At 69.8% G+C, this 115343-nt stretch carries 104 protein-coding genes, 1 tRNA gene, 1 rRNA gene and 3 pseudogenes (1 of these 109 running past the window's edge); 21 read left to right on the top strand and 88 right to left on the bottom strand.

The window, feature by feature from the left end; translation table 11 throughout:
* The 25 genes from KOI35_RS42690 to KOI35_RS42570 form a co-directional block, all read right to left on the bottom strand.
* Positions 1-416: the start of an MFS transporter gene (locus KOI35_RS42690; RefSeq protein ID WP_215795455.1), read on the bottom strand. The gene continues 721 nt to the left of window position 1, outside the view; the window shows 416 of its 1137 coding nt (coding positions 1-416); it begins with the start codon at positions 414-416; the stop codon falls past the left edge of the window.
* Positions 417-475: 59 nt separating this feature from the next.
* Positions 476-1030: a hypothetical protein gene (locus tag KOI35_RS42685; RefSeq protein ID WP_215795454.1), complete on the bottom strand. Its 555-nt coding sequence runs from the start codon at positions 1028-1030 to the stop codon at positions 476-478.
* A gap of 86 nt (positions 1031-1116) precedes the next feature.
* Positions 1117-1641, bottom strand: coding sequence for a DNA-directed RNA polymerase subunit beta family protein (locus KOI35_RS42680; protein WP_215795453.1), 525 nt, complete (start codon positions 1639-1641; stop codon positions 1117-1119).
* Between the two features lie 58 nt (positions 1642-1699).
* Positions 1700-2311, bottom strand: coding sequence for a hypothetical protein (locus KOI35_RS42675; RefSeq protein ID WP_215795452.1), 612 nt, complete (start codon positions 2309-2311; stop codon positions 1700-1702).
* Positions 2308-3657 (bottom strand): IQM protein middle domain-containing protein, encoded by a 1350-nt coding sequence (locus tag KOI35_RS42670; RefSeq protein WP_215795451.1) that lies wholly within the window; start codon positions 3655-3657, stop codon positions 2308-2310. The genes KOI35_RS42675 and KOI35_RS42670 overlap by 4 nt, the downstream gene beginning before the upstream one ends.
* Positions 3654-3995: a hypothetical protein gene (locus KOI35_RS42665; protein WP_215795450.1), complete on the bottom strand. Its 342-nt coding sequence runs from the start codon at positions 3993-3995 to the stop codon at positions 3654-3656. The genes KOI35_RS42670 and KOI35_RS42665 overlap by 4 nt, the downstream gene beginning before the upstream one ends.
* A complete protein-coding gene (locus KOI35_RS42660) occupies positions 3985-4365 on the bottom strand; it encodes a YbaB/EbfC family nucleoid-associated protein (protein WP_215795449.1) in 381 nt (126 codons plus the stop codon). The genes KOI35_RS42665 and KOI35_RS42660 overlap by 11 nt, the downstream gene beginning before the upstream one ends.
* A gap of 47 nt (positions 4366-4412) precedes the next feature.
* Positions 4413-5852 (bottom strand): type VII secretion protein EccB, encoded by a 1440-nt coding sequence (gene eccB, locus KOI35_RS42655; protein WP_215795448.1) that lies wholly within the window; start codon positions 5850-5852, stop codon positions 4413-4415.
* 51 nt (positions 5853-5903) lie between these two features.
* Positions 5904-6653, bottom strand: coding sequence for an AfsR/SARP family transcriptional regulator (locus KOI35_RS42650; RefSeq protein WP_215795447.1), 750 nt, complete (start codon positions 6651-6653; stop codon positions 5904-5906).
* A gap of 119 nt (positions 6654-6772) precedes the next feature.
* Positions 6773-7807 carry a hypothetical protein gene (locus KOI35_RS42645; RefSeq protein WP_215795446.1) on the bottom strand — a complete coding sequence of 345 codons (1035 nt, stop codon included), beginning with the start codon at positions 7805-7807 and terminating at the stop codon, positions 6773-6775.
* Between the two features lie 12 nt (positions 7808-7819).
* Complete coding sequence (locus KOI35_RS42640) at positions 7820-8428, bottom strand: hypothetical protein (RefSeq protein WP_215795445.1); 609 nt, start codon at positions 8426-8428, stop codon at positions 7820-7822.
* Positions 8429-8438: 10 nt separating this feature from the next.
* Positions 8439-12221: a LamG-like jellyroll fold domain-containing protein gene (locus KOI35_RS42635; RefSeq protein WP_215795444.1), complete on the bottom strand. Its 3783-nt coding sequence runs from the start codon at positions 12219-12221 to the stop codon at positions 8439-8441.
* Positions 12218-13525: a baseplate J/gp47 family protein gene (locus tag KOI35_RS42630; RefSeq protein ID WP_246614708.1), complete on the bottom strand. Its 1308-nt coding sequence runs from the start codon at positions 13523-13525 to the stop codon at positions 12218-12220. The genes KOI35_RS42635 and KOI35_RS42630 overlap by 4 nt, the downstream gene beginning before the upstream one ends.
* A 1-nt stretch (position 13526) precedes the next feature.
* A complete protein-coding gene (locus tag KOI35_RS42625) occupies positions 13527-13901 on the bottom strand; it encodes a hypothetical protein (RefSeq protein WP_215795442.1) in 375 nt (124 codons plus the stop codon).
* Between the two features lie 13 nt (positions 13902-13914).
* Complete coding sequence (locus KOI35_RS42620; RefSeq protein ID WP_215795441.1) at positions 13915-14250, bottom strand: hypothetical protein; 336 nt, start codon at positions 14248-14250, stop codon at positions 13915-13917.
* Positions 14250-15911, bottom strand: coding sequence for a hypothetical protein (locus tag KOI35_RS42615; RefSeq protein ID WP_215795440.1), 1662 nt, complete (start codon positions 15909-15911; stop codon positions 14250-14252). Before KOI35_RS42615 ends, KOI35_RS42620 begins: the two co-directional genes overlap by 1 nt.
* Entirely contained in the window at positions 15899-16267 is a 369-nt protein-coding gene (locus tag KOI35_RS42610) for a hypothetical protein (protein ID WP_215795439.1), read from the bottom strand. The genes KOI35_RS42615 and KOI35_RS42610 overlap by 13 nt, the downstream gene beginning before the upstream one ends.
* Positions 16264-16764 carry a hypothetical protein gene (locus tag KOI35_RS42605; RefSeq protein ID WP_215795438.1) on the bottom strand — a complete coding sequence of 167 codons (501 nt, stop codon included), beginning with the start codon at positions 16762-16764 and terminating at the stop codon, positions 16264-16266. The genes KOI35_RS42610 and KOI35_RS42605 overlap by 4 nt, the downstream gene beginning before the upstream one ends.
* A gap of 13 nt (positions 16765-16777) precedes the next feature.
* Positions 16778-19903, bottom strand: a complete 3126-nt coding sequence (locus tag KOI35_RS42600; RefSeq protein ID WP_215795437.1) for a coiled-coil domain-containing protein — start codon at positions 19901-19903, stop codon at positions 16778-16780.
* The gene (locus tag KOI35_RS42595) at positions 19900-22539 is read right to left on the bottom strand and encodes a pre-toxin TG domain-containing protein (RefSeq protein ID WP_215795436.1); all 2640 of its coding nucleotides are present in this window, start codon (positions 22537-22539) and stop codon (positions 19900-19902) included. The genes KOI35_RS42600 and KOI35_RS42595 overlap by 4 nt, the downstream gene beginning before the upstream one ends.
* 5 nt (positions 22540-22544) lie before the next feature.
* Positions 22545-22844, bottom strand: a complete 300-nt coding sequence (locus KOI35_RS42590; protein ID WP_215795435.1) for a hypothetical protein — start codon at positions 22842-22844, stop codon at positions 22545-22547.
* Positions 22841-23233: a hypothetical protein gene (locus tag KOI35_RS42585; protein WP_215795434.1), complete on the bottom strand. Its 393-nt coding sequence runs from the start codon at positions 23231-23233 to the stop codon at positions 22841-22843. Before KOI35_RS42585 ends, KOI35_RS42590 begins: the two co-directional genes overlap by 4 nt.
* 13 nt (positions 23234-23246) lie before the next feature.
* Positions 23247-24422, bottom strand: a complete 1176-nt coding sequence (locus tag KOI35_RS42580; protein ID WP_215795433.1) for a hypothetical protein — start codon at positions 24420-24422, stop codon at positions 23247-23249.
* A gap of 10 nt (positions 24423-24432) precedes the next feature.
* The gene (locus KOI35_RS42575) at positions 24433-24579 is read right to left on the bottom strand and encodes a hypothetical protein (protein ID WP_215795432.1); all 147 of its coding nucleotides are present in this window, start codon (positions 24577-24579) and stop codon (positions 24433-24435) included.
* 10 nt (positions 24580-24589) lie between these two features.
* Complete coding sequence (locus tag KOI35_RS42570) at positions 24590-25390, bottom strand: hypothetical protein (RefSeq protein WP_215795431.1); 801 nt, start codon at positions 25388-25390, stop codon at positions 24590-24592.
* A gap of 167 nt (positions 25391-25557) precedes the next feature.
* Here KOI35_RS42570 and KOI35_RS42565 point away from each other — a divergent pair, with 167 nt between their 5' ends.
* On the top strand, positions 25558-27252 hold the full coding sequence (locus KOI35_RS42565) for a M20/M25/M40 family metallo-hydrolase (protein ID WP_246614689.1): 1695 nt from the start codon (positions 25558-25560) through the stop codon (positions 27250-27252).
* Positions 27253-27270: 18 nt separating this feature from the next.
* On the opposite strand, the gene KOI35_RS42560 is transcribed toward KOI35_RS42565, so the two are convergent.
* The gene (locus KOI35_RS42560; protein ID WP_215795429.1) at positions 27271-28239 is read right to left on the bottom strand and encodes a DUF8742 domain-containing protein; all 969 of its coding nucleotides are present in this window, start codon (positions 28237-28239) and stop codon (positions 27271-27273) included.
* 192 nt (positions 28240-28431) lie between these two features.
* On the opposite strand from KOI35_RS42560, the gene KOI35_RS42555 reads away from it, so the two are divergent.
* Entirely contained in the window at positions 28432-30714 is a 2283-nt protein-coding gene (locus tag KOI35_RS42555) for a putative bifunctional diguanylate cyclase/phosphodiesterase (protein WP_215795428.1), read from the top strand.
* 5 nt (positions 30715-30719) lie between these two features.
* Here KOI35_RS42555 and KOI35_RS42550 read toward each other — a convergent pair whose 3' ends face one another.
* The 10 genes from KOI35_RS42550 to KOI35_RS42505 are packed head-to-tail and all read right to left on the bottom strand — an operon-like array spanning position 30720 to position 39794.
* Positions 30720-31448 carry an SDR family NAD(P)-dependent oxidoreductase gene (locus KOI35_RS42550; protein WP_215795427.1) on the bottom strand — a complete coding sequence of 243 codons (729 nt, stop codon included), beginning with the start codon at positions 31446-31448 and terminating at the stop codon, positions 30720-30722.
* Positions 31435-32415, bottom strand: coding sequence for a Gfo/Idh/MocA family protein (locus KOI35_RS42545; protein WP_215795426.1), 981 nt, complete (start codon positions 32413-32415; stop codon positions 31435-31437). Before KOI35_RS42545 ends, KOI35_RS42550 begins: the two co-directional genes overlap by 14 nt.
* Positions 32412-33296 (bottom strand): sugar phosphate isomerase/epimerase family protein, encoded by an 885-nt coding sequence (locus KOI35_RS42540; protein ID WP_215795425.1) that lies wholly within the window; start codon positions 33294-33296, stop codon positions 32412-32414. Before KOI35_RS42540 ends, KOI35_RS42545 begins: the two co-directional genes overlap by 4 nt.
* Complete coding sequence (locus KOI35_RS42535) at positions 33293-33829, bottom strand: VOC family protein (protein ID WP_215795424.1); 537 nt, start codon at positions 33827-33829, stop codon at positions 33293-33295. The genes KOI35_RS42540 and KOI35_RS42535 overlap by 4 nt, the downstream gene beginning before the upstream one ends.
* A complete protein-coding gene (locus KOI35_RS42530; protein ID WP_215795423.1) occupies positions 33826-34809 on the bottom strand; it encodes a LacI family DNA-binding transcriptional regulator in 984 nt (327 codons plus the stop codon). The genes KOI35_RS42535 and KOI35_RS42530 overlap by 4 nt, the downstream gene beginning before the upstream one ends.
* Positions 34806-35756 (bottom strand): Gfo/Idh/MocA family protein, encoded by a 951-nt coding sequence (locus KOI35_RS42525; RefSeq protein ID WP_215795422.1) that lies wholly within the window; start codon positions 35754-35756, stop codon positions 34806-34808. Before KOI35_RS42525 ends, KOI35_RS42530 begins: the two co-directional genes overlap by 4 nt.
* A complete protein-coding gene (locus tag KOI35_RS42520; RefSeq protein ID WP_215795421.1) occupies positions 35753-36670 on the bottom strand; it encodes a Gfo/Idh/MocA family protein in 918 nt (305 codons plus the stop codon). The genes KOI35_RS42525 and KOI35_RS42520 overlap by 4 nt, the downstream gene beginning before the upstream one ends.
* 44 nt (positions 36671-36714) lie before the next feature.
* Positions 36715-37554 (bottom strand): carbohydrate ABC transporter permease, encoded by an 840-nt coding sequence (locus KOI35_RS48660; RefSeq protein ID WP_215795420.1) that lies wholly within the window; start codon positions 37552-37554, stop codon positions 36715-36717.
* A complete protein-coding gene (locus KOI35_RS42510) occupies positions 37551-38474 on the bottom strand; it encodes a carbohydrate ABC transporter permease (protein ID WP_215795419.1) in 924 nt (307 codons plus the stop codon). The genes KOI35_RS48660 and KOI35_RS42510 overlap by 4 nt, the downstream gene beginning before the upstream one ends.
* A gap of 60 nt (positions 38475-38534) precedes the next feature.
* Positions 38535-39794: an ABC transporter substrate-binding protein gene (locus KOI35_RS42505; protein WP_215795418.1), complete on the bottom strand. Its 1260-nt coding sequence runs from the start codon at positions 39792-39794 to the stop codon at positions 38535-38537.
* A 117-nt stretch (positions 39795-39911) separates the two neighbouring features.
* Between KOI35_RS42505 and KOI35_RS42500 the strand changes: the two genes are divergently transcribed.
* The 5 genes from KOI35_RS42500 (at position 39912) to KOI35_RS42480 (ending at position 44449) form a co-directional block, all read left to right on the top strand.
* A complete protein-coding gene (locus tag KOI35_RS42500; RefSeq protein WP_215795417.1) occupies positions 39912-40532 on the top strand; it encodes a bifunctional 4-hydroxy-2-oxoglutarate aldolase/2-dehydro-3-deoxy-phosphogluconate aldolase in 621 nt (206 codons plus the stop codon).
* Positions 40529-41083, top strand: coding sequence for a P-loop nucleotide/nucleoside kinase family protein (locus KOI35_RS42495; RefSeq protein ID WP_215795416.1), 555 nt, complete (start codon positions 40529-40531; stop codon positions 41081-41083). The genes KOI35_RS42500 and KOI35_RS42495 overlap by 4 nt, the downstream gene beginning before the upstream one ends.
* A gap of 86 nt (positions 41084-41169) precedes the next feature.
* Entirely contained in the window at positions 41170-42099 is a 930-nt protein-coding gene (locus tag KOI35_RS42490) for an SDR family oxidoreductase (protein ID WP_308121405.1), read from the top strand.
* A gap of 15 nt (positions 42100-42114) precedes the next feature.
* On the top strand, positions 42115-43611 hold the full coding sequence (locus tag KOI35_RS49195; RefSeq protein WP_215795415.1) for a GMC family oxidoreductase: 1497 nt from the start codon (positions 42115-42117) through the stop codon (positions 43609-43611).
* A 4-nt stretch (positions 43612-43615) separates the two neighbouring features.
* A complete protein-coding gene (locus KOI35_RS42480; RefSeq protein WP_215795414.1) occupies positions 43616-44449 on the top strand; it encodes a MerR family transcriptional regulator in 834 nt (277 codons plus the stop codon).
* Here KOI35_RS42480 and KOI35_RS42475 read toward each other — a convergent pair.
* The 3 genes from KOI35_RS42475 to KOI35_RS42465 all read right to left on the bottom strand — a co-directional run bounded on the left by KOI35_RS42475 (position 44434) and on the right by KOI35_RS42465 (position 46631).
* Complete coding sequence (locus tag KOI35_RS42475; RefSeq protein WP_215795413.1) at positions 44434-45336, bottom strand: hypothetical protein; 903 nt, start codon at positions 45334-45336, stop codon at positions 44434-44436. The genes KOI35_RS42480 and KOI35_RS42475 overlap by 16 nt on opposite strands.
* A gap of 384 nt (positions 45337-45720) precedes the next feature.
* Positions 45721-46245: a DUF6036 family nucleotidyltransferase gene (locus KOI35_RS42470; protein ID WP_215795412.1), complete on the bottom strand. Its 525-nt coding sequence runs from the start codon at positions 46243-46245 to the stop codon at positions 45721-45723.
* Positions 46242-46631, bottom strand: a complete 390-nt coding sequence (locus KOI35_RS42465; RefSeq protein ID WP_215795411.1) for a hypothetical protein — start codon at positions 46629-46631, stop codon at positions 46242-46244. The genes KOI35_RS42470 and KOI35_RS42465 overlap by 4 nt, the downstream gene beginning before the upstream one ends.
* A 405-nt stretch (positions 46632-47036) precedes the next feature.
* Here KOI35_RS42465 and KOI35_RS42460 point away from each other — a divergent pair, with 405 nt between their 5' ends.
* A complete protein-coding gene (locus tag KOI35_RS42460) occupies positions 47037-47795 on the top strand; it encodes an SEC-C metal-binding domain-containing protein (RefSeq protein WP_215795410.1) in 759 nt (252 codons plus the stop codon).
* Here KOI35_RS42460 and KOI35_RS42455 read toward each other — a convergent pair.
* From KOI35_RS42455 to cmk, 13 genes are all read right to left on the bottom strand, one after another.
* Positions 47744-49048, bottom strand: coding sequence for a TIGR02679 family protein (locus KOI35_RS42455; RefSeq protein ID WP_215795409.1), 1305 nt, complete (start codon positions 49046-49048; stop codon positions 47744-47746). The two genes, KOI35_RS42460 and KOI35_RS42455, sit on opposite strands and share 52 nt — an antisense overlap.
* Positions 49045-53202 (bottom strand): TIGR02680 family protein, encoded by a 4158-nt coding sequence (locus tag KOI35_RS42450; protein ID WP_215795408.1) that lies wholly within the window; start codon positions 53200-53202, stop codon positions 49045-49047. The genes KOI35_RS42455 and KOI35_RS42450 overlap by 4 nt, the downstream gene beginning before the upstream one ends.
* The gene (locus tag KOI35_RS42445; RefSeq protein WP_215795407.1) at positions 53199-54386 is read right to left on the bottom strand and encodes a TIGR02678 family protein; all 1188 of its coding nucleotides are present in this window, start codon (positions 54384-54386) and stop codon (positions 53199-53201) included. Before KOI35_RS42445 ends, KOI35_RS42450 begins: the two co-directional genes overlap by 4 nt.
* On the bottom strand, positions 54383-55924 hold the full coding sequence (locus KOI35_RS42440; RefSeq protein WP_215795406.1) for a DUF2397 domain-containing protein: 1542 nt from the start codon (positions 55922-55924) through the stop codon (positions 54383-54385). The genes KOI35_RS42445 and KOI35_RS42440 overlap by 4 nt, the downstream gene beginning before the upstream one ends.
* 87 nt (positions 55925-56011) lie before the next feature.
* Positions 56012-57466, bottom strand: coding sequence for a phospholipase D-like domain-containing protein (locus tag KOI35_RS42435; RefSeq protein WP_215795405.1), 1455 nt, complete (start codon positions 57464-57466; stop codon positions 56012-56014).
* 22 nt (positions 57467-57488) lie between these two features.
* Positions 57489-58655: a hypothetical protein gene (locus KOI35_RS42430; RefSeq protein ID WP_215795404.1), complete on the bottom strand. Its 1167-nt coding sequence runs from the start codon at positions 58653-58655 to the stop codon at positions 57489-57491.
* Between the two features lie 8 nt (positions 58656-58663).
* Positions 58664-61756 (bottom strand): DEAD/DEAH box helicase, encoded by a 3093-nt coding sequence (locus tag KOI35_RS42425; RefSeq protein WP_215795403.1) that lies wholly within the window; start codon positions 61754-61756, stop codon positions 58664-58666.
* A 95-nt stretch (positions 61757-61851) separates the two neighbouring features.
* Positions 61852-63288 carry a hypothetical protein gene (locus KOI35_RS42420; RefSeq protein WP_215795402.1) on the bottom strand — a complete coding sequence of 479 codons (1437 nt, stop codon included), beginning with the start codon at positions 63286-63288 and terminating at the stop codon, positions 61852-61854.
* 104 nt (positions 63289-63392) lie between these two features.
* Entirely contained in the window at positions 63393-64223 is an 831-nt protein-coding gene (locus KOI35_RS42415) for a hypothetical protein (RefSeq protein WP_215795401.1), read from the bottom strand.
* A gap of 37 nt (positions 64224-64260) precedes the next feature.
* Positions 64261-64623 carry a BREX system ATP-binding domain-containing protein gene (locus KOI35_RS42410; RefSeq protein WP_246614702.1) on the bottom strand — a complete coding sequence of 121 codons (363 nt, stop codon included), beginning with the start codon at positions 64621-64623 and terminating at the stop codon, positions 64261-64263.
* Between the two features lie 388 nt (positions 64624-65011).
* Positions 65012-65088: transfer RNA gene (locus tag KOI35_RS42405), tRNA-Pro, on the bottom strand.
* Positions 65089-65138: 50 nt separating this feature from the next.
* Positions 65139-66524, bottom strand: a complete 1386-nt coding sequence (der, locus tag KOI35_RS42400) for a ribosome biogenesis GTPase Der (protein WP_215795399.1) — start codon at positions 66522-66524, stop codon at positions 65139-65141.
* Entirely contained in the window at positions 66521-67204 is a 684-nt protein-coding gene (gene cmk, locus KOI35_RS42395; protein WP_308121404.1) for a (d)CMP kinase, read from the bottom strand. Before cmk ends, der begins: the two co-directional genes overlap by 4 nt.
* Positions 67205-67312: 108 nt before the next feature.
* On the opposite strand from cmk, the gene KOI35_RS42390 reads away from it, so the two are divergent.
* Positions 67313-67972 carry an enoyl-CoA hydratase-related protein gene (locus tag KOI35_RS42390; RefSeq protein ID WP_215795397.1) on the top strand — a complete coding sequence of 220 codons (660 nt, stop codon included), beginning with the start codon at positions 67313-67315 and terminating at the stop codon, positions 67970-67972.
* A 175-nt stretch (positions 67973-68147) separates the two neighbouring features.
* Here KOI35_RS42390 and KOI35_RS42385 read toward each other — a convergent pair whose 3' ends face one another.
* Positions 68148-68753 carry a TetR/AcrR family transcriptional regulator gene (locus tag KOI35_RS42385; RefSeq protein WP_215795396.1) on the bottom strand — a complete coding sequence of 202 codons (606 nt, stop codon included), beginning with the start codon at positions 68751-68753 and terminating at the stop codon, positions 68148-68150.
* A 91-nt stretch (positions 68754-68844) separates the two neighbouring features.
* On the opposite strand from KOI35_RS42385, the gene KOI35_RS42380 reads away from it, so the two are divergent.
* Positions 68845-69792, top strand: coding sequence for an NADP-dependent oxidoreductase (locus KOI35_RS42380; RefSeq protein ID WP_215795395.1), 948 nt, complete (start codon positions 68845-68847; stop codon positions 69790-69792).
* Between the two features lie 135 nt (positions 69793-69927).
* Here KOI35_RS42380 and KOI35_RS42375 read toward each other — a convergent pair whose 3' ends face one another.
* The 3 genes and pseudogenes from KOI35_RS42375 to KOI35_RS42365 form a co-directional block, all read right to left on the bottom strand.
* Positions 69928-70683 (bottom strand): pseudouridine synthase, encoded by a 756-nt coding sequence (locus tag KOI35_RS42375; RefSeq protein ID WP_215795394.1) that lies wholly within the window; start codon positions 70681-70683, stop codon positions 69928-69930.
* Positions 70652-71527 (bottom strand): SMC-Scp complex subunit ScpB, encoded by an 876-nt coding sequence (gene scpB, locus KOI35_RS49385; protein WP_438870657.1) that lies wholly within the window; start codon positions 71525-71527, stop codon positions 70652-70654. The genes KOI35_RS42375 and scpB overlap by 32 nt, the downstream gene beginning before the upstream one ends.
* Before the next feature lie 1787 nt (positions 71528-73314).
* Positions 73315-74235: pseudogene (locus KOI35_RS42365) on the bottom strand (segregation and condensation protein A); the annotation flags it as partial.
* Between KOI35_RS42365 and KOI35_RS49380 the strand changes: the two are divergent.
* Positions 74125-74373, top strand: coding sequence for a hypothetical protein (locus tag KOI35_RS49380; protein ID WP_246614725.1), 249 nt, complete (start codon positions 74125-74127; stop codon positions 74371-74373). The pseudogene KOI35_RS42365 and the gene KOI35_RS49380 sit on opposite strands and share 111 nt — an antisense overlap.
* Positions 74374-74405: 32 nt before the next feature.
* Here the strand turns inward: KOI35_RS49380 and KOI35_RS42360 are convergent, their stop codons facing one another.
* On the bottom strand, positions 74406-74972 hold the full coding sequence (locus KOI35_RS42360) for a GyrI-like domain-containing protein (RefSeq protein WP_308121403.1): 567 nt from the start codon (positions 74970-74972) through the stop codon (positions 74406-74408).
* A gap of 54 nt (positions 74973-75026) precedes the next feature.
* Here KOI35_RS42360 and KOI35_RS42355 point away from each other — a divergent pair, with 54 nt between their 5' ends.
* Positions 75027-75443, top strand: coding sequence for a nitroreductase/quinone reductase family protein (locus KOI35_RS42355; protein ID WP_215795392.1), 417 nt, complete (start codon positions 75027-75029; stop codon positions 75441-75443).
* Positions 75444-75469: 26 nt separating this feature from the next.
* On the opposite strand, the gene KOI35_RS42350 is transcribed toward KOI35_RS42355, so the two are convergent.
* The 5 genes from KOI35_RS42350 to ald all read right to left on the bottom strand — a co-directional run bounded on the left by KOI35_RS42350 (position 75470) and on the right by ald (position 79685).
* Positions 75470-75724, bottom strand: coding sequence for a hypothetical protein (locus KOI35_RS42350; protein ID WP_215795391.1), 255 nt, complete (start codon positions 75722-75724; stop codon positions 75470-75472).
* A 210-nt stretch (positions 75725-75934) separates the two neighbouring features.
* On the bottom strand, positions 75935-76579 hold the full coding sequence (locus tag KOI35_RS42345) for a zinc metalloprotease (RefSeq protein ID WP_308121402.1): 645 nt from the start codon (positions 76577-76579) through the stop codon (positions 75935-75937).
* A gap of 27 nt (positions 76580-76606) precedes the next feature.
* Positions 76607-77539, bottom strand: coding sequence for a ParA family protein (locus tag KOI35_RS42340; protein ID WP_184948925.1), 933 nt, complete (start codon positions 77537-77539; stop codon positions 76607-76609).
* A gap of 114 nt (positions 77540-77653) precedes the next feature.
* On the bottom strand, positions 77654-78565 hold the full coding sequence (locus KOI35_RS42335) for a site-specific tyrosine recombinase XerD (protein ID WP_308121401.1): 912 nt from the start codon (positions 78563-78565) through the stop codon (positions 77654-77656).
* 4 nt (positions 78566-78569) lie between these two features.
* On the bottom strand, positions 78570-79685 hold the full coding sequence (gene ald, locus KOI35_RS42330) for an alanine dehydrogenase (protein WP_215795389.1): 1116 nt from the start codon (positions 79683-79685) through the stop codon (positions 78570-78572).
* Positions 79686-79834: 149 nt separating this feature from the next.
* On the opposite strand from ald, the gene KOI35_RS42325 reads away from it, so the two are divergent.
* Positions 79835-80251, top strand: a complete 417-nt coding sequence (locus KOI35_RS42325; protein ID WP_215795388.1) for a PPOX class F420-dependent oxidoreductase — start codon at positions 79835-79837, stop codon at positions 80249-80251.
* Positions 80252-80274: 23 nt separating this feature from the next.
* Here KOI35_RS42325 and KOI35_RS42320 read toward each other — a convergent pair whose 3' ends face one another.
* From KOI35_RS42320 to KOI35_RS42310, 3 genes are read right to left on the bottom strand one after another with little or no spacing between them, the layout of a single operon-like run.
* Positions 80275-81219: a DUF6928 family protein gene (locus KOI35_RS42320; RefSeq protein ID WP_215795387.1), complete on the bottom strand. Its 945-nt coding sequence runs from the start codon at positions 81217-81219 to the stop codon at positions 80275-80277.
* Between the two features lie 20 nt (positions 81220-81239).
* On the bottom strand, positions 81240-81668 hold the full coding sequence (locus tag KOI35_RS42315) for an EVE domain-containing protein (RefSeq protein WP_215795386.1): 429 nt from the start codon (positions 81666-81668) through the stop codon (positions 81240-81242).
* Complete coding sequence (locus tag KOI35_RS42310; RefSeq protein ID WP_215795385.1) at positions 81655-82008, bottom strand: VOC family protein; 354 nt, start codon at positions 82006-82008, stop codon at positions 81655-81657. Before KOI35_RS42310 ends, KOI35_RS42315 begins: the two co-directional genes overlap by 14 nt.
* Before the next feature lie 73 nt (positions 82009-82081).
* Between KOI35_RS42310 and KOI35_RS42305 the strand changes: the two genes are divergently transcribed.
* Positions 82082-82531 (top strand): MarR family winged helix-turn-helix transcriptional regulator, encoded by a 450-nt coding sequence (locus tag KOI35_RS42305; RefSeq protein WP_215795384.1) that lies wholly within the window; start codon positions 82082-82084, stop codon positions 82529-82531.
* A gap of 11 nt (positions 82532-82542) precedes the next feature.
* Entirely contained in the window at positions 82543-82854 is a 312-nt protein-coding gene (locus KOI35_RS42300) for a hypothetical protein (RefSeq protein WP_215795383.1), read from the top strand.
* Between the two features lie 33 nt (positions 82855-82887).
* Here the strand turns inward: KOI35_RS42300 and KOI35_RS42295 are convergent, their stop codons facing one another.
* Both KOI35_RS42295 and KOI35_RS42290 read right to left on the bottom strand, forming a co-directional pair.
* On the bottom strand, positions 82888-83160 hold the full coding sequence (locus tag KOI35_RS42295) for an Imm63 family immunity protein (protein WP_215795382.1): 273 nt from the start codon (positions 83158-83160) through the stop codon (positions 82888-82890).
* Between the two features lie 4 nt (positions 83161-83164).
* Complete coding sequence (locus KOI35_RS42290; protein ID WP_246614687.1) at positions 83165-83965, bottom strand: DeoR/GlpR family DNA-binding transcription regulator; 801 nt, start codon at positions 83963-83965, stop codon at positions 83165-83167.
* Between the two features lie 17 nt (positions 83966-83982).
* Here KOI35_RS42290 and KOI35_RS42285 point away from each other — a divergent pair, with 17 nt between their 5' ends.
* Together KOI35_RS42285 and KOI35_RS42280 are read left to right on the top strand one after the other, a co-directional pair.
* Entirely contained in the window at positions 83983-84654 is a 672-nt protein-coding gene (locus KOI35_RS42285) for an NUDIX domain-containing protein (protein WP_215795381.1), read from the top strand.
* 70 nt (positions 84655-84724) lie between these two features.
* The gene (locus tag KOI35_RS42280; RefSeq protein ID WP_215795380.1) at positions 84725-86269 is read left to right on the top strand and encodes a M28 family peptidase; all 1545 of its coding nucleotides are present in this window, start codon (positions 84725-84727) and stop codon (positions 86267-86269) included.
* Positions 86270-86439: 170 nt separating this feature from the next.
* Here the strand turns inward: KOI35_RS42280 and KOI35_RS42275 are convergent, their stop codons facing one another.
* From KOI35_RS42275 to KOI35_RS42265, 3 genes are all read right to left on the bottom strand, one after another.
* Positions 86440-87117 (bottom strand): hypothetical protein, encoded by a 678-nt coding sequence (locus KOI35_RS42275; RefSeq protein ID WP_215795379.1) that lies wholly within the window; start codon positions 87115-87117, stop codon positions 86440-86442.
* A 105-nt stretch (positions 87118-87222) separates the two neighbouring features.
* Complete coding sequence (locus KOI35_RS42270) at positions 87223-87966, bottom strand: cutinase family protein (protein ID WP_308121398.1); 744 nt, start codon at positions 87964-87966, stop codon at positions 87223-87225.
* A gap of 317 nt (positions 87967-88283) precedes the next feature.
* Positions 88284-88934 (bottom strand): hypothetical protein, encoded by a 651-nt coding sequence (locus KOI35_RS42265; protein ID WP_215795377.1) that lies wholly within the window; start codon positions 88932-88934, stop codon positions 88284-88286.
* A 788-nt stretch (positions 88935-89722) separates the two neighbouring features.
* Here KOI35_RS42265 and KOI35_RS42260 point away from each other — a divergent pair.
* Positions 89723-91189, top strand: coding sequence for a pentapeptide repeat-containing protein (locus KOI35_RS42260; RefSeq protein ID WP_215795376.1), 1467 nt, complete (start codon positions 89723-89725; stop codon positions 91187-91189).
* A 576-nt stretch (positions 91190-91765) separates the two neighbouring features.
* Here the strand turns inward: KOI35_RS42260 and KOI35_RS42255 are convergent.
* Positions 91766-92710, bottom strand: coding sequence for a hypothetical protein (locus tag KOI35_RS42255; RefSeq protein WP_246614686.1), 945 nt, complete (start codon positions 92708-92710; stop codon positions 91766-91768).
* 365 nt (positions 92711-93075) lie between these two features.
* Here KOI35_RS42255 and KOI35_RS49265 point away from each other — a divergent pair.
* A pseudogene (locus KOI35_RS49265) lies at positions 93076-93303 on the top strand (TetR family transcriptional regulator C-terminal domain-containing protein); the annotation flags it as partial.
* A gap of 178 nt (positions 93304-93481) precedes the next feature.
* Positions 93482-93910, top strand: coding sequence for a hypothetical protein (locus KOI35_RS48095; protein ID WP_246614685.1), 429 nt, complete (start codon positions 93482-93484; stop codon positions 93908-93910).
* 365 nt (positions 93911-94275) lie between these two features.
* On the opposite strand, the gene KOI35_RS42245 is transcribed toward KOI35_RS48095, so the two are convergent.
* The 13 genes from KOI35_RS42245 to KOI35_RS48645 all read right to left on the bottom strand — a co-directional run bounded on the left by KOI35_RS42245 (position 94276) and on the right by KOI35_RS48645 (position 109754).
* The gene (locus tag KOI35_RS42245; protein ID WP_308121397.1) at positions 94276-94854 is read right to left on the bottom strand and encodes an NUDIX domain-containing protein; all 579 of its coding nucleotides are present in this window, start codon (positions 94852-94854) and stop codon (positions 94276-94278) included.
* Positions 94851-96530 carry a CTP synthase gene (pyrG, locus tag KOI35_RS42240; RefSeq protein ID WP_215795374.1) on the bottom strand — a complete coding sequence of 560 codons (1680 nt, stop codon included), beginning with the start codon at positions 96528-96530 and terminating at the stop codon, positions 94851-94853. Before pyrG ends, KOI35_RS42245 begins: the two co-directional genes overlap by 4 nt.
* 71 nt (positions 96531-96601) lie before the next feature.
* Positions 96602-98758 carry a hypothetical protein gene (locus KOI35_RS42235; protein ID WP_308121396.1) on the bottom strand — a complete coding sequence of 719 codons (2157 nt, stop codon included), beginning with the start codon at positions 98756-98758 and terminating at the stop codon, positions 96602-96604.
* Between the two features lie 68 nt (positions 98759-98826).
* Positions 98827-99933: a glycosyltransferase family 4 protein gene (locus tag KOI35_RS42230; protein ID WP_215795373.1), complete on the bottom strand. Its 1107-nt coding sequence runs from the start codon at positions 99931-99933 to the stop codon at positions 98827-98829.
* A gap of 27 nt (positions 99934-99960) precedes the next feature.
* Positions 99961-101520: a murein biosynthesis integral membrane protein MurJ gene (murJ, locus tag KOI35_RS42225; RefSeq protein WP_215795372.1), complete on the bottom strand. Its 1560-nt coding sequence runs from the start codon at positions 101518-101520 to the stop codon at positions 99961-99963.
* 241 nt (positions 101521-101761) lie between these two features.
* Entirely contained in the window at positions 101762-102595 is an 834-nt protein-coding gene (locus KOI35_RS42220; RefSeq protein ID WP_215795371.1) for a hypothetical protein, read from the bottom strand.
* 25 nt (positions 102596-102620) lie between these two features.
* Positions 102621-103574 (bottom strand): copper transporter, encoded by a 954-nt coding sequence (locus KOI35_RS42215; protein WP_215795370.1) that lies wholly within the window; start codon positions 103572-103574, stop codon positions 102621-102623.
* A gap of 14 nt (positions 103575-103588) precedes the next feature.
* Complete coding sequence (gene steA / locus KOI35_RS42210) at positions 103589-104767, bottom strand: putative cytokinetic ring protein SteA (protein WP_215795369.1); 1179 nt, start codon at positions 104765-104767, stop codon at positions 103589-103591.
* A gap of 167 nt (positions 104768-104934) precedes the next feature.
* Positions 104935-106665, bottom strand: coding sequence for a DNA repair protein RecN (recN, locus tag KOI35_RS42205; protein WP_215795368.1), 1731 nt, complete (start codon positions 106663-106665; stop codon positions 104935-104937).
* Between the two features lie 89 nt (positions 106666-106754).
* Positions 106755-107648: an NAD kinase gene (locus tag KOI35_RS42200; RefSeq protein ID WP_215795367.1), complete on the bottom strand. Its 894-nt coding sequence runs from the start codon at positions 107646-107648 to the stop codon at positions 106755-106757.
* Positions 107645-108505 (bottom strand): TlyA family RNA methyltransferase, encoded by an 861-nt coding sequence (locus tag KOI35_RS42195; protein ID WP_215795366.1) that lies wholly within the window; start codon positions 108503-108505, stop codon positions 107645-107647. The genes KOI35_RS42200 and KOI35_RS42195 overlap by 4 nt, the downstream gene beginning before the upstream one ends.
* On the bottom strand, positions 108502-108798 hold the full coding sequence (locus KOI35_RS42190) for a hypothetical protein (protein WP_215795365.1): 297 nt from the start codon (positions 108796-108798) through the stop codon (positions 108502-108504). Before KOI35_RS42190 ends, KOI35_RS42195 begins: the two co-directional genes overlap by 4 nt.
* Complete coding sequence (locus KOI35_RS48645; protein ID WP_438870656.1) at positions 108795-109754, bottom strand: phasin family protein; 960 nt, start codon at positions 109752-109754, stop codon at positions 108795-108797. Before KOI35_RS48645 ends, KOI35_RS42190 begins: the two co-directional genes overlap by 4 nt.
* A 108-nt stretch (positions 109755-109862) precedes the next feature.
* Here KOI35_RS48645 and KOI35_RS42180 point away from each other — a divergent pair, with 108 nt between their 5' ends.
* Positions 109863-110198: an alkyl sulfatase C-terminal domain-containing protein gene (locus KOI35_RS42180; protein ID WP_215795364.1), complete on the top strand. Its 336-nt coding sequence runs from the start codon at positions 109863-109865 to the stop codon at positions 110196-110198.
* Between the two features lie 67 nt (positions 110199-110265).
* Here the strand turns inward: KOI35_RS42180 and KOI35_RS42175 are convergent, their stop codons facing one another.
* The 4 genes and pseudogenes from KOI35_RS42175 to rrf form a co-directional block, all read right to left on the bottom strand.
* Positions 110266-110895, bottom strand: a complete 630-nt coding sequence (locus KOI35_RS42175) for a flavin reductase family protein (protein ID WP_215795363.1) — start codon at positions 110893-110895, stop codon at positions 110266-110268.
* 151 nt (positions 110896-111046) lie between these two features.
* Positions 111047-112078, bottom strand: coding sequence for an HAD-IIA family hydrolase (locus tag KOI35_RS42170; protein WP_308121395.1), 1032 nt, complete (start codon positions 112076-112078; stop codon positions 111047-111049).
* Between the two features lie 532 nt (positions 112079-112610).
* Positions 112611-113235: pseudogene (locus KOI35_RS49375) on the bottom strand (hypothetical protein); the annotation flags it as partial.
* A 1988-nt stretch (positions 113236-115223) separates the two neighbouring features.
* Positions 115224-115340, bottom strand: a 5S ribosomal RNA gene (gene rrf / locus KOI35_RS42160).
* Between the last annotated feature and the right edge of the window lie 3 nt (positions 115341-115343).

Here is a 115343-nt window from a genome sequence, read left to right as displayed (position 1 = left end):
GGCGGCCCGGCGACCCAGGCGAACGACACCAATGCCCGCGTACGCACCACGTCTCCCGGCCCGGCCCCGGTGTGCTTGAGGTGCGCGAACAACAGCGAACTGCCGACCCCGGCCGGTCCGCCCAGCAGCACCAGCCCGAGCACCGCCAGTGGCAGCGATGTGGTCACCGCCAGCACCCCGGCCAGCGCGAACGTGAGCAACCCACAGACCAGCATCGGCCGTACATAGTCGTGGAGCCGATCGGCGTACGCGGGAATGACAAGAGACGCCGCAAAACCGCCCGTGTTGTAGATCGCCAGCGCCCACCCGATCTCCCCGGCGCTCGCGTCGAACGTCGTGGCCAGCAGCAGCGCCAACGCCGGGTTGAGGAAGGCGAACTGAAAGCCCCAGAACAGGGCCGAAGCTCCGATCAACACGCCTCGACCCTAGGCACGTCGCGGCGCCGGAAAGGGGTTCTGCTGTTACCTGCCTCCCGTCAGGGCCGGCGCCAGCGCGCTCGGTCCTCGCCGGCCTTCTTGATGCACCGGTAGACCTTGCCCGTCTTCGACACGCCGGTCGCGCCTTCCGGCGAGCAGAACGCGCCCGGCGTGACGACCTTCCCGCTCGGCGCTTTCGTGGTCGGCCGCGGTTTCGGCTTGGTCGTGGTGGGCCGAGCCGTCGGCTTCTTCGTCGTCGGCCGGACGGTCGGCTTCACGGTCGGCTTCGGCGACGGTGAAACCGACGGCTTCGGCGACGGCGAAGCGGACGGCGAAGCGGACGGCGACGCTGCCGGCGGCGTCGTGCGGGCCGGTGGAGCAGAGGTAGCGCCCAGCGCCGGTGCCGCCTTCACCACATCGGACCCCGTCGCCGCGGTCTTCTTGCCCGAATCGTCGAAAGCCCCCGCCACCCCGGCGACCACAGTCCCGCCGACGCACAGCACCAGAACCCCGAGAACGGCGACCAGCACCACCTTGAGCGGCGACTTCTTCTTGTCGGCGGTCTGCGGATACGCGGCTGTGGGCTGCTCCCACGGTGGGGGTTCGTACGTCACCGCATCACCCTGCGTTCAGCTCCGCGCATCGTCGATCAGCCGTTCGGACGGCGGCAACGACTTATCGGCGATCGATCCGCCGGACGTCAGAACAGGCGGAACTTCTGGTTCGTGCTGTTCAAGTTGCACGGGGAGAGCCCGAGGTTGGCCATGACCGTGTAGGGCGGGGTGTATTCCAGGCACATGTGCTTGCCCAGCTTGAAGGCCCCGTAGCTCTTCAGGACCTGCCGCTGGGAGGTTCCGGAGCCGACGGTGAAGACCTCCCAGATCTCGGCGTCGTCGGCATTGAGACACCTGAAGCCCAGCGGCCCGAACGTGTCTCCGACCGAGGCCATGCACGCACTCGTCTGGACATTCTTGAACATGTAGAGGGCGTGCCCGTTCAATGTTCCCCGGCCCACGAACGACCAGTTCCGGGCGGTCACGGGCGCGGCTTCGCAGGGCTTGATATTGATGATCTCGATGGTGTCCCGTACGCAGAGGCCGTTGTTGTGCTTGAACATGCGTCCGGCCGCCTGAGCCGGCGCGGCCACGCCGAAGCTGAGTAACAGCAGGACGACCGCCGCTGCGGCGGCGGTCAGGCTACGCATCGCCTGTCTTCTATCGGTCATGGGCCGCAGCCTAGGGGTCGATCGATCGTGGCCGCTGACCCGATCGCCGCCCGAAGTGCTACATCGTGGTGATGTCGGCCGGGCGGAGCCGGCTCAGCTCGAGAAAACTGGCGATGACATCGGCCGGAGCGCTGGTGCCGCCGTACAGCAGCGCGAATGTCGAAGATCGAGGATCGACCGACCCCATCAGCGCGACCTCCTCCCCCGTCCGCAGCCGCAGAACCAGCACCGGCAGCTTGCCCTCCCCCGCCGGCACCTGGTCGAAGGAGAACCCGACGGCCCCGGTCAGCTGCAACGTCGGCCGATTCACCTGGGCGATCACCGGCGCCTGGCCGAACGAGGACCACGCCGAGACGTCGAGCTTGGTGAACTTCGGCGGCGGCCACGGTCGCCGCTCCTCGAGCAACGACCCGACCCGCCGGACGAAATCCAGCAACTCGGCCGACGAGAACCGCCGGCTCATCTCCGCCGCCTCGGGATGCAGACTTCCCGCCCGCACCGTCGAGTCGATCGCTTCGGCGAACGACGCCACCGGGGACGCGAACAGGCGTCCGTCGATCAGGTTGTCGACCATGCGTGCGGCCGTGGCGTCGCTCAGGTCGGGGGCGCCGTCGATCGGATAGAGCAGCTGGTTCATGACGCCGCGGGTCTCGTCCGGATCCATCGTCATCGTCTTTCGCCGCCCCATCCGTACTGTGCGAAGCCGGGATCGGTGCTCAGCCCCTGATCCCGCAGGCTCTGTAGTGCGATGTCGTTCTGCGAGGCCTTCGGATGGTAGTGCCCGCTCTGATCGGTCATCGCCACCAGCCGGCCGTCGCGCACCTCGATCTCGCCCGCGCCGACCACCGATTCGCCGCCCAGCAGCGACGAGTGGTGGATGTGGCCCGGAGCCTGATCGAGCGTGGCATAGAGGTTACCGCTGCCGTCCATCACGAAGATCGCGCGGCCCTCCCCGGACCAGTGCGTCGAGCCGGTCGACGTGTCGTACAGGCTGCCGTCGGCCGCACTGCGCAGATTGCCGTCGCCGTCCACGAACAGCCGATGCGCCTCCCGTTCCGCCTCGTCCATGTAGTGCACGGTGCGCGGCGCGAAGGCTCGGTTGGGGTTGTCCGGATCGTTCTCCCCGCGATACCGATCGCCCAGGTGTGCATCGGCGGGCAGATCGTTTCCCGTACGCGGCGGTGGCGGCGGATCCCCGTCGCGCCATCCACGCCCGGGCCCGGGCGTACGGGAGCCCCCACCGGTGATCTTGCTGAGCAGCCGAGCCAGCTCCTCCTTGAGCCCGGTCAGGATCTCGCCGAGCGAGTTCACCTTGGGCAGCAGCTTGCGCAGGCTGTTGAGCAGCCCCCGGATGAACGTCTGGATCTTGTCGACCCACTTGGCGACCAGCGCCGCCACCTGCCCGATCACCACCGGTGTGGCGATGCCGAGGGTCAGCCCGGCCTCGGCGAGCCATTGCGGCAGGCGGGCCGCGAGCGTGCCGACGAACTGCGCGATCAGATCCCGTACGATCCCCCGCACCAGCCCGACCAGCAGCCCCGCGCCTTCCACGGCGTACGAGATGCCACCCGCGGCCGACGAGATCCCCTGCATCACCTGGGCCGCGGCGCCCGCATGCTGCCGGTACGCGTCCCCCGAGGCGCCCAGCCAGTCGGCGATCTCCCGCTTGATCGCGTCCAGATACTGCGCCTGGGCGTCGGCCGTGAACTTCGCGACGTTCTGCCAGGTGGTCGCGTGCGCGGCGATCGCGTCGGGGTTGCCGGCCAGCCAGTCCAGCGCCTCCTTGAGCGGCCGGACGTGTTCCATCAGCCACGACACGCCCCACGACACCAGCGATCCGAGCGGGTCGATGGCCAGCCCGAGGATGTCGAGGCTGCCGCCGACCCCGCCCAGGGTCCCGTCCACCCAGCTGTTGTTCTGGATGCCGCTCGACACCTGGGCCGCACTCTCGACCAGACCCAGGCCCGTGTACCAGGTGGTGGAACTCTGCTCCGCGGCGACCAGGGGATTCGTCACAGCGGCAACTCGATCGCCGGGCGGTTGCCGTCACCCGCCCGGGTGATCCGGTGACCGCTGGAGATGTCCGTCGCCGACATGTCGGCCGCGGTGGCGCGCAGCTTCGCCGCCGACTCGCCGAGCACGTCCACCGTCGTGTTCAGTGCGTCCAGCCCCAGCTCGAAGACCGGGCTCAAGATCCCAGGCAGGAACTGACAGAGTTTCCCGTACGCCTCGGAGTCCATCGCGACCTCATGCACCGCGCCCCGGGCCGTCTCCATGGCGTCGGCCGCCCGCTCCACGCTGCCCGCATGCCGTTCGACCTGGTAGGCCGGGAACTGGACCTGGTCAGCGGCCATCGTCCGGCTCCGGATCGCCCGTACGCTCCGGGAAGCGTGACTCGAACGAATGGATCACGGCCCGCCCGGTCTCGGTGTCGGACCCGACCGTCTGCTCGACCTGCCCGGCCACGCGCCCGGCCAGTTGTGCTTGGGCGTCGCGCATCACGTCCATGACGCGGCGGGCCAGTTCGGGCTGGCCGGTCAGCTCGAGCGACTCGACCTGTCCCGACGAACCGACCGTGACCTTGATCGACCCGTCCCGGCTCTCGGCCGTCCCGGTGAGCGCCGCCACCCGCCGCGACAGCTCCGCGGCCCGTTCCGCCTGCGCGCTGACGCTCGCCGTCCAGTCGTCCAGCCAGTCCTCGGCGGCATCGATGTCGTACGGCATGGCTCCCCTCCCGTGTCGACGGCCACGCACAGGGTAACCACGCGTGTCTATCCGGCCACGGCCTTCGCCGCCTCGATGCTCAGGGCCGGTCCTTCGGGCAGGAGGCTGACGATCTCCGAGAGCATGTTCTGCGGGGTGGCCTGCCCGTACCCGAGCCGGGTCAGCGCGTCGGTGTCGCCGATCGCATGACGGACGCCGTTGTCGGTGACGATCGAGAACGTTCCCGAGCCGGCCGGAGCGCTCCCCGACGGCACCGAACGAACCAGCACGCCCTTACCGAACGGGACACTCACCCGGTCGGCCGCCGCCGCCCGGGAGTTGACCGGCGTGCCGGTCTTCGCGGCCGCGGCCGCCGGAGCGATGGCCGTCGGGTCGACCACGATCTTCGGGGTGGTCGCCGCGTCGGGGAACTGGGCACACGCCGTACCGGAGATCGCGGCCAGCGTCGGCACCGTCTTGGGCAGCTGATCGGCCCCGGCCGGCAACGGCCCCGAGTCGAGCGGAAGCCGGGCGAAATCGCTGGTGTTGATGGTCACCGGCGACCCGACGTCGGCCGCCGGATCCGCCTGCAGCAGCCGCGCCTGCACCTCGGTCAACGGCTGAACGTCATCACGCCGTACGACCGCCCACTGGTCACCGTTGGGCCCCGGCGCTCGCAGCAGACGCCCCACCGGCGCCTCGACCACCCGGGACTGCTCGCCCAGCCCCGGAATCCGCGGCGTGCTCACGTCGGGCCCCTGCGGCAGCGAGTTGAGCCAGGCCGCCGTCACTGTCTGGGCCTGCCGCCCCGCCCACCCGAACGCCGCCAGCGCCACCGCCGAGTTGGCCAGCCGCAACTTACGGTTCCCGAAGACGAGGAAGGTGTTCTGCTGATCCGGCACCCGTACGAGCAGCGCCTCACCGGCCGCATCGGCCGAGGCCACCGCCAGCGCCCGGCCGCCGCCCACCGCCCCCGTTCCGATCAGGACATCGGTGCTGGACGCGGCCGTGCCGACTCCTTGCACACAGACCGCCCACGGCTCCCGGATCAGCTCCCGGCTCTGCGGAAGCGAGTTGGGCGCATCCGGAATCCCGAGGGTGGCCCCGAGCTGCACCTTCTCGTCCCGGCGCAGATCAGCCAACCGATCCCGCCGTACGGTGGTGGCCTGCCCACCCGACCCTTCGGCCAGCAGCAGTCCGGAGGCGAAGTTGAGCACCGGATGCAGCCGGTCGTCACTCTTCACATAAACGAACTGGGCGCCGGTCTCCTTCTCGATGAGCACGCTGGTGGTGCCGCGCAGCTGCGTGGGCGTACCCCGCCCGGTGATCACGCCATAGACCAGCACACCCACCAGCAGCAGGGCCGCGATCATCGCACTGACCAGCGTCAACGTCAGATGCCGAGGCCCCCGCCGACCACCCGGGTCGGGATCGTGGTGGGTCAGGGCGCTGACGATGCGCTGCATCGAGTACTGATGCCCGTGCAACTCTTCGAGGCGGGTGGCCATGGCTGTCCTTCGCAACGCTCAAACCGGCGGCCTCCACCTTAGTAACCACTGTCAGCTTGCGTGGGGGCGCGCGACGCCGCCCAGGACGAGAGAACGCAACCCGTCCGAGGGTTCGATCTCGAGCGAGTCCAGCAGCAGCTCCCGATAGGCGTGGTACTGACGGCGGGCCTCACTGACATTGCCCTCGTCGAGGTGGGCCTGGATGAGGGCGCGCTGGGCGCTCTCCCGCAGCGGCTCGGCTCCCACCGCGGCGAGCCCGGCGTCGATCGCCTCGCCGGACCGGCCGGCCGCGGACAGCTTGCGGCACAGCGCCTCCAGGGCGTGGATGCGCAGCTGCCGCAGCCGTTCCCGCTCGAAGACCAGCCACTCCTCGTCCCACTCGGGCAGCAGGTCGCCGGCCAGGTCGCGCGGGTTGCAGTCCGCGTCGTCGAGCGTCGTCCCGGCGTCGAACAGGCGCTGGATCTGCCGGCCGACACGCCGCACGTCCACGTCGACGACTGCCGCGACGGTCAGATAGGCCCCCGCCCCGGCGAGGCACCCACCGACGATCCGGCGGCTCTGCCAGAGAGCGGTACGGAGACTGGCCGCGGCCCGGTCGACAGTGGTGTCGGACCACAGCGTGGCGGCGACCGTGTTGCGATGCTGCGGGCGCTCGCGCACGGCGAGCAGGGCGATGACGCGCTCGACGTTGGCCGGCAGCGCGAGCACGCTCCCCCGCTCGCTGAACTCGAATCCGTGCAGCACCCGGACGCGCATGGTGGCGGCGCCGTCCCGTATCGGCGGCAACCTCTCGTCGGTCACCCGCACATGACCCACCGCCCTCCGCAACGAACGAACCCTCGACGTTCCGAAGGCCATCGTCGGGGATTTGCGGAGGGTGCGTTGTCATGGACCCGTCACACCGGGCGAGGTTCCTCCTTTCAGCAGCAGTGCCACTCCGGAACGTTGACGGCGATCACCCGAGCGCCGCCGAGAACGAGACCATCGGTGGTGCGCTGGACGACATCGATGACGTGCACCTCGCCCGGTTCCCCGTTGCCCTCCAGGGCGAAGATGACCGGCACCTCGGCGCCGGGCACCGCCTTCATGCACAGTGTCTGGTCGCGGCCCTCGGCGGTGACCAGCGTGAACTTCGCCCGCCGCTCGGCCGGCCGCAGCGGGGTGGTCTCCGGCATGCCGGTGAGCACGAGCGTGCCGCCCTGAGCCAGGCGGGTGCGCTCGCGCGGCTCGCGCAGACAGGCGGCCGGGATCGGGCGAACCTCGGCGCCGTCGACGAGGTCGACGAAGCCCTGGGCCAGCAGGGTCTCGGCCTCGAGCGGCCCGAACGCGCCGATGTCCTCGGCGGTCACCTCGAACTCGCCGTTCTCGGTGCCCGGGTCGCCCATCCGGAATGTGATGAAGGTACCGACCTTGTTGGCCGACCTGACGACGGTGATGTTCTTCCAGCCGTGATGCCGGTCTTCGATGACGTTGAGGACCCCGCCGGTCACGCGGGCGCCGTCGGGCGGCGGCGTGTTCTCGACGAAGGCGTTGGCGCCGACACAGATGTGGCCCTCGTCCGGGTTGGGCGAGTTGATCAGGTCGGCGGCGGTCGGCTGCCATGTCACGTGGGCCACGCCGGGCGATGCCTTCGACACGATCCCCTGGATCGTCGTGATCCGCCCGGCCGCGCCGCCTCCGCTGGCCAGTCCCGTCTGCGGCCCGACGCCACCCTGGGTGAAGTCAGAGACCCACACCTGGACCTTGACGCCCGTACGCGAGTCGGCGTCGACGCTGTCGACCTGGACGTTGATCACCGTGTCCTTACCGGTGGTGGCCCGGGTGAGGGTGTTGCCGTCGACGTCGGACAGCCAGATGGACGGCGAGGCCCAGAAGGCGGCCCCGGCCGGGATCTCGGCGGTGCCGAGGTCGGCGGCGTCGTACTTGATGTAGAGATCTCCGGGCACCTTGGGCATGGGAGTACTCCTTCAGGACGCGATGTGGGTGATCTGGAAGGCGTCGAGCCGGACGACCGCGTTACCGGGCGCGGTGTCCAGTTCGGCGGTCAGGTAGTAGCGGAACTGGTCGTTGTCGACCCGGGAGATGGCACCGGGAGGCGCGCCCTTGGGCGGGCCGGTAAAAGAGCCGTTGGGGGCGCTGATCGAGACGATGAGCTCGGTCGTGGCGCCGGCCGCGATGCTCTGCCGGCGCAGCCCGACCTCCAGGTTGCCGCTGTCCTTGCGGCCGAAGATCGCCAGCCGCAGGATCGTGACGCCCTGCGGGAGCTGGACCGCCATGAACCCGCTGGCCTGGGTGGCTCCCGGCGGTTTGACGGCGCCACCGAGGACGTGGTCCCAGCGGTCGCCGAGGGTGGTGAGCGTCGGGGCCAGCGTGGTGTTCACCTCCTGCGCCGTGGGCGCGCGGCCCAGGCGGTCGAGCTCCTTACCGACGTCGTCGACGACCCCGGCGATCAGGTCGAACTCGTTCTCCAGGGAGTGGAAGCGGTCGTTGAAGCCGTTGTCGCCGGCCGCCCGCACCCGGTCGACGTTGTCCACCCAGTCGACGTGCCGGAACTTGGGCTCGTAGTTGACGGTCATCCGGTTCCTCCTAGGGGTCCAGGCCGAAGGTCCAGCCCGGTGGGCGCGGGCCGCGGGCGCGGAAGTCGGGGTACGTGTACGGCGGGAACGCCTCGAGCAGGGCGTCGCGGAGCTCGAGCACGTGCTCCCGGACCGCTCGGGTGTCGATCTCGACGCCGACCGGGCACAGGTGGTTGAGCACGTTCATCACGAGGTCGTACTGGTCCTTGCGGACGACGACCTCGCCGCCGGCCGCCTCCAGGTCGAGCAGAGCCTGGGCGAATCCGACCCGCACGGTGTACGGCGGGGTGCCGCCCGGCTGCTGCAGCACGACACGCACCTGCACCGGCCCGGCTTTCCCACCGGTGAGGGTGATCCGCGACCCGGTGGTGCTGGACAGCTGCGCCTGGGCGCCCCCGGTGACCCGTACCGTCCAGATGAACCGCTCGCCGAGCCCGAGCCCGAGCGGCCAGGTCGCCTCGAGCGACGCGTCGGCGGCGTCCAGCACGGACACCGTCATCCGCCCGGCGACGTAGACGTGCCCTCCGCCGGTGGCGATGGCGGCCGGGTCCGGCTGGGCGACCGAGGGCGGCGTGTGGGGTGTGCCGTCCGCGTGCCGCCGATGCAGCCGGCCACCACCACCGAGGTCGCCGACGTAGACCAGGTCACCGGCCGGGTCGAGGGTCACCGAGGTGGGCGTGCTACCGACGTCGGTGAAGGCCGCCCGCAGGGAGGGTGCGACGCCGAGGTTGACGACCCGCAGGCAGGGCACCTCAGGGAGGGTCACATAGCCGAGGGTGTCGCTCACCGCGAGGCCGGCCGGCACGCCACCGGCCAGGTTCAGGTCGGCGCCGGTGAGCTGGAACTGGGGCAGGGCGACGGAGCGCAGCCGGCCGTTCCCGGTCGTGATCCACAGCCGCGCCCCGCCGGGTTCGCAGGCCATCGCGGTGGGAGCCACGCCGAGGTCGATGAAGGCGGTCACCGTACGGGTGACGGGGTCGATCTCGGCGATCCGGCCCGGCAGCATCGCGACGTACGCCCGGGCCCCGTCCGGGCGGAAGGTCACGGCGATCGGCGCGCCCGTGACCTGGATCCGCCCGGCGACCCGCCGGTCGGCGGTGGTGATGACGGTGACCGTGGTGTCCCCGGTGTCGGCCACCAGCAGGAGGCTCTCGTCGGGAGCGGCGGCGATCGCGATCGGGCTCAGCCCGGTCTTGACGCAGGCCTTGACCTCGCCGCCGGCCGGGTCGAGCGCGCTGACCGTCTCGGTCTCGGTGTTGACCGTCCACACCAGGCCGGCCGCGACGGCGAGCGCGGCCACGGTCAGCGAGGACAACGGCGACGACCGGATGCCGAGTTCGACGCTCGAGCCCACGGCGGTCGTTTCCGGGCCGTCGATCACCACGTCCGGGGACAGACCGCAGGCCAGGGTCAGGGTGGTGCCGTCGCTGGCCACGAAGTCGAAACCGGCGGCGTAGGCGAGGGCGCCGAGCCGGGCCAGGGTGGTCGTGGAGCCGCCCAGCCGCAACGTGATCACATAGCCGGAGCCGGCCGGCCCGTCCGAGGCCGGATCCCACGCGCTGGTCAGCTCGGGATCACCGGGCGGCAGCAGGGGGACGAGAGTGGTCAGACGATCGGCCACGGCCGGGTGCACGCGGCGGCTCTCCGGACCGCCGGTCGCCCGGAACCGGACGGGCGCCGGCACGAGATAGACCGGATGCGTACGGTCCTCGGGGCGCAACGTCGCGGCCGGTGGCGTGCCCAGGCTCTGCCCCGCGTCGAGCGTCGCGACGCCGATCCGCAGGCGCCGGTCGGCGATGAACGCCTTGCCCCGGTCGCGGACCTGCACCGTGACCACGAGCGGGCCCGGCCGGTCGGCGGTGAGCAGCACGTCCCGCTGGTCGCGGCGGCTCGAGACGCCCGCCCGGCCGCCCCCGCACGGGATGACCGACCACGACACGGCAGCGCCCGGCGGCGGCGCGGGCTCCAGGCGCAGCGCGAGGGTCTGTCCCGTGAGCACGTCGAAACCGTTCTGCGGGGTGGCCGTTCCGCCCGGCCCGGCGATGATCTCGACCGAGTCGGTCGAGCGGGCCGACGCGTACAGGTCGGTCGACCGGGGGGCGACGAAGCCGAACCCGGCCCGCAGGGCGAAGCCGGCGAGCCGGCCCGGCGAGAAGACGTCGTGGGACAGGATCAGGGCGCGGCCGGTGGCCCGCAGGTCGGCCGCGGCCGGATCGAAGCCGGACCGGACGGTGAGCCCGGCGGGGAGCACGTCGAGCATGGCCCGCAACGCCGCCCGGGTGCCGGGACGCATGAGCGGGCTGCCCTGGAAGCCGGCCCGCGGGTCGGTGCCGTCGACCAGGATGCGGTCGGAGAAGGACGCGTCGTCGGCGGGGGTGCCGAGCACCTCGGCCTCGGTGAGACGGATCCGGCCGGTGTCGTCCATGGTGCCGCCGGCCGGGACCTCGAGGGGAAGCACGGAAACCACGCGGGTGGCCTGCACGAGAGAGGCGTTGACGTCGTCGACGACGAACGGGGTCGCCACGCCGGCGATCGGGCCGGCCACGTCGTTGACCGCGTCGCGCAGCCCGGCCGGGGTGGGCAGCACCCAGCGGCGGAAGATGCCCAGCCGCTTGCGGTAGCTGTCGTCGGCCTCGCCGAGCACCGGGAAGAACGTGTCCCGGGCGGCCGCGGACAGCCGCACCTCGTCGATCGTGCCGGTGAACGAGCGCCCGATCCGGACGGGCTGCGTGTTGGCCAGCGATCCGAGCCCCGCCAACGGTTTACGGTCGGCGATCGTGCCGTCGACGACGAGACGTACCGCTCCGGCCGCCCGGTCCACCACGGCGGCGAGGTGGGTGAAGCGGGCAGCGGAGAGGCTGCGGTTCGCGTACAGCTCGATGACGTCGGTGCCGTCGCTGATCAGCAGCCGTACGTTGCGGGGCAGGCCACGGCCGAAGTCGCCGACCCCGAGCTGCCAGCCGGGCCGGGTCGCGTCGGACGGGTCCTGTTTGGACAGGATGGTGCCGTCGCCGGGTTTGACGAAACACTCGGCGGTCAGGCTCGCGGTGGCGCCGGTCGCGAGCTCGGCGTGGTGCGCGACCGTGATCTCCGCGCCGGGCGAGAACCGCATGCCCGTCCCGAAACGGCCGGGTACGCGGGCCTCCACGTCCGCGGTCGCCACGCCCGGATGGCCGGGACCACCGGAGTAGAGCACCCACGCATCCCGGATCGGTGTGGCCCGCTCGTCGTCGAGGTGGTAGAGCGCGATCGTGTCGTCCTGCTGTGCGTAGGGCAGCGGCGGGAACCGGGGGACACCGAGGTCGTAACCGATCAGGTCGAGGGTGGCGCCGGTGGCCTCGCCGATGATCCGGGCCCGGGTGCGCAGGACGTCGGCCTGCCCGTCGAGGACGTCACGTTCGGCCGCGATCGTCCACAGCAGCCGCGCCATCATGCCGAGCAGCGCGGTCAGGCGCCACGGGCCGGGCGTGACCGTCCGCAGGATCGCACCGGGCGGCGCCTCGAAGCCGAACGACGTGCCTGCGGCGGTGCCCGGCGGTACCCGTACGGTCAACTCGCCGTTGCCTCCCCCCGGAAGGTCGAAACCGACCGTCACCACGGTCGCGGCGTCGATCGGGCTCACGGCCATCAGGGTGTACGCGGGGCGGGGCTCGACGCCGAACTGCGCGTGATGCTCGGCGAAGTCGTAGGACGCGACCTGCCCCGACGGCAGCAGCGTCAGCTCCAGCAGGTCGGCGCCCCGGGCGAACGGCACGGTCAGACCGGCCGACATGCGCGGGAGGGCGGCGGTCATCGTGGTGTCACCTCCACCTCGAGCAACGCGGAGTCGACGGTGAACACGGCGATCTCGGTGGCGGCCATGACGAGGTTCTCCCCCGGCCCGGCCTCGACCACGTCGGACGCGAACCCGACCTGCCCGAGCGTGATCCGCCCGAACGCGGGCGGGCAGCGTCGCAGCCGCAGATTCTGCACGTCGCTGACCCCGGGCTGCTCGACGAGGGCGCGCATGACCTGGCTGAACAACACGTCCCCGCCGAGCACGAGCCCGCCGACGTCGGCGGCGAGCCGTTCGGTGAGCGCCCCCACCAGGGCCTGCGAGTCGTAGCCGGGCCGGGTGACCAGTTGCGCCCGCAGCCCGACCTCGATGTGGTCGGCCTCGACGACCTGCGGGTGGATGCCGACCGGCCGCACCCGGTCGACGGCCTCGGTGACCTGTTCGAAGATGCCGGTGACAGTGCCCGGCGGCTCGGTGCGCCAGGGCCGGGCGAACTCGTGCGCGACGACCACACTGAAGAAGTACGGCTCGCCGACCCGGCGCTCGTCGCTGAACAGGCGCTGATCGAACGGGAACGCGCCGAAGTAGCTCTGTGACACGTCGACCCCGCCGAGCGGATCGGACAGCAGCACGTCGACGACCCCGGGCACCGTGAGCACGGCATCGCGTACGGCGGCCGGCGTCCACATCGTGCGGGACCGCCCGAGCAGGCGCGCGCGGTAGGTCTCGTCGTCCTCCGGCTCGGCGCCACCGGTGAACGCCTGGTCGTTGGTGACGTCGAAGCCGGTCGGCGCAACGATGCCCAGATGGTGCCGCAGGTAGTCGGGGTCGATCGCGGTGATCGCCCCGGCCGGCACATCGCCGCCGGCCCCGGCCGCGAAGGCCCGCGCCGGCACGGTCACGGTGTCGGCGTTCTCGCTGAGCCGGGCCACCACGGTGGTGTGCAGGACGGCCCCCGGCGCGACGAGGACGGTGCCCTCGGGCAACACGTACTCGCGGCCGGGCTGCGGGCTGGTGACCTTGACGGTGACCCGGCCGGTGGCGAACCGGAACGGGCGGCCCAGGCCGACGTCCTCGCCGAGCCGATCGAGGTCGGTGCCGACCGCGGACGACAGGAAGTTCGCGTGGTAGAGGTCCTCGAGGCGCCGCCACAGCCGGGCGTCCTCGGCCGCCGCCACCTCCAGGATCTTCCGGATCGGGCTGGTCGGTGACAGGTCGACGTCGTCGCCGAAGACCGCCCGGGCCCGGGCCGACGACTCGGCGAGCAGGGTGTCGAACTCCTTGCGGACGAAGCCGTCCGGTGTCACCCCGAAGTCGGCCATCTCAGGCACCGACCTCGAACGTCAGCTCGCGCGCGGTGCCGTCCACGACGATCAGCACGACCTCGACCCGCCAGAGCCGTTTGCCGGGGTCGGGCGACACGGTGACGTCCTGGATCTCGCGGACCCGGGGGTCGCTGCCCAGGGTCCGCACGAGGCTGAGCCGCAGCAGATCCTGCGCCGTACGGGCGCCGACGGCCTGGGTGAGCACGGGGACGAGGTCGAGGCCGTAGGTGACGGCGAACCGGTCGGTGCCGAGCGGGGTGAGCACCCGCAGGGTCAGCGCCTGCACGGCGTTGGCGAGCCCGGCGACCGTGGCCATCCGGCCGCCCGCCATGACCAGATCGCCGTCGCGCAGTTCGAGGCTGTGGCCGAGCATCACGTCCTCCGTCTCAGCTCGCTTGCAGGATGGTCTGGCCCGCCGACTGCACGACGAGGGTGCCGGGCGGAACGCCGTCGGTCAGGCCGCTCACCGTTTCGAGCAGCACCTTGCTGCCGCCCGCCGTGAGCTTCGCCGCGGTGCCGCCGATCACCGACGACACCGACTTGCACTGCGACGTGCTGCTCGACTGGGTCGTGCCGCAGCCGCTGACCGTCGCGCCGTCGAGGTCGCCGTCGATGAGGACCGCGGCGCCACCGGCGACGAGCTTGTCCTGCCCGGCACTGATCCGGACGCTGCCGCCGTGACCGCAACCGATCTTCGCGTCGGCGTTGAGGACGGCCGCCATCAGGACACCTCCACCTTGGAGCCGCTCAGGGTGATCTTGCCGTCGTCGAGCGTGATGGTCGCCGAGCCGCTCTTGAGCGTCACGGTCTTGCCGCCGCTGTCCACCACGACCGCCCCGTCCTTGTCGACAGTCACCTTGGTGCCGGAGGAGTGCTCGATGACCAGCTCGCCGTCCTCGGGCAAGTCGGGCCGGTCCCCCACCTCGGGCAGCAGCTTCGCGCCGACCGTGATGCGCAGCCCCTTGGCCTGCATCACCCGCCGGCCGGTCGCGTCGGTCAGGTCGCCGACGCCCTTGCCGGTGGGCAGGCCTTTGCCGTCCAGTTCGGTCGGCAGGCACAGCCACCAGTCGCCCGGCTTGTTCTTCGGCGGCTGATAGCGGGTCGGTTTCTCGGGCCAGAGGAAACCGGCCACCACGGCGTCGTTGACCAGGCCCCGGTTGTGGGCGAGCAGCGCGCGCATGCCGGGCAGCACGGGCACGACCAGTCCGCAGCGGTGGAAGGCGAACGGCGAGGACATCGGCCGGTTGTGCAACTGCGGGGTGTCGTCGACCGGGGTCTCGACGCTCGGCGCGACGGTGGCCGCCTTCGGGGTCTGCCCGTAGCGCAGGTCGGCGAGGTGCTTGTCGTGGTAGGCGGCGACCTCGCCCACGTCGATGGCCGGGTTGCCGGTGCGCACCGACTCGGCGACGTCCCGGATCCGGTCGGCCACACCGTCGGCACCGGTCGTGCGGGAGGCGGGCCGGCCGGCCTCGGCCACCACGAGGCCGACCCGGCAGGTGTAACCCTGCTTGTGGTCGAAGACGTGGTGGGCCTGCTCGACGCGCAACGTCCCGGCCGGCGCGTCGCGCGGATCCCCGGGCTCCAGGATGACCGGCATTCCCGGACGGATCCGCGGGTCGCCGAGCACCCCGACCTCCACCGCGGTGCGTGGCTCGGATCTCGCCGCTCGCTGGAAGAGGTCCTGCGGGTCCTCCTGTACGTGGTCCAGCTCGACGATGTTGTCGTCCGCCGTGAAGTGCAGCGCCTCCCCGGTTCCGACGACCGGACCGATCCTGATCATCTCGTTGCCGATCACCAGCGGCGCCTCGGCGGCTTGCGCCACCTCCCGCAGGGCCTGCAACCCGTCGCCGGCATGCAGGCTGAAGTCCTTGACCGTGGGGAGCCCGGCCGCCGAGAACCGCAGGTCGCCGGCCGCCGCCGCGATCGACCGCACCGCCTCGGTCAACGGGTGGTCCCCCGCCTCACCCGCGGCCACCGAGGCTTTGAGCAGCTTGTAGCCGGCCAGCTCGAGGCCCCGCAGGGTGGTGATCAGGTCGCCGTTGCGGCCCACGCTCGTACGGATCGAGGTGAGCACCCCGCGCAGCAGCGGGTCGGCCCGCCCGGCCGGGTCGTCGAAATAGCCGAGCCCGATGGTGATCCCGGCCGGCTCGCCCCCGGCGACGGCCTTGGCGTGCCGGGTCTTGAGGGTGTCCACGACGTCGGCCGGCAGGCTGGTCAGCACCACCGTGAACGTGCTGGCGGCCGCCCCGCTGATCAGGTCGACGGTGATGTCGGCATCGAGGACGTACTCGCCGCCGAACACGTCGTTGGAGATCCGCAGCGGCAGCAGCCCGCCGAGCCCCGCGCCCTCGATGCTGACCTGGAACCAGATCACAAAACCCATCGCGCCGCCACCCCCACCAGAACCTGCGACCCGAACGCCCCGGCGGCGCCCAGATTGCGCGGGTCGACGATCATCGTGACCGCCTTCAGGACCACCTCGGCCCCCTGAAGTTCCAGGCCGGGCACGAGTTTGCGGCGCAGCACGGTCCGGGCCGGGCCGGGCGACTCGCGGGTCACCTCCACCGTCATGAATGCGCCCGGCCGGGGCAGCACGAGCGGCTCCCCGCCGTCGAGAAGGGACTCCTCGACCACGGTGACGGTCAGCGTCACCACGTAGGTGGCCGATCCCAGCGCCAGCCGGAACGCCTGGGGGAACCCGTCGTCCGGGTTGACCGGCAGCCTCGCGAACGCGGTCATGGCAGCGGCTCCGTGGCTCGCCGGGGTGTCGCGCCCGGCGGTGGTGGCGACGGGGTCAGTGGTGTGCCGGAGGCGAGCGCCATGTCGGCGACCTCGCCGATCACCGCGGTGACGTTGGAGCGGGGCACGTGACGCAGGGTCAGGCTCACGTCGAGGGCCTCCCGTTTGCTGACCGACTGGGTGAACCGCAGGCTCGTGATCTGCATGTCGAGGCTGTACGTCAGGCCGCACACCACCGGGATGCCGGTGACGGCGAGGGCGGGCGCGACCGCGGCGATCATCACCCGGGACACCAGCGCGAGCGCCTCGAGCTTCTTCTTGTCCCGCATCCGGTCCGGACCGGCCAGGATCGCCTCGATCGCGATCGTCTTGGTGGTCGGCGCGATGGCCTGCGAGAAGCGGCTGCCCGCGATCCGCTCGATCTCGTAGCCCTCGGTCATGGTGATGCTCTGGACGTACAGCAGCGACACGTTGCCGACCATCACGGGCGTGGCCATCTCCCCTCCCCTCCTAGAGCCGATAGGTGCGCGGGTTGCCCGCGTCGAGCCACTTCTGGAACGCCTTCTTCGCGGCCTCCAGGCCCTTGGCATCGAAGGACCCGCTCACCGCCGGATCGTCGAAGAGCGCGAGCATGCGGCGGCCGACGGAGGGCATCTCGCCGGCCACCGACGGGTGGTAGAGATAGAGCAGATCGTCATAGCCGGTGCCCGCGTGCGACACGAGGTCCTTGAGCAACTGCGGCTCGGAGACGGTGGCCAGGTCGCCGAGGTTGGTCTTGACCTCGACGCTGACCCGGCCCCGGGGCAGGTCGGCGAGAATGTCGACCACCCGGTTCGTTCTCGGCGCCTGAAACTCCAGGGCGGTCGCGCCGAATTCGGCGATCAGCGTCCGGGCCGCGTACAGCTCACCCCAGCCGCCCTGGACCGCGAGCTGGAACCGGCCGGCCTTGCCGACCTGACGTTCGAAGATGTTGCGCAGCACGTCGCCGATGCCGGTGAGCCGGCCGGTGGGCAGCCGGCCGGCGATGTCGTCGATCAGCCGCAGCATGTCGCCGCGGTCGGCGGCGGCCAGGTCGAGCACGGTGTCCCAGGCGAAGTCGCCGGTGTCGTCGGCCAGCTTCGCGAGCCGGTCGAGCCCGGACAGCTCCTGGTCGGTCAGGTCGGCGAACCGGGCCGCGAGCCGGTCCCGCCGGGCGGCCACCTCGGCGGCCTCGGCGACCCGGTTCTGCCGGCGGAGCCGGGCGATCTCCTCGTCGAACTCGGCCAGTTCGGCGAGCAACTGCTGCCGGCTGCCGGCCCGCAGCCGCTCGGTCACCGCGGCGGCCATCTGCGAGATGCGGGCGGACAGTTCCTCCAGCGCGGCGGCCTCGCCGGCCGCGATCCGGTCGAGCAGGCGCTGATAGGCGGCCGGATCACCGATCTCGGCGCGGCGGGCCTCGAGGATCTCCAGCAGCATGTCGACCGCGCGGGTGTCGCCGCCGTTCCGCCGCAGCAGGGTGAGGTAGACGTCGCCGCCGGCGTCGGCGACGAACGCGAGAGATCGTTCCCAGTAGGCGAGCGCCTCCAGATAGCGGGCGCCGAGCCGTTCCACCTGACCGGGTCGCAACGTGCCGACGGCCCGTGACCACAGCGCGAGCCGTTCGGCCGGCACCGCTTCGACCAGGTTGGCCAGCACGCCGCGCGGCCAGCCGGTATCGAGCAGTTTCCGCAGCGCGACCACCATGTCCCCGGTGATCCCGCCGACCTGCGCGGCCCGCCGGTCGAATCGTCGCGCGAGGGCGAGCGCGTCGGCGAGCCGCTCCACGTCGGCGGTGACGTTCTGCGCCTTCGCAAGCCGCCGGACCACCGTCCGGCTCGCCCCGGCCGGCACGTCGAGCAGCTCGGCGAGACGCGAGATCTCGCTGAGATGCCCGGCCGGGAGCAGCCGCAGGGCCTGCGCGGCCGCGGTCTCGTTGCGCAGCTGAGCCAGCTTGGTCAGCGCCGACACGAACCGGTCCAGCTTGCCGATCTCCTCGGCCACCTCGGCGGCCTTCCCGAGCCGTCCGAGCGACGACAACACCTTGAGCAGCGCGGCGACCCGGTCGGTGAGCTGGACGCCCTTGAGCGCGGCCCGGATCTCGCCGATGCCGACGAACCAGCTCAGGATCTCGACGACCAGGGCGGTCTCCAGCCGCTCGGCCAGATCACCGCTGATCCGGGCGCCCGAACCCCTTTTCCCGTACGTCTGACCGAGCTGCTCGGCGTACTCGAGGCCGGCCATGGCCGTGCGGATCGCCTCGCCGGCCTGCCCCGCGATGAGGACCAGCATCATCACCGCGGCCGGGTCGGGCGGGATCCGGGTGGCGGCCTGCACGACGAGCGCGAACTCGGCCAGGTGTCCGATGCCCTCCAGCAGCTCGGCCGGCGAGTGGGTGAACAGGTCGGTGAGGCCGTCGATGGTGGAGCGCACCCACAGGCTCACCCCACCGGCCTGGTTACGCAGGTGCCGCAGCGGGTCGATGCCGCCGACCGGCAGCGTCTGGAGGTCGAGGAAGAGAGACAGGACGTAGGACAGGCTCATCGGCCGTATCGGGCGCGACCGCCCGAGCAGCAGCAACAGCTCGACGATGTCGCCGTCGAGCGTGGCGAACAGCCGCTCGTAACCGCCGGCGGCCCGCAGGATCGCGGCCATCGCTTCCAGCTCGCTGGTGGTGCGGGCCGAGGCGAGCAACTCGACGATCGCCTTCTTCTGCCGGGCGCTGGGCCACCACAGCTTGCCCAGCACCAGCAGGAACGCGGCGCGCTGCTCCCACGGCATGGCCGCGAAGACGTCCCGGTCCATGGTGACGATGCGGGCCGCCAGCACGTCGTCGTCGCTGGTGCCCGGCTCGGCGCCGGTCCCGGCCGCGGTGAGCTGCTCGGTCGCGACGCGGGCCAGGTCGGCCGGGTCGGCCCGCTCGCCGCTCGGCGTACGGGCGAACTCACGCTGGACATCGGCCGGTTCCCAGCGGGCATCCCGCTTGAGGTTGTAGACGAAGTGGCCGTCGCCGGTGGCGGCCAGCACGACCCGCATGTCCCGTAGCTTGAGGATCTCGCCCACCTCGGTGCGACGCAGGCCCGGGATCGCGGGCGCACCCTCCGGCGGCGTCTCCCGCAGCCGCCCCAGGTCCCGCACCCGGAGCTGGGCCTCGAGCGGTGTCATGACAAACCGGTCGGCCACGTGGTCGCCGGTCTGTTCCAGGACCGCGAAACCGTGCGCGCCGTAGAGCGCCCGTCCCCACTGCACGGCCCGGGCCAGCGACGACGAGGTCAGGTGCAGGTCGCCGCCGGTCCAGACGAAGGCGGCGGCGGACAGCCGGATCACCGGTTGCGGCGCGAACGGCGAACGGATCAGCACGTCACCGCGCGGCAGCCGCACCGGCACGGCCACGGGCGCCCCGCCGGCGTCAAAGCTGGGCAGAGTCCACAGCGGACTGTCCGGATCCGCGCCCCAGGCACCGTTCTCCGGCGCTGCGCCGACCGGGCTCGAGGCCGCCGGGGCGCCCAGAGCCTGCCGCACCCCCGCGATCACCGCGGCTTCCACGGCGCGGCGCACGGCCTCGTCGGCGTCGCCCGTCCAGCGGACGATCACCGGGGTCTCGATCCGGACGGCGTTCATTCGGCCGACGTCCCCGGGGTGTCCCGCAGCTTGAACTTGACCTGCACGGTCTCCCGGTTGCTGTTCGGGTTGTGGAACTGGAACGTGAGGTTGTTGGCGTCGATCGCCTTCTTGTAGTTGTCCTCGAGCGCCTTCTCCAGGTCGTGGTCGAGGCTGACCCGCCGTTCCTGGACTCCGATGTCCGCGGCCTTCGGCCAGTTCACCAGCCCGGCCGGCGGGTCGGTCACCCGGACCAGGGGCGCCTTGCCGGTGGCGGGGAACTCGAAGCCGGCCTCGTCCAGGAAGCGGAGCGCATCGGCGTCGCCCTTCGCCTGCGTCCAGAACTCGTCGCGCACCTTGTTGTAGAGGTCGAACATCTCCTGCCGGGAGGCGTGGTCGAGGTTCCGGCCGCCGACCACCTTGGCCCGCGCCCGCTCCCAGACCGGTCCGAGCGGGGTGCCGCTGATCTTCTGCCCGATGACCCGGCGAGTCCGCGCGACGGCCTGCCGCTCACTCTCCCCGGCCAGACGCACCAGGTGCTCCTGGCCCAGCTGGACCCGCTTCTTCGTGGGCACCCGGATTCCGTCGATGGCCGGCTTCTGGCCGCCGGTCACACCGGGGCGCGCCGCCTCGCTCTCGATCGCCTCGGAGATCTCGTCGGCCCCGGCGAACAGGTCGGCCGCCTCCTGCCCGGCCCGCCCGGCCTCGCCGCGCAGCGCGCTCTCGGTCGCGCCCACCTTCAGCTCCCGGGCCGTGTTCGTGTCGAACAGGCCCATGTCCTTGAGCACCTCACCGACCTCACCGATCCGCTTGGCGTCGCGAATCGGCCGCCCGGCCTTGACGTCATGGGCGGCCTGCTCCAAGATCCGGGCTCCGGCCGTGCCCGGCGCGACCCCGGTGAACGCGCGGTAGGCGGCCCTCGCCTCCGGCTCGCTGAGCCGATAGTCGCGGGCCAGGGTACGTACGGTGACCGCCGCCCGTCCCGCCTTGAACACCTTACCGGCCGCCGGGAGCAGCACGGACGCGGCGAGAATGCCCCGCTCCACCGGGCCGAGCTTGTTCCCGAACAGGTCGTAGCCGAACGTGGCCTCCCCGGCCGCCACGATGTTGCCGACGATCGGGATGAACCCGATCGCCGTCTCGATCGCGGTCTGCCAGGCCGGGATGTCGATCTCGACGTCGTACTTCTCGACCGTCGGGTAGGCCCGGGCCAGCAGGAGAGCCTCGTACTCGGCCGGATGCCTGGTCAGCCAGTCCCGGAAGTCATCCTCGGCGCTGGTGGCCGAGAAGCCCTTGGTGCCCATCCGCGACATGATGTCGCGCAGGAACTCCCGGCCGATCAGCTCACGGACGGCGGTCTCCCGCTCCGACTGCCAGACGAGGTAGCCGACACCGTGCTCCCGGTCCTCCTGTGTGTACGGTTCACGGACCCGCCACACCTGGGACTTGAGCAGGTGGAGCACGGCGTCGAGCTTGCGTTCGGAGCCGGCCCACTCGGCCTCACGCTCGACCTCCTCGGCCGCCTCCTTGTCCCGGCGGACCTTCTCGGCTACCTCCGCCTCGATGTCCACGGTGACCTGGCGTACGTACAACCGGGTCCATACGCTCACCGGGTCGTACCGTTCCAGCGCGGCGTCGCTCTGCCGGTCGAGCCAGGTCAGGTAGTTGCCGAGGGCCGTCTGGAGGCGCCGGGCCTCCACCGGCGGAACGGTTCCGGCCCGTCGCAGCATCGAGTTGGCGATCTCGAGGAAGCGCAGCCGGGCCGGGACCGGAAGTGGCGTCGCAACGGGCCGTTCGATCCGCTTCCCGAGGTCGTCCGGTCGAGGCGCCGGCCGTGGGAGGGGCTTCGAGTCGTACCAGAGCAGGCCACGGGTCGGGCCGTGGCCGTTCGGTGCGTAAAGGGTGCCGCGAGCCGAGACGGCCACCCGCACCGAGGGGTCGGCGTCGATCACGCCGTCCAGGAAGGCGCGGACGAGCAGGTCCGGCAACGCCGACGGCAGCAGGCCGGTGAGCAGCAACGGCTTCTCCAGCGCGGGCAACACGAGCTGCCCGCCGCGCAGCTCGTAGTCGCCGGAGATCTCGTCCCGCCGGCGGGAGCCGAAGCGCACCTCGATGCGTACGGTGTCGCCGGGCATCAGATAGCCGACGTTCGGATCCATCCGCTGCTGGAGGTCGACGACGGCGTCCTCGGTGTCCGGCGGCAACTGGCGGCCGAGAGTGGCCCACGCGCCGCTGAGGCGCATCATCTGCACCACCCGCATGAGGTCCTCGGGTTCGAGCGCGCTGATGATCCGCAACGCTTCGCGGGCCTCGGCATCCGTGATCGCCCAGTCGAGGATGCCGGTGTCGAGCAGATCGGTCACGCGACGCAGGGCGGCCTGCTGTGCGGCCGGGCCGCGCACCGGGATGCGTACGGGCTGGGAAGGTCCTTGATATGAGGTGATCAGGTAACCGGTGTCGTCGTGGCGCTGCGACTCGTATCCCTCGGCGGGAACGTCGGAGGTGACGGGTGGAGACGTGTCGAGCAGGCCGCGGACCTGTTCGGCCCGGCGGCGCACCAGACGCGAGATCGCCTGCTCCATCCGTACCAGATCAGGGTCCGACGGAAGACCGATCAAGCGAACCTTGATCGGCACCCGGACCTCGATCTCCCCCATCGCCGTCACCCGCCGGTCCGCCGCCGCAGGGCCATGTCGAGTTCGTCGAAGACCTGCCTGGTGACCGCCCCGACCTGCGCGGCGGTGAGCTCGCCGACCACCTCGACCTCCACCGGGAACGTCCACACCACCTGCTGCGACGGGCCACCCGGGCCGATCACCGCCTCGCTTCCGGCCGCGGGCACGATGTGCTCACCCTCGTGCACGAGGGCGATTCCGGTACGTTCGACGCGACCGCCGGCCTCGAAGGCGGGCACGATCAGCAGGCCCTCGTCCGCACCGGAATCGGCGTCGGAGTCGGTCACGACTCGACGCCCGGACGCAGCGACATGCAGTTGAAGCTGGCGCTGGGGGCACCGTCGATGACGACGTTGCTCGGGTTGGCCGAGGTGATGACGCAGCGGCCGAACTTGAGCGACTTGAACGCCCAGTCGGTGCCCTTCTTCTCGCTGACCGTGATCTCGAACTCGGTACCGTTGATCGCCAGCTCGGTCAGATCGGCGACCACGGCGGCGATGGCCTGCACGGTCATGGTGAAGGTGAAGGTCTGCGGCTGCCGCACATAGCCGACGTTGTCGTCGTCGATCGAGTGGATGACCGTGTGCGGCACGTTGAACGTCGGGGTGAACTGGGAGATCGGTGCCACGATCGTGTTGCCGAGGCGGATCTCCAGCCGGGTGTTCCAGTCAGGCATGTCTACCCGCTCCCTAGACGAAGTTGAGGGCCAGGGCTATGCGGTGGATCGCCCCGGCGTAGTCGACCGTCACCAGGATCTGGGCGATCCGGTCGGCCTGGGCGTTCTGGATGGCCTGGAGCTGCGCCGCGGTCAGGGCGGCCGGATCCGCGTCGAGCAGGTCCAGGATCGGGATGTCGATCGAGTAGCCGTCGATCACCTCGTCGCCGACCAGCGGATCGAGAACCGCTTCCAGCTGTACGGTCAACGCGCGCAGCCCCGAGCGACTGATCCGCAGGTTGCCGATCGCCCGGATCAGGCGGGCCTTCAGCTTGAACGAGATGTCGTCGACCGTGCGCCGCACATCGATGTACTTCGTGCCACCGCCCGGGTTGCCGGTGTAGCCCTCGCCCAGGAAGACTCCGCCCCCGGCGATCAGGACCGGGTCGACCAGCCAGTTGACGCCGTTGCCCTTCGGCGGGTTCCCGAAGTCCTCACTCTGGTTGATCTTGTCGATGTCGGTGGCGCTGAACGGCGCGCTGCTGATCGCGACCTGCTTCAGCAGCATCGAGATGTGCGGCGGATAGCCGGCGATCGTGCCCGCCACGGCGGCCGCCGCGTCGTCGTCGCTCTTGTGCGCGATGTAGACCATACGGTCGCTGACCAGTTTGCCCTTGCCGGTCACCACAGCCGGATCGGAGGCGCCTTTGACCAGCATCACCACGCCCATCCGCTCGCGGCCCTCGACACCGCGCTCGGACACCCGCACCACATGCTCGGCCAGCTTGCCGATCGCGGCCGTGTCCGCGCCCGTGTTGGTGTCGAGCGGCGTCGCGGCGAGCACCACGAACTGCACGTCCAGGTCCTCGGCCGTGGTCAGCGCGGCCGACGGGTCGGCCACGGCACCGGTCGACGTGCCGGCCGCCTTGATCGCGAAGACCTGGCCCGGGCCCGGCGACTGGCCGAACAGGGTGGACAGGGCCTGGGTCAGCGACGAGTTCGGCTTCGTCTTTCCCGGGTTCCCGGGCTGCGGGTCCGGGAGCGTGGCCGGGCCGAAGGTGGCGTTGGCCACCGACATGTCGGCTATCGCCACGGCGACCGCGTCGGTGCCCGACGGGGCGGTGCCGATCACGGCCACGTTGCCGGTCGCGCGCACGACCGGGGAGAACATCTCGACGTTCGATCTGACGTTGATGTACCGGACGGGCATGGTGCTCCCTTCAGTGGTACTTCTCCCGGAGCTTGCGCCGAAGTGCGACCTGCTGCGCGTACGACATGGGCGGCGGCTCTTGAACCTGTTCCTGCTTCTCCTCGGGTTCTTCCCCGGGCTCGGCCTCGACGGCCTTCTTCGGGCGTGGTGGTGTCATCGGCGTCTCCTCACGGCGCTGCTTTGACGGCCAGGACGTCCTGGTCGGAGAAGAACGCCGCCAGCTCTTCGTCCGGAATGCCGACGGTGTCCGGGAAGACCAGCACCGGCGCGAGGGCGGCATTCGTCTCATGGGGATACGCGATCGCCCGTTCGGCGAGGTCGGCCACCAGGCGGGCCTGCCGGAGCGCGCCGGTCAGGTCGGCGTCGTCGCGGGCCAGCACGGCCAGATCCAGCGTCCGGCTCACCTGGTTGGCCGGGTCGGCCGGATCGAACGCCGGCGGCGCGGCCAGCCGGATGTCGCCGAGCAGGTGCCGGTAGGAGCGTTTCAGCTCGTCGACCGTGGTGACGTGGTGCCGGGCCAGATAGCCGTCGAGGTCGAGGTAGCGGAACTTTCCGCGGAACTCCTCCAGGGTGTCGTACTCGCCGACGTCACCCAGCGCGATCGACTCGACGGCGGCGCTGTCCAGCTCCAGAACGACGGTCACGTGCAGGCGCACCGACAGGTCGATCCACTCCGGTGGGCCACCGCCGTCGCGCTCGTCGAGACGAACGTCGGTGTGCGCGTGGTCGGGCTGGGTGCGCACCCGGGTACCGATCATCCGGCGAGCGCGGAACAACGGCCGCTGGAAGACCAGGCCGGTCGCCTCGAGCTTGACTACGTCGTGGACGATCGCCGCGGGCAGGCTGTGCAGCAGCCCGAGCAGCTGGCGCACCCGGGCCAGGCGCACCGCACCGGCCGGGAAGAGCAGGTCTTCGACGCCCCCCGGCGCATGCAGCTTGCGCATGAGCGCGTCACCGAACGCTGACATGCCGGGACCATAGATCCGGAGCGTCAACGCAACGTCATCCGCGCGTCAGCGGTCGCTCAGCAATATAAGTGTTTCGATATCTTGTGCATGGTGGCGCGCACCTGTTCTCCTACGGCCAGCCGTCAATCGGCCTCGAACCTAGGAGCCCCCTCATGAGACTCAGAGCGATGACGGCTGTTCTCGTCGCGGCGACGGTGGCGCTCGGCGCCCTCCCAGCAGCAGCCTCGGCCGCCGCACCCTCTCCCCTGCTGGCCGCTCCGCCCGCCGTCAACGTCGCCAACGTCAACGCCCACCTGCAACAACTGCAGACGTTCGCGACCAGCAACGGCGGCAACCGGGCCACCGGCACGGCCGGGCACACCGCGACGACGACCTACCTCCAGCAGAAACTGCAGGCGGCCGGGTACACCGTCACCGTGCAGACCTGCACCACCTGCAGCGGCTCGGCCAAGAACATCATCGCCGACTGGCCGGGCGGCAACACCAGCAACACCTACATGTTCGGAGCCCACTCCGACGGCGTGGCGGCCGGGCCCGGCATCAACGACGACGGCTCCGGTACGGCGACACTGCTCGAAGCCGCACTGGTGCTCGCCGCGAACAACCCGACCATGACGAACCATGTCCGGTTCGGCTGGTGGGCCGGCGAGGAGCAGGGCCTGATCGGTTCCAAGTTCTACGTCAACTCGCTGACCACGGCCCAGCGGACCGCGATCAAGGCGTACGGCACCTTCGACATGATCGCCTCGACCAACGGTGGCTACTTCGTGACCGGCACCGACGCCGTGGCCGTCAAGCTGCGCGAATACTTCACCTCGATCAACGTACCCACCGAGACCTCGACCGAATGCTGCAGCGACGACGGCTCGTTCCGTAACGCGGGCATCCCGTCCTCGATCAACTCCACCGGCGCGAGCTTCACGAAGACCAGCGCCCAGGTGACCAAGTGGGGCGGAACCGCCGGCCAGCCGTACGACCCGTGCTACCACCGGGCCTGCGACTCGTACCCGTCGAACATCAACACCACCTCGCTGGGCCGCTGGGCCAACGCCGAGATGTACGCCGTCTGGACCCTCACCACGGGAACCACGACGGCCAACGACTTCTCGGTGTCGCTCAGCCCCGCCACGGCCGCGGTGAACCCCGGTTCCTCGGCCACGACCACCGTGAACACGGCCACCACGGCCGGCAGCGCGCAGACCGTCACGCTGACGAGTTCCGGCGCTCCCTCCGGCGTCTCGGTGAGCTTCAGCCCCGCGTCGGTCACGTCCGGCGGATCGTCCACCATGACCGTCGCGACCACCGCGGCCGCCCCGGCCGGCTCCTACACCATCACGGTGACCGGAACGGGTTCCGTGAGCCACAGCGCTTCGTACACGCTGACGGTCAACGGGACCGGCGCGTGCGGCAGCCCCGGACAGAAGCTCGGTAACCCCGGCTTCGAGACCGCGACGGCCCCGTGGACCGCCTCGACCGGAGTCATCGGCGCCAACACCGGCGAGGGCGCACCGCGTACCGGTACCCGCAACGCGTGGCTCAACGGCTACGGTTCGACCCGCACCGAGACCCTGTCCCAGTCGGTGACCCTGCCGGCCGGTTGCAGCGCCTACACGCTGTCCTTCTACCTGAAGATCAGCACGGCCGAGACGACCACCACCACCCAGTACGACAAACTGACCGTCCAGGTCGGCACCACCACGTTGCAGGTCTTCTCCAACCTCAACGCCAGTGCGTACACGCTGCGCTCGTACAACCTGGCCGCCTACGCCGGCCAGACCGTCACCCTCAAGTTCACCGGCGTCGAGGACTCCTCGTTGAAGACGTCCTTCGTCATCGACGACACCGCCCTCACCGTCAGCTGACCGGAGCCGGCACGGTACCTACCATCCCAGAGCATGCCAGCGATGCCGGCCGGAGAACCATGCACCGGTGTCCCGCGAGATGCGATAGGTACCGAGCCAGCCGAGCGGCTTGACGACCACATCAACGCGCCACGACGCGCCCACTGAGTTCTGCGTGAGCCCGGATGCGTACAAGGTCGAGTACCAGCCCGCGTACGCATCGGTCAGCAGGCATGCCCGACGCGTCTCATCGGCACCGATCGTCAAGCCGGTCGGCTCCCCAGCCAACTGCAGGTCACAGTGAAAATGAAAGGCGAGATGCATGGGATCGGTGCCGCCCGACCACAGATGATCCCAGTCCGGATCCTCCAGGCATCGTTGCGGCACGGCCTCGGAGCGGACCGGCGCGGCGTGCTCGTCGAAGAACCCGCGCAGATAGTCATCCGTGCTGGCCGCCGTGCTGGAGCCGATGAACGAGGGAAGGTACGGGCCCCACCAGCGGTCGACGACGGCGAGGACCGGACTGTCGGTCGGCGACCCCGCGTCCAGCCAGCGCCGCAGCCCGACCCGGACCGACCGCCAGCCCAGACCCATGACCAGCAGGTGGAGAAGGGGACGCCAGTAGGCGTGGCCTTGACTGGAGCCGCCCAGGGACGGGCCGCTCCGCGGGCTCCGCATAGCGGCCGGCAGCGGCGGTGCGACATGCTTCCCGCGAACATCGGCGACCGCGACCCAGGCCCGCCCGACATACGCCGCCCACCCGTCGTCGTTCCCGATCGCCATCGGCGAATAGCCGGTCGACAGCGGATCCGGGGGTTCCGCGGTGACCGGCGCCAGGCGCTCGAGGTGAGACCGGAGCAGCAGGTCCTCGCCCAGTTTGCCGTTGCCGTGCCGGTAGACGATCGAAGCGGCATCCCGGCCGTGCATGGTCACCGCCACGATGGTGACCACCGCGGCCGGGGCCAGCCCGGTGACCCGGGTCTGCGGCCTGAGCTCCGCGAAGTCCATCCCACCATTGCACCGTCCGCCCCGTTCCGACGCGGAGATTCGGCGAACCAGCAGCCGGGTCCCGCGTCGGCGTACTAGTGTCGCGCCCCAGCCATGCCCATTACGCCGTGGGGCCAGGGAGGCTCAGGTCCGTTGCGGGCCGGCCGATGGGTGGAACGGAGTGTTCCCTCTGGGCGCAGCGGATGAGTGGTGATGAGTCGACTCGATCAAGCGCGGGCCCCGGGGCTCGCTCCCGTGCTCATCGCCGTCCTCGCCCTGGCCGGGGCGGCGACCTGGCTCTTCGTACGGGATCCCGATGACCTGGCCCTCGGCAACCTCGGCGGCTCGGTCGTCCTGCTCGCCGCCGCCCTCTCGTGTTACCGCGCCGCCGGCCGGAACGCCCCGGCCGGGCCCAAACGGGGCTTCTGGCGGCTGTGGTCCGGCTCGGCCGCGGTCCTGTTCCTCAGCACCGTCGCCGCGACCGTCAGCGCGGCCGACGACGGCGTCAGCATGCCGCTGTACGAGGCGGTGCCGACGCTGCTCAGCCTCAATGTGGCGATGCTGGCCTTCCGGCACCTGCCGCTGCACCCGCGCAGCCGGGTCGACTGGATGCGCCTCGTGCTGGACGGCGCCGCGGTGGCCGTCTGCGGCAGCGTGTTCTTCAGCTACATCCTGCTGAACGGGCAGGGCGCCGGAGTGTCGGTGGGGACGCGAGTGGCGGCCGCCGTCGTGGGTGTCGGCTGCCTGCTGGCCCTCGTGGTATTCGGACGGGCCGCGGTCAACCCCGAGGGCCCGGTCGACACCGGGGCGTTGGCGATCCTCGCGCTGACCCCGGTCATCGGCCTGGCCGCGGTGCTTGTCTTCCTTCAGGGCACGGCTCTGGGCATGCTGCTGTTGTCGGTGCTCGGCTACCCGCTGGTGGGGCTGACGATGTGCGCCGCGGCGTACCGGCAGTCGCTGGCCGACTCGGGTGCGGTCCGCCGCGGGCGCCGGGGGCGGGCGTCCCTGGCCGACCCGCTGCAGCATGTCGCCGTGTCGGTGGTCGCCACCCTGGTGATCCTGGTGTCGGCCCGCGAGATGGAGGCCCGCGGCCGCGCGGTGATCATCGGTGCCGTGCTGATCGCGACCATCCTGGTGGTGCGACAGCTTCTTACCGTACGGGAACACGCGGCGGCCCTGTCCACGATCCGCCGCCAGCAGGCCGACCTGCAGGAGCTGGCCCTCAGCGACGCGCTCACCGGACTACCCAGCCGTACCGCGTTCGCCGTCGCCCTGACCGAACGCCTGGACGCGGCCAGCCCGGCCACCGCCCTGATCATCGACATCGACGACTTCAAGAAGATCAACGACACGCTCGGCCCGGCCGCCGCCGATCAGCTGCTGTGCCAGGTCGCCCAGCGTCTCCGGCAGACGAGTGACCCGGCCGAACTCGTCGCCCGGCTGGGCGGGGACGAGTTCGCCGTCCTGCTGCCCTCGACCGATCCGGCGGTCACCGAGCAGGCCGCGATCCGCGCCCAGGCCGCCCTCGGCGAGCCGGTCCAGTCCGGCGAGCTGCAGCTGATGCTGCACGGCAGCGTCGGCATCGCGTCGGCCGGCCCCGGCGACTCCGCCGACGAGGTGCTGCGCAACGGCGACATCGCCATGTACGCCGCCAAGGATTCCGGCAAGGCCACCTGGGTCCGGTACGAGCCCCGGATGCGCCAGGACATGACCGAACACGCCCGCATCGCCGGCGAACTGCGTCACGCCATCGACCACGGCCAGCTCAGGCTGGTCCACCAGCCCATCTTCGACCTGCACACCGGGCGGATCCACGGCGCCGAGGCCCTGGCCCGGTGGCAGCACCCGGACCGGGGTCTCGTCTCCCCGGCCTGTTTCATCCCGATCGCGGAACGTTCCGGCCTGATCGTCCCGATCGGCGCCTGGGTCCTGCGCGAGGCCTGCACGACCCTCGCGCGCTGGCGCCGTGAGCATCCGGGCACGGCGATCCAAGCCATCAACGTCAACGTCGCCGTGCGGCAGCTCCGCGAGGCGGGCTTCGCCGACCTCGTCGCGGACACCCTCGAACAGACCGGTCTCGGCCCGGAGAACTTGATCCTCGAGATCACCGAGTCCGCCGTGGTCGACGGCCCGCACGTTCAGGAGGCCCTGGTCCGTCTGCACCGGATGGGCATCCGGCTGGCGCTGGACGACTTCGGCACCGGGCAGTCGTCGCTGAGCCTGCTGCGCGCGTTCCCGGTCGACATCATCAAACTCGACAAGTCCTTCGTCGACGGCACCGACCGCGGCCGCCACGCGATCGCCGCCGCCGTCTCCCAGCTCGCCGGCAACCTGGGACTCAAGGCCGTCGCCGAGGGCATCGAGGCCGAAGATCAACTGGACCGGCTGCGGGAGATGAACTTTCACTACGGCCAGGGTTATCTGCTCGCGCGGCCGATGTCAGCCGACGAGTGCGGCGCCCTGATGGCCAAGCCGGCCCAGGCCCTGAGCGCCTGAACAGGTCAGGTTCCGATGCCCAGGTGCGCGCCGCCGGCCACGTCCAGCGAGACGCCGGTGATGTAGCGGTTGGCCGGATCGGTGAGGAAGAGAACGGCCCGGGTGACCTCGTCCGGCTCGGCGAACCGCCGCATGGGCAGCTGCAGGGCGCGGGCACGGCGCGCGTCGTCGGCGGCGCCCGAGTCGGCCGCCTTCTGTGACCACATGGCGGTGTTGACCGGGCCCGGCGAGACCGCATTGACCGAGATGCCGTGCGGACCGAGCAGACCGGCCATCGAGAACATGATGTGCAGGACGGCGAGCTTGCTGGCGTTGTACGGCAGGTAGTCGGCGCGGGCCTCCTTGGCCGCAACCGACGAGAACAGCAGGATCGAGCCGCGGGTGCCGAGGTCGCGCATGACGGTGGCCACCTCGCGCACCATCGTGAACGTGCCGGTCGCGTTGATCCGCATGATCTGCTCGAACTCGGCCGTGCTCGTGGCGAACGGGTCCGGAGTCTTACCGAGCACCCCGGCCGCATGCACCAGCACGTCGATGCGCCCGTGGCGGCGTACGGTCTCGGCCACCACCTCGCGGCACCGCTCTTCGTCGGTGACGTCCAGCTCGAGGTCCGAACCGGCCAGGTCGGCGCCGACCACGGTGTGGCCGGCCTGGCGGTAGGCGGCGACGACCTCCTGCCCGATGCCGCCGGCGGCGCCGGTGACCAGGACGATCATGGGTTCATCGTTGGGCATGGCTGGTCCATTCCCGGCCCGGCTGCTCCTGCGTGGGCAGTCCGGCCGTCTCCAAGATCAAATCAAGAAGTTCCTGCGTACGAAGGGCCTCGCGCCCCGAGGTCAGCGGCTGTTCCCGGTCGGCGACGCGGTCGAGGAAGTGCCCGACCGCCTGCGCGAACCCGAGCGTCTGAGTAGCAGTGGACCAGCCGTACGCCTCGGCGCTCATGGTGCGCACAGTGGTGACGCCCCCGGCGGTGATGGCCACCGAGTCCGGCGCCTCGATGCGGGCGGTCGTCATTTTCCCGTACGCCTCCAAGCGTTCCGACCACGCGCCGGCGTTACGGGCGGCGACCAGAATCCCGGTGCTCCCGGTCGAGAAGGTGATGTGCGCGGAGAGTCCGTCCTCCTGCCACGGGTCGTCCCCGTAGGCCGTGGCGGCCACTCGCACCGGCTCGCCGCCGCAGTACCAGCGCAGCAGGTCGATCATGTGGATGGCGTTCTCGAAGGTGGCGCGGTATTCCGAGCCGGCCCGGTTCTTCTGCGCCACGCACAGGTCGACGCCGGACGCACCGAACGCCAGCCGCCCGGCCTCGTAGCTCGGCGCGAACCGCCGGTTGAACCCGACCATCAGGATCCGCCCGGTCTCGTCGGCCAGATCGGCGAGCTTGCGGGCATCGTCGACGGTCGAGGCGAGCGGCTTCTCGCAGAACACGTCGATCCCGGCGCGCAGCCCCGCCTCGACGGCCGACGCGTGTTCGCCGCGGGGGGTGAGCACGAACAGGGCGTCGAGTCCACCGGCGTCGAGCGCTTCCGGCACCGTACGGAAAACGCGGTTGAATCCCCATCGGCGCTGGAGCGGGCCGGGATCGTCGCGGCGGGACACCAGCGCGGCCAGCTCGACGTCCGGGCGTTGCACGAGCGTGGGCAGCTGCGCGATGGTGGCGATGTTGCCGGCGCCGACCACTCCGACGCGCAGCCGGCTCACGCGAGCCGCCCGAGGATCGCCCGCACCGCTTCGGCCCCGCGACGGAAGCCCTCGGCCGGATCGGGCAGGTCCTGCGGGTGCCAGCGGTACTCGTACTCGAGCGACAGGATGCCGTCGTAGCCGAGCTCCTGGAGGCAGCCCAGGATCGCCTGCCACGGAAGGATTCCGTCGCCGACCACCCGCGAACGTACGGCGCGTTCCTCGGCCTCGACGCGCGCGGTGCCGGCCGCGTGGAACGGCTGGTTTGCGTCGGTGAAGACCAGGTCCTTCACGTGTACGTGCGAGATCAGGTCGCCCTGCACGGCCAGTGCCGGCTCGTAGCCCTCGTCGTGGGTGAAGGTCAGGTTCGCCTGGTCGTAGAGGACGCGGACGTGCGGCGAGCCGACCTCGCGGACGAGTTTGGCCGTCGCCACCGCGCTCTGCGTCATCGTGCCGAAGTGGTTCTCCACGCACAGATGCACGCCGGTGCCGTCGGCGTACGCGCCGAGCTCCTGCAGCGAGCGGGTCAGCGCGGCCCAGTGCGCGGCCTCGTCCGGGCGGCCGGGCTGCCAGCGTCCGGCGTAGACCCGGATGCGCCCGGCGCCGAGCTCACCGGCCACGTCGACCGCGTGCTTGAGCTCGTCGACGGCCCGCGAACGGACGGTCTCGCCGGGGTCGTTGATGTCCATGGTGTACGGCGTGAGCGCGACGATGTCGACGCCCTCACCCGTGGCCGCGGCGGCCGCATCGGCGACGGCCCGCGGGTCGCCGGGCGCGATGCCGGACCGGTATCCGTCCTGCAGGATGACCTCGGCCGCGTCCAGACCGGCGCCCCGGAACAGCCGCAGGGCCTCGGGAACCGTCTGGTCCGGCGTCCCCAGAGTGTGGCCGGCGATTCTCATGTGGTGGTGCCTTTCGATTCGGGCGGGGGCGGACCGACGAGGTCCGGGGGTGTGACCACGCGGGACCGGTCGACGATCTCGATCAGCAGTCCCCAGGGCGCGGTCAGATAGGTCCAGCGGGTGCCGGCGAGTCGTGGGCTGTCCGGGCCGACTTCCTTGCGGTGGCCCAGGACCCGTACGCCGGGAACGTCACGCAGCCGGGTGATCGCGTCGTCGACATCGTCCACAACGAAGCACAGGTGGTGCCCGCCGGCGTCGCAGTGCCGGGGGAACTCCGTGCGCCGGCCGGTGCCGGACCACTGGAACAGCTCGATGTTGAGGTTCGGCGGCATCCGCATCATGGCCAGCTCGAGCGAGGCGTCGGCGGGCACGTCGAAGTGCAACGGCATGAACTCGGCGTCCGGCCCGCGACGCGACCGGTAGAGCTCCTCGGCCCCGAACACGTCCCGGAAGAACGCGGTCGCCTCGTCGAGGTCGGGGACGGTGAACGCACAGTGGTCGACGTACTTCACGCCGGACAGCACGGGGCTCATCCGGGCACCCGCGCGGTCGATCCGCGTACGGTCATCGATGGTTCCAGCACGACGTGTCCCACCTCGCCGTTGTCCACGAGGTTGCGGGCCAGAGCGATCGCGACCCGGCCCATCTCGTTGATCGGCTGCTGCACCGTCGTGAGCCCGGGGTTGTAGCGCTCTCCGAGGGCAAGACCGTCAAACCCCACGACCGAGACATCTCCCGGTACGCCGACACCACGGCTCCCGAGTTCCGCGATCACGCCGAACGCCACCATGTCGTTGCCGGCCACGATGGCGGTGGGCCGTTCGGCCAGCGCCAGGAACTCCTCGGCGGCCCGCTTGCCGGTGCCGGGCTGGGTGCCCTCCCCGAGCAGGAGAGGCTGTTCGGCCAGCGCGAGGTAGGCGGCGCGGCGCTCGGCCGCGGTGTACGTGCCGCTGATGCCGGACACGTACGCGATCGACCGGTGCCCGAGCCCGCGCAGGTGCTCGAACGCCAGCTCGATGCCCCGCGCGTTGTCCATGGTGACGGTCGGGACCCCGCTGCCGTCGGCGAACTTGTCCACCACCACGACCCGCTTGCCGAGCGGGAACCGGTGCAGCGCCTCGGGGTCTATCCGGGTCGACGGCGCGATGATGCCGAACGGCGCGTACAGATTCTGCATCGACTCCAGATATGCGCCCGTACGCTCGTCGGCGCCATCGGTCACGCACAGCACCAGCCGGTAGCCGTGCTCCTCGGCGGCGGCCGTCATGGTGCTGGCCAGCTCGCCGAAGAACGGGTTGGTGATGTCCGGGACGATCAGCGGCACGAGGTTGGAGCTCTTGCGCCGCAACGCCGCCGCGAGCGGGTTGATCTCGTAGCCGAGCGACTCGGCCACCCGCAGGATGTGCTCGCGGGTCTCCTCGCGCACCACCTCGGGCCGGGACAGCGCGCGGGAGACGGTCGACTTGTGGACCCCGGCCACCCGCGCGACCTCGTCGATGCTGGGTTGCGTCATGGCTGCTCTCCGTACGCCCGCCAGATGATGGTCATGGCATCGTAGAGGTCGTCGAGCGTGGCCATCGACGCGAACCGATCGCCGAGCGTCTCCGCCACCCGCCGGACGAACGGGCCGTACATGGTGTCGCTGTCCACGTCGAGCATCGCCTGCTCGGTCTCCCCGGCGGTGCTGGTAAAGGTGGCCGAGCCGTCGGAGTTGACCGCCGCGAAGCCGTCCCGCCCGACCGAGGTGAACGAGCAGTACCGCTTGGCCGGCGCGTCCGGGAAGGCGTAACCGACCTCGATCACCGCCTCGTGACCGCCCGGCGTGGTCAGCAGCAGCGTGGCGTGGTCCTCGACCTTGCCCTCGTGCAGCGTCGACAGCAGCGAGGAGCGCACCTCGGCGGTCCGCTCGCCGGCCGCGGTCAGGAACAGGTCGACGAAGTGCGGCCCGAGGTTGGCCAGACAGCCACCGCCGGCCCGGGCCTGGTCGAGCATCCACGGGCTGCCGTTGCGGAGGTAGCGCTCCGGCGGTCCGGCGATGAAGCTGGTCCGCTGATAGACCGGCGCGCCGGCCTTGCGCAGCCACCGGTCGACGGCGGCATCGCGCTGGACCAGCGGCACGGTGACCGGCACACCCGCTGCGCGGGCGGCTTCCCGTACGCGTTCCAGCTCGTCCAAAGAGGTGCCCAGTGGCTTCTCGACCACGAACGGGATGCCGCGCTCGATCAACTCGAGGCAGCGCCCGGCCATCCGGTCGTGCGGCCCGAAGACGTACGCGAGCTCGATGTCCGGAAGTTTCAGCAGTTCGTCGTCGCTGAGCTGGGGCACACCCGGGAACAGTCCGGTGACGTCCGCCTCGGGTTCGCTGACACCGACGACGTCGTGCACCTCGGTCATCGCCTCGACGTAGAGCGGGACGTGCCAGTGGGCCGCGCCGAACACGATCGTCCTGGCCTTGTTCATGCCGACGTCTCCAGTTCCCCGTTGATCGCGGCCGCCAACTCGGTCGGCCGCAGTGCCGCTTCGACGTCCACCGAGGGACGCCCGCCCGCGGCGAACTTCAGCGCGGTGCGGGCCTGCCGGACGAACAGGTCCTCCTCCGGCAGCGTGCGCACCTCGCGGTCGCCGTCGCGGTCCCACGCCTCGATGGTCCAGTTGTGCCAGTACCGCCGGCCCTGCCGTGCGATCAGGTCGACCGACAGGTCCCAGTCGCCGTCGTTGAGGCCCTCGGCGTTGTCCCACGGCGACCAGTACGCCTCGAGACGGACCAGCGGACCGTCGCCGATGCGGTAGGCGGCGTGCACCATCTCCGGCACCGACGACCCGTACAGGCCGGAACTGGATCGCACGTCCAGCACCGAGGGCTCACCGGGAATCAGCGCGCCGACGATCTCGAGCGCGTGCACCGCGTTCACCACCACGACGCCGCCCTCGCGCGGATCGGCCCGCCAGGAGCCGACCTCGGTCTTGCGGGCGACCGTACGGATCGACGCCGCCTCGACATCCACCGTGGAGACCCAGTCGCGCAGGATCTCGAACGCCGGGTGCTCGCGGAGCATGTAGCCGATCATCAGCCGGTCGGCCGCGCCCGGCACCGACGCGAGCTCCCGCGCCTGCACCGGGTCGGCCGCCACCGGCTTCTCGCACAGCACCCGGAAGCCGCGGCCCAGCAGGCCGGCGCAGACTGCGGGCTGGGCCCGGGTCGGCAGCGCGACGACCACCAGGTCGACGCCGGCCGGGTCGAGCTCGTCGATCGTGGTGGACGAGATGGCGGGGTCGACGACCGCCACGATCTCGGCGCCCACCTCGGCGAAGGCGTTGAGCTGGCGACTGCCGGCCCAGCCGGCGGCACCGACCACCGCCACCCGCGCGGTCATCCCTTCACCCCTGAGGTCGCTCATCCCTTCACCCCTGAGGTCGGTCATCCCTTCACCCCGCCCGAGGTCATGCCGGCGACGAACCAGCGCTGGAAGATCGCGAAGGCGGCCAGCACCGGTGCGAACCCGACCACGACGAACGCGGCGAACAGGCCCCAGAAGTTGCCGTAGCCGGTGGTGATGTAGCGGACGATGCCGTTCTGCACCGTCTTCATGTCCTCCGACGTCGACAGCACGGTCGCGACGAGGAAGTCGTTCCACACGAACACGAAGACGAACACGGCCACCGCCGCGATGCCGGGGCGGATCAGCGGCAGCACGACCTTCATGACGATCTGCCGCCGGCCGCACCCGTCGAGCGCGGCCGCCTCCTCCAGCTCGAGCGGGATGCCCTCGAAGAAGCTGCGCAGGAAAAGGATCACCTGCCCGGAGATCATCGCGGTGTACACGACGATCAGCAGCGGATACGTGTTGATCAGCGAGGTGCCGACGAGCATCGCGTACAGGGCGATGAAGACCACGATGCCGGGCACCATGGCCAGCACGATCACCAGTGTCATGACGGTCTCGGTGATCCGGCTGCGGAACCGGGTCGCCGCGTAGGCGGCGGGCACGCAGATCAGCAGCGCCAGCGCGATCGAGCCGATCGCCAGGATCAGCGAGTTGGAGAAGAACCGCAGGTTGGTCGTCGTGTAGATGCCCGAATACTGGGCCGACGAGAACGGGTCGGGGATCCAGCGCGGCGGGAAGGCGACCGTGTCGGCGTCGCGCTTGAGCGAGGTCGAGAGGATCCAGGCCACCGGCGGCAGCACGAGCACCGCGAGGATCAGCGTGGTCAGCCAGACCGGGAGGGCCCGGACGGCGGTCATGGCCCGGCTTGTCACAGCGTCTCCCTGCGTCGGAATCGCACGGCTACCAGCGTCAGCACCACGTTGATGACGAACAGCAGCAGCGCGGAGGCGGCGGCGCCGGACATGTCGTACCCGACGAACATCTGGTTGTAGGTGCGCATCGCCAGCGTCTCGGTCCCGCCGAGCGGGCCGCCCCGCGTGGTGACCAGGATGATCGTCACCATCTGCACGTAGAGCATCAGCAGCACCACCGCGACCGAGACCACGGTGTTGCGAATGAACGGCAGCGTCACGTTGCGGAACGTCTGCCAGGCGTTGCCGCCGTCGACCTGCATGCTCTCCTTGAGCTCGACCGGCACAGTCTGCAGGGCCCCGAGGAACAAGAGCATCGCTTGCGGGTACGACCACCAGGCGGTGATCAGAGTGATGGCGAGGAACGCGGGTCCCGGGCTCGAGAACACATCGGTGGAGCCCAGTCCGAGGCGGTTCGTCAGGTCGGTGGCCGGCCCGAAGTTCGGGTTGAGGAACCACAGCCAGATCGTGCCCGCGGTGGCCTGCGACATCAGCCACGGCAGCAGGAACAGGCTGCGGACGGTGCGCTTGAGCCGGCGGACGCGGTTGAGCGCGATCGCCGACAGCAGCCCGAGCGGCAGCGCGATGACCAGGGCCCCGCCGGCGAAGCCGAGCGTGATGAGCACCTGCGACAGCAGCCGGTCGTCGGCGAACATCGCGGAGATCGTGCTCAGGCCGTTGAACGCGCCGATCTCGTAGTACTTGGTGTCGTGGGTGGCCGTCCAGATCGTGAACAGCAGCGGCACGACGAACACGAGCGTCGACACGACGCAGACCGGCAGCAGGTACGCCCACACGTGGCGCCGCTCGCGGGGCGGGCGCACCTCGGGCACCCGGCCGCCGGGCCGCGCCGGTGGCGCTTCGACGGTGGTGGCGGACATTCGCCTTCTCCTTGTCCCGGGTGCCGCACCGGAGTCACCGGTGCGGCACCACCATTCGGATCAGCTGGTTGCGGCGGCTTTCGCGGTCTGGACCATCTGGTCGGCCGTGGCGCCCTTGAGGTAGAGCTGCTGGCCGGCCGAGGAGAGGCCACCGGCGACCTTCAGCCAGTTCTGCGGGTACGCGTGCGGCTCGCTGTCCTTCTCCACGTACTCGCGGATGGCCAGCACGGCCTTGGCCGCGTCGGTCTTGAAGAACGGGTCGTCGTACGTGGCGGCCCGCGCCGGAACCTCACCGCCGGACGCCATCCGGGTCTGCGCGACCGGACCGGTCATGTAGTTGATGAACTTCCAGGCGGCGTCGGCGTTCTTGGAGCTCGAGCCGACGCCGAGCGTCCAGCCGAAGGTGGCGGAGGTGTTGCTGCCGTTCTTCGCGGCCGGCAGCGGCGCCCAGTCCACATCCGGGTTGACCTTCTGCACCGACTGGATGCGGTGGGTGCCGATGACGGCCATCGCGACCCGGCCGTTGGACAGGCCGTCGGTGACGGTCGAGTACTGGTCGGCGACGACGCTCTTGGACAGCCCGCCGGCCGCCTTGAGGTCGGCGAAGAACTGCGCGTACTCCTGGGCGCCGGGCGACGCGAAGGCGGCCGCCGGGTCCTCGACCGGGACCTTGAGCTCGCTCATGAAGCAGTCGAACAGCTCGGCCATGATCGCCGAGTTGTCGGCCTCGGAGAAGCCGGTGCCGAAGCCGATCGAGCCGTTCTTGGCGACCTTGCCGGCCACCTGCACGACCTCGTCCCACGTCTTCGGGGCCGAGTTCGCGCCCGCCGCGGCCAGCAGCTTCTTGTTGTAGACGAGCGAGCAGGTGCGGTACTCGTACGGGACCGCGACCTGCTTGCCGTCACCGTCGACCAGCTGGTCGATCGGCCGCAGCCAGTCGGTGACCTCCTTGTACGCGTCCGGCAGCGGCTGGTAGACCTTCGCGTCGACCAACTGCGGCACGTTCGGCGTGTACATCTTCACGATGTCCGGACCCTGACCGGCGGCCGACGCCTGGGGCAGCCGGCTCAGCATGTCGCCGTACGACACGACCTCCAGCTTGACCGCGATGTCCGGGTTGTCGACCTGGAAGGCGTCGATGTTCTCCTTGAGCGCCTTGGACCGCGCGTTGTCCTGGGACGGGTCGATGAAGTCCCAGTAGGTCAGCGTGACCTTGCCGCCGGCGCCGGCCGTGTCGTCGGTGGGCCCGGCACACGCACCGGCCGCAGCCACCGTCAGCACTGCCGTCACCGCCGCGAACACGCTTCGTAGTCTTCTCATCTGCCCTCCAGGGCGACGCCAAGCTCGGAAAAAACTCAATGCAATCGGTTGCTGCAATCGGTTGTATGATCGAAACACCCGTGAAACAAGATGTCAACCACCCCGGAGGAAGCCCGAATGAAGCCGGCCAAGCTGGTCACGCTGAACGCCATCACCGACACGAAGGTGGTGCTCATCGTCCGTCTGCCCACCGCCGAGCAGTCGTACGACGTCGCCCGCCGCGCGATCGAGGGCGGCGTCCGAGCCGTCGAGATCACGCTGACCACCCCCGGCGCGATGGGCGTCGTCGAGCGCCTCGCCACCGAGCACCCGGAGATCCACATCGGAGCCGGCACGGTGCTCGACGCTCACGCGGCGTACACGTCGATCAGCGCCGGCGCCCGGTTCCTGGTCAGCCCGCAGGTGAACACCGAGATGATCCGGCTGGCGAACCGCTACCAGGTGCCCACGGTGGTCGGGGCGATGACACCGACCGAGATCGTGACCGCCGCCGAGGCCGGAGCCGACCTGGTCAAGGTGTTCCCCACCGAGGCGATGGGCCGCGCCGCGGTCAAGTCGGTGCTGGCCCCGCTGGCCCACATCCCGCTGGTTCCCGCCGGCGGCGCCACCCCCGACAACGTGCACGAGTGGCTGGCCGCCGGCGTGGCCGCCATCGGCGTAGGCAGCTACATCACCAAGGCCGACGACGTAGCAGCCAACGCCCGCCACTTCCTCGACGTGATCGCGCGGGCGTCGTGAGCCCGCGCGCCTTCGTCGTGGTCGGGCCGGCCGGCTCCGGCAAGAGCACGCTGGCCGCCGAGCTGGCCGCCCGCCTGCGGGCCGGCCACCTGGACAAGGACACCATGTTCGCGGCCTTCGTCGAGGCCATGCTGACCGCCGCCGGCGAGGACCCGCACGGCCGCGAGGCCAGCGGTTTCTATCGCACGCAGGTCATGCCGCTGGAGTACCAGAGCCTGTTCCGCTGCGCGGCCGACTGCCTGCGCGCCGGCACCGACGTCGTCATCGACGCGCCTTTCGCCGGCCTGCTCGACCAGCCCCGCTACCTGGCCACCAGACGGGCCGAGGCCGGCTGGCCACCCGAAGCCGAGGTGATCCTGGCCCGGGTCATCGTGCCGCCGGACGTGGTGCGGGCGCGGTTGACCGCGCGGGGCCTAGACCGAGACCAAGCCAAACTCGCCGACTGGGACAACTTCTGGTCCACCCACGGCGATCCCCGCTGCACCTGGGAGGGCCTGACCGCCACAGTCGACGCCGCCACGCTGCTACAGCCTTCGCCGGATGGTCGTTGACCCTGCCCCTAGGGCAGGCGTTTCAATGTGTCCCGCCATAGCGGACGAGACCGCACGGTCACGCCGACACTGCGAGGGAGACATCAGTGGCATTGACCAACGTCGAGGTCCCGGCCGGTGACCTGACCGGTCGACGAGTCCTGGTCACCGGGGCCAACAGTGGCATCGGCCGGGAGCTCGCGGGACGGTTCGCCGCCGCCGGAGCCGAGGTGATCATGGCGGTACGTGATCTGGAGAAGGGACGAGCGGCGGCACAGCAGATCGAACGGTCGACGCCCGGTGCCACTCTGCGGTTGCTCCTGCTCGATCTGGCTTCGCTGACCAGTGTGGCCGGCCTGGCCGAGACCCTGATCGGTGAGGGCGCGCCCCTGGACATTCTGGTCAACAACGCCGGCGTCATGGCGCTGCCGGAGCGGCAGGTGACCGCCGAGGGCCACGAGATGCAGGTCGGCAGCAACTATCTCGGCCACTTCGCCCTCACCGCGCACCTGCTGCCGTTGCTTCGGGCCGCCGACGGGTCGCGAGTCGTGTCGATGAGCTCGGTCGGCCGGCGTCTTGCGCGTACGGACCTGGACGACCTTCAAGGTGTTGACTATCAGCCGCACCGGCAGTATCTGCGCTCCAAGCTGGCCCTGCTGCTGTTCGCGCGTGAGTTGGACCGGCGGAGCCGGGCCGGCGGCTGGGGCGTCGGCAGCATCGCCGCCCACCCTGGCTTCACCATCAGCAATCTGCAGGTGACGGGTCCCGGGCCGCACGACCCGCAGATGCGCTTCGCCCGACTGACCTATCGCTGGAAGTTCATGTGGCAGCAGCCCGGCGCCGGCGCGCTGCCGGCCCTCTACGCGGCGACCAGCCCCGATGCGCGGAGCGGCGCGTTCTACGGGCCGGCCGGGACGGGCGAGATGACCCGCGGGGTGAAACCGGCCAAAGTGCCGCCCCCAGCGCTCGACCAGGACTCCGCCCGCCGGCTGTGGGCGCTCTCGGAAGACCTGACCGACGTTCGATTCCCGGCCTGACCATAGGAGCGGCTTGTGCCGTACGACAGCTCCATCGTGGACTACATCATCGTCGGCAGCGGCGCCGCGGGCTCGGTGCTGGCCCACCGGTTGAGCCAGACGCCCGACTGCAGCGTGCTGGTGCTGGAAGCGGGCGGCGCCGACCACGACGAGAGCCTACGAGTGCCCGCCGATTTCCTGGCCGTGGGCAGCGATCCGCGGTACACCAAGCAGTTCGCCACCGAACCGTTCGGCGACGGCCAGGTCGAGCAGTGGAGTGTGGGCCGGATCACCGGCGGCTCGACGACGGTGAACGGCATGATCTGGAACCGCGGCGGGGCCGGCGACTACGACGCCTGGGCGGCGGCCGGCTGGGGCTGGGCGCGGTTCCTCGAGGCGTTCCGCATGATCGAAGGGTCGTCCGGCGACGGTCGCCAGCGGATCGGACTGGCCGGGCGCGATCCGGCCAGCGACCTCTGGCTGGACACCCTGGCGAGGCGGGAGATCACGCCCGTACGGGATCTGAATGGTTCTGGAGGTGAGCGGGCCGCCTACGCACCCCTCACGATCGCGGACGGTCACCGGGTGAGCGCGGCCGATGCGTACCTGCACGATGCGGTGAAGCGCCCCAACGTTCAGCTCCGGCTGCGGTGCGACGTCCGGCTCGTCGTCTTCGACGGCACGACCGCGACCGGCGTGGAGGCGGTCACCCCCGACGGCGAGGTCCGCTTCTCGGCCCGTCGCGAGGTCATCATCTGCGCCGGCACGCTGGGCAGCCCGCTCCTGCTCGAACGCAGCGGCGTCGGCGACCCGCAGGTGCTCCAGGCGGCGGGGGTGCCGGTGGTCGCCGAGAACCGGGCCGTCGGCGGCAACCTCCGGCAGCACCGCGGCATCAGCCTCATCACCAAGTTGAGCAATCTCCCCGCCGCCGGGGCCCCGTTCGGCACCACCACTGTCGTATCGGTGCTGAAGTCGGACCCGGGCGCGGCCGGCCCCGACACGGAGGTGATCTTCCATCCCTTCGGCGGGCCGGACGCGGACGGCGGGATCGCGGGCGCGGCGGTGGGCTATTACCCCCGCACCCCGACCAGTACCGGGTCGATCCACATCACCGGCCCCGGACTCGACGACGTACCCCGGCTCGTGCCGAACTACCTGTCGACCGACCAGGACCGCCAGGTCCTCGTCGCCGGGTTCGCCCGGGTCCGGGCGATCATGGCGACCGACCCGATCGCGTCGGTGATGACCGACGCGGCGCCCGTCCCGGCGGCCGGCGACGAGGCGGCCATCGTGCGGCACTCGCTCGAGCACGGTTTCGTGGCCAACCACCAGATCGGAACCTGCGCCCTCGGCCCGGCCGGCGTGGTCACCGACGACCTTCGCGTACGCGGAACCGACGGCCTGCGCGTCGCCGACGCGTCCGTGATGCCGACCCTGCCATCGGGCAACACGGCCGCGCCGAGCATGGCAATCGGCTGGATCGCGGGCGACCTGGTGAGTAAGGCGTGCATGGAGCGTGCCCCGTACGCTTGAGCGCATGCCGATCGACAGCGCGCACAAGAGCGGCTGGAGCACGCAGGAGCTGGCCGACCTCGCGGGCACCACGGTGAAGACGGTCCGGCACTATCACAGCATCGGTCTGCTCACCGAACCGGAGCGGGCAGCCAACGGGTACAAGCGTTACGCGACCACCCACCTGGTCCGGCTGCTCCGCATCCGCCGCCTGGTCGACCTCGGCCTGCCGCTGTCCGAGATCGCCGGCCTGGAGGCGTCGGACACGGGACTCGAGCAGACGTTCCGGGCCCTCGACGCCCGATTCGAGGAGAGCATCGCCCGCCAGCAACGGATCCGGGCCGAACTGGCCGCGATCCTGGGGCGGAGCACACTGGTCGACCTGCCGCCCGGCTTCGACCGGACGGTCGGCGAACGCTCCGAGGCCATCCGGATGTTCCTGCTGCTCAGCGACCGGCTTCTCGATCCCCCGATGGTCGAGACCTTCCGCACGATGATGGAGCACCCGGACAGCGCGACCGCGGTGGACTTCGACGCTCTGACCGAGGACGCGAGCGACGAGACCCGGCAGGACCTGGCCGAGCGGTGCGTCACCGAGATCGTTCTCAACCGGCCGAGCCACGCACATCTGCGGGAACTCGCGGACCGGGCCACGACCGGCCCCGACCGGGCCAACTGGCAGATCATCATCCAGGCGCTCATGGAGCTGAACACCCCCGTGCAGAACGACGTCCTGAGGCGCATGCACACGCTCCTCCGGAGCCACGGCATCATGCGACCGGAACCGCGCTCCGGGTGCCTCGGCGAGCCGCGGAAATCGGCGCCCTCAAGGCACGGTCAAGGTCAGCTACCCGGTTGACGGGTTGCGGCGCCCGGATCGGTGCTCTGCTCGAGGGCCGTCCACCACTCCTCCAGCTCATCGACCCGGCTCTGGAGTGCGGCGTTCGCCGCCCGGGCCGTCGCCAGCTCTTCGGTCAGCGCACCGATCGGCCCGGAGGCGGTCAGAGCATCGAGCCACCCCGCGACCAGCCGATCCTCAGCGGCGACCCGGCGAAGCGCGGAGGCGACCACATCCGGCGACAACTCAGCCACGAACTCCCTCGGGAGCGTGAGCAGGCGAGCGACCTCGCCGAGGTTCCGCGCGGCGCTCATCTGGCGCCGAAGGCGCTCGGCGGACGGTACCGCCGGCTCGGCCGGTGTCGCAGCCGCCGCGATCGGCTTGGCGGGCTTCGCCACAGGCGCGGGCTTAGGTGCCGGCTCCGGTTCAGGCTCCGGCTCCGGCTCGACCTCCGACGGGAGTTCGGGAAGATCGTCCCCCACCCAGGCGTAGGCCAGAGTGTCGCCCTTCTGCCGCCGGGCGACATTCGGCCACTTGGGCAGAACCGCCAGCGCGCGGGGCCCGTGCCGGGCCCAGATCTCGTTCCGGAGACCGAGCTCGGCCAGACGCTCCCGGATCTCCCGCACCTTCAGCGGAACCGACGACTCGGCCAACAGGTGCAGAACCACCGCGAGGGGCTCTTGAGCGAAGACACCGTGGAACAGCCGGGAGTCGGACAGAGCGAGGAAGCGCAGCGACCCCCGCGTCGCGACGTGAACGCCGACACCCCGCGGGACAAGCTCTTCCTCACCGGTGTCATCCCACTTGACCTGATAGTTCGCCCCATCATCGGCCAAGATCGACCCGGCACGGGCACGGCGTACGCCGAACGAATCGGACACCCGGACAAGCCCCTGATCTGCACTCACGGATGCGACTGTAATGCTTATCGTCGCGGCCGGGGCGCCGGCCGGAGCCAGCCCCTCCTGGCAGGCCCACCGGCCGTGTGCGCCCAGCTGAACAGCAGGAGGGCCGAAGGACAGGATGTATAAACTGTCTCGGCCCTTCTGGATGGTCGGGCTGACAGGATTTGAACCTGCGACCCCTTGACCCCCAGTCGCATTACAATTCAGTTAAGCAGTGTCGACACGTGCTTTTATGTACGCAGATTCGGACAGAACGACACCGCCGTGCCGCCCACTTCCAGCCAGTTCCGGAGAAGTTGATCATTGCTGTGGCCATGGATGTGACCACGGCCAATCAAGTGCGGCGTCTGTCATACAAGCTGGTAGCACTGCACGCGCTTCCCATAATCAGGAGGCGAACAGATCTTCAAGCATGGCTCGCGACCTGGGTGGGAGCTCTTCATCAGGGAAGAATTGGACACATATATCGAGCGCCGCCTCAAGCGTCGTTATACCGATGATCGACGCAAGTGCGCGAAGGTCGTCCTCGTCGCGGCCTCGGGCTGCGAATGCTTTCATTGCAAATACGTGCTCGGGCGATGCTGCCATCACTCGAATTCCGGGGTGGTCGAAGACCTCACGCTTTCCGGCGTCATTCTGCGTCGAGACGTAGGCGCTGGCCTGCTCGTTGAGCCACCAAGGCGGCAAGCCCATCGCCTCCGCCACGTTGCGGGCCTCCTCCAGGACAACGCCATGCGGAACGAACGTAGCGTCCACATCTCTCGTCACGCGGTTGGCGTCGTAAGCCAGCGCCATCGCGGCGCCGCCCACGATGAAAAGATCTGCCACGACGCCGCGGCGGAACAGACGATCACCCAGCGCTGCGAACGCGCGCTCGAGTTCGGCTCGACCGAGAAGTCCGTCGTCAGTCATGCAGCGTCCAGATCATGTACGGACAAGTAGACGCCATGCTTCCGGAAAGCGGCGGGCGCCCAGACGAGCGCCTCCATCCGCTTCGACGGCAACGAGGAAGGAAACCACGGCGTCGCCAGCACCCGAGACCTGACCCAATCAGGTGGCGATTGGTCGAGCTGCGCGGCGAGGTGTTCCGCGAGCGCGCCGAGCAGTACATCCCACCGCGCGTCGCCCGTCATAGGTGGCTCCTGAAGCAGTAGGTCAGCCCGCTTGTCGGCCGGCTCCCACCGATATTCCTCGAGAAATTCCCATACATGTTTCCACCGGATCTTCGCGTCAGGCTGACGAGACAGGTGGCCGGCCAGGTCAACCAACGTCATGGGTTGATACGCCATGATCGACAATTCTCCTCCCGCTTCGCCCTCAGCTTGATCGTACGAGCTACGCCATCCGGAGACGATCAACCTGCCCGACTGGTCGATCAGTTCCAGGCGTCGAATCCTGGTCGGCCGACTGCAGTCTCACCCGGTAGGGCGACCGCCGGCGTTGATCAACAATGATCGTCAGTACCATCCGCGCCATGGCCCAAGCCGACACGAAGCTGGCAGAAGAGCTCGAAACCGACGCCGGCAGGTACCCCCGATGAGCGCTCGGAAATCCTGCTGGAGGCCGCCGACACCTGGCAGCGGGCCGGGCCCTCGGACCGTGCCCGCGCCATCCTCGACGACCTCATCCAGAGCGGCGGCAAATACGGGTGCGACGCCCGCATCCAACTGGCCGACCTGCACCTGCGGGCAGGCGACACCGAGATGGCGTACGCCGAGCTCAATGCCGCAGCGAAAGACCCCGCCCTGGGCGAACAACAGTGCGAACTCGCCGCGGAACTTCTCACCGCTCATGGCGCCCTCGACCACGTCGCCCGCTGGTACGACCGGGCCGCTGCCCGCCTCACCGAGGAGCAACTCGACGCACTGCGCCGCCGCGATCAGTGGCTCGCCATAGGCACCTCCATCATGCTACGCAACCGGCAGCACGTGCGTCAGCAGCTGGGGCACTCCCCCGACCTGCTCGACACCCTGGTGCCCGAGCTGACAGATCCGGAGCAGCCGACCACAGCCGACGACGTTCTCGACCTGATGGACTCCGGCTATCTCCCCCGGCAGATCCGCATGCTGACCTTCCAACGCGATCAACGCCGACTCGCCCAACAGCAGTGGGCCGGCGTCTACGAGCGACCGGAGGACGAGTACTACGACGCCGCCGAACACCGGTGGCGCGAGGTGCGCGACGGTGGAGTCTCCTCGATCACCGTCGTCGCCGCCCACGTCGGCGACCTAATCGAGTTTGCCCGCAAGCATGGCGGTTCACCGACGGACGCGAACACCAAACGGCGCTACTGCGAGACCGCACCCGACAATCTGACGATCAGTTGGCCGCCGGAACGCAACGCCGCCTGCTGGTGCGGCTCCGGACGCAAATTCAAGAGTGCTGCGGCCGGCCCCTGGAGCAAGACTGATTATCGGCATTCGAGGTCGCCGAGTAGATCGGAGAGGACGAACTCTTCGTGAACGGCCAGACCGTGCGAGGACATGGCTGCAGCCAGGCCCGGATCCCAGGGTGTCGGCACGGACCGGCCGGTCAGCGCGATGGCGTGGTCGGCGTCGAGCGCGGTAACTGCTGCGATGTAGTCCTCGGCAGACATCCGCCAGGTCGTAGCACCTTGCTTCAGGACACGCCCTGCGATCGACACGCCGGGCCAGTCGAAGTCGCCGTGGTATCGGACGGGATTGCCCGACTCGATCAGGCGACCCAGCAACCGCGTGCCGACGATTGCCGGATTGCCGGAGAGGCAGAGGAGCGGCGTTGTCGTTGCCGCTCGCACCGCTGCCTGCATCACCTGTGGGTTCTCGCAGACCGACACGACTTGGCCCGGCGGAAGCCATGGAGCGGGGCCCGCCACGGCGAGTTCGTGAAGGGTTAGATGCGTGACCACGCCAAGATCGGCGCGGTCACGCATCATCGAAGACCAGCCATCGGATCCTGGTGGGCGAACCTGCCAGACAAGTACGGTTCCGGAGAGCGTGTCGGCGGCGACGCCCAGCACCGCCCACAAGTCTCGCCGGTCGGTGGCGGACTCCGGGATCGGCCGATCGAGGGCATGCGCCGCAGCGCGAAGGAGTGCCGAGGAGGCGAGAGTCGAATCATCGAGGCCGTGTGCGGTTCCGGTGACTCTGCTTGCCAAGGCAGCCAGTTCCCAGGTGGGCTCGGGTCCAGCCGTCGAATTGCGGTTATCTGCCACCCCGAGCAGGAGGGCGATTCCGGCGATGGCGTGGTCCAGTGCTTTGCCTGCGCCGACAGAACCGGCGCGGGTCAGGATGCCGCCACGTTTCAGGGAGGCGATCCACGCGGGGACCCATGGTGCTCCGGCCAGACCGGCATCGCACAGCGCGGAGTCCAGCCGTTGCCAGACGGCGGCCCACTCTGCTTCGTCCCGCTCGCGGGCAGCACGCCGGTTCACCAGCGCGCGTCCGTCCAGGATCTCGAGAACCGAGACGAGGCCGCGGCCTCCGCTGGAACTCCGCAGCGCCGTGTCGAGGGCTGCCAGGCTAATCCGCCGCCCGGCACCTGAGGCGATCGTTGCACCCACTAGGCCGGACAGGTGCTCGGCGGCGGAGTGGTCTAGGTCAGCGGTGATCATGCCGGTCGCCTGAAGGCCGTTGCGCTCAAGCCGGCTCCGGGCGGCGGACCAAACCGGCGCGAGACTCGGGGCCGAAAGATAGGCCTGCAGGGCCGGCGGTAGCGACCCATTGGCGGCGGTCATGCGGTACGCAGGAAGTGTCGGGTGCGTCCGTCCCAATGTACATGCGCCGTAGCCGCAGGTGTTCCTTCCTCGCGGCAGATCTCGTAGATGTCCAGGGCCGGCACCTGGGGCACGCAACCCCACAGGGCATGGCCGGTCATGGCGAAGTCGACATCGAGGCGTACGAGAAGTCCGAGGAGTTCGGCCACGGTCTGGTCGTCGACCTTGGCGAACGCGTCGTCGAGCAGAATGAGGCGCAGCGCCGTGCCGGTGTTCTCCAGGCCCGTGAGATAGGCGTCCACGGCTGCAAAGAGGGTCACGTAGGAGACAAAGCGGGTCTCGCCCTGCGACAGCTTGGCGCGCCGGCTGATTCGGCGTTCCCGGCCTGGCTCCGGTCCTGTGATGATCACCTCGACGTTATGCCAGATGCGGTAGTCCAGCGCGGCTCGTAGGTGGACCGCGTACCCGGCACTCGGGTCCTTGCCTGCCTCGGCCGCGACTCTGGCACTCAGCAGATCCGTCAGCTCGTTGTCCTGCGCCGCGTCGCGGACGGCCGCTGCCGTCCCGATCAGCGTCCTGATCCGGGCGATGTCGGCGCCGGTCTGGTCTGCGAGCTTCCAGCTCAGCCGTACGCCGATGCCGTGGCTGGTCTTGATGGATCGGAGGCTGGTATTCATCGCCTTGATCAGATTGTCAGCCTGGCTGAGTCGCCGGCGGAGTTCTTCGCCGACCTCACCGAGGACGAACCGCTGGAACACGTCGTGCTCGCGTTCGGTGAGAGCGGCGCGGCCCAGTTCGCACTGGCGGTCAATCTCGACCGCGGCCTGAGCCAGCGGCCGGCGCCCTTCCGCATCCACCAGTTCGAACAGCTTGATGCCCGCGGCGACCGTCGCGGACACGTCATAGCTTCCGGAGATCTCCCGTTCGAAAATCTGCTGTGCCCGCAGGAGCGCGTTCTCGTCAGTGCGCCCACGGCGTAGGGCTACAAGCAAGCGGCTGGTTTGTGCCTCGACCGACGGCGGTGCTGGGTCATCCAGCACATCTTCGGGCGCGGAGGCAAACGCTGTTGCGACGACTCCCGGCCGGCCGAACTGGTGCCGCACCGCGGAGACTCGATCGGCCAGTCCGCCGCGGAGTGCCGCTGCCTTCTTCTCGGCCTCTTTAGCCTCCGATCGGGCCGTGCCCGCCTCGTAGCTCAGAGCCTCGGCCTGCTTCCGGTCGGCCCGAAGCCGAGCGGAGATCTTGGTCAGCTGGGCCTCGGTGTCGGCGACCTGGCGATGCACTTCGGCGGCGGCTGTACCGACGGAGTCTCGGAGGGTTTTGAGCCTGGTCAGGGTATTCTGCCAAAGCTGACAGGCCTCGGCAGCAGCGTCCTCCGATGCCACCCGGCGCTGGGCCACCTCCGGGATCCGGCCGACAGCCTGGGCGTGGCGGGCGAGCAACCTGGCCAGGCCACCGGCTTTCTCCGCTGCTTCGCCGCATAGGCGTACGGCGTTCTGGGCGACCGCGAGCACCGCTCGCAGCGATTCCTCATCCGCGGGGAGCCCGAAGTCGCTGCAGGCCACGCGGTGGTCACGATCGCGTACCGCCCACGCGCGGGCGAGGTCGTCCGCATCGTTGCGCAGCCGCCTTGCTTGGGACCTCAGCCTGCCTTCCTCGCGCAGCTTCTCCGCGGCGACGGACCGCGCCTGGGCCAGCTCGATCGACGAGGGCGCTGCCCTGCCCCGGAGACGGATCTGGACCCTGCGTGACTCCAGTTGGCCCCGTACCTGCTGTCTTGCGGCGGCTCCTTGGGCCAGATCTCCGAGTTCGGCTTCGATCGCGGCCAGACGTGCGGCCCGGGCGGCTGCTCGTGCCGCGGCTCCGATGTACTGGGCAACCGCGACCCCATGCCGTCCGCGCAACGCACCGTTGCCCCAGCTGCCGTCGGCATCGATCCAAGTGGCGGCGTCGGTGTCGCCGAAACTGATCTGGCTCACGATGGTGGCCACGGTGTCGGCCGGTAGTGGACTGGCCGGGTCGACGGTGAGGACCGTGGTCAGCGGGACTCGCACGTCCCGGTCGCGCGGCGTCAGGATGAGCTGTCCGGTCTCCGCCCGGAGCCGGCCCGCGTCGTCGATAGTTGCCGTGAGCAGGCCGGAGGCGAGCAGCGCGGCTTCGATGCCGGCGCGCTCCGCGGGCTCGATCGTCGCGACGAAGTCCACGCACTGCCACAGCGGCGCACCGGCTGACGCGGTCACCCATGCCGGCTGCACCGGTTCAGGGTCCCGGGCGGATCGCAGTTCGGCGCGCTCCGATTCGAGTTCGGCGATCTGCGAGCGGGCGGCCGCGTCCTCGGCGTCGAGCCGGCTCAACTCCGTCACGATGGCCGCTGTGGACGCCGAGATGGCGTCCTCCGCAGCTCGATCCAGCTCGCGCAAGTCGATCTCGATGGGGTCGTCGCTCAGCGCCATTCGGTCAGCGAGCAGGAGGCCCAGGATGGGGTGAGCCGGCCAGTCGACCGTGCCCAACAGATCGGTCGTGGCCGGATCGAAGACCCAGGCACGCCAGCGGTCGACGAGGGTCAGGGCCATGTCCTCGCGCCTGTCGACAGCCTTCTGGCTTGCTTCCGCGGCCTCGTCGGCCCGTTGTTCCGCGCCCGCCGCTTCATCGGCTGCTTTGTCGACCTTTCGGCGTGCCTGCGTCAGCTCGCGGGCGTCGGCGGCGCGGTTCTCCGCCTGAACTGCCCGGGTCTGTGCCGCGCGATCGGCCCGCTCCGCCGCGTCCGTGACGTCGCTTAGGTCTACGGGAACCACCGCAACGACGTCAGGCGTCGGCTCGGTCAGCACTTCCGGCTCTCCGGCGCGCGCGGTCCGGACTACCCGCGCCGGGCCGGTTCCCGCGCGGCGTTCAGCGCGGATGTCGGCGAGAAGTTCCGGGTCGGTGAGCCCAGCCTCGGCAAGTCGTTCGCGGAGTTGACCGAGAACCATCGACACCGCGGCAACAGCTTCCTCGACATCACCCGCCTGCAGATTCGCGTCGGAAACCTTCTCATCCTCCGTACGCCGCAGGTCAGCGGCCGACCGCAGAGCGCCGTCCGCTTCTCCCGCTCGTGCCTCGACCACCGCAGTGAGCTGGCGCAACTCCTCACCGCTGCGGTAGGCGTCGGAATCCCGCAAGCCCTCCAGCCGTACCCCCAGGGTTTCCTCTTGCGTGCCCAGCATCTCGATCTCGCTCCGCACCGAGCCCAGCTGACCCTCCTTCCGATCGGCCTCGGTCGCGAGGTCGGCGGCGTTCGCAGCGGCCGTCATCGCCGTGCCGGCCCGGCCCCGCAAGTTGTCGAGCGAGGCGGCGAGCACGCCGGTGACGTACTTGCGGTAGGTGTCGAGGAAGCTTCGTACGTGATCGCGGGCAGCTTCCAGCCTCAACTGATCTTCTCGGGTGCTGGTGAGGCCGTCGAGCTGCTGGCCCGCGTCGGTCAATGCCTCCTCGGACAGCGGCGGGAGAGCGTCGGCGAGGATGCCCGGCAGCTTGCCCTCCTCGATGCGGTTGCCGACATCCGGCGAACGCAGGGTATGCAGCAGTTTGGTCAATCCCTCGAAGCGTTCCTTACCCAACTGGCCGGTGAGACCGAAGACCTCGCTCCGCACCCGTTCGCGGTGGCTCTCGGCCACGTCGGTGATCCGTTCCTCGGTGATGAGGTCGGCGAGGTCGCGTCGCGACAATGGCTGACGGTCGGCTCCGAGCAGGGGTAGCTGCACCCCGACGCGCAGCGGAGTGGCGAAGTACCAGACTTTCGCCTCCTTGGTGCTGATCGCGAATCGGACCAGCGCACCCAAGGTCAGGTAGCGAGTCACTGGATCGTCGTCAAGCTCGGGATCCGGCTCCCGGCACAGCTCCAGCCACATGTATCCGAGGCGGTTGCCCTGATCGCCGGCGCCGGCGCTCATCAGGTCCTCCATCCGGACCGATGAACCAGTGCCCATGTTGCGCCGGTCCGCATCGAGCAGGAACGGCAACAGCATCTCCAAGGCCCGCGACTTGCCCGACCCGTTGGTGCCGCGCAAGATCAGCCGGCCGCCGAAGATGTCGAAGGTGTTCTCGTAGTAGTGCCACACGTTGACGAAGCCGGCCCGGGACAGACGCCAGCGGTGCGGGTTCTGCCGCAAGGGTGTCTGGTCGAACAGATCGGTCACGGAATCTCCAGTTCGAGCTGGCCGGTGAGCCGCCGAGCCGCGCGGGTCGGCGGTGCCGTGCGCGGCTGCGGGCGGTAGCGGGCGGAGGCGGGGTGCAGGAGCAAACCGGATTCGGTCGTGCGGGCCAGCCCGGTCTCGCACAGCAGGAGGACGACGTCCTCCCGGATAGCGCCGATGTCGTCGGCGAGTGCCTCGCCCCAAGCCCGGGCGTGTCTGGTGGCTAGGGCGGCCAGGACGGCGTCGACCTCGTCCCAGTCGGCGGCAAGGCTTCCCGTCGCCTCCGCGGCACTTCGCTCGATAAGCTCGCCGACCATCAGCAAGGCTGCTTGCTTGATCCGGCCGTTGCCTGGGAACCCGACGTCGGTGAGGTCGCCGGCCGGATCGAAGGCGAGAGCTCCTTCGGCCCGCACCTCGAGCGCGAGACCGAAGTTTTCCGCGAGCACCCTGGTCAGCTCGCTGCGTTCACGCGACAGGACGTCCCGCTCGCCGTCGGTCAGCTCGTCGCGGCGTACCAGGGGATTCTCGACGAGTTTGCGGCGCAGTGACCGGCGAGGCTGCTCGTGAAGGTGGGCGTCGCTCAGCAGCAACTCGTCGGCGTGGCCGATCCCGGCCAGCGGCTGAGCAAGCAGATGCGGCAGCGCCGGACGATGGATGGTGAGCAACGCCTCGTCTCTGCGTTCGCCCCACCCAGCGGCGGTGCCGTCCGTCTCCTTGAGCACACCCCAGGCGACCAGCTGTCCGACCGCGGTCACAAGGGCCCGCCGCTCCGGCAGGGCGTCGTCGATACGTACCCCGATCGAGGCCGCGTCCGAGCGGACCTGCTCGATCAGTGCCGAGATCAGGATCTGGTCTCCGGTGCCCGGTACGAGCAGGGCCGCGCACAGCAGGCTGAGAAGCGTGTAAGTCATCGGAGTGAAGGCCTGGCCGTCCGGCCGGCGCGCCGGCCGGACCGGGCCATCACTGCTCACCGGTCCCTTGACCAGCCGAGCGAAAGTCGGCTCCACGACGAGGTGGTAATCGAGCGTCGACTTGAACATCGAGCGCAGAGCCGCGGCGTGCAGGCGCACCAACGCGAGCTCCTCGGCGTGGTCCTTGGTGAGAATCGGATACAGGAGCAGCGCGCGGGCCGCTTCCCGGCGTTCGCGCGACGCCTGCGACGCAGTGCCGGTGGCAGGCGAGGTCATGCGGTGGGCCGCATCTCGAACCGTCCTCGATCGGCGGCCTGCAACGCATGGGCGCTTAGGACGACGTCGTGGACGGTAACGGTGCCGTCGTCCCCGGCGATGACGGTGGTGTCCCCTTTCGCCGGGGAGGCCCGCAGGAGAAGGTCCAGGTCGTGGTCCCGTTCTTCGGCGACGCTGTCCGCGAGCGAGACTCTGGCGATCAGCGGCGACAGCTTGTCCAGCAACAGCTCACGAGCAGCACGACTCAACCGGACCCGATGCAGGCGGCCGGCCGCGGCAAGCTCGGCGGCAGCAGCCCGGCGGCCTTCGTTACGGCGGCGCGCTCGCTCCAGCAACTGTGCGGCGTCGGCGCCGGGATCTGGCACCCGGGAGTTGCGGCCGCGAGGAGTACGGTCACCGCGCTCACGCAGTGAGACCGGGACGTCGACCGGTGAACTGTCCCACCACGACGTTCCCGGACCCGCCGACGGATCGGCCTCCTCCGGACCGATCAACAAGTGGCGCGCGGGGTAGCTGCCGAACGCCGCATCGTAGAGCCGATGCGCGGTGTCGCTGTCGGCGCCATGAAACCAGGTGGCCAGCTTGAGTAGATCAGCCCGTCGAGACAGCCCCGTCCCAGATGCCGTCAGGATCCTCCGCGCGTTGATGATGAGCTGGCCGAGCGCTTGGCGAGCAGCCGCGCGCAACTGGTCCGGCCCGGACGGCACGTCGCCGGCGCCGTACCAGACTGCGAGCTGCTCCCACTCCTTTCGGGTGCGGCCCGGAAGTCGCTCCACGGCCACCAGATCATTCTCGAGCACAGGCGCGGCCGGCAGGTTCTCCAGAACGGGGTCGAGCAGCTCGAGCAGAAGCAGCAGGCGCCGCCGGATCTCCGGTGCGTTGCGGTTGACGTCGGCACCGATGAGGTCGACGTAGTCGAGCAGCAGGTCCTTGAACTGGGCGTACTCCTCGCTGGCAAGATCGTATCGGGTCAGCACACCGGCGAGGTAGGCGTAGAAGTCGGTGACCGATTCGGTGAACACCCGATGATCGGTGAAGACGCTGGTGACGGCGCCGGCCAAGGCTTCCGCATCGATGGGCCGATGCATGGCGGCCGCGAGTTGGAGAATCTGGCCGAGGCTGTCGGCGATCCGGGCCAGCAGCTCGCGGGCCACCTCCTGCACGCCGTCGATTGCGTGCAGGATTTCCTCGGCTTCCCGATGGAGCCGGCCGCCCAGCTTGGACACCTGGAACCGAGACCGTGACCGGTGATAGGCGGCGACGGTCGGCACCCGAGTCTCGCGCACCGACCGCACCAGGTTGCCCCAGAGCACCAGTTGCTTACAGCGGTCCTCGGCCACATCGGAGTCGATATCGAGGCCGCGGTCGTGCAGTTGAGCGGCCACCTCGGAGGCCGACAGATCGGTCAGCAGGGTTCCCGTAAACAGTCGCATGATCGCGATGTAGTCATCGGCGGCGTCTGCGGTCAGGTAGCTGAAGAGTTTGCGGTGGGACGACGTGTCACGCACGACCTCCGTGAGGTCATCCTGATCGCTCATCACCCTCCCTGCGATAAATCACCGCGGTCGACGTTAGCCGAGACGCGGCGAAGGAGGATCGGTCAGACACCTGGTCGGGCATTCGCCTCACTGCCGCACTAGAACTGTCGCGCAGAAACCACGACGTTCTTCAGCCTCTGACCTGACCCACCAACTGTTCATCAGGTCGCGGGTCTGAAAGGCCCGTTGCGGTGTTCTAGACATGGTCAACCGGGACCCTTCCAGAGCCCACTCGCCGCCTCCGGCGTGCAGCCGCGTCACGCCACGGCTTTGCGTGTAAAGCACGGGTGGTTCGGCCGCTTCTAATGCGCGCCAAGCCTGATCGGCGACGTCAACCTTGGCCACGGCAGGCCCTGCCCAAGGTTGACGCCATTCCGCACCAAGGCGCACGTTGAGCTGCGCCTGTGTTGGCGACACCGCGAACTCAAGATCCGCGTGTTCGATCGCGTGACGGATATACCGCTCCGCCTCAGCCAGCACAGGAGACCCGTCGAGGCGCATACCGACCTCCGCGCCGCTGGTCAGACCGTGCTCGCCGTCGAGGTTGGCCGAAAAGAGCGCTCCATGCCGGCCGTCGGCGATGACGCCTTTGGCGTGATTCAGCGAGTCACCTACGACACGAACCCCCAACGCGCTGAGGGCGAGTGCCTCGTCACGATGGCTCGAGAGGTTATTACGAGCGCGACACAGCAGAGTCACCTTCACTCCGCGTTCGACGGCCGCGGTGATTCGCTCATGCAGCAACTCGGGCTGGCTGATCAGCCCACGCAGCCCGAAGGTGGCGAGCAACACCTCTTGCCGGGCGCGGTCCATGACGTCGTGAATGGCTCTCAAAATGTGTCGTTCGTCGTCGTGAGTCCAGATCACGCCGGCGCGGCCATCGAGTGGTGGATTGGGGCGACACGGTGAAATCGTCGGACGCCTCCTCGCCAACGCGTAGGCCTGCCCCGGTGGCGCCTCCCAGCGGCAGTCGGCGTTCCACATCCGGGTGAAGAACCGTGCGAGCCGACGGGCCTCGCTGGCGTCCGTCGTCAGGATTCCGCTTTCGCCCGTCACTTTGCGTTCGGGTCTGTCGATGAGAGCGCTCGTTTCTAGGTTAGCGCTCGAAACCAGTGCGGCACTGTCGTCGACCACGAGAAACTTGGCGTGGCAATTGTCGTAACCTCGAACAAAAATCCCACGCTTGGTCATCTGCTCGAAGCGATGCCTTTGGGCGGCGATATCAGCGCCTGCGTACTCCTCCAGTGCCGAGAGTCCTCGTGCGAGGCTCTGTTCGTTCCAGGCGGTGATGACGTAGACACCGCCTCGAAGACGCTCCACTGCTTCGAACAGCGCATTCAGCAGAGCCTTGTCACCGATGCGGAAGCTCGCCAGGAAGATCTTCTTTTTGGCACGCCGGACCAGCTCCACAGCGGCCTGTTGGATGCCAGGGTCGGAGTCGCGATAGCTGAAGACATGGCGATACTCCCCTGGCTGCGGCATGGCAGCGAACGGGGCCGGCTGCACGTCCCGCAGGAGGAAGAAGCCGCCGGGAACGGGCATCGCGCCTAGGTCCAACCGACCTTCAGGCGTAGTCGAAGTCATCGCGCTCCCGCAGTGCGTAGGCAAGACGATAGTGACCGAGCTGCCAGGCCCGCTCGACGACCTTCGCGGCCGCCAGTGCGCGGACGGCGTCGTACGGCAAGCGGGCGGCGTCCTTGGCAAGCCGCGCATGCACAGCGGCCGCAGTCGAGCCTTCGGCGACGCCGGCGTTGATCGCAGTGTCTACGGCAATAGCTGCCTCTGCGGTGACATCGGCCGCTGCGATTTCGAGCGCCACCTCGACGACAACCTCCGACGTCTCGACGGCGAGGCCGGTCGGCTGTGCCAGATTCCTGCCAGCTGCGCACAGCCTGGCAGCCTGCTCACCGGTCACGGCGATTTGCCAACGAGCGGGTGACATTCGCTGCGCGGCGGGCGCTCGGCCCAGGCTCGTACCACTACCTAGCATGGCCCTCCAGATCGCCGATGGACGCTCGGCAAGAACACGGTCGACTCCGCGCCATCGCTCCACGAGGCTTTTCACGTCCGGCAGCAGGACTGCCGGTGCTCCGTCGCCGATCGAGAGGCTTACATCGGCACCCGAGTCACCGGTCACTTGAGCGGCGCATCGAAAGACGGGGCACAGGCCTTGATCGAATGCGACGACGTCTGCCTCGACTCCTCTGATTCCTGCTGTTCCGGCGAGTAGATCGCCGAGGCTGCGGCCCCTGATGCTCTCGTCGACCGGATAACGGCTGACTGGCTGTACGCGGGCCCTCTCCCACCCGAGGAAGGGATCATCGCCGCCGGTCTCGCGGTCCAGAACAAGGATCTCGCCTACGTCCGGGAGCACCACAACGTGGACGCTCTCCACCCTTTCCTGTTCGATCTGCTCAGACAGCAGCATGCGTCGGCACAACGCATCGTCGGCAGGCGTCCCGGCCGAGGTGAGAGCACCGGCTGCCACCAGGCGACGGCCCAACACAGGAAGCATGTGCGCGGGCAGGTCCGTTACTTCTTCGAACTCCGCCGGCGCTGCGGCGCCGAACGCCAGTACCGTCTCCAGCACGAAGCGTTCCATCCCGGTCAGGGCGGTGGCCGCTTCCCTCCGTACGGGGAGATTGCGCCACCAGCGCAGGGGAACCAGTGACTCCTGTACCACCACTTGGGTGTCCGGGCGCACGTCTGGAGGAGCATCGAGCAGGTACAACTTTCCACTCACAGGTCCTTCACCAGACCGTACCCGTCAGCGTTGCTGTCCAGCAGCCGGAAGAGGTTTGCATAGAAGCGCTCGGCAGGGTCGGCGCCGGAGAGCCGACGCAGCGTGTCGCCGTGTCCGACCAGGATCAAGCCACGCCGGGCGCGGGTGCAGGCGACGTTGAGTCGACGAATGTCCTGCAACCAGAGCCCGGCGTTGCGGCGGGGGCCGGCGCGGCCCGGATAGGCGCGACAGAAGCTGACGATGACCAGGTCAGCCTCCTGTCCCTGAATCTTGTCGATCGAATCGACCACTCGAAACCTCAGGCTGCGGAAGGCACGGCATGACGGCCATCCGAGCGCTTCTCTGATCAGGATGGCCTGCCTGCGATAGAACGTGAGGATGCTGACCGTGATCGGTTGGCTGCCGATGCTCCCCAGCTCGCGTTCCAGTCGCCGGCAAGTGGCGACGACCCAGTCCACTTCGAGGGTGTTGAAACATCCATTCTTGTATTGCTGGTGTCGTGCCTTTTCGCCGTAGCTCGACGTGTCCAGCAGGGTCACCGGATGAGTGAACGCAGTAGAAGTGAATGGTGTAAGCCCCAACTTGCTCACCGGTGTGCGGTAACAGCCGCCGTACACCGGGTCCTTGACCAGTTCGGCGATAGGTTCGATCATTCGGCGCTGCTCGACCAGCGCTTGGCGCAGGTCGGCGGGGCAGGCCGCCACGACGCGGTCGAAAAGGCTGCGCACAAGGTGATCCAGCGTCGTTTTCAGCATCGATGGATCGAACTGCCGCCAGGTGTCGGAGACAAGGCCTCGATACCGGTCGGGCCAGCTGCGGTCGGAGAGACACCGCTCGGCTTGACGCAGAACTTCGCGGGACCGGAAGGCGTGCATCTCCTCGTCCTCGTGCCAGATTCTCGCGAGCTCGGCCACTACCGTCGACAGTTCCGTCGCGTCGTGGTCACCGGCTTTGTGCAACGCAGCAAGGGCATGGAGATGATGTTCGTCGGCAGGCTCCACGTACGGCGGGAGCTGGTGCTCGTCTCCCACCATGACCCAGCGCCGAGCGTGGATCGCGCTCATCAGAAACTCGCTGTCGATCACCCGGCTGGCTTCGTCGACGATCAATGTGTCGAAGTCCAGTCCCTCGAGAACCTTGTTCCCAACACCGGTCGTCGTACAGCAGACCACGTTAGCGGCCTGGCGTAGTTCCCTGGTGAGTCTGCCGGGCTCCTGAGGCTGCACGAGGTCGAACCACCGCTGCTCCAGCGAGATCCGTCTCTCCAGCACCGAGATCTCTGAGCCGACCTGGATGAGGCTCGCGTGCGGCGCCGGGTGAGATGGTCGGCCGGAGGCCTTCGCTGCCCGATTCAGTGCCTGCCCAGCCGCATCGAGTTCGCGCCGGTGAAGCTGCCATCTCGTGTACCGCTGCCGGCCATCGTTGTCGCGAGCCGCCTCCAGCGCTTGGAGAGCCTGTCGAGCGACATCGCATTCACGCAGCCAGTCGCGGTGGGCGGCGTGGAGCCGCTTCGCGTCGGCAGTCGCTGCCTCGACGGCTCTCCGTAGCCGTCCCAGCTCGTCGGCCCGCCCGATGAGACCGGCCAACCACGACCCGACACGCCGGCCTGTCGAGGCCGCTGCCACCTGAGTCCGCAGAGCGATCGCGCGGTGATCCGACTCCTGCGCTGCCCCGGAAATGCGGTCTACGGTCCGTTCTGCGGTCTTCACACGCTCGGTGACCTCAGACGAAGACGCGTGGAACCAGGCCTCCCAAACCCGGTAAGACTCGGCTGCCGCAGACTCCTGCGCAGCGGCAACCGCGAGCGTCTCCGCCGCTTGTACATGCGATGTCAGAAGCCCACGGAGGGCAGCGAGGTGGTCCAGCCTGCGACGCCATTCCTGCGCCTTCGACCGCTCGGGTGTCCGGGTACGTCGGAGATACTCGGTGCTGATTCGCTGTAGGAGAAAGCGCTGCAGATCCTCGCTCACCTTGCTGTCGTCGAAAGCCAGCCGGACGGGGAACACCTCGGGCCGATCGCCGATCCGTCGGAGGACCTCGTCAACGGCCACATGCATCGGGGCGAGCAACAGAACCCGCTCGCCTCGGGCCACCAGCTGCAGGACGAGCTCCATGATGACGGTCGTCTTGCCAGTGCCGGGCGGCCCCTGGATCAGGAAGGCGTGCGGCGTCGCCAGCGCACCGTTGACGGCACTCTTCTGCTCATCGTTGAGGTCGATGCCGCTGAGGTATGCGATTGGCTGCGGCGGTGGCACCGCCGGCGCCAGGTTCTCAGGGTTCGTCAGAAGCGTAGCCAGATGATCCCAGTTCCCCTCGACATTTCCGCTCAGGAATGATGTGAGAGCGCGATCGTGCTTGGCCATCGCGAAGCGATCCCTCTGCACCAGTTTGACGCGCTCGTCGCGGATGAGCGCGCGGCGAGGCTGCGGGATCTCGCAGGCTTTGCCGTCGACGACGAGAATCGGCACCTCATACTGCTCACTATCGATGTGGACCTTAACGACACGATCCTCCGAGAGCCGCGCCACGGACGACAGCTCCAGCTCTACTCGCTCGGCGTCGGCGTCCACCACTACGGCCGTCACCTCGACAGTGCCGGTCAGCGCACTGCGCGCAGCCAGCACCTTGAACACGGTCTGCAGTGGGCGATAGTGCTCACGGACTCGGCGCTGCATGAGCCCATGAGCCGAGGTTTCAGGAGTACCGCCGGCGAGGGTGTGGTCAGCCTTGTCCTTCTCAATTCTCCGGCGGCGAACTTGGTCCAGCGCCTCGTCGAACGCCGGCTTCAGCTCCCTTAAATCGCAGCTCTCCTCATCCCACAGTTTGCAGAATACGACCCGTCGGGGACGCACCGACTCACGCCGCCCAAGACCGTCACCGTCTTTGATCGAGCTGACTCGGGCGATCGCAACACGGCTGTCCCGGCCGATTGCCGGATTGAGAAACACCTGGTGGTACGCACTGCGGAAGACATAGTAGGAACCTTGACGTCCTGTCCTTTCTTCGAGGACCATCCCCACCTCGAGATCGGCCGCCACCTGCGCCAGATCGAACCCGTAGTCGAGGCGAGGATCAACGCTCAGGCTCAAACACGCCGATTCGAAACTACTCGGCTGGAAAAGGCCGGGTTGATGGTGATGCAAGTATCGCCCGGTCCAATCGCCCGGAGGAGAAAGCCGGCCGGTCATACATCAACCAGGAAGGTGAGATCGACGATCCTGTCGCGCACGTCCTCGCCGTCGAATCTCAGCCGCCAGAAGGCCCGCAAGCTCCGCAGGGCCAGATCGCCCAGCTGTTTCCCGAGCTTCGGATCGATCGTCTCGGTGCCGTGGGCCAGTACCGAGTGATTGCGGACGAGGATGATGTTCTTGAGGCGCTGAAGTCCTCGCCCGGACGACAGATCCAACTGCCGCAACAGCGGATCGTCGAGGGCGCGCAGTAGCAACGCGGAATCCATCAATGCGATCAGCGCGGGAAGCCCGGCGGGCGGCGTCCCGTGTACCTCGGTGCTGACCTCGCGGTAGCGGGCTTCAAGGTCGTTCACGTCATCGGTCAGCAAGGCATAGTCCGGGCTACCGGTCCGGAAGCCCGGCGCGATCCCGGCGAGGCGTTGCGCGAAGCAACTCTCAACAGTCCGGTAGCAGAGCAACGCGCCGAAATCGTTACGGCCGAGGCGCAGATAGTGCTGCCCGAGAAGGTGGAAGCTGAGCAACAGGGACGAGTCCGTCGTGGCTGTCAGCGCATCGAGAAACTCCAGTTGCACCCGCAACCGGCGGAGTGCATCGACGGACAACTGGTGCCCGGGGTCGGTCAGCCGAGACTTGAGGATTCGTACCCGATTGCCGATCTCAGCGAAGTTGAGATCACACCAAGCCTCGTAGACTGAGGCCAGGTCGCGGAGGAAGCGGGCCCGCGCCGGCTCGTACGCCGACTCGGCGACCTCGGCAAAGCGCTCCTTCGCCGCCGTGAAAGCCCCGTGCTTGAAAGCGACCAAGGCGGCGTCCAGCTCCCGATCCGCGAACATCTTCGTGGGATTCGGGATGATCACAAGTCGTTCGGTGCCTGGTACGGACTGGCGCAGCTCGGCATCGAACGTGCTGTCGATGTAGCACATCGGCAGGTCTAGCTGCGCTGCGGCGAGCGTGGCACTGGCGCTCATCACCTTCTTGCCACCGGTGATGTCAATGAGGACGTTCGGGCGCTCCGCCGCGCCGGTACTGGCCGTCCGCACCGCCTCCTTGATCAACTGGTAGATCTTCATCGGATCGGTCGGCTCGACCGGATGGGCCCAGAACTGTGAGAGCGACAGCCCTAAAGCACTCTGGATGGTGTCGAGACTCGCCCACGTCGCATCCGACCCGATGATCATCAATCGCGCGGGTTGCAGCAGCCTGAAAGCGATGATCGTCGTCTCCGGTGAGAAGCCGGACAGACTGACCAGAAGATCGATTCGTTCACGGGGCAACTCGGTGGAATTGATCTTGGCCGCCTCCACAACGAGCGGCAGTAGCTCCGTCAGCCGATACCGACGCGCCTGCTCAGCGGAAGGACCATCGCCGAAACCTTCCTCTCCTCGGAAGATACGGCGCAGCCTACGGTTCATCTCCTCCAGAGTCTCCATTGACATCTGACTCTAGCTATCCGAGAAGCCCTGCGCAGCAACGGATTTCTTCACCTTCCGCGTCAACTCGGCTGCAGTGGCACCACCGCTCGCCCACCTGAAGATCACCAAGGGATGTCCACCGGGACGGTAGCGAGCATCTCTAGAAGGACACCGTCTCCGACCACTCCAGTGGCCGGATCGGCGGGAACCTCCTTGACCACCCTCTCGGCCGAGCCCGAGCTGACCCAGGCCTTTTGTTCGCCGATGGCGCCCCGCCCGTTCTTCCGACCAGCGGCAAACACCTCACCGACGCCGCCGGTTGCGATATGGGCGAGCTCACGAACCGCACGGTCGTTGATGTCGATGCCCTCGTCCGCCCGCCAGTCGATCGTCAGGCGTCCCGACCCCGGATGTATCAACGCCGCCAAAATGGGCGACTCCTTGCCAGATGGAATCCTTGGCCCTGTGGCGCGGAACCGGAATCTGTGCACTACATCAATGTCTTGCGCCCACTCCTCGAAAGACGCCTTGCTGTCCAGGTGCTCCACGTTCCACTTCTGCTTCGGGTTGACGCTCCTCAACATGTGCCGCAGTCCAGTGATGAATTCGTGATCCGACATAGCCGCCGAATGGCGCTCATATACCACGACAAGATCTGTAAGACGCACAACAAGGTTGACTGCTCGGCCTTTTCGCACGGCTTCTTCTCTGAAGTCCTTGGCGACCGGGTCGTATACGTTCTCATTCTTCTTTGTTTGGTAGCCGATCCGGGCGAAGACGTGGTCAGCATCCGGCCTGACGCCGCCGAACATCCAGGTCCGGGTTCGCGCCAGATAGCCGTCCTCGTCCAGCAGCGTGTGACGTACGGCGTCCGACGGCGCTTGAAGCAAGTCCATCTGCGCCGGCGGGAGGATCCGGGCTGACGCAAGCCGACTCACCGGAGCAGCGTCCATGCCGACACGCTAATCGATGAGTAACTATCTAACTACTTTAAGTCACTGGCAGATCTTGGACATTGATCGCTGGACTCGACAGCACATCGCTATGCCTGTACGAATCGGGCGGGCTGCCGCAGCGTGACAACAGCGCCGTCAAGATCAGCGAGCCGGGCCGCCAGTTGTTGCCATCGCGAGCCGCTCCGGCAAGGCTTGGTTGTCCTGCCATCCAGGCGGCCAGGCCATCCGCGACGGCGGCGTCGCCTGAACTCAAGGCGGCACGGTAGCCGCGCAATGTGAGCGCGAACAGCGGCGAGTGTTTGCTGACGTGGGCGAGCCGCCGCTCGAAGAGTCGATTCACCGCCGCGCCGACGCCACCCTCCGCGAACGGATCAGCATCGGGCGCGTCGGATTCCAGAGTGAGCGTTAAGCACTTCCTCTAAGGTCGTCGCCGAGCAGACGACAGCCGGGTCCAATGTCGAGACCCACCGTAGACCGACGCCATCGGATTGGATTAGGCGCGTCAAGGCCTGAACCTAGGTCCCTTAGCATGAGCAGATCAGCCGACACGCCCTGGCAGCAGCCGCCCTGCGGTGCATCTGCGAAGTGGTCAAGTGAGGCAATCGCAAAAGCAAAATAACGAACATAACGGCCACAAACGAAACCACTATGTCCGCTTAACGGGCTTTCGATGTGACCACGCCCGTGACCATAAGATCCGCTAGAGCGATCTTGGGCAAGCGATATAAGTCCATGAAAAAAGCCGCTGACCAGGACTTCCGTCCTCGTCAGCGGCTTCAAAATGCTGGTCGGGCTGACAGGATTTGAACCTGCGACCCCTTGACCCCCAGTCAAGTGCGCTACCAAGCTGCGCTACAGCCCGCCGCCGCCCGGCACGAACACCGCGCGGCAACCTCGAAATACTAGCAAGCCCTACCCGTGCGCCTTACCCCGACCCCCCGGGCCGGTCTTCTTGCGCGGCTTCACGGACACCTCGATCGGGGAGCCCTCGAAGCCGAACTCCTCGCGGAGCTTGCGCTCGATGAAGCGCAGGTAGCCGGCGTCCAGCGGGCCCGTCGTGAACAGCACGAACCGCGGCGGGGCCACGCCGGCCTGGGTGGCGAAGAGGATGCGGGGTGCGCGACCACCCCGTACGGGATGAGGGGTGGCCTGGGTCAACGCAGTCAGCCAGGTGTTGAGGGCGCCGGTCGGCACCCGTTCCTCCCACGACGCCAAGGCTCGGCGCAGGGCGGGGGCGAGCTTGTCCACCGCGCGGCCGGTCTTGGCGCTGATGTTGACGCGGATCGCCCACGGGATGCGCTTCAGTTCGCGCTCGATCTCCTTCTCCAGGTGGATGCGCCGGTCTTCGTCGACCAGGTCCCACTTGTTGAAGGCGATCACCAACGCGCGGCCGGCCTCGACGACCTGGGTCAGGACGCGCTGGTCCTGCTCCGAGATGACCTCGGCCGAGTCTAGGAGGACCACGGCGACCTCGGCCGCTTCGACCGCGCCGGCCGTGCGGAGGGACGCGTAGTACTCCGTACCGGAAGCTTGGTTGACTCTCTTGCGAAGGCCGGCGGTGTCGACGAACTGCCAGAGTTCGCCGTCCATCGTGACGAGGCTGTCGACCGGGTCGACCGTCGTGCCGGCGACCGAGTCGACGACGGCGCGCTCCTCTTTGGACACGCGGTTGAGCAGCGACGACTTGCCCACGTTGGGGCGGCCGACCAGGGCCACCCGGCGGGGACCGCGCGGACCGTCCTCGACGATCGGCGGCGGCTCGGGCAGGGCGGCCAGGATGTCGTCGAGCAGGTCGCCGGAACCGCGGCCGTGCAGGGCCGAGATCGTGTGCGGCTCGCCCAGGCCGAGCGACCAGAGCGACACCGCCTCGAGCTCGAGGTTCTGGTTGTCGGCCTTGTTGGCGACCAGGATCACCGGTTTGTGCGAGCGGCGCAGCATCTTGACCGCCGCCTCGTCGACGTCGGTGGCGCCGACCGAGACGTCGACCACGAAGACGACCACGTCGGCGGTCTGCACGGCGATCTCGGCCTGGGCGGCGATCGCGGCCGCGCGGTCGCGGGCGTCGGGTTCCCAGCCGCCGGTGTCGACGACTGTGAAGCGCCGGCCGTTCCACTGCGCGTCGTACGGCACGCGGTCGCGGGTCACGCCGGGCACGTCTTCGACCACCGCCTGGCGCCGGCCGATGATCCGGTTCACCAGGGTGGATTTGCCCACGTTGGGGCGTCCGACCACGGCGACGATCGGCGCCGGGCCGGCATCGACGTCTTCGTCGGCGACGGAGGTGTAAGCCTCGCTCACGAACTACTCACTTTGCTGTTCAGAAGATTCAGGAGGTACGTGACGACCTCGTCGATGCCGATGCCGGTCGTGTCGACCTCGATGGCGTCGTCGGCCAGCCGCAGCGGGTCGACCGTCCGGGTCGAGTCGAGCTTGTCGCGCCGGGCCAGGTCGGCCTCGGTGGCGGCGACGTCGGTGGCGGCTTCGGCGCTGCGCCGCTGGGCACGCGCGGCCGACGACGCGGTGAGGTAGACCTTGAGGTCGGCGTCGGGCGCGACGACCGAGGCGATGTCACGCCCCTCGACCACGATACGCGGGTGCGCGCCGATGATCGCCTGCTGGAGGGCCACCAACTGCTTGCGGACGGCGGGCACGGCCGCGACGGCCGACACCGCCTGGGTGACCTCGGTGCCGCGGATGGGCTCGTCGACGTTGATGCCGTTGGCCGCGAAGTGCGGCGCCGCCGGGTCGGTGCCGATCGACAGTTCCGTCTCGAGCGCGATCTTCGCGATCGCGTCGGCGTCGGCCAGGTCGACTCCGGCCTGCAGGACGGCCCAGGTCACGGCCCGGTACATCGCGCCGGTGTCGAGGTAGACGCCGTCGATCCGGGTGGCGAGCCGCCGGGACACGGTGGACTTGCCGGAACCGGACGGGCCGTCGACCGCGACCACACACTTTTCCGGCCGTACAACTTCTGCCACCGTTCCTCCAAGGTTTGCCCGCCCGACCAACCCTCCCATTGTGCCCGTCGCACCGATCAGCGACGAATTAGGGTATGTTACCTGCCAGTAACCTGGAGGGGAGCCGCCATGCCCACGCTCGATCGCCACGACGCCGTCTTCGTCCTCGATCTGGGCGACGGCGAGAACCGGTTCCATCCCGACTGGCTGTCCGAGATCGAGTCGCTTCTCGACCAGGTCGAGAAATCCGACGAACCCCGCGCACTCGTCACCAAAGCCACCGGCAAGATCTGGTCGAACGGCCTCGACCTCGCGTGGCTGATGGAGCATCCGGAGCAGTACACCGCGTACGGCGTACGCGTGCAGGCCCTTCTCGCCCGTGTCCTGAGCCTGCCTTTCGTCACCGTTGCCGCACTTCAGGGCCACACCTTCGCGGCCGGCGCCATGCTCTCGCTCGCCCATGATCTGCGGGTGATGCGCGCCGACCGCGGCTTCTGGTGCCTGCCCGAGGCCGACATCAACATCCCGTTCACGCCGGGAATGTCCGCCCTGATCCAGGCTCGCCTGACTCCGCAGACTGCGCACGAGGCCATGGTCACCGCCCGCCGCTTCGGTGGCGAGGAGGCCGCCACACGCCAGATCGTCGACGTCGCCGTCCCCGAGGCCGACGTCGTGAGCACCGCGATCGCCCTGGCCACGCCGCACACCGCCAAGGCCGGCCCGACGCTCGAAACGATCAAAAGCCGCCTCTACGCCCCGGTGATCAAGGCGCTCGCCACCCTCGATTAAAAGATCCAGACCGCAGATGTACGCCTCGTCGACTCCCCGACCGCACAGCCGCCGAACCCCGCCTCCGGCGGCTGCCGCGGCGACCTGAGCGGGTGCGAACGGCCGTAGCGCCCGACCGGGATGTCCCCGACGGCTGGGCTGCTTCGGTCCCCGATACACAGAACGGGCATCGGTGTCAGGCCGTCACTGCTCCTGGCGCCGGATGGGGCAACGGCCGCGCACCCTCCGGCCGCAACCCGTCGAAGATGATCCCGAGGTAGCGCCGCCACAACTCGGGCGACGGATCCGGCACGAAGCTGACCACGTGGTTCGGCGCGCACATCAGCAGGATCACGTCCATCCCGTCGACGTCCGCGCGCACGGCACCCGCTGTCTTGGCCCTCTCGACCAGCGCCACGATCGACTCGAACAACGATGCCCGCGCTTCGTCGAGCCGCGCGTTCACCGCCCCGCTCTCGCGCAGGAACGACAAGTCGAGTTGCTGCTGCCGCCCCGCCGCCGCGTCCATGAACTCCAGCAACGCGGCCCCCGCATCCGCCGCCCCGAGCAACGAGCCGGCCAGCGCCGACAACGCCTCGATCCGGTCGAGCACCACGGCCGCCAGCAGGTCGTCCTTGGTCGGGAAGTGCCGGAACACGGTGCCTTTCCCGATCCCGGCCCGACGCGCGATGTCCGCCACCGAGGCCTCGAGCCCGCGCTCGGCGAACTCCTCGGTGGCCGCCGCCAGCAGGGCCGCACGGTTGCGAGCCGCGTCCGCCCGCAGGACCCGCTCCTCAGTCACATGCCCACCTTACAAAGTTGACCGCCCGGTCCGCTTAGCCCTAACCTGACCGCACGGTCCGCTTAAGGCTCCGACCGAGAGAGGAATCGCCGTGAAGGCAGTAACAGCCCCCGACTACGGCCCACCCGAAAGCTTCATGCTCAGCGATCTCCCGGCACCCGAGGCCGGCCCGGGCCAGATCCTCGTACGCATCACCGCCGCTTCGATCAACCCGGGCGACATAGTCATCCCGAGTGGCGCCTACCGCGCACAGACACCGCTGACGTTCCCGCACGTCCCCGGCAACGACTTCGCCGGAACCGTCACCGCCGTCGCCCCCGATGTCACCACTTATGCGCCAGGCGACGAGATCTTCGGCCACGCCGTCCCCCGCGCTCTGCGGGCTCTCGCCGGCGACAAGCCGTCGATGACCACCGGCGCGCTCGCCGAATACGCGGTCTTCGAAGCCGGCACGCCCTTCATCACGCACCGGCCCGCCGACCTGTCCCCCGTCGACGCCGCCGCCCTGCCCACTGTGGGCCTGACCGCTCGTGCTCTGATGGCCACCGCTCAACCAAGAGCCGGCGAATCCGTGCTTGTCATCGGCGCGACGGGCGGGGTCGGCACCACCATCCTGCCGCTGCTGGCCGATTCATCCGCACGAGTCGTAGCCACCGGCCACCCATCCGACGAGAAGCTTCTCCGCACCCTGGGCGCCGACCAGGTCATCGGTTACGACGACCCATACCCGGACCGGATGGATCTCGCGCTCAACCTGGTCCTGCCCACCGACCAGCTCGGGCGCGCGGCCGACGCCATCCGTCCCGGCGGACGCCTGTTCACGATCACGTTCCCGCCGCCGCGGACCGACATGATCGGGCGTGACGACATCCGGTTCGAGCTGGTCCTCGACCTGAACGGCGAGTTCGGCGGGATGGCCGAGGTCGCCGCCCTCACCCCGACGATCGCCGCGACCTATCCGCTCGATCAGGCCGTCCAGGCCCTGACCGACTTCGCCCACCATCACACCGTCGGCAAGCTGGTCGTCACGATCCCCTGACACGAACGATGGGCAGAAGCGCGAACACGAACAGACACGGCCCGAAGCCGCCGGCCGGCACAAGAGACGGACGCCGCCACCGCGTACGGGAAAGGCCCGGTCCACACGAACGGGGACCGGGCCTGTCGAACGAGATCAGCCCTCGGCCGCCTTGAAGAGAGCCGCCACCTCGGCGTTGGACAGGTGCCGGAAACCGCCCGGCCGCAGGTCACCGAGCCGGATCGGCCCGACCGCGGTGCGGATGAGCCGCGTAACCGGGTGACCGACGGCCTCCATCATGCGGCGCACGATGTGCTTGCGGCCCTCGTGCAGCACCAGCTCGACCTGCGCGGTCTTGCCCAGCGCACCGACCAGCTTGAACGCGTCGACCTTGGCCGGACCGTCCTCGAGCTCGACCCCGCTCATCAGCTGACGGCCGACGTTGCGGGGCAGCGGTCCGTTGATGACCTCGGCCAGGTATGTCTTCTGAATCTCGTACCGCGGATGCGTGAGCTTGTTGGTCAGCTCACCGTCGTTGGTGATCAGCAGCAGACCTTCGGAGTCGGCGTCGAGCCGGCCCACGTGGTGCAGGCGTACGTCGAACTGGCCGACGAAATCGGCGAGTTCCGTGCGCCCCTTCTCGTCGTCGAGCGACGAGACGACACCGCGCGGCTTGTTCAGCGCGATGTAGACGAGCTTCGTGTCGGTGATCACCCGCTGCCCGTCGACGAGGATCTCGGCAGTGGTGGGGTCGACCTTGTCGCCGAGCTTGGCGACCTTGCCGTTGACCGTGACGCGCCGCCGGAAGATCAGGTCTTCGCAGGCGCGCCGGGATCCAACACCGGCCGCCGCCAGGACTTTCTGGAGGCGTTCGGCGGTGTCAGCCTGTGGCATCGAGCACTTCTTCCACATCGTCGGGCAGGAACGGGGCGAGCGGCGGCAGCTGATCGACCGAGTTGAGGCCGAGCTTCTCGAGGAACAGCCCGGTCGTGCGATACAGGTGTGCCCCGGTTTCGCCCTCGGTGCCGCATTCCTCGATCAGGCCGCGAGTGACCAGCGTACGCATGACGCCGTCACAGTTCACACCGCGGATGGCACTGATCCGAGAACGCGTCACCGGCTGCTTGTAAGCAACTACCGCCAGTGTCTCCAGCGCCGCCTGGGTCAGCCGCACAGACTGCCCGTCGAGCACAAACCGTTCCACGTACGCCGCGTATTCCGGCCGCGTGTACAACCGCCACCCGCCGGCGACCCGCCGCAGATCGAACCCGTGCCCCGCCGCCGTGTACCGAGCCGACAGATTGTCCAACGTCGCCGCGATCCGCTCGGTCGGCTGCTCCAGAATCTGCGCCAGCTGCAGCTCCGCCACCGGCTCATCCACGACCAGCATGATCGCCTCAAGCGCCCCCGCCAGCTCGGCGTCGTCGGTCAACCCCGGAAGATCAGTTTCCCCCGTACGCTCGTCCGCCTCATCAACCGCAACAACCGGTTCACCGGCCCGGCGCTTCTGTCCCGGAACCGCCCGCTTCCCCCGCGCAACCGCCGCCGCCGCGACCCGGTCTTCGCCGGCCGGCACATCATCGTCATCCCGTGCGGCCGGTTCGCCACCGTCACCAGCCGACCGCCGGTTGCGACCGCCCCGACCGCCCGTCCGCTTCCCGGCCCCAGCATCCGACAGCCCGCCAGGCCGCTCATCGCCCCCTGCGCCGGCTTCATCCGGGCCCGCTTCGGCCGACCGCCCGTCGCCGTCCCCAATGCGGGCCGCCGGCGCCGCGTCAACCGGGCGCTCACCGACTTCCCCGACACGGGCCGAGCCGACATCCTCATCGCTCTCGTCGACCGGCACCATGTCGTCGTCATCGTCGTCGTGTTTCTCACCGACCGGCACGTCGTCGTCATCGTCCGGGTCGTCGCCCACCGGCACCTCGTCGGCGAACGGCAGATCCATCTCCCCGTCGTCGCTGACGTCATCATCGGCCGCGGCGTCGAACACGTCCCCCGCGTCATCCCCGTCCGCCGGCAGGGGCGCGTCAACCGGAGTCCCCGGCTCATCCTCGTCCGCGGCTTCCGCAGCTTCTTCGATCGCGTCCGGCACCGGCAGCTCCGGCCCCACCGAGACGTCGACCGCCTCCGCCTCAGGCGCATCCACCCCCGAGTCGACGCCGCCCTTTTCGTCCCCCGGCTCCCGAAGAGCCGGCCGCTCCACCGAGGTGCTCGGACCGGCGCCTTCAGCATCCGCAGTCGTCGGGTTGGCTCCCTCAAACGCTGGGTCGAAGTCGTCATCGTCGGAGAGCCCGGCCTCGTCGATCGAGTCCCCGTCCTCCGGCGCATCGAACGCAGGCCCCGAGTCCCCCGGCGCGTGAGCGGCTTGAGCACCGGCCGCACCGAGATCGCCACCTGGCTCTGCCGAGCCGGCCGCAGCGAGATCGCCGCCCGGATCGGCATCGGACAAGTCCTGGTCGGCGCGCGCCTCAGCCTCAGCCTTGGCCTGAAACTCACGGTCCGGCTCACGCGAAGCACGCTCCCACGGCGGCACCCAGGCAGCGGCCTGCGCCGCGAGTGAGTCAGCCCGCTCGTCGTTGCTCACGATCGCTCCTCCGCGTCGTCGTCTTCCCCACCAAGATCATCACGCCCGTCAAGCCGGGCACCAGCACCTCGATCACCCGTTCCCGGAGTGTCGGCCCCCGAATCCAACCGACCGCCGCTCTCCGAAGGCGCAGCGGAATCAGCCCGCAGGCCGGGCGCTCGCAGCTCGCCGGCGGGGCCGGCTCCGCCTGTCTGCCCGTCGGGCTCCGACACATGGTCAAACCCAGGCATGCCACCGGCAGCCTCACTCGCCGGCGATGCACTGCCCGCGATCGTCCCGGAATCGCCACTCCCATCCGCGGGCACTACCGGGCTGGTAGTCACCGGAGGCCGCCGACCGCCCTCGTCCCGCAGCGGCTCGTCAGCATCGGAGAACGAGCTCACACCGATGCCAGGGCGCACGTCGTGTGTCGTGACGTCGACATCACCCGACAGCTGCCGATGCCCCGGAACCGACTTGTCACCGTCATCGAGCAGGTCACGGTCCTCGGCAACGACACGCATTTCCGAGTCGGACAGCCCACGCCCGACCGAGTCGGGCAACGCACGCCCAACCGAGTCGGACGACGGGCCTTCGTCGACGGGCTCGGCGTCCGCGGGAGCGTCCGTTTCGCCGGCCGGCACCTGGAGGTGGCCCCGCACCGACTCCTCGTTGCCGTCGATCGACACGTCATCGTTGCCGGGCCGCTCACCGTCATCGGGATCAGCCTCAGACGACGCGCCCCCGCCGCCCGAGGGAGCGCCCGTTTCACCGGCCAGCACCCGGAGGTACCCCCGCACCGGCTTCTCGTCGTCGTTCAGCTCATCGTCGTCGAGCAGCTCATCGTCATCGAAGTCAGCGACTGAATCGGAATCAGCGAGTGAATCGAAGTCGGCGTCCAACGACCCACGACCGACAGAACCCGACGACGCATCCTCGTCGCCGCCCGCACGAGCGGCCAGCACACGCCGATAATCCGGCCCCGAATCGTCGTCCTCGTCGCTGGAAAGCGGCTCGCCCTCGCCATCATCAGCGAGAAGCGCCTCGTCGAGCTCAGCATCGTCGGCGGGCGGCGCATCCGGGTCGAGGGCGGCCGTGTCCACCTCCGGTTTCGTGCCCTCGTAGTCGTCGATGTCGAGTTCGGCGTCCTCCGCGTCGCCGCCGATCCAGCGGACCGTCAGCTCGTCGAGCGACACCGGCTGCTCGAAGTCGATCAGCCCTTCGCGGTAGAGCTCGAGCAACGCCAGGAACCGCGCCACCACTTCGAGCGTGTTGTCGCAGTCGGCGACGAGCAGGCTGAACGTCGCCGACCCGGCCCGGCGCAAACGGTCGCGCAGCAGGGCCGCATGCTCGCGGACGCTGACCCGCACCTGGTGGATGTGCGCGATCGACACCTGCGGCGGCCCGGGCTTGGGCGCGAACTGCTTGAGCGCCAGCTTGAACAGACGCTCCGGACCGATTCCCAGTACGAGGTCGGGCAGCGCCTCGGCATACCGGGCTTCCATCGTCACGAGCCGGGGCCAGCGCCGCATGCCGGTGCCCTCGAGCTCCATGATGTGGGCGGCGGCTTCCTTGTACGCCTTGTATTGCAGCAGCCGCGCGAACAGCAGGTCGCGCGCTTCGAGCAGCGCCAGGTCCTCTTCGTCCTCGACGTCGGCCGCGGGCAGCAGCCGGGCCGCCTTGAGGTCGAGCAGGGTGGCCGCGACCAGCAGGAACTCGCTCGCCTCGCCGAGATCCCAGTCGTCGCCCATGGCCCGGATGTAGGCGATGAAGTCGTCGGTCACCTGGTGCAGCGCGACCTCGGTGACGTCGAGCTTGTGCTTGCCGATCAGCTGCAGCAGCAGGTCGAACGGACCGGTGAAGTTGTCGAGGCGTACGAGAAACTTGCTCTCGTCAATGGGGTTGCCCTCAGCGTCGACCGGCGCAGGGGAAACCTGCGCGGCGGCGGGCTCACCGGCGGGCGGATGGGTCGACTCTTCAGGCACGAACTGACCGTAGACCACGGCTCCGACAACCTGCTCCCGGCTCACAGTTGATCAACGCCGGAGCAGCCGCCCGGTGACTGGTGTCAGGCGACCGGCTGACGGAGGATCGTCCGGAGTTTGGCGGGCTCGGTCTTACGCCGGTCGCTCAGATAGATCTCGTGGTGCCGGCCGGTCATCCGGAGCCCGTTCTCCGGAATGAACGAGGTGTGCATCCGTTCGAGCACCGCAGCCTCGTCGTCGTACGCCCCGACGTGCAACGTCTGCACGCAGCGACCCTCGGAAAGCGTCTCGATACGTACGGAGGAAGGCACTGAAGAAGTGTCGACCCAGTCCGGCACCATGATCATGAGGGTCCAGTCCCACCGCGACTTGTCCCGCTGAGCGGTGAACGAGTCCATGTCGTCGGCCCACCACAGCCCCTCGAGCGGCGGCACCACATAGTCACGACCAGCGTCACGCGAAGCGAACTTCAGCTTGTACGCGACGGGGTAGAGCGCCTCGACCGCGTCTTGGAACGCGGTCCCCACATTGGGATCCCCGTGCCCGTCGACCATCAGGTACCGCATCGGCGGCACGTCGACGATCCGAAATACGCCGGCCCGCGCCCGATAAGCGTCAATAGCCCGCTTGAGGTCGACCTTATCCGCCACGGCACCACAATAGAGGCGCAGCAAGAACTTTCTTCGTCAACTAACCTTCTCGGTATGGCTTCGTTCAACGACTCCGTGATCGAGAATTTCCGGGCCTCCGACGGCGTGCTCGGCGGGCACTGGGAGGGCAAGACGACCCTCCTGCTGCACACGCCCGGCCGCAAGTCCGGCAAGCTCACCATCAATCCCCTGGTCGCCGCCCCGGACGGCGACACCTACCTGCTGTGCGGCAGCGCGGGCGGCGCGCCGAACGACCCGCAGTGGGTCGCCAACCTGGAGGCCCTCGACGGCCCCGTCACCATCGAGCTCGGCACCGAGACGCTCAAGGCCGACCACCGCGTGGTCCGGCCAGGCCGCGACGACGAGTGGGAGCGGGTCTACGGCATCTGGCGGGCCTACTGGCCGGACGCCGCCGACTACGAGACCAAGACCGACCGCAAGTTCCCGATCGCCGTGATCACCCCGCAGTAGAGCCGTGATCAGTCCCCAGTAGGGAGCTAAGCGGCCAGCACCAGATCGGGCGAGTAAAGACCCTGGACAACACTGCGCGCCCACCGCATGCGGACGACTGCCGTCTCCGGGTAGTCGCCGTATGCGGCGGCGAGAGCGGCCACACATCCCCGGGTCCCGCCACGGGTGCGGACGGCGTCGGCGATGGCGGCTTCGATGAGTTCGGGGCCGGGCCGGGTTCCGCAGGGCAGGTCACTGGCGAACAGGGCGGCGGCGCGAGCGGCGAGAACCTGACTGCGCATCTCAATCATCTCCACAGGAGAGTTACGGGCTACTCACAGAGTGCGCCCATCGCGCCACCAAATACCTCCGGTTATCTCCCTGAGGCACGAATAGGGGGTAAGGGCCTGTGTCGACTTAGGGGTCGGAGCGAGGCGAGGTCCAGGTTCGCGGCGTGCGGGCAGACGGCGGCTGGGCCACGCCGCAGCCCGGCCCCTAAGTCGACACAGGCCCTAACCCCAGACGCGTACGAAGACCAGGCCGAGCGCGTTCAGGATCTGCAACAGGAACGGCATCCCGAACGGGAACAGGCACAGGATCAGCAGCACGAGGATGCCGATGTTCTTGTCCTCGAACCACAGCCGCATCCACTGAAGAGCCTGGCCAGGCTTGCGGACGGCGTTGTAGAGGATGCCGAATCCGTCGAGCGGCGGGATCGGGATCAGCGCCAGGATGCCGAAGCTGAGCAGTCCCACGCCCAGCGACAACATCACCTGATGCGCGATCGGCAGGCCGATACCGAGCAGGACGTCGGCCGGTCCGATGACCGACAGAACATTGTTGGGGTAGGTCAACGCGTACGAGAGCAGAAGAAGTTGAGAGGCCAGGATGCAGACCGCCGGCCCGGCTGCGAACACCGCGATGGCCTTGCCGCGGCCCTGATAGCGGGGCACGTCGTCGACCGAGAGCATCTTGCCCCAGCCCATGCCGCCGAGTGCGGCCGCGACGGCGCCGAACGGGTCGACGTCTTCGCGCAGGCGGGGCGCGACCGAGTCACGCCGGTCGGCCAGGCCCAGCGTGCGGGCGGTCAGGCGGATGGCGACGGCACGCAGCACGATGCCGAGCACGAATGAGACGACCAGGGCAACGAACGCCACTGGTTCCCCGAGAGCGAAGAGCACGGGTCAGCCGCGCTCGGCCTTCGCCGCGATGACCTCGCGGGCCAGCTGGCGGTAGTTGCGGGCACCGGAGGAGGCCGGGTCGAGCGTCAGGATCGGCGCGCCGGCCACGGTGGACTCGGGGAACTTGACCGTCTTGGTGATGACGGTCTGGTAGACCTTGTCGCCGAACGCCTCGACCACCCGCTGCAGCACCTGGCGGCAGTGGGTGGTGCGGGAGTCGTACATGGTGGCGAGGATGCCCTCGAGCTCGAGGTCGAAGTTGAGCCGCTCGCGCACCTTGTCGATCGTGTCGAGCAGCAGCGCCACCCCGCGAAGCGAGAAGAACTCGCACTCGAGCGGGATGAGCACACCGTGCGCGATGGTCAGCGCGTTGATCGCCAGCAGGCCCAGCGAGGGCTGGCAGTCGATCAGGATGAAGTCGTATTCCTTACGGACCGAGCGCAGCACCCGGGCCAGCGCCATCTCGCGGGCGACCTCGTTGACCAGCTGGATCTCGGCCGCCGACAGGTCGATGTTGGCCGGCAGCAGGTGCAGGCCCGCGACATCGGTCTTGATGATGACGTCTTCGGCGGTGACGTCGTCCTGCATGAGCAGGTTGTAGATGCTCAGGTCGAGGTTGTGCGGGTTGACGCCCAGCCCGACCGAGCAGGCACCCTGCGGGTCGAAGTCGACGAGAAGCACCTTGCGGCCGTACTCGGCCAGCGCCGCGCCCAGGTTGATCGTCGTCGTGGTCTTGCCGACGCCACCCTTCTGATTGGCGAGGGCGATGATCCGCGCCGGGCCGTGCCGGTCGGTCGGCATCGGCTCGGGGATCGGCCGGCGCATCGTGTATGCCGTGGGGTCGGCCGGGCCCAGGTCGGCGCCCAGGTCCATGCTGCCCTGCTGCTCCCGGAGCGCAGAGGTCCAGGCCTCTGCCCGATCGCCGTTGCCCGCCATGACCCTCGCCCCCTTCCGACACGTGCAGCCGGAGTCGTTGCCCGACTGTACGCCACGACAAGCATCGTTCCGGGGTCAGTCGTCGGCGTGTCGCCATCTATGGGTGCGCACTCTCTAACGAGCGCGGGGGTGTGCGGTCGCGTACACCTCACGAAGTCGGTCCACCGTGACCAGCGTGTACACCTGCGTGGTGGTCACCGAGGCGTGCCCGAGCAGCTCCTGGACGACGCGTACGTCGGCTCCTCCATCGAGCAGATGAGTGGCATACGAGTGCCGCAGCGTGTGCGGGCTCACCGCGTGCGGACCCTCGATCGGCAGCCCGGCGGCGGACGCGGCGCGATGCAGAATCGTCCATGCGCTCTGCCGCGACAACCGCCCGCCACGCGCGTTCAGAAAAATCGCCGGCGTCCCCTTGCCTTTGGCGACAAGCAGAGGCCTTCCCCGTACGAGGTAGGCCTCCACCGCCGATTTGGCGAACCCGCCGACCGGGACGAGACGTGTCCGCCCGCCCTTGCCGTGCAGGATCGCGGCCGGTTCGGCGCCGAGGTCGAGGTCGTCGATGGCCGCGCCGACAGCTTCAGAGATGCGTGCGCCCGTACCGTAAAGGAACTCGAGAAGTGCTTTGTCGCGCAGGCCGAGCGGGCTGTCGTCGGGCACCGCGAGCAACCGGCCGACCTGGTCGACGTCGAGGGCCTTGGGCAGCCGCCGGGCCGGCGCGGGCGGACGCACCTCGGCCGCGACGTCGGTGCCGACCAGCCCCTCACGCGCGGCGAACTTGTGCAGCCCGCGCACCGCGCTGATCGCCCGGGCGGCCGACGACGCGGCCAGCCCCTCGTCGCGCAGCGTGGCCAGGTGCGCGGTGATCCGGCCGGCGCCCACCGCGGCGAGATCATCGATCCCGTCGGCGGCGAGCGCCTGCGCGTAGCGTTCGAGGTCACGCCCGTAGGAGGAAAGGGTGTTGCGCGACAGCCCACGCTCGACAGTCAGATGGTCGAGGTAGGCCTGGATCGCGCGTTGGACGGTCACCGGTCTAGTTCAGCACCTCGGCGAGCTCGAGGGTCGGCATGCCGTGCGCCTCCGCGACCGGTCCGTAGGTGACGTGCCCGTCATGGGTGTTCAGACCCAGTGCGAGCGCGCGGTCGGCTCGCAGGGCATCCCGCCAGCCGAGGTTGGCCAGTTCCAGCGCGTACGGCAGGGTGACGTTGGTGAGTGCGTACGTGCTCGTGTGCGGGACCGCGCCCGGCATGTTGGCGACGCAGTAGAACAGCGACTGGTGCACCTTGTAGACCGGGTCGGCGTGCGTCGTGGGGCGTGAGTCTTCGAAGCAGCCACCCTGGTCGATCGAAATGTCGACCAGCACGCTGCCCGGCTTCATCCGCGAGACGAGCTCGTTGGAGACCAGGTTGGGCGCCTTCGCCCCCGGGATCAGCACGGCGCCGATGACCAGGTCGGCGTCGAGCACGGCCTTCTCCACCTCGTACGCGTTGGAGGCCACGGTCTGCAGATGCCCCCGGTAGTCGGCGTCGGCCGCCCGCAGCCGCGCGATGTTGCGGTCGAGCACCAGGATCTCGGCCTGCATGCCGAGCGCGATCGCGGCCGCGTTCATGCCGGACACACCGGCGCCGATGACCACGACCTTGGCCGCGTAGACACCCGGGACGCCACCCATCAGAACGCCACGACCGCCGCCCGAGCGCATCATGTGATAGGCCCCGACCTGCGGCGCGAGACGCCCGGCGACCTCACTCATCGGGGCCAGCAGGGGCAGCGAGCGATCGGGCAGTTCCACCGTCTCGTACGCGATGCCGGTGACCCGCCGGTCGATGAGCGCGTCGGTGCACTCCTTCGACGCGGCCAGGTGCAGATAGGTGAAGAGCACCTGCCCGGCCCGCATCCGCCCGTACTCCTCGGCGATCGGCTCCTTGACCTTGAGGATCAGGTCGGCCGCACCCCACACCTCGTCGGCGGTGTCGAGGATGGTCGCGCCGGCCGCGATGTAGTCACCGTCGGTGATCGACGACCCGTGGCCCGCTCCCGCCTGCACATAGATGTCGTGCCCGGCCCGGCGGAATTCGTAGACACCCGCGGGCGTGATGGCCACGCGGAACTCGTTGTTCTTGACCTCGCTGGGAATGCCGACCTTCATGGAGCCGACACCGTCCTTTCTCAACGCTGAGTGACGTCCCAGGCCGGCCCGTGCCTCGGTGGACCGCCCCGCCGAAGAGTACTCCGCAAATTGCCCCGTTTTGCCGGGTGACTTGACTTCAACATAGGTTGAGGTAGCAGCCTGACCGGATGAGTTTCACCGAGTCCGAACTCGCCTATCTGTCGAGCCAGCCCCTGGGCCGCCTGGCCACCCTGCGCCCCGACGGCACGCTGCAGAACAGTCCCGTCGGTTTCCGCCACAACGCCCGGACCGGCACGATCGACATCGCGGGTTTCCACATGGACGAGAGCCGCAAATACCGAAACGTGGCGGCGACGGGCCAGATCGCCTTCGTCGTCGACGACCTGCCGTCCACAAATCCGTGGCGGGTGCGCTGCCTGGAAATCCGCGGCACGGCCGAGGCCTTGGACCACCCCACCGACTCGGCTTACGACTCACCGGCCCCGATCATCCGAATCCACCCGAAGCGAATCCTGAGTTTCGGCCTCGACGAGCCCGACACCGACGCACACGCGCTGACCTTGAACAGCCGAACAGTGGCCTGACTTCCTTTTCCCGTACGGGGTGGCTACAGCCAGATCTGTTGCCAGTCGTGGTCGCCCCAGCCGTCCTGGTCTTTGTGGTGGCCGCGGAAGATCTCGACGACCTCCTCGAGCGTGTTGACTTCGCATCGGAAGTGCACGTCGGGGCCGCCCTCGCGTCGTTCGACGTGGAACGCTCCGGCCGGGACCCCGTAGTGATCTCCGGCCGCCGCCTGCAGGTAGTTCTCGCCGCCCCGGTCGACGATCAGGTAGTCGAGTCCGGTGCCGAGCCGGCGAACCTGTGCCTCTATGTCCAGGGCCGACGGCTGCGCGATCCGGCGGCCGTGGGATCGCTCGAGCGTCAGCTTCGGTCCGCCCGGTCGGAACCCGGCCAACGGGACCCGGTACAGATCGGGCATGTCTTCCGGCGGCCAGCCTTCGATGACGAATCCGCACAACGCCGCCAACGCGTCCTCGCCCAGTTCGAGCGGGTGGAACGGCAGCGGATAGGGCTCGTCGTCATCGTCGACCGGATGCTGCCCGGCCCAGTACGGCTGCTCGAACGGCAGCCGGTCACCGTGATCCTCGACGATGCCGTCGTCCGGGTTCAGGCTGAGTGCCCGTTCCTGCGTTCCGTCGGCGCGCCAGACCGCGAAGGCGAGGAAGTCCGACACGCTGTGCATCGAGTGCAGGATCACGCGCCGGCCCGCGCCCTCGGCCAGCCAACCGGGTCGCAGATCGGCCGGCCGGATCTCGCCCAGCTCGGCCGCGCAGATGATCGTCAGGCCCCGGAACACTCCGGCGTACAGCAGGCCGTCCCGCGGGTTGATGTTCGAGCCGAGGGTGCCGTCCTCGACCGCGACCAGCTCGGCGCCCGGCAGCAGCCGCGCAACCAGCGCCTCAGTGGCCGGCCGATCCAGTTCGACCGCGTCACGCAACGCCTGCGCCACGTCACCTTCGACGTACATCAGCAGCGCTGTCTTGGCCCCCACACCCGCACACGCTACGGCAGCTACGCGACCGTCATCCGGGCGGCGATCGTCCGGAAGTCGGCCTCCGGGATGGTGAAGAGGCCGCGCCGGAACGGCATGCCCCAGTGCTCCGGGTCGGTGATGAAGGACAGCTCCGGCGCCAGCGGCTTGGCCTCGACCGGGGTCGACGGCTCGAACCGGCAGTCGAGGCGCCACGGATGGAAGTCCTCGCTCATTGTCACCTGGTAGGGCTCGTCGCCGGTGACTACGGCGAGCGCGGTGAACTTGCGGACCGGGTCGCCGCCGCGGATCTGGGTGCGCGGTGAGTAGTAGACGATGTGGTCGCCGGGGCGCAGGCGGCGCAGGCGGGTGTTCGCGCCGTGGTCGGCCTGGGTGAAGCCGCCGCGCGCGGCCGCCTCGACGTGGTCGAGGCTGACCGTGCTGACCCAGAACCGCTCAGGCCCGGTCATGCAGCGTCACCTGGTAGCCGTCGGGGTCGGCGAACGTGAACGTACGCCCGAACGGGCCGTCGATCGGCGCCGACACGATCGGGACGCCGGCCGCGGCCAGGGCGTCGTGGATGTCCTGCGCGTCGGGGGCGTGCAGCCACAGCGCCACGCCGTGACCCGGGTGGTCGATCGGGTCGCCGATGAGGTCGCGTACGGCAAAAGCAATGGGCTTGGTGTCGAACACGACGGCGTGCGGCGGGCCGGGGCGGCGCTGCAGTCCGAGGTGCTGCTCGTAGAACGCGGCCGACTTCTCGAGGTCGCGTACCTGCAGAGAAATGAAGTCGGGTCCGGTGACGGCCATGGTCGGTCCTCTCGATGAAGATGAAGATGATGTCAGTCTTCTGACATAGCCAAGAGTATGTCAGTATGCTGACATGAGTCAAGTGGAGCTGAACACGTCGCTGGGCTACCTGCTGAAGATGGCGTCGAGCGCCCTGCACTCCGCCATGGAAGCCGTCCTGCGGCCGCTCGGCATGACGATCACGCACTATTCATGCCTGGAGCTGCTGTCCCAGCGGCCCGGGCTGTCCAACTCCGAGCTGGCCCGGGGTGCCTTCGTGACCCGGCAGTCGATGAACGTGCTGCTGCAGAGCCTGGAACGCGACGGCCTGGTCGCCCGCCCGGAACGCGCGCCCTCGGGCCGGGTGCTGCCGACCACGCTGACCGCCAAGGGCCGCCGGCAGCTCGAATCGGCCAGTGCCGCCGTACGCGCGGTCGAGGACACCATGATCGCCGGCCTGACCGAGGCCGATCAGAACAGGATGCGAGAGGCTCTGCGTTCCTGCGTCACGTCATTGAGGGAGGACATGAGCGCCGGGATGTGACCATGGTGCCCATGGATTTCGGGAGTGTCGTCGCCATCATCATCGCCGGGGTCGGAGTCGCCCTGGTCTTCGCCTCCGGCCGGTCGGACAAGAGCGCGCGCGAGACTGCCCGCATGGCCGCGATCGAACGCAAGCTGGACGCCGTCATGGCGCACCTCGGCATCGAGGAACCGGTGCCCGACCACGATCCCGAACTGCTCGCCCACCTCGACAAGGGCGAGAAGATCCAGGCCATCAAGATCTATCGGGACCGCACCGGCGCGAGCCTGGCCGACGCCAAGAACGCCGTCGAGCAGATCGCCCGCGACCGGCGGCTCGACTAAGAAGCCCGGCGAAGCTGAAGCAGCCCGGCGAAGCTAAAGGAGCCCGGCGAACGCCCAGGACAGAAGCTCGTCACGCGAGGTGGTCGTCCGGTCCTCGACGACCACACCCCGCTCCACGATCATCCAGTGATAGACACCGTCGGAGTCGACGAGGACGTACGGGTGCCCGGTGTCGTTGGGCTCGAACGCCACCAGATCGGCCGGCGCGACACCGATGCTCGCGCCGAGCCGCGCGACCTCACCCCGCAACACTTCCATCCCGTACGCGGACTGGCCGGGCCCGGCATCCCGTCGGAACATCTTCATGCCGTCAACGGTATGCCGGAGCCTCGATGATCGGGACGTTCAGACCGTCGAGAGCGGGATCCCCGGCCTCGACATCGGTGATCACGCCGGTGATGTCGTCGAGCGGCAGAACCACGTACGGGGAAGCCGTCCCGATCTTTTCCGACGACGCCATCACATAGGTCTCGGCGGCCCGCGACGCCAGCGTGCGTTTCATCGCCGCCTCGTCCGGATCGCCCGTGGTCAGGCCGGCCCGCGGGTGCACACCGGTGACGCCGAGCAGGAAAAGGTCGGCGTGCACCGACTGCGCAGCCTCGGCCGTGATCGCGCCGGACGCCACCGCCGAGTGCTTGAACAGCCGCCCACCCAGCACCAGCACGTCGACCGTGGCGTGATCGACCAGCGCGGCCGCGACGGTGACGCTGTGCGTGACGATCGTGGCCGGAAGATCGGGCGGCAATGCGGAGACCACGGCCAGCGCGGTCGTGCCGCCGTCGAGGATCACGGTCGACCCGGGGCGGATCAGGCCGGCCGCCACCGTCGCGACCCGGCGCTTGCTCTCGGCCGCCACCTCACGCCGCGTCGCGTAGTCGGCAGCGGCCGGTGCCGCGGGCAGCGCACCCCCGTAGACCCGCTGCAGCAGTCCGGCGGCGGCGAGATCGCGCAGGTCGCGGCGGATGCTGTCTTCGGCGATGCCGAGTTCGAAGGCGAGGTCGGTGACCACCAGCTTGCCCTCGTCCCGGAGTCGTTCGAGCAGGAGATCGCGTCGCTCGGCCGGCAGCATTACGTGTTTCTCCTCATTGTTGTCGACTGTTGCGTGTTTCATCGGCTAGCGTACGCCCCATGACCGACCTGGGCACCCCCGGCATCGACCTTCCCGACCATCGCGGCCGCACCGGCCTCGACCAGACCGGCCGCGACCTGTCGGGCAACCCCGACGTGGTCATCCGCGACGTGGAACTGCTGGCCACGGCCTGGCACGTGCTGCGCCGCACCACCTACGACTACCGCCACCGCGACGGCCGCTGGAGCACCGAACAGCGCGAGACGTACGACCGCGGCGACGGCGCGACGATCCTGCTGTACGACCGGGACCGTCGCACGGTTCTGCTCACTCGCCAGTTCCGCTACCCGGCCTACGTGAACGGGCACCCCGACGGCATGCTCGTCGAGGCCGCGGCCGGACTGCTCGACGACGACGATCCGGCCAGCGCGATCCGGCGCGAGACCGCGGAGGAGCTCGGCGTCACCGTCGGCGACCTGGAACATGTCTTCGGCGTATGGATGAGCCCGGGTTCGGTCACCGAGCGGCTGCACTTCTATGCCGCGCCGTACACGGCCGACGACCGTACGGGACCCGGCGGTGGACTGGCCGACGAGGGCGAGGACATCGAGGCCGTCGAGCTCGACTTCGACGACGCCCTGCGCGCGATCACCGACGGCCGGATCGCCGACGCCAAGACGATCATGCTGCTGCAGTGGGCCGCGCTGAGCGGGCCCTTCCGTGCAGGCTGATATGTATTGATTGGGATGAGTGCATGAGTCGGCTCCGCTGCCATGCTCGCGAGCACCGCCACCGCATTCGATGGCGGTCCCCCGAGCCCCACGGAGGACCTTCGTGCGAGCACCCCTCGTCCTCGGCGCCGCGGTCGCGCTGACTCTCGGCCTGTCGGCCGCACCCGCATCAGCCGCAGAAGTCGCCGCCGCCCCCGACATCTCGGTCACCAACGTCAAGGCGCACCTGACCCAGCTGCAGAACATCGCCACCGCCAACGGGGGAAACCGCGCGCACGGCCGGCCCGGCTATCTGGCCTCGGTCACGTACGTGAAGAACCTGCTCGACGCGGCCGGCTACACCACCCGCCAGCAGTCGTTCACCTACAACGGCGCCACCGGCTACAACCTGATCGCCGACTGGCCGGGCGGCGACACCGCGAACACGCTGATGATCGGCGCGCACCTGGACAGCGTCACCGCCGGACCGGGCATCAACGACAACGGCTCCGGCTCGGCCGGCAACCTCGAGGTCGCCCTGGCCGTCGCCCGCACCGGTTTCCAGCCCGATCGCCACCTGCGCTTCGGCTGGTGGGGCGCCGAGGAGCTGGGTCTGCGCGGCTCGACCGCCTACGTGAACTCGCTGACCACCGCGCAGAAACGCGAGATCACCGGCTATCTCAACTTCGACATGATCGGGTCGCCCAACCCCGGCTATTTCCTGTACGACGGCGACAACTCCGACAACACCGGATCGGGACCCGGTCCGGCCGGCTCGGCCCAGATCGAATCGACGCTGGCCGCCTACTTCACGTCGATCGGCGTGCCCACCCGCGGCACCGACTTCGACGGTCGCAGCGACTACGGCCCGTTCATCGCGAACGGCATCCCGGCCGGCGGCATCTTCACCGGCGCCGAGGGCCGCAAGACGGCCGCCCAGGTGTCCCTGTGGGGCGGAACCGCGACGACGTTCGACCCCTGCTACCACTCGTCGTGCGACACCACCGCGAACATCAACGACACCGCGCTCGACCGGAACTCGGACGCCATCGCGTACGCGGTCTGGACCCTCGCCGCCGGCGGCACCACTCCCCCGCCGACCGGCACCACGGTCTACTCCGACGGTTTCGAGACGGCCACCGGCTGGACCGCGGGCACCGCCGACACGGCCACGTCGGGCCGGTTCGAACGCGGTGACCCGGCCGCCACCAGTTCCGGCATCGCGACCCAGCTCGGCAACGCCGCCGGCGGCACGTACGACCTGGTCACCGGGGCTACGGCTGGTGCCAGCGCGGGTGCCAACGACGTCGACGGCGGCACCACCACGATCGTCTCCCCGGCGATCACCCTGCCGACCGGCACGCTGACGTTGAGCTTCGACTGGTACCTGTCCCACCTCAACAACTCGAGCAGCGCCGACTACTTCCGCATCCGGGTCGTCTCCGGCAGCACCACGACGACCGTGTTCAGTCAGGCCGGAGCCGCCACCGATCGGGCCGCCGCCTGGACGGCCGGTTCGGTCAACCTGTCCTCGTTCGCCGGCCAGACCATCCGCCTCAGCGTGGAGGCGGCCGACCTGTCCACCGCGTCGCTGGTCGAGGCGGCCGTCGACAACGTCAAAATCACCAAGGCCTGATTTCCCGTACGCCTTCAGTGGCGCGCCATTCCTCTTCCGCGGGGTGGCGCGTCACTTCCTTTTCCCGTACGCGGGCAGTGGCGCGCCTTTACCCGTACGGGCAAAACGCTTTTCCTTGACGCGGGCAGTGGCCACACCGATTCCGAGCGGTGGGCCACTGCCCGCGCGATTCAGGCGAGCGACATCAGGTACGCCGCGCCGCCGCCCGCGAGCACGAGTCCCGCGAGCACGCACCCGGCGACCATCCGGGCACCGATCGCGATGTCCTCCCGGCGTTTGGCGATCACCTGGTCGCGGCTGTCGGTCGAGAAGACGGTCAGCCCGGCCCGGCTCTTCTTCAGCGTCCCGCTGCTCATCCGCCCGAGCGCGAACACCCGAGGCCCGCGCGACACCCGGATCTCGGTGAGCGTGAGCCGTTCGCTCTTGCGCAGATCGTCCACGTACTCCCGCGGCACCACCGGCGGCAACGTCCGCGGTGACGCTCGCCGGTGCACGATCTGGACCGACTCGGGCACGCGCGACTCCTTGAAGTACGGATAGCCGAGGATCGCCGGGTCGACGGCCACCCGCCCGCTCCGGTCGGCCAGCGCGAACCCGCCCGGCGACGTGAAGTCGAGCAGCACGTCCTCGTCCGGGTCGTCGCCCTTGGCGAACTGGCGGGTCGGTTCCCGGATCAGCCGCACGTGGTACCACGCGCAGTCCGCACCGCTCACCGGCGCGTACTGCCGACCGGACGGGCCGTACTCGAGATGCCCCTCGAGCGCGACCCGCCCACCGGTGTTCTGGTGGACCGGGGTCGGCAGCAGCCGGCGCAGGGTTCGCATCGCCCGCAGATCACTCAGATTCAACAGAAAGAAGATTCCGGCGCCCCCGAGAAGGAGCCCCCCGATACAGAACGCCACAGTCGCGACGGCCATCACGCCCGTCAAGGTAGACCAGCGCTTCCACTGTGGCTATCCCAGCTTGCCGACCGCGAAATCGGCACCGCGCTGCACGGTCCCGTTGCGCGGATAGGCGAGGTGGGCCGAGAACGTGTTCCCGCCGCCGCAGACCGGGTCGCCGTTGTTGCAGAACTCGATCGCCTTCCCGGCGAAGTCCGGGCTGGCCTGCGCAATCGTCTGCCGCCGCAGACCCAGCGGGTTGCCGTAGACAACCACGGCCGCCACCCGCTCCCGCAGCGCCGCCGGAATCGCCTTGCCCGCCGTACCGGCACCACGGATCCCGATGGCGATGTCGGTGACCGAAGCGCCCTGCGAGTACCCGCCGATCACGAACTGCGTCTCCGGACAGCTCTGCGCAACCGACTCGATGTGCTCGGTCATGTTGGTCGCACCCGGTCCGGCGCTCCGCTGGTTGGACGCGGCGTCGTAGACCACCGCGAACGACCCGACCTTCTGCCCGTCCAGCCCCGCGGCCAGGGCCTGCGCGAGGGGCCGGCCCACGATGCCCAGCCCTTGCGGCTCCCCGGTGCCGCGGGCAAACACAAGCTCGACGTCCGAACAGCCGGCCGCGTTCCCGCCACCCGCGTTCCCGCCGCCCGTCTGCGCCCCACCCGAGGAGAACCGGTCCCGTAGCCGCTGCAGGAACGACCCCCGCTCGGCGGCCGCGGTCGTCCCGTTGCCCGACGTGCCGGCAAACGCCTGCGGCGTCACCACTGCACCCGCGGCCACCACAGCCGCGCTGATCCCGATCAACACCAGACGCCGCGACCGCCCTGCGGCCCTCCGCGCCCCCACACGTCGTTTCGGCATGCCCACCATCCCCTTAGCTCCGCGACCGGCGCACCGGCTTCTGCCCACCGATACGCGGCAACACACAGCCGGGGTTCTAGCACCAAGCGTGCGAATTTCTCCCCATCACGCCCTGCCGACGTATCCGCAGCTCAGAGCCCTGAGACGGCAGTCTCAGGATCGCGGCGGCAGCCCGCCCGGAGCACCTCGGTGGTCAATCCGCCGCGCGCCGCATCGCCCGGCCGGCGTTGTCGCGGTGACGGCTGATGCCCGTGTAAGCGTTGCTATCGCAGCTCTGTGGCCAGTTCGAATGCCTCGGAAAGTTGGTCGTCGTCCAGCCGCCGGGCATCCCAGGCCAACTGGGCGAGCTGCGCATGGTTGCGGAGCAGCTTCGGACCCACGGCCGCAGCGACTCCGGCGACAGCAGCCAGCTCGTCGTCGGGGATACCCAGCACCGTGGCGAACGCGGTCACGAACTGCGGCGTCAACTTCGTGCGGCCTGGTCCCAGCATCGCCATCGTCGAGTACGACACCACCGGACCGTTGCCGATGAGATACAAAACCTTCGGGCTGTACGGCCGGATATTGCGGTTGCGCAGCAGACGCAGCATCGTCTCGCCCGGCCCGAGCGGATCGGTACGGCGCGGCAGAACCGGTGGCCACGCGGGCGGACGCTCGGGGAGCGACTGGACGAACCCGTGCAGCCGGCGCAGCGACTGCGGCGCCAGTTTGGCCGCTTTCTCCAGAACAGACCCGACATCCCAAGGTCCGGTGCCGGTCGCGGCGACCAGATCGCGTGGCAGATCGAGTCCAGCGATCACGAACAGGTCCGCGGTCCGCCAGCCCAGCGATGGCGCCAGGCGCCGCGCCAGCGAGTCCGTGAGCGCGCCGCCCTCGAGCACTTCCTCGAGCTCCGGCCGCAGAGCACCTGCCATCACGGCAGGCTCCGGCCACCGATGCGCCAACAGCCGCCTGAGCGCTGCTCCACCCTCCGCCTCCATCGGCGCCAGCGTAGTCACCAACGGCAGGCCTGCATTTCGAGCGGAACGCCCTGATCCGCGGCAGTCGCCTCACGACAGACCAACTCGACAGATCGACTCACGCCGTTGCCACTGAACAGGAGCACCCGTCACGCTGCGTCGGTGCGCCGGCCGACGATGCGAGTGCCGAATCACGCTGAGAAGCGGCGCCGAAACTCGGTTCTGTCCCTCCTTGCGTGATTGATCTTGGCTATGCGCATAGGAGGACTCGTTTCCGGAGCAGGTGCGATCGAAAGATCGGCCAATAGTCGCCGATACCGCGAGTGCACCCGCTGGGACCAGGCCGAACATCGCGGGCACTGCGAGCTGGACCCCCCGAACCGACGCCCGCAGGCGGATACCGCCGCCAGACTCCGTGATCTCCTCGACCGCCACTTGCTCAAAGATGAGGCAGCAGCAGGCCTATGACCTCGTCACACCGTCACTCAACGTTCGATCATGATGGACATCGATCATCCTTGGCGGGACAGAACCCCAAACTCAACACCAACGCTCAAACCACCACCTGCCAGTCCGCGACAGGGCGGTCAACCGGCCCGATCATGGCGTCGCTGCGGATGCGTAGAACCAGAGCGCCACATCCGCGGCCGGTCCGTTGCTGTTCGCGTGTAATGCAGCTCAGCGGGCCATGGTCAGCGGAACGGCTGATTCCGACGTTTGCGACGCTCGGGCATCATGCGCTCATGTCGATCGAACCGAGCGCAGGAAGGACGCCACCGGCGCGGAGCTCGTCGAAATGGCTATGGCTCATATCCGATGCCGGGATCGCCACCGCAGTACTCACCGTCCTCACGCTCGGCGCCGCCGGTGTCATCTGGATGTGGCACCTGGCCGGCGACGCGGCTACCGGAGCGGAGCAGGCCAAGCTCGAGCTCGACCTGCTCAAGTTCGCGTTCGGGATCCTCGCCGGCGCCGGCGCGGCCGCCGCCCTGCTGTTGGCGATCCGCCGGCAACGGCAAACCGAGACCGCGCACGAGCTCACCGAGAAACAGCACCAGCTCAGTCAGCGAACCCAGGCGCACACCGAAACGGACGCGGCCGCCCGCCGGGTCACCGACCTGTACGCCAAAGGCGTCGAACAGATCGGCTCTGACAAACCCTCGGTGCGCCTCGGCGGCCTGTACGCCCTCGAACGCCTCGCCCAAGACAACCCGGGCCAGCGCCAGACCATCGTCAACGTCATCTGCGCCTACTTGCGCATGCCCTACACCCGGGTCCGCTTCGACTACCGGCAGCAGGAAGAGCCCAATGCGGCCGAACAGCAGGAGATCCGCGAGTCCGAGCAGGAGTTGCAGGTGCGCCTGACCGCCCAGCAGATCCTGATCACTCACCTGCACGTCGGCCCTCCCGAAGAACCGGACGACCCAGACGACCACCCCGACGACGACCAGCAGGATCGTGACCCGTCGCAGAATGCTGGCGCGTGGGCAGGCCCCGGCCCGCACCGGCCGCCGACGCTCTGGCACAACATGGCCCTGGATCTGTCAGGTGCGACACTGGTCAGCTGGAGCAGCGAGTACTGCCTGGCCGCTGCGGTGAACTTCGACCGGTGCCAGTTCCTCGAGCCCGCCTCGTTCACCGGCAGCCAGTTCGGCTCGGCGAGCTTCGACACCGCCCGGTTCGCCGCGTCCGCCCGGTTCGTCAGCGTCGCGTTCACCGGCTCGGCCGACTTCGGCGACGCCAGCTTCGGCGCCTCAGTAAACTTCTTCGGCTCTCGATTTCACGCATTTGCCGATTTCCGCCGTGCGAAGTTTCGGGGGCAGGCAGACCTGCGGGAAGTGTTCTTCGGCGAGAGCGTAATGTTCGGGCAGCACCGCCGCCGGGTCCGCACCATCCGGGCCCGAGGCTCGCAGACGCGTCCGCAGTGGGGTGCTGTGTTTAGCGACACCGCCGATTTCAACCGCTGCCGTTTCGACGGGCTCGCGGGGTTCGGCGGCGCCGAGTTCGGGGGCGCCACAACGTTTACCGGCGCCGGCATCGCCGAGGGCAAAGAGGTGTTCCTCGGCCGGGCCAAAGCCCCCGGAACACGCCAACACGACGACTGGCCGGCAAGCTGGAGGATCGGGAGCGACGCCACCCTCGTCGAGAGGCCCGCCGCAATGCCCTCCGCCGACACACCTGACGTCGAGCAGCCCGCCGCAGCTGAGTAGCCCGGATCCCCGGTGGCGTGACCGCAACCCTCACCTGCGGACAGTCGCCGCCGCGGACCGCCGCAGCGAGCAGCAGCGGGTGAAAGCGCCAACGCAATCGAATGCGCGAGTGAGTGAAGGACCCGCCATGTGCCACGAACCGCAAGACGGTGAGGACCGCCGCTGGATGCACGAGTTGCCCACATCGCCGCCAAAGCCGCCCTGCTCGCAGCCGCACCGACGTCGCCACCCTGCACGGATTGCAGATGACGATGTCCCAATGATCGAGCATGACGCGCATCGATCACTTTTCACGGGACAGAACCCGAAACTCGCGAACGAAACCAGGCGCGGACCGAGACCACCCACGCCGTGAGACGACACACTCTGAACCAGCAGACCCGCGACGCTCGTCGCGCCGGCCCAGGCCGAGCCTCGCCACGGGCGCACGCAAAGCGGCGACGCCGCCAACCCCACCACCGCGAACACAAAGCGGCTACGCGACGAACAACGCCACGGCAAACACCAAGCGGCGGTGTGGGCCGGAATTGGCCCACACCGCCGCTGCGTTCTTTGGAGGGCGTGACCCTCGCGGAACTACTTCTTGGCTGCGGGAGCAGCTCCCTCGGCACCGGCCTCGTCGCCCGCACCAGCCTGGTCGCCCGCGCCTGCGTCCTCGCTGGCACCTGCGTCCTGACCCTCACCGGCGTCCTGACCCTGACCGGCTTCCTCGCCGGCACCGGCGTCCTGGCCCTGGCCCGCGTCGCCGCCGGCACCGGCCACGACGGCCTTCGCGTCGGCCAGCGCCAGACAGGCCTGCAGCAGGCTCTGCTGGGCCGACGTCACGGCCTTGGCCGCAGCATCGGCCGCGGCGCCACCCGCGCCCGCGTCCTGACCCGCGCCGGCATCCTCGCCCGCCTGGTCGCCGGCCTGCTCGTCGGCTCCGGCCTGGTCGTCCGCGCCGGCCTGGTCGTCCGCGCCGGCCTGTTCACCGGCACCAGCGTTCTCGCCCTTGCCGGCCGCGCCCGCCTTACCGGCCTTGCCGGCCGCCTTGGCCTTGGCCGCCTTCATGATCTTGAGGTACTTCTTGGCGAGGGCCTTGTTCTTGGCCTTGGCCGCCGGAGACCCGGCCGCCGCTTCCTCACCCGCACCGGCCGCGTCGCCCGCGCCGGCCTCCTCGCCCGCACCGGCGTCGGCACCGCCCGCGGCCGCCGCCACGTCGGCCGCGAACGTGTCACACGATGCTTCGAGCGCGACCGCCGAGGCCGCCGCCGCGTCGCCGGGCGCCTGCTGCTCGACCGGTGCGAGTTCCTCGCCGTCGCAGACCACCGCGCCCGCGTTGATCTGCAGGTCGGCACAGTTCGACACGTCGAACTGCTGACCGTCCACATTGACCAGGTCCACGGCCTTGGTCTGGGTGCTCGCCGAGGCCAGCTGAACTCCGGCCACTCCCATGGCGGCCACCACGCCGGCCACGGCGATCACGCCGATCGTCTTACGCCGGTTTCCGTCATCGGGGCGTCGGTACTTGCGGGGCCTCATGACCACTCCTCGTCGTTGGACGTCGATGTCACCGGTGCTGCGGGCCAGTACGGGTCATGACCGCCGCCCGGTTCAACGCGTCCCGCCCGCACACCCCCGAAAAGCCGCCACCGCGAGAACAAACCAGCAGCTCAGAGCCCCTGCTAGAAAATCTTGAAAATTAGCCGCAATCCACCGATCCGGACGAGTCCGACCCCGCGGCGAAGGACCGTCCGCCCCGCGGCGAAGGACGATCCGCCCCGCGGCGAAGGACGTGCGGGTCATCCGACGGCAGACATCGCCTCCGTACGCCGGGTCTCCAGGACGGCGATCACCGCGAACGCGACGACCGGCCCACGGCATTGCGCGATGCGTCCGACCCGCGGGTGCTGCTCCGGGCAACCCTCGAGGAACTGCTACCGCTCGACGAACAGCGCCGCACAAGCCTTCGGGTGATGACCGCCTACTACGCGTGGAGCCTCACCGATCCCGAACTGGCCGCCGTCTTCCGGCGCCCCGAGCACCCGCTGGAAGATCTGGTCGCCGCCTTGATCACGGCGGCCGGCGCCCGGCCCTCGATCGACCCCGCGCAGGAGGCGGACCTGCTCGTCGGTGGCATCAGCGGACCTCGGGCTCGACCTGTTGCACCGGCGCCGCAGCGGGCCGAACGTGCGACGAACCGTGGACCACCACCTGAACCGGGTCCTGACCGAGCGGGACGGCCGAGCGGGACGGCCGAGCGGGACGGCCGAAGTCGGCCCCGGAACCCGCCGGCCGGGGTAGAACGGAGCCATGATCGAGCTTGCACCGATGGACGAACTGATCCGCCGGGAGAACCTCGCCGGCTTCGTCCGTGGGTCTCTCGCCGCCGCCGGGCTGGCCGTCGTGGCGCCCGACATGGTTCCGCAGGTGGGCTGCACCGGCGCCGAGGTGAAGGTCGACCGGCTCACCGACTGCCACGCCCCGGTGCGGATCGACTGGATCCCCGACCGCGCGCTGACGGACGCCTTCGGGCGCGCGATGTCGTCCGGGGGCGACGACCAGCCGGCCGCCCGGCACTACCTGCTCGTGGTCGAGACCATGCTCCGCGCCATCAGCGAGATCCTCACGTCGGACGGCTTCACGGTCCGCGACAGCACCAACGACTTCGCGCCGTTGTCGCTCGAGGTCCTCGCGACCCCGAGGCAGGGCCCAGGCTGGTACGACGACCAGCGCCCGTGAGCGACCAGCGCCCATGACAAACCGACCCGGAACAAAGACCCGGAACAAAGGCCCGGAACAAAGGCCCGGAAAGACAGCCCGGAACGACGACCCGGGATTCACCCGAACGGGCGGGAAAGCGCCCTGAAAAACCGGCTCCCCGATTCACCGGATCGGGAGAACATGGGTCTCGCCGGTCCACTGTGGCGGCAACGAAAAACGTTGCGCCGCAAGCGAATCGGCCCGGCCCGGAATGGAAACAACCCGGGCCGGAAGGGAAACGGAATGCACACGTCGGCGCGCTGTGGGGGTGGCGCCGACAAGTATGGGGAAGCGCGAACCGGTGGCGGCCGGCTCACGCTTCCCCATAGCGAAAAGAAGCGAGATCAGGCGGGCCGCAACGTGGCCCAGCCCTCGTCCCGGGCGCGGGCCGCGGCCAGCAGCCCGCCGACCGCCGCCGCGTTGGTGATCTCGCCGCGGAAGATCATCGCGACCGCCTCGTCGAGGTCGATCCAGACGATCTCCAGGTCGGCTTCCTCGTCCGTACGGTGGAAGCGGTCCGCATCCGGCACCGGCGTCAGCGAGCGGGCCAGGAAGATGCGGATCGACTCGTCGGCGAAGCCGGGTGACGTGAACAGGTCGACCAGCAGGTGGTACTGCGCGGCCTGCAGGTCGGCTTCCTCGGCCAGTTCCCGGGCCGCGGTCAGGGCCGGCTCCTCGCCGTCCACGTCGCGCAGACCGGCGGGCAGCTCCCACAGCCGCTGCCCGACCGCGTGCCGGTACTGCCGGATCAGCACGACCCGGCCGACCTCGTCGAGCGCGACCACGCCGACCGCGCCCTTGTTGTGCACCACGTCGCGCTTGGCCGTGCCGCCGCCCGGCATCGTCACCTCGTCGGTGACCACGTCGAAGATCGGCCCGTCGTAGCGGGTGACGGTCGACTTCACCTCGTGCGCGAAGGTCACGAGGCTTCCACGGGGAGTTCGTCGGCCGCCGCGTACGAGACCGCGGCCTTGACCAGTCCGTCGAACAGCGGGTGCGGACGGGTGGGCCGGCTCTTCAGCTCGGGGTGGGCCTGGGTCGCCACGAAGTAGGGGTGCGTGTCGCGGTCGAGCTCGATGAACTCGACGAGCCGCCCGTCCGGCGAGGTGCCCGAGAAGACCAGGCCGGCCTCGGTCAGCTTGGCCCGGTAGTCGTTGTTCACCTCGTAGCGGTGCCGGTGCCGCTCGGAGATCTCGGTCGAGCCGTACGTCTCGGCCACGACGGAACCCTCGGTCAGCGCCGCCGGGTAGGCCCCGAGGCGCATGGTGCCGCCCAGGTCGCCCTTGCCGGCCACGATGTCTTCCTGGTCGGCCATCGTCGAGATCACCGGGTAGGGCGCGCGCTCGTCGAACTCGAGCGAGTTGGCCCCGGCCATGCCGGCGAGGTGACGGGCGGCGTCGATGGTCATGCACTGCAGGCCGAGACAGATGCCGAGGATGGGGATGAGGTTCTCCCGGGCGTACCGGGAAGTATTGATCTTGCCTTCGATGCCGCGGACACCGAACCCGCCGGGGATCACGATGCCGTCGACGCCCTTGAGGGCCGCCGCCGCACCCGCCGTGGTCTCGCAGTCGTCGCTGGGCACCCAGCGCAGCTGCACCTTGACGTTGTTGCCGAACCCGGCGGCGCGGATGGCCTCGCTGACCGACAGGTAGGCGTCGGGCAGGTCGACATACTTGCCGACAAGCGCGATGGTGATCGTCCGCTTCGGGTGGTGCACCCGGTGCAGCAGATCGTCCCACTGCGTCCAGTTCACGTCGCGGAAGGACAGACCCAGCCGCCGTACGACGTACGCGTCCAGGCCCTCGTCGTGCAGGACCTTGGGGATGTCGTAGATGCTCGGCGCGTCGGGCGCGGCCACCACGGCCTCGCGGTCGACGTCGCAGTAGAGCGCCAACTTGTGCTTGAGCTTCTCGGGGATCTCCCGGTCGCTGCGGCAGACCAGCGCGTCGGGCTGGATACCGATGTTGCGCAGCGCCGCCACCGAGTGCTGGGTCGGCTTGGTCTTGAGCTCGCCCGACGGCGCCAGATAGGGCACCAGCGAGACGTGCAGGTAGAACACGTGGTCGCGGCCGACCTCGTGGCGCACCTGCCGGATCGCCTCGAGGAAGGGCAGCGACTCCATGTCGCCGACCGTGCCGCCGACCTCGGTGATGACGACGTCGGGCCGGCGGCCGCTCTCGTCCGGGTCGGCCATCGCGAAGATCCGCGACTTGATCTCGTTGGTGATGTGCGGGATCACCTGGACGGTGTCGCCCAGGTATTCGCCGCGCCGCTCGCGGGCGATGACGGCCGAGTAGACCTGACCGGTCGTCACGTTGGCCTTGCCGGACAGGGCCCGGTCGAGGAAGCGCTCGTAGTGGCCGACGTCGAGGTCGGTCTCGGCGCCGTCCTCGGTGACGAAGACCTCGCCGTGCTGGAACGGATTCATCGTTCCGGGGTCGACGTTGAGGTACGGGTCGAGCTTCTGCATGACGACCCGGAGCCCGCGCGCGGTCAGAAGATTGCCGAGGCTGGAGGCGGTGAGGCCCTTGCCCAGCGAGGAGGCGACGCCCCCGGTGACGAAGATGTGCCGCGTGTCGCGCACTGTAGAGGCCAAAGCCTTGCTCCCGTGGTCGCCTAGTTGGTACGAGGGGCGAACGCCCCGTCCACGGGAGTCCACCGTAACACCTAGGAACTCGCGTGTACGTCCGGGCTGGTCGCGGCGCGTGTCAACGGCCCGCCGGGACCGTCGGTCTCCCCTTCCGGGCGGGTCCGGTCGGCCGCGTGCAGCAGCACCCGCAGCGCCGTCAGCACCGCCGTGGGCACCGCGGTGGCAGCGGCGGCACCGGCCACCGTCAGGGCCGATCCGTTGAGCACACCGGCAATCAGCGTCGCCACGGTCACCCCGGCGCCGGCCGCCCGCAGCGCCGGATGCAGCCCGAAGAGCCGGTTGAGCCCGCCCCACGGCGAGAACTGGCAGAAGGCCAGCATCAGCACCCCGGCCACGGCCAGGATCGTCAGCGGGCTGTTCAGCAGGGCCTGCCCGTTGGCCGCGGCGGCCCGCTGCATGGCCGGCCCGGCGGTGCCGTTGAGCAACTCGGTCAGCACCCGGCCGAGGATGCTCTGGTCGGCCGCCGGGCGGCTCACGTCGACCAGGGCGAAACCGAACGTGACGATCAGGCCACCGAGCAGCGCCCAGGCGAAGCGCGAGAACGTCAGCCAGCCGCCGGTGGTGATCGCGGCGGCCACACAGACCCCGGCCGTCACGGCGATCGCACCCACCGGGTCGGCGCCCAGGTAGGGGCTGCCGACCATCACCACGCCGATGCCGCCGAGCAGCACGACCACGACCGGGCGCCACTCCCGGGTGATCCATTGGCCGAGCGAGCCGGCCAGCACGAGCAGGCCGGTCACGAAGACACCGAGCCCGACCCCGCCGACCCCGGAGTAGCGGCCGCCGTTCACCGCCGAATAGCCGGCGACGCCGTTGAGCTGCAGTTGCGCGCCGGTGAGCAGGTCGAAGCCGACCACCATGGCGGCGATGCCGGCGGTCGCACCGAGCGGCCACAGCGTCCGGCCGTAACGGGGTGCGAACCGGACCAGCGCCAGGCCGACCGCGATGAACAGCGCCGTGACGGAGCCGAAGACCCAGGCCGGGTGGGAGTTGCGCCACCACGGGGTGGCGTCGGCCAGCAGCGCGGCCGGGATGGCCAGGGCGCCCGCGATCAGGGCCAGCTCGAGCCCGAGGATCAGCCGGGGCGGCGGCAGGGCCGGGCCACGCGGTCCGGTGTGCCGGCGGGCGCGCACCATCACCGGGACGGCCAGCAGGAACAGCAGGATCTGCAGGATCGCCAGCACCTTGAAGAAGATCCCGGCCACCGCGTTCTGGGCGATCGCGCGGTGGTCGGCGTTGTGCACGCCGAGCATCGCGTCGGCCACACCGGCCGGGCGGCCCTCGACCACGGTCACGTTGCGGCCGGCGAACAGCTTGTCCGGCTGCGGCTTGGCCAGCGCGGTCAGCACCGTCGGGGCCAGGTCGATCAGCTGCAGATAGCCGTCGCGGCCGGTGCCGGCCGAGGTGAGCCAGCCGTCGTTCCAGCCCTCACCCTCGGCGATGGCCACGTGCAGCCGGTTCGACCGCTCGGTGTCCGAGACCCCGGCCACGATCATCAGCGAGCGCTGCGGGCGGGCGGCGACGACCCGGGCCAGCAGGGCGTCGGCCGTCCGCACCCTGGTCTCCCGCTCGGTGCCGGTGCCGGAGATCGTGCCGAGGTCGACGATGCTCAGGTTGCACTCGGACAGCAGCCCGGACGGCGGGGTGGCCGGGAACGACGCCTGGTACTTGTCGACCCGGCCGAACGGACGCGCGGCCGCCATCGCCGCGCCCGGACCGAAGGCGTACGTGCAGCGCACCGACTCGGCCAGGGCGCCGGGCACCGCTCCGTACGGGAGCCGGTCCTGGTTGTTCTGCACCACCGTGCGCTGGTCGGTGAGGTTGGCGCCGATGCCGTCGGGCTGGGTCAGGGCCGGTGCCACCGGTTCGCAGACGCTGCCGCTGGTCGAGCGGGGCCAGGCCGCGTAGTTGCCGGCACCGAGCGTGAGCCACCCGTCGGAGGGACAGGTCACGCGCATGGCCGAGCGCACCGACAGCCAGCCGATCGAGCCCTTCGACGCCTCTCGCCACAGGGTCGGCGTGCGTTGCGGGTCGAGGTCGTCCCAGCGCAGTCCGGCCGATCCGGCCAGGATCACATAGTCGGCGCTGCCCGGGTTGGTGTCCGCCTCGGGCCGGAACGCGAGCCCGGCCAGGCTGCCCACCGCGATCAACGCGACGAGCAGATGGGGCACCCATCTCCGCGGGCCTCGTCGGCTCGGGATCGACGGCCTCCGCACCCGGCGCAACCGGTCAAGAGCCTTCACGGCACAAGACCCAGGCTTTCCCCGTACGCGTCCAGGACGTCGGCGACCGTATCCGCCTCGGACGGCCAGGTAGCCGCCTGTTCGGGCCCGCGCGCCGCGTAGTCGGCCCGCAGCTCGGGGTCGGTCAGCATCGCGCGCACCGCATTGTCGAGCGCGTCCACGTCGTCCGGTGGGATCAGCACGGCCGCGTCGCCGACCAGCCCGGGCAGCCCGCCCACGGCCGTGGTGATCAGCGGGACGCCCGACTCGAGGGCCTCCTGGGCGAACAGCTGCCGGGCCTCCCAGTCGCTGGTGATGACGGCCAGATCGGCGCCGAGCAGCAGCTCGGACACGTCGTTGCGGCGGCCGAGCAGGTGGAAAGGGGCGTGCAGCTCGGACGCCCGCTGGGCCAGCGGCATGTAGCTCGGCCCGGACCCGGCCACCACCACGACCGGCACCGGATCGAGGTCACGCCACCGGGCCGACGCCTCGATCAGCAGGTCGTAGCGCTTCTGCGGGTGCAGGCGGCCGACCGAGACGATCAGCGGGGTGGCGGCGGGCAGCCGGAACTCGGCCCGGACGGCGGCCCGGGTCCGCTTGGGCACGGGCAGGGCGGGCGCGGCCACTGAGCCGAGCCGGGCGTGCCTGGCACCGAGCTCGGTGGCCCGGTCGACCAGATCCTGCGAGGCCCCCAGGGTCAGCGTGGCGCTGCGCGCGACGACCCGTTCGACCAGGGTGGCGGCCTGCCCGCGCAGACCCTTGCGCGACATGACGGCGTTGTGCCAGGTGACGATCAGCGGGGTGCCGGAGCGGGCCAGCTGGGCGACGAACCCGGCCCGGAAGCCGTGGGCGTGCACGACGTCGGGGTGTCGCGACGACAGGGCGCTGCGCAGTTGCCGGACGGCCCCCGCGTCCTGCGCGCCCGGGCTGGCCGGGATCTCGACCGGCACGAAGGTGGCGCCCGCGGCGGCGAAGCCGAACAGCTCGTCGGTGGCCGCCGGGCCGCACACCATGACCTCGCACCCGGCCCCGATCAGGCCGCGGGCCAGGGACGCGACGTGCTGGCCGACCCCACCGGTGCTGGACGCCAGCACCAGAGCCACCGAACCACGCCAGTCCCCCACGAAACCCCCTCTTTCCCGGCCGGTGAATCAGGCTGCCGCGCGGCGTCGCAGGCGGCGGGCCAGCGGCGCCAGGTCGTGCCGGGCCACCGGATAGGCGGCGCCGGCGAAGACCACCAGCACGGCGAGCCCACCCAATATGCCTTGCACGATGCTGGGAACCGCCTGCGGGGTGGGGCCGAACAGGTGCCCCAGGCCGACCACCACGCCCCAGCCGGCGAGGGCGGCCAGACCGGCGGCAACGACCGTGACCAGCGTGGTGCGGCCGAGACCGGCGAGTGCGGCGGGTCCGGCGTGACGGCGTACGGAAAAGATCAAAAGAAGTCCGATAACCGACATCCCGATGGCGTTGGCCAGCCCGAGCCCGAACACTCCCGCACTGGAGAGCGCCAGGGCGGTCACGGCGGCCACGATCCAGCCGATCGCCGTCGAGTACGCTGCCGCCCTGGTCGCCCCACGGGCATAGAGCGCTCGGGACAGAAGGGCGAAAAGGGCGTATCCCATCAGGCCCGGCGCAAAGCCAATGATTCCTGACGAAGCGGGCGCAGCATCGATCAGATAGGCGGCCGGGCCCGCGACGGCGATCAGCGCGGCCGCCCCGAGACCGGCCAGCAGCATGACCGTGCGGGCGGTCGCCGAGAGGTTTTTGCCGTACGTCCCCTCGTCGCCCGCACTAGCCGACGCCGACAGAGTGGGGTAGACAGCGGTCGCCACCGGCACGGCCAGCACCGCCCAGGGCAGCAGGAACACGGTCTGCGCGGCGTTGTAGAGCGTGAGATCGCCGTCGCCGGTGAGCAGGAAGATCGCCACGATCGTCATCAGCTGCTGGGAGCCGACCGTGACAGCGCCCGCCCAGCCGAGCCGCACCGCCTGACGGCCCTCGTCGCCAGGGAACCGCAGGCTCGGCCGCAGGCGCAGGTGCAGCCGGCGCAGCGGAATGACCAGGCATAGTGCGAGGACGACCACCCCGCAGGTGGTGCCGACCGACAAGAACAGTTCGCCCGTACGGGTCAGGCCCGCCACGCCGGTCTGACTGCCATCGGCTCCCGCGTAGGCCAGGTAGGCGCCCATCACGGTCACACTGGACAGCAGTGGGGCGATGACCGGCCAGGCGAACCGATGATGGGCCTGGAGCACGCCGGTGAGCACGATCCCGATTCCGTACAGGGGGAGCTGGGGTGCGAAGACCCGCAGCATGCTCGCCGCCGTGGCCTGGTCAGCGGCCGGCACGTCGAGCAGACCGGCGATCGGTCCCGCCAGCAGAGCGACCAGGACGGCCATCGGCACCAGCAGCACGATCACCCAGGTGAGCAGCGCCGACGAGACCGCGCTGACCCGCTCGCGGTCACCCGCCGCGACCGCCCCGGCCAGCAAGGGCACCACGAGGCTGGCCAAGGCTCCCCCGGCGACCAGCTCGAAGACGATGTTGGGGATCGTGTTGGCGGCGTTGTAGAGGTCGCCCAGATCGGTGTGGCCGACCGTCTGCAGGAAGACGAAGGTGCGGCCGAACCCGGCGATCCGCGCCACCACCGTGAGCACGGTGATCAGCGCCGCGGCCCCGGCGATCCGCACCGCGGGGGCCTTAGTCACGGTGTTCGCTGCCCCCGCGGATCGCGGGCCGCCTGGCTCACGCCGGACCTCGGCGGCCCCACTCGTCGACAGTGCGCAGCCAGGGCGTGTCCTGCGAAGCCCCGGCCGGCGCGTCCTCCCAGACCCGCACGCGCCTGGCTCACGCCGGGCCCCGGCGGCCCCACTCGTCGACCGTGCGCAGCCAGGGCGTGTCCTGCGAAGCCCCGGCCGGCGCGTCCTCCCAGACCCGCACGCGCCTGGCTCACGCCGGGCCCCGGCGGCCCAGCTCGTCGACCGTGCGCAGCCAGGGCGTGTCCTGGATGACCTTGGTGAAGCTGACCTTCTCGCTGGCCGCGGTCAGCGCGCCCAGGGCGGTCAGCGCGGCCAGCCGCCCGGCCGGACCGCTGCGGGCGACCAGCGCCACGCCGAGCAGCGCGCCCAGCGCGTTCGCCCCCGCATCGCCCAGCATGATCTCTTCGCCCAGGTCGTCGGGCAGCAGCGCCGCCGAGGCGCCCAGCGTGCCCGCCGCGACCCCACCGCCGCGGCCCGCGAGCAGCGGCGTCCCGAGGATCGCGCCCGCCTTGATGGCCCGGCCCGGCCGCAGGTCGAGCAGGTTGACCAGGTTGGCCGTGCCCGCGATGACCCCCGCGCCGAGCAGCACGTCGGTCGCCCGGCCGAAGCGGCTCGAGCGGCGGCTGCCGATCAACGCGCTGGCCACCAGCCCGGCCGCGCCGACCCCGGCGATCTTCACGAGACCGCTGGTGACCCGGCCCTCGCGCAGCGCGCCCAGGTGCCCGGCGAAGCCCTTGGCCGTCTTCTGTTCGGGCCGGTTGCCGACGATGTCGTCGTAGAAGCCGACCGCGCCGGAGACCGCCCCGGCCGTGGCCGCCGCCGCGGCGAGCCGGGCACTACCGGCTCCCAGCACCGCGGCCGTGGTCGCGCCGGCGGCGAGCGCCGGACCACCGGCCAGGGTGACCGTGCGGCCGTGGAAGTTGGTGCGTTCCAGGGCGGCGGCACGCTGGTCGCGGCGGATCCAGGCGAGGGCGGCGCGGGCGACGGCCGCGCCGACGCCGGCCGACCGGAGAACTGAGGCCATGGCTGGAAAGTCTAGAGAGCGACCGCTACGACGCGGCCTTGGGGACGAGCGAGGCCGCGCCGGTGGCCAGCCCGTACTGACCGATCTTGTCGTCGACCACCCGCTCGACGGTCGCCATCGCCGTCGCGACCTGGCCGTCGACAGTGCTCGCGTTGTCCACCGTGGAGATCGCCTTGACCAGCGTCGGGTCGCCGCGCACGGCCGAGATCAGGTTGCCCTCGCCGACGCCGACCCCGGCCACCACCAGCGGGCCCTTCTGATAGACCTGGTCGGCCATGGTGACCAGCGACTGGGCCTTCTTCGAGGCGTCCTTGTCGACCGCCGGGGCTCCGGTGATCATGACGGTCGCCTGGGCGCCGCCGACCGCCTCGTCGTCGACCGCGATGTAGCCCTGCTTGGTGTAGGCCGTCAGCACCGCCGTCACGTCACCGGCGGTCGGCTGGGTGGCCGGGGCCGCACCGGCGGGCGAGGTGCGCTGCAGCAGGGCCAGCGAGAGTTGCGCGCTGGCCGTCTCGACGCCGTCGCTGTTGACCGGCAGATCCTCGGTGCGGATGGTCGGCTGGGACGACTCGCTGGCCAGGTCGAGCAGCTCGAGGCTGACCGCGGGGTCGAAGAACTTGTCCTGCACCGTGACCTTGGCCGTGACGGTGGCGCCGGCGATGGTCAGCATCGCGATCACCTTGTCGGCGTACTGGTCGGTGCCCGGCAGGGCCAGGATCGCCAGCTTGCGCCCGGCCAGCTTGCCGTTGAGCACGGTCGGCGCGATCTCGGTGGCGAACTCCTGACTGCGGTTGATCTCGTCGCGGTACTGGTTGATCTCGTCGCGCTTGTTGGACAGATCCTTGTTGAGCGCGGTGATCTGGCTCTTGAGGTTGTCGGCCACCGGCCCGTTGAGCGCGGCGGTGCCCACGACCAGGCCGATGGCCAGAGCCAGGAAGACCGCGGTGAGCGACACGACGTGGTACCGGAAGTTGATCACGACAGAAAGCCCCGTCAGAAAAGATGGCCGAGTTGGAACACCAGATTGTCCCACCACTCGGAAACCACGGTCAGGTACGCCTTCCCGACCGTCGACACCGCCACCGCGGACGCCATCGCCGCGGTCGCCGAGAGCACCAGCAGCAGCAGGGCCGAGCCCGAGATGTTCTGCTTGTAGAGCCGGCTCACGCCCTTGGCGTCGACCAGCTTGCCGCCGACCTTGAGCCGGGTCAGGAACGTCGAGGCCATGCCGCCACGGCCCTTGTCGAGGAACTCGACCAGGTTGGCGTGCGTGCCCACGGCCACGATCAGGGTCGCGCCCTTGTCGTCGGCCAGCAGCATCGCCAGGTCTTCGCTGGTGGCCGCGGCCGGGAAGGTCAGCGCGGCCACGTCCAGCTTGTGCACCCGCTCGAGACCGGGCGCGCGGCCGTCCGGATAGGCGTGCACGACCACCTCGGCCCCGCAACGCAGCACGTCGTCGGTCACCGAGTCCATGTCCCCGATGATCATGTCGGGGGTGTAGCCGGACTCGACCAGCGCGTCGGCACCGCCGTCGACGCCGATCAGCACCGGCTTGTACTCGTGGATGTAGGGCCGCAGGACGTCGAGGTCGTCCTTGTAGTCGTAGCCGCGGACCACGATCAGCACGTGCCGCCCGGCGATCCGGGTGCGGACGTCGGGCACGCCGACGCCGTCGAGCAGCAGCTCGCGCTCCTGCTTGAGGTAGTCCATGGTGTTCGCGGCGAACGCCTCGAGCTGCACCGACAGGCCCTCGCGGGCGTCGGCCATCGAGCGCGCGACGGTCTCCGAGTCTTGCCGGACCCCGGAGGCGACCGGTTCGCCGTCGAGCAGCACGGTGTCACCCTCGATGACCACCGGGTCGCCCTCGCTGAGCCGCTCGAAGACCTCTTCGCCGAGGTCGTCGATCAGCACGACGCCGTTCTTGATCAGCACCTCGGGCCCGAGGTTGGGATAGCGGCCGGAGATCGACGGCTTCGCGTTGAGCACGGCCGACACCCCGACGGCGACCAGCGCGTCGGCGGCCACCCGGTCGATGTCGACGTGGTCGATCACGGCGATCTCGCCGGGGCGCAGCCGACCGGTCAGACGCTTGGTCCGACGGTCGAGGCGGGCGGTGCCGGCGAGGGCATCGGGATCGGTGCTCCGTGCGCGGCGCAAGGTGGGAAGTCGCATCACGGCCATCCTGACATGCCGAATCACGCGCCTGGCACGCGACATGCGCGATCTCACCCACTAAGGGGCATTTGCCCCGCTAGTTCCCTCCGGCCCGGGTCCCATGACCGAAGCCGCTGCTCAGACCTATTGTGCGCGCCCCCGCCACGCCCTTTGTCGCGCCTCGGCTACGCCCTCTTTTCGCGTCCGGCCACGGCCAGCAGCTCTTCCGCGTGGGCGATGCCCAGATCGGAGTCGGGCAGTCCGGCCAGCATGCGGGACAGCTCGCGCGCCCGCTCGGTCTCCTCGACGATCCGGACCCCGCTGGTGGTGATCGCGCCGCCGGTGTCCTTGGCGACGACCAGGTGACGGTCGGCGAACGCGGCCACCTGCGGCAGGTGGGTCACCACGAGCACCTGATGGGTGCGCGAGAGCCGGGCCAGCCGCTTGCCGATCTCGACCGCCGCCGTGCCGCCCACGCCCGCGTCGACCTCGTCGAACACCAGCGTCTCGGGACCACCGGCCCCGGCGAACACGACCTCGATCGCGAGCATCACCCGGGACAGCTCACCGCCGGAGGCACCCTTCTGCAGCGGCAGCGACGGCGCACCGGGATGGGCCAGCAGACGCAGCTCGACCTCGTCGGAGCCGTCGGGACCCATCGGCGGCTCGTCCTTGCCCGCCGCCCGCGGCACCACGGCCACCTCGACCTTGGAGTGCGGCATGGCCAGACCGGCCAGCTCGACGCTGACCGCCGCACTGAACCGCACCGCGGCCTCGGACCGCGCCTCGGTGAGCCGGGCCGCCAGCTCGGTCACCTGGGCCTCGAGCCGCTGCCGTTCCTTGTCGAGCTCGTCGAGCAGCTCGTCGGACGAGTCGAGCGCGGCCAGCTTGACCCGCGCCTCTTCGGCCCAGGTGATGACGCCTTCGACATCGTCGGCGTATTTGCGGGTCAGCGCGCGCAACGCGGCCCGGCGCTCATAGATCTGCTCGAGCCGGGCCGGATCGGCATCCAGGCTGCTCAGATAGGTCGACAGCTCGGACGACACGTCGGCCACCAGGGTCGCGGCCTCTTCGATGCGGGCCGCCAGCTCACCCAGCAGCGGGTCGACCGGGGCCTGGGCCTCGAGGGTGCGGCGGGCCGCGCCGAGCAGCTGGGTGGCGTCGGGCGTCTCGTCGGCCACCTCGACCCCGGCCGCGAGCGCCTGGGCCGCCTCGGCCGCGGCCACCCGCAGACCCTCGGCGTGCTCGAGCCGCTGCACCTCGTTGCGGAGGTCGTCGTCCTCACCCGGCTGCGGGTCGACCCGGCTGATCTCGTCGAGGCCGAGCTTGAGCAGATCGGCCTCCTGCGAGCGGGCCCGGGCGTTGCGCCGGCGGTCGGCCAGATCGTCGGACACGGCCCGCCACCGCCCGTAGGCCTCGCGGTAGGTGTCGAGCAGCTTCTCGTGCTCGGGCCCGGCGAACCGGTCGAGCGCGGCCCGCTGCTCGGCCGGGCGCAGCAGGCGCAGCTGGTCGGACTGACCGTGCACGGCCAGCACCCGCTCACCCAGATCGGTCAGCATCGACACCGGCATGCTGCGGCCACCGACGTGGGCCCGGGACCGGCCCTCGATCGTCACGGTGCGGCTCAGCAGCACCGAGCCGTCGTCGTCGACCTCGCCGCCGGCGTCGGACACCCGGGTCACCACCTCGTCGGCCAGCTTGCCGCCGAGCCGCAGACGGCCCTCGACGACCGCGCGGCCCGGATCGGCGCGCACCCGCCCGGCGTCGGCCCGCCCGCCGAACAGCAGGCCGAGGCCGGTCACCACCATCGTCTTACCGGCACCGGTCTCGCCGGTGATCACGTTCATGCCCGCCGTCAGCCGCAGCGTCGTGTCGTCGATGACGCCGAGCCCGGTGATGCGCAGTTCCTCCAGCACACGGCAGACAGTAGTGGTGCCCCCCGACATTTGCCCACCGCGGGCTGAGCCCGACCGCGGCGGAAAACCGAAAGAAACCAGGGCGAGGTCTACCGCTTACTGCCGCGCCATCCCTCGACCGGCAACGCGAACTTGGCCACGAGCACGTCGGTGAATGGCCTCGGCTGCAGGCGGACCAGCCGTACGGGCAACTGGCCCCGCTCGACCGTGACCTTGGCGCCCGGCGGGAGATCCCAGGTGCGGCGCCCGTCACAGCAGAGCACGGCGAAAGAGGTGTAGGGGTCGACCGTCAGCGAGAACGACGACGTCGGCGCGGTCACCAGCGGCTTGCTGAAGAGCGCGTGGGCGCTGATCGGCACCAGCAGCAGCGCCTCGACCTCGGGCCAGACCACGGGACCGCCGGCCGAGAACGCGTATGCGGTCGAGCCGGTCGGTGTCGCACACACCACGCCGTCGCAGCCGTAGCGGGCCAGCGGGCGGCCGTCCACGTCGACCAGCAGCTCGAGCATCTGGGCCCGCTGACCCTTCTCGACGCTCACCTCGTTCAGCGCCCACGACTCGGCGATGACGCGGCCGCCGTATTCGGCCCGGACGTCCAGCGTCAGGCGCTCGTCCACCTTGTACGAACCGTCGACCACATCCTTGATCGCGTCGTCGAGGTGGTCGATCTCGGCCTCGGCCAGGAAGCCGACCTTGCCCAGGTTGATGCCCAGCAGCGGCGCCTTGACCGGGCGGGCCAGCTCGGCCGCCCGCAGGAAGGTGCCGTCGCCGCCCATGGCCAGCACGATCTCGACGCCCTCGGCGGCGGCCGGGGTCGGACCGTCCACCGTCGTCACCTCGGGCGGCAGGTCGAGATCGGCCACCTCCTCGGCGATCACCCGCACCTCGAAACCGGCCGCGAGCAGGTCACGCGCCACGGTCCGCGCGTGCTGGGTGCTCTGCCGCCGGCCGGTGTGCGTGACCAGCAGGGCCGAGCGCGTCATGTGTCCTCCAAGGGGGCGGCCGGCGCGGGCTCCGGCCCGGCAGAAGCTACCTTGATCGCCGGTCCGGCGGCGACCACTTCTTCGATCTCCGCCCGATCGGCGGGCGGCGCGTCGCGGCGGAACCAGACGAAGAACTCGACGTTGCCGCTCGGCCCGGGCAACGGGCTCGCGGTCACCCCGGCCACCCCGAGCCCCAGGTCGGCGCCGGCCCGGGCCACGTCGAGCACTGCTTCGGCCCGCAGCTTCCAGTCCCGGACGACACCGCCGGCGCCCACCCGTTCCTTGCCCACCTCGAACTGCGGCTTGACCATCAGCGCCAGGTCGCCGTCGGTGTCCGTGCAGGCGGTGAGGGCGGGCAGCACGAGCCGCAGCGAGATGAACGAGAGATCCGCCACAGTCAGGTCGACGACGCCGCCGATCGACTCCGGCGTGATCGCCCGGACGTTCGTACGCTCCTGGACGACCACCCGCTCATCGGTGCGGATCGGCCACGCCAGCTGGCCGTAGCCGACGTCGACCGCGACCACCTGCCGCGCCCCGGCCCGCAGCAGCACATCGGTGAAGCCGCCGGTCGAGGCGCCCGCGTCCAGGCAGCGCCGCCCCGTCACGGCCAGGCCGCGCGGGGCGAACGCCGCCAGCGCGCCGGCCAGCTTGTGGCCGCCGCGCGAGACGTACTCGGTCGCCGGGTCCTCGCCGGTGACGATCACCGGGTCGGCCGGGTCGATCATCGCGGCCACCTTGCGGGCCACCGTGCCGCGCACCTGCACCCGGCCGGCCTCGACCAGCGCGGCCGCCTGCTCCCGCGATCGGGCCAGCTTGCGGCGCACCAGCTCGGCGTCGAGACGGGCGCGCTTCACCGGTCGATGCCGGCCAGGGTCTCCTGGAGAACCTGGTGCGCCGCCTCGTACTCGGCGATCTGCTCGGCCGGAGCGAGTCGGGCCGCGTTCGCGAGCGAGCGCAGCACCTCGTCGACCGCGGGGTGACCGGTCTCCTCGACGATCCGTCCGGTGGCCTCGTCGACCGCCGCGGGCACGCTGACCGCGGGCGCCTGCGGTGCCGGACCACCCGTCGGCGGACCCGGCCGGAAGCCGCCGGGAGGCGGACCCGGCCGGAACCCGCCCGGCGTCGGTCCCGGCTTCGGGAACGTCATGACGCCTCCGGGTTCCGCGGCTCGACGAACGACGGCTGCGTGGCCTTGGAGACCGGCGGCAGCTCGGTGGCCGCCGCGGCCTCCTTGACGCCCGCGGTCGGCGCGCCGGCCGTGCCCGCGGGAGCAGCCGGGGTCGCCTTCTTAGCCGCTTTCCTAGCCGGTTCAGCGTTCTTGGCCGGCGCGGCCTTCTTGGCCGGCGCCTTCTTGGCGACCGCCTTCTTGGCCGGACGCGCGCCCACCGCTTCCGCCTGAAGGGTGGCCGGCGCCGCCTTCGCGGTGGCCTTCTTCGCGGCCGGAACCACCTCGTCCGGCGGCGGCACAGCCTTGGCCGGCGCCTTCTTGGCCACCGTCTTCTTCGCGACCGCCTTCTTGGCCGGCGATTCCGCGACCGCCTTCTTGGCCGGCGATTCCGCGACCGCCTTCTTGGCCGGCGGCTCCGCGACCGCCTTCTTGGCCGGCGGCTCCGCGACCGGAGCCGTGTTGGCCGGCGGGGTCGCCGGGGTGGTGCCCGCGGCCGGCATCTTGTTCGGCGCGGCCTTCTTGGCCACCGCCTTCTTGGCGACGGCCTTACGTGGCATCGGGGCCGGCTCGTCCAGCCGCGTGCCACCGGTGCCCTCGCTCGGAGCGTCGGCCGCGAGGCCGGTCGCGGCCCGCGACTCCGCCTCCCGCAACTGCCTTTCCAGATCCCGTACGCGTCCGGTCAGCTCGGTGACCTCTTCGGCGGTGGCCAGCCCGACCACGCCGAGAGCCTTGTCGACCTCGTAACGCACGATGTTGGTCAGTGCCTCGCGGTTCGCCATGCCGGCCGACAGCAGATCGTCGACCAGGCCCTGCAGCTGGGTCGCCGTGGCCCCGCCACGGTTCACCAGCTCGCCCGCCACCTTCTGGGCGCGCTTACGCGGTGCTTCGGTCAGTCCGAGCGCCATCTCCAGATACGCCCGCCATGCGTCCGGCATGTTCCGCTCCTCTCGCGGCTCGTCGGGTGTCACGCTACCGGGCGGTTCGCAGGAGTTCGTGAGGTACGGTGCGGTACGCCGACCGCATGTCGCGAGGAAAGGGTTCCGATGGCCACCGTGGACGAGTGCCGGCAGGCGCTGCACGACCTCGCCGCACGTCTCGAGAAGAACGCCGAGACGCGTGGCAAGCTCGACTTCGACCGGACGCTGGCGTGCCGCGTCCCCGATCTCGAGACGGCCTTCCACGGCCGGCTGAACGACGGCCTGCTCACCGACATCGCCGACGGCGACGACCCCAAGGCCAAGATCGCCCTGATCGCGAACGGCGACGACCTGCTGGCCCTGGTCGGCGGGCGGCTCGACGTCACCCGCGCGGTCGCCTCCGGTCAGGTGAAGATCAAGGCCAACCCGTTCGACCTGCTCAAACTGCGCAAGCTCCTCTGACTTTCCCGCACAGGTCCAGACCATTCCCCCGTACGGGCGCAGGGGCCGGACCTTCGTGCCGGCCTCGCTATCGTCCGATGTGGCCGAGCGCGGGCATCCGCCAGCCCTCGGCCAGCCGCGACTCGTGCACGTTGACGCCACCGCCGAAGAACTCGGTGAACTTCATGATGAGCGGGTCCCACCGCAGCGGGTCGACGTAGGCGGTACCCGGGATGAGCAGGTCGGCCTCCACGTGCGTACGCAAAACCTCGATTTCGTACGTCGTGGCGCCGCCCTCGGTCAACGGATGCGCACCGACGACCCGCCCCTCGAGCTGGATCGGGCACTCGGCCACCCGCGGCGGCGCCACCAGGTCGGACGTCTGCGGAGTCAGGCCGCCGAGCGCGAACTTGTCGGGCACATAACGGTAGCCCTGGGCCGCCTTGCGCTCCGGCACGTCCGGGCGCCCGGTCGTCATGGCGATCCGGTCGACCGCCCCGACCAGCGACGAGGGCGCCAGGTTGAGCACGACCTCGCGCTCGCGCCGCAGGTTCTCGGCCGTGCGGCTGCGGTCGCCCATGCCGAGGATCGCGGTCTGACCGAGCCACCAGGCCGACGACATGGGCGCGAGGTTGGGGCTGCCGTCCGCGTTGACGGTGCTGAGGAGCACCACGGGCGTGCCGAAATACAGGACCTTGAGACCGGGTACGACATGCATGCCACCATGCTTCCGGGAGCCGGCGGCCGGTGCTGGCGTCTTTCGGACTTCGCGTCCGCCCCGCGGCTTCAGCCCATCTCGCGCCCGGTCGCGCGGTCCCAGCCCATCTCGCGTCCGGCCCGCGGTCCCAGCCGGTCTCGCGTCCGGACTGCTAAAGACCCCAGCTGTTGAGCAGCTCGCGGGCCGCGTCGGAGGCCGGTTCGAGGCCGGTCAGCGGGACGCCGTCCCACGTAGCCGCGCAGAGCAGCCGCAGAGCGACCACAGGGTCACCGGCACCGTCCAATGTGGCCTTGTGGCCGTCGCGGGTGACGCGCCAGCCGTCCGCCTCGGGGGCGTCGAGCGGCACGGAGGCCTCGTTCGCCGGGCGGAACAGGCCGGACAGGTCGGCCGCCACGAAGGCCGGGCGCCGGTGCAGTTCGGCCGCCAGCAGGTCGGCCGGGCTGCTCACCCCGGTCAGCACGAGAAGGCTGTCCAGGCCCGCGGTGACCGCGCCCTGAATGTCGGTGTCGAGCCGGTCGCCGACCACCAGCGGCCGCCGGGCCCCCGCCTGCGCGGCCGCGGTGGTGAACAGGGCCGGCTCCGGTTTGCCCACGACCACGTCGGGCTCGCGATCGAGGGCCGTCCGCAGCACGGCGACCAGCGAGCCGTTGCCGGGCAGCGGGCCGCGCGGGCTGGGCAGCGTCCGGTCCGTGTTCGTGGCGACCCACAGGGCGCCGCCCCGTACGGCCAGCACGGCCTCGGCCAGGATGCGCCAGCCGACGTCAGGACCGTAGCCCTGCACGACCGCCACCGGCTCGTCCTCCAGCGTCTGCACCGGAGTCAGACCGGCTTCGGTGACCTCGTCACGCAGCGCGTCGGCGCCGACCACCAGCACGGGCGAGCCGGCCGGCAGCTTCCCGGCGAGCAGGGCGGCGGCCGCGCCGGCCGAGTTCAGCACCTCGGCCGGCTCGGCCGGAACACCCATGCCGGTCAGCAGGGCCGCGACCTCGGCGGCACGGCGGGACGCGTTGTTCGTCGCATACGCCACCGCCGTACCGCGCCCACGCAGCGTCTCGACCGCCTCGACCGCGCCCGGGATCGGCTTGTCGATCAGGTAGACGACCCCGTCCAGATCGAAGATGACCTGGTCGTAGCCGCCGGCCAGATCGGTCTCGGCGTTCTCGCTCGCTGCGTGGCCGGCCACTACTCGGGCTTCTTGCTGACGAACTCGTCCGGGCCGCCCTTGTCGTCCTTGGCGTCCTTCAGCTCCTCGGCGTCGGCCTCGAGCTCCTCGGCGACGTCCTCGACGGCGACGGGGTCGGTGTTGACGTCGGTGTCCGCCGCGGCGACCACCTTGTCGTCCTCGTCGTCCTCGTCCTCGTCGTCGTGCCGGGCCTGGGGCCGGTCATCGTCGTCGTCTTCGTCGTCCCCCTGGTAGTCCACGCGAGGCCGATCGTCGTCGTCTTCGTCGTCGTCCTCGTCATAGTCCGCTCGAGGCCGATCGTCGTCGTCTTCGTCCTCGTCGTCGTACTCCGCGCGAGGCCGATCGTCATCGTCGTCTTCGTCGTCGTCCTCGTCGTACTCCGCCCGAGGCCGATCGTCATCGTCGTCTTCGTCGTCGTCCTCGTCATAGTCCGCCCGAGGCCGATCGTCATCGTCCTCGTCGTCCTCGTCGTCGTAGGCCGCCTCGTGGTCGTCGCGCTCGTCGTCGTCCGAGGTCGTGCCGTCGCGCTCGTCGTCGTCATCGGAGTCGTCCTCGAGGGTGACGCCGTCCATCTCGAGAAGCCGCTCGGCCGCGTCGGTGAGACCGTCCTCGTCGGCCGCGGCGGCCCGGGCGAACCACTCCCGGGCCTCGTCACGACGCTCGGCGGCGAGCAGAGCGTCCGCGTAGGCGTAACGCAGCCGCGCCGCCCACTCGGCGTCCTCGTCGTTGGTCAGCTCGCGGACCTGCAGCATGGCCACGGCCGCGTCGTGCTGGCCGAGGTCACCGCGGGCGCCGGCCGCCACGATCAGCAGCTCGATCGCGCCGCCCTTGTCCATCTTCTCGAGGTCGGCCCCACGGTAGAGGTCGATCGCCCGCTCCGGACGGCCCAGCGCGCGCTCGCAGTCGGCCAGCTCGGCCAGGTGCGTCTGCTTGCCGGTCATCCGGTGGTAGGTGCGCAGCTCGGCGATCGCGGTCGTCCAGTCACCGGCCGCGTAGGCCGCCAGACCGACCGCTTCCCGCACGACGGCGATCCGCGACGCGAGCCGCCGGGCCGCGATCGCGTGCTGAAGGGCGAGCTCGGCGTCCTCGTCGATGATCTGACCGGCCGCGACGAGGTGACGCGAGACCGAGTCGGCGACGTCCCGGGCCAGCGCCATCAGCTCCGAGCGGACCTCCTTGTCGAGGTCGGCCGCCTCGATGTCCTCGGGGATCTCGGGTGCCTTGAAGGCCGGCTGGTCGTCGCGCCCGTAGTCGTTGCGGTCACGGAACCCACCGCGGTCGTCCCGGTCGTCGCGCACTCGCGGTCCCCGGTCGTCGCGGAAGCCGCCACCCTGCGGACGGTCGCCGCGGAAGCCACCGCGGTCGTCCCGGCTCCGGAAGCCGCCCTCGCGCGGGCCCCGCTCGTCCCGGTCGCGGAAGCCACCCTCACGCGGGCCCCGGTCGCGGTCGCCGCGATCCTGGAAGCCGCCGCGGTCACGGTCGAACCCGCCCCGGTCGCCCTGCGGACGGTCCCGGAAGCCGCTGCCGCCGCGGTTGCCCGGCCGGTCGCCGCCCTGCGGACGGTCGCCACCGCGGAAACCGCCCCGGTCGCCACCACGGTCCTGGTAGCCACCCCGGTCACGGTCGCCCCGGTAACCACCCGAGCCACCCTGGAAGCTGCCCCGAGTGCCACCGCCGTCACGGTCACGGAAGCCACCGCCGGACGGACGGTCGCCGCGGTAGCCGCCGCGGTCGTCCCGGCTCTGGCCACGATCCTGGTAGCCGCCCCGGTCACGGTCGCCACCCCGGAAGCCACCGCCCTGGGGACGGTCACCCCGGTCTTGGAACCCGCCACGGTCACGGTCACCGCCACGGAAGCCACCGCCCTGGGGCCGGTCGCCGCCACGGAAACCACCACTCTGCGGCCGGTCACCGCCGCGGAAACCACCACTCTGCGGCCGGTCACCTCGGTCACCGCGGTAGCCGCCCCGGTCGCCACCCGGACGGTCGCCGCGGTCTTGGAACCCACCGCGCTCACGGTCACGGAAGCCGCCGCCCTGGGGACGGTCACCACGGTCTTGGAAGCCGCCACGGTCGCGGTCGCCACCCCGGAAGCCGCCACCCTGCGGACGGTCACCGCGATCACGGAAGCCACCGCCCTGGGGACGATCGCCACGGTCTTGGAAGCCGCCACGGTCGCGGTCGCCACCCCGGAAGCCGCCACCCTGCGGACGGTCACTCCGGTCACGGAAGCCACCGCCCTGGGGACGGTCACCGCGATCCTGGAAGCTGCCACGGTCACGGTCGCCACCACGGAAACCGCCACCCTGCGGACGGTCACCGCGATCGCGGAAGCCACCGCCCTGGGGACGGTCGCGGAACCCACCACCCTGAGGGCGGTCACCGCGGTCACGGAAACCACCACTCTGGGGGCGGTCGCCACGATCCTGGAACCCACCACGGTCACGGTCACCGCCCCGGAAGCCACCGCCCTGCGGACGATCGCCACGGTCACGGAACCCGCCGCCCTGGGGACGATCACCCCGGTCGCGGAAGCCACCACCCTGGGGACGGTCGCCACGGTCCTGGAAGGCGCCACGGTCACGGTCGCCGCCCCGGAAGCCACCGCCGCCCTGCGGACGGTCGCGGAAGCCTCCGCGGTCGCCACCGCTCGAGCTGCGGCCACCCTGGTAGCCGCCGCGGTCACGGTCTCCGCCGCGGAAACCACCACGGTCACCGCCGGCCGAGCCACCCGACCGGTCGCCCCGGTCCTGATAGCCGCCACGCTCACGGTCGCGGAACCCGCCGCCGCCCTGCGGACGGTCGCGGAAGCCACCGCGGTCACCGCCCCGGAAGCCACCGGAGCCACCTCGGTCACGGTCGCCCCGGAAGCCACCGGAGGATCCGCCGCGGTCGCGGTCACCGCCGCGGTAGCCGCCCCGGTCGCCACCACGGTCTCCCTCGCGACCGCGGCCGCCGCGCTCGTCGTCGCGGGAGCCGGAGCCGCCCTCGTCCTGGGGTCCAGTAGTCACGGATCAATCCTTCCGGTACGGCCGGCCCTCGGGTTGGCGGGCTTGCCTCAACGTTCAAAGTTACTCGGGGGCAGACATACAAAAGCAGCCGAGGGCCGACCCCGATCCAGGGCGGCCCTCGGCTGTTACGTTGAGTCCGGCGGCGTCCTACTCTCCCACACCCTCCCGAGTGCAGTACCATCGGCGCTGGAGGGCTTAGCTTCCGGGTTCGGAATGAGACCGGGCGTTTCCCCTCCGCTATGACCACCGAAACA

The sequence above is a fragment of the Paractinoplanes bogorensis genome (assembly GCF_018829635.1).
In the GTDB taxonomy this organism is placed as follows: domain Bacteria; phylum Actinomycetota; class Actinomycetes; order Mycobacteriales; family Micromonosporaceae; genus Actinoplanes; species Actinoplanes bogorensis.
The sequence above is the reverse complement of the archived record's forward strand: the minus strand, read 5'-3'. Positions and strand labels throughout refer to the sequence as shown.

Bases quoted from the DNA above. Each gene is read 5' to 3' on its own strand.
- KOI35_RS42680 (WP_215795453.1), bottom strand. From the start codon at position 1,641: ATGACCGATAGAAGACAGGCGATGCGTAGCCTGACCGCCGCCGCAGCG.
- KOI35_RS42675 (WP_215795452.1), bottom strand. From the start codon at position 2,311: ATGACGATGGATCCGGACGAGACCCGCGGCGTCATGAACCAGCTGCTC.
- KOI35_RS42665 (WP_215795450.1), bottom strand. From the start codon at position 3,995: ATGGCCGCTGACCAGGTCCAGTTCCCGGCCTACCAGGTCGAACGGCAT.
- KOI35_RS42660 (WP_215795449.1), bottom strand. From the start codon at position 4,365: ATGCCGTACGACATCGATGCCGCCGAGGACTGGCTGGACGACTGGACG.
- eccB (WP_215795448.1), bottom strand. From the start codon at position 5,852: ATGGCCACCCGCCTCGAAGAGTTGCACGGGCATCAGTACTCGATGCAG.
- KOI35_RS42645 (WP_215795446.1), bottom strand. From the start codon at position 7,807: ATGCCCAAGGTGCCCGGAGATCTCTACATCAAGTACGACGCCGCCGAC.
- KOI35_RS42640 (WP_215795445.1), bottom strand. From the start codon at position 8,428: ATGACCGTCAACTACGAGCCCAAGTTCCGGCACGTCGACTGGGTGGAC.
- KOI35_RS42635 (WP_215795444.1), bottom strand. From the start codon at position 12,221: ATGACCGCCGCCCTCCCGCGCATGTCGGCCGGTCTGACCGTGCCGTTC.
- KOI35_RS42630 (WP_246614708.1), bottom strand. From the start codon at position 13,525: ATGGCCGACTTCGGGGTGACACCGGACGGCTTCGTCCGCAAGGAGTTC.
- KOI35_RS42625 (WP_215795442.1), bottom strand. From the start codon at position 13,901: ATGCTCGGCCACAGCCTCGAACTGCGCGACGGCGATCTGGTCATGGCG.
- KOI35_RS42620 (WP_215795441.1), bottom strand. From the start codon at position 14,250: ATGGCGGCCGTCCTCAACGCCGACGCGAAGATCGGTTGCGGTCACGGC.
- KOI35_RS42615 (WP_215795440.1), bottom strand. From the start codon at position 15,911: ATGGGTTTTGTGATCTGGTTCCAGGTCAGCATCGAGGGCGCGGGGCTC.
- KOI35_RS42610 (WP_215795439.1), bottom strand. From the start codon at position 16,267: ATGACCGCGTTCGCGAGGCTGCCGGTCAACCCGGACGACGGGTTCCCC.
- KOI35_RS42605 (WP_215795438.1), bottom strand. From the start codon at position 16,764: ATGGCCACGCCCGTGATGGTCGGCAACGTGTCGCTGCTGTACGTCCAG.
- KOI35_RS42600 (WP_215795437.1), bottom strand. From the start codon at position 19,903: ATGAACGCCGTCCGGATCGAGACCCCGGTGATCGTCCGCTGGACGGGC.
- KOI35_RS42595 (WP_215795436.1), bottom strand. From the start codon at position 22,539: ATGGGGGAGATCGAGGTCCGGGTGCCGATCAAGGTTCGCTTGATCGGT.
- KOI35_RS42585 (WP_215795434.1), bottom strand. From the start codon at position 23,233: ATGCCTGACTGGAACACCCGGCTGGAGATCCGCCTCGGCAACACGATC.
- KOI35_RS42580 (WP_215795433.1), bottom strand. From the start codon at position 24,422: ATGCCCGTCCGGTACATCAACGTCAGATCGAACGTCGAGATGTTCTCC.
- KOI35_RS42575 (WP_215795432.1), bottom strand. From the start codon at position 24,579: ATGACACCACCACGCCCGAAGAAGGCCGTCGAGGCCGAGCCCGGGGAA.
- KOI35_RS42570 (WP_215795431.1), bottom strand. From the start codon at position 25,390: ATGTCAGCGTTCGGTGACGCGCTCATGCGCAAGCTGCATGCGCCGGGG.
- KOI35_RS42565 (WP_246614689.1), top strand. From the start codon at position 25,558: ATGACGGCTGTTCTCGTCGCGGCGACGGTGGCGCTCGGCGCCCTCCCA.
- KOI35_RS42560 (WP_215795429.1), bottom strand. From the start codon at position 28,239: ATGGACTTCGCGGAGCTCAGGCCGCAGACCCGGGTCACCGGGCTGGCC.
- KOI35_RS42555 (WP_215795428.1), top strand. From the start codon at position 28,432: ATGAGTCGACTCGATCAAGCGCGGGCCCCGGGGCTCGCTCCCGTGCTC.
- KOI35_RS42550 (WP_215795427.1), bottom strand. From the start codon at position 31,448: ATGCCCAACGATGAACCCATGATCGTCCTGGTCACCGGCGCCGCCGGC.
- KOI35_RS42540 (WP_215795425.1), bottom strand. From the start codon at position 33,296: ATGAGAATCGCCGGCCACACTCTGGGGACGCCGGACCAGACGGTTCCC.
- KOI35_RS42535 (WP_215795424.1), bottom strand. From the start codon at position 33,829: ATGAGCCCCGTGCTGTCCGGCGTGAAGTACGTCGACCACTGTGCGTTC.
- KOI35_RS42530 (WP_215795423.1), bottom strand. From the start codon at position 34,809: ATGACGCAACCCAGCATCGACGAGGTCGCGCGGGTGGCCGGGGTCCAC.
- KOI35_RS42525 (WP_215795422.1), bottom strand. From the start codon at position 35,756: ATGAACAAGGCCAGGACGATCGTGTTCGGCGCGGCCCACTGGCACGTC.
- KOI35_RS42520 (WP_215795421.1), bottom strand. From the start codon at position 36,670: ATGACCGCGCGGGTGGCGGTGGTCGGTGCCGCCGGCTGGGCCGGCAGT.
- KOI35_RS42510 (WP_215795419.1), bottom strand. From the start codon at position 38,474: ATGTCCGCCACCACCGTCGAAGCGCCACCGGCGCGGCCCGGCGGCCGG.
- KOI35_RS42505 (WP_215795418.1), bottom strand. From the start codon at position 39,794: ATGAGAAGACTACGAAGCGTGTTCGCGGCGGTGACGGCAGTGCTGACG.
- KOI35_RS42500 (WP_215795417.1), top strand. From the start codon at position 39,912: ATGAAGCCGGCCAAGCTGGTCACGCTGAACGCCATCACCGACACGAAG.
- KOI35_RS42480 (WP_215795414.1), top strand. From the start codon at position 43,616: ATGCCGATCGACAGCGCGCACAAGAGCGGCTGGAGCACGCAGGAGCTG.
- KOI35_RS42470 (WP_215795412.1), bottom strand. From the start codon at position 46,245: ATGACTGACGACGGACTTCTCGGTCGAGCCGAACTCGAGCGCGCGTTC.
- KOI35_RS42460 (WP_215795410.1), top strand. From the start codon at position 47,037: ATGGCGTACGCCGAGCTCAATGCCGCAGCGAAAGACCCCGCCCTGGGC.
- KOI35_RS42455 (WP_215795409.1), bottom strand. From the start codon at position 49,048: ATGACCGCCGCCAATGGGTCGCTACCGCCGGCCCTGCAGGCCTATCTT.
- KOI35_RS42445 (WP_215795407.1), bottom strand. From the start codon at position 54,386: ATGACCTCGCCTGCCACCGGCACTGCGTCGCAGGCGTCGCGCGAACGC.
- KOI35_RS42440 (WP_215795406.1), bottom strand. From the start codon at position 55,924: ATGAGCGATCAGGATGACCTCACGGAGGTCGTGCGTGACACGTCGTCC.
- KOI35_RS42435 (WP_215795405.1), bottom strand. From the start codon at position 57,466: ATGCCCGTTCCCGGCGGCTTCTTCCTCCTGCGGGACGTGCAGCCGGCC.
- KOI35_RS42420 (WP_215795402.1), bottom strand. From the start codon at position 63,288: ATGGAGACTCTGGAGGAGATGAACCGTAGGCTGCGCCGTATCTTCCGA.
- KOI35_RS42415 (WP_215795401.1), bottom strand. From the start codon at position 64,223: ATGGACGCTGCTCCGGTGAGTCGGCTTGCGTCAGCCCGGATCCTCCCG.
- KOI35_RS42390 (WP_215795397.1), top strand. From the start codon at position 67,313: ATGCCCACGCTCGATCGCCACGACGCCGTCTTCGTCCTCGATCTGGGC.
- KOI35_RS42375 (WP_215795394.1), bottom strand. From the start codon at position 70,683: ATGTGGAAGAAGTGCTCGATGCCACAGGCTGACACCGCCGAACGCCTC.
- KOI35_RS42355 (WP_215795392.1), top strand. From the start codon at position 75,027: ATGGCTTCGTTCAACGACTCCGTGATCGAGAATTTCCGGGCCTCCGAC.
- KOI35_RS42350 (WP_215795391.1), bottom strand. From the start codon at position 75,724: ATGCGCAGTCAGGTTCTCGCCGCTCGCGCCGCCGCCCTGTTCGCCAGT.
- KOI35_RS42340 (WP_184948925.1), bottom strand. From the start codon at position 77,539: ATGGCGGGCAACGGCGATCGGGCAGAGGCCTGGACCTCTGCGCTCCGG.
- ald (WP_215795389.1), bottom strand. From the start codon at position 79,685: ATGAAGGTCGGCATTCCCAGCGAGGTCAAGAACAACGAGTTCCGCGTG.
- KOI35_RS42325 (WP_215795388.1), top strand. From the start codon at position 79,835: ATGAGTTTCACCGAGTCCGAACTCGCCTATCTGTCGAGCCAGCCCCTG.
- KOI35_RS42315 (WP_215795386.1), bottom strand. From the start codon at position 81,668: ATGACCGGGCCTGAGCGGTTCTGGGTCAGCACGGTCAGCCTCGACCAC.
- KOI35_RS42310 (WP_215795385.1), bottom strand. From the start codon at position 82,008: ATGGCCGTCACCGGACCCGACTTCATTTCTCTGCAGGTACGCGACCTC.
- KOI35_RS42305 (WP_215795384.1), top strand. From the start codon at position 82,082: ATGAGTCAAGTGGAGCTGAACACGTCGCTGGGCTACCTGCTGAAGATG.
- KOI35_RS42300 (WP_215795383.1), top strand. From the start codon at position 82,543: ATGGATTTCGGGAGTGTCGTCGCCATCATCATCGCCGGGGTCGGAGTC.
- KOI35_RS42295 (WP_215795382.1), bottom strand. From the start codon at position 83,160: ATGAAGATGTTCCGACGGGATGCCGGGCCCGGCCAGTCCGCGTACGGG.
- KOI35_RS42290 (WP_246614687.1), bottom strand. From the start codon at position 83,965: ATGAAACACGCAACAGTCGACAACAATGAGGAGAAACACGTAATGCTG.
- KOI35_RS42285 (WP_215795381.1), top strand. From the start codon at position 83,983: ATGACCGACCTGGGCACCCCCGGCATCGACCTTCCCGACCATCGCGGC.
- KOI35_RS42280 (WP_215795380.1), top strand. From the start codon at position 84,725: ATGGCGGTCCCCCGAGCCCCACGGAGGACCTTCGTGCGAGCACCCCTC.
- KOI35_RS42265 (WP_215795377.1), bottom strand. From the start codon at position 88,934: ATGGCAGGTGCTCTGCGGCCGGAGCTCGAGGAAGTGCTCGAGGGCGGC.
- KOI35_RS42260 (WP_215795376.1), top strand. From the start codon at position 89,723: ATGTCGATCGAACCGAGCGCAGGAAGGACGCCACCGGCGCGGAGCTCG.
- KOI35_RS42255 (WP_246614686.1), bottom strand. From the start codon at position 92,710: ATGAGGCCCCGCAAGTACCGACGCCCCGATGACGGAAACCGGCGTAAG.
- KOI35_RS48095 (WP_246614685.1), top strand. From the start codon at position 93,482: ATGATCGAGCTTGCACCGATGGACGAACTGATCCGCCGGGAGAACCTC.
- KOI35_RS42220 (WP_215795371.1), bottom strand. From the start codon at position 102,595: ATGGCCTCAGTTCTCCGGTCGGCCGGCGTCGGCGCGGCCGTCGCCCGC.
- steA (WP_215795369.1), bottom strand. From the start codon at position 104,767: ATGCGACTTCCCACCTTGCGCCGCGCACGGAGCACCGATCCCGATGCC.
- KOI35_RS42200 (WP_215795367.1), bottom strand. From the start codon at position 107,648: ATGACGCGCTCGGCCCTGCTGGTCACGCACACCGGCCGGCGGCAGAGC.
- KOI35_RS42190 (WP_215795365.1), bottom strand. From the start codon at position 108,798: ATGACGTTCCCGAAGCCGGGACCGACGCCGGGCGGGTTCCGGCCGGGT.
- KOI35_RS48645 (WP_438870656.1), bottom strand. From the start codon at position 109,754: ATGCCGGACGCATGGCGGGCGTATCTGGAGATGGCGCTCGGACTGACC.
- KOI35_RS42180 (WP_215795364.1), top strand. From the start codon at position 109,863: ATGGCCACCGTGGACGAGTGCCGGCAGGCGCTGCACGACCTCGCCGCA.
- KOI35_RS42175 (WP_215795363.1), bottom strand. From the start codon at position 110,895: ATGCATGTCGTACCCGGTCTCAAGGTCCTGTATTTCGGCACGCCCGTG.